At 66.9% G+C, this 112,941-nt stretch carries 116 protein-coding genes, 1 tRNA gene and 2 pseudogenes (2 of these 119 only partly in view); 78 read left to right on the forward strand and 41 right to left on the reverse strand.

Annotated features, from left to right (window positions below; translation table 11 throughout):
- Positions 1-197, reverse strand: the 5' end (the start) of a protein-coding gene (locus ACIA75_RS09635) for a TetR/AcrR family transcriptional regulator (protein ID WP_397101910.1). 466 nt of this gene lie to the left of the window's left edge; only the first 197 of its 663 coding nucleotides appear in the window; it begins with the start codon at positions 195-197; the stop codon falls past the left edge of the window.
- A gap of 106 nt (positions 198-303) precedes the next feature.
- Here ACIA75_RS09635 and ACIA75_RS09640 point away from each other — a divergent pair, with 106 nt between their 5' ends.
- Entirely contained in the window at positions 304-1,281 is a 978-nt protein-coding gene (locus tag ACIA75_RS09640; RefSeq protein ID WP_397101912.1) for a hypothetical protein, read from the forward strand.
- A 67-nt stretch (positions 1,282-1,348) separates the two neighbouring features.
- Here ACIA75_RS09640 and ACIA75_RS09645 read toward each other — a convergent pair whose 3' ends face one another.
- Together ACIA75_RS09645 and ACIA75_RS09650 are read right to left on the reverse strand one after the other, a co-directional pair.
- A complete protein-coding gene (locus ACIA75_RS09645) occupies positions 1,349-1,789 on the reverse strand; it encodes a Fur family transcriptional regulator (protein WP_397101914.1) in 441 nt (146 codons plus the stop codon).
- Positions 1,790-1,792: 3 nt separating this feature from the next.
- Positions 1,793-2,143 carry a metalloregulator ArsR/SmtB family transcription factor gene (locus ACIA75_RS09650; protein WP_280396901.1) on the reverse strand — a complete coding sequence of 117 codons (351 nt, stop codon included), beginning with the start codon at positions 2,141-2,143 and terminating at the stop codon, positions 1,793-1,795.
- A 219-nt stretch (positions 2,144-2,362) separates the two neighbouring features.
- Between ACIA75_RS09650 and ACIA75_RS09655 the strand changes: the two genes are divergently transcribed.
- From ACIA75_RS09655 to ACIA75_RS09665, 3 genes are all read left to right on the forward strand, one after another.
- Positions 2,363-3,748 carry a glycine--tRNA ligase gene (locus tag ACIA75_RS09655; RefSeq protein ID WP_397101916.1) on the forward strand — a complete coding sequence of 462 codons (1,386 nt, stop codon included), beginning with the start codon at positions 2,363-2,365 and terminating at the stop codon, positions 3,746-3,748.
- Between the two features lie 211 nt (positions 3,749-3,959).
- Positions 3,960-4,637, forward strand: coding sequence for an MBL fold metallo-hydrolase (locus tag ACIA75_RS09660; RefSeq protein WP_397101918.1), 678 nt, complete (start codon positions 3,960-3,962; stop codon positions 4,635-4,637).
- 52 nt (positions 4,638-4,689) lie between these two features.
- Complete coding sequence (locus ACIA75_RS09665) at positions 4,690-5,232, forward strand: HD domain-containing protein (protein WP_397101920.1); 543 nt, start codon at positions 4,690-4,692, stop codon at positions 5,230-5,232.
- On the opposite strand, the gene ACIA75_RS09670 is transcribed toward ACIA75_RS09665, so the two are convergent.
- On the reverse strand, positions 5,225-5,695 hold the full coding sequence (locus tag ACIA75_RS09670; protein WP_397101922.1) for an NUDIX hydrolase: 471 nt from the start codon (positions 5,693-5,695) through the stop codon (positions 5,225-5,227). The genes ACIA75_RS09665 and ACIA75_RS09670 overlap by 8 nt on opposite strands.
- Positions 5,692-6,390 (reverse strand): XRE family transcriptional regulator, encoded by a 699-nt coding sequence (locus tag ACIA75_RS09675; RefSeq protein WP_397101924.1) that lies wholly within the window; start codon positions 6,388-6,390, stop codon positions 5,692-5,694. The genes ACIA75_RS09670 and ACIA75_RS09675 overlap by 4 nt, the downstream gene beginning before the upstream one ends.
- Before the next feature lie 200 nt (positions 6,391-6,590).
- Between ACIA75_RS09675 and ACIA75_RS09680 the strand changes: the two genes are divergently transcribed.
- From ACIA75_RS09680 to ACIA75_RS09760, 17 genes are all read left to right on the forward strand, one after another.
- Positions 6,591-6,821 (forward strand): helix-turn-helix domain-containing protein, encoded by a 231-nt coding sequence (locus ACIA75_RS09680; protein WP_397101926.1) that lies wholly within the window; start codon positions 6,591-6,593, stop codon positions 6,819-6,821.
- On the forward strand, positions 6,818-6,976 hold the full coding sequence (locus tag ACIA75_RS09685; RefSeq protein ID WP_397101928.1) for a hypothetical protein: 159 nt from the start codon (positions 6,818-6,820) through the stop codon (positions 6,974-6,976). Before ACIA75_RS09680 ends, ACIA75_RS09685 begins: the two co-directional genes overlap by 4 nt.
- A gap of 145 nt (positions 6,977-7,121) precedes the next feature.
- Positions 7,122-7,442 (forward strand): hypothetical protein, encoded by a 321-nt coding sequence (locus tag ACIA75_RS09690; RefSeq protein WP_397101930.1) that lies wholly within the window; start codon positions 7,122-7,124, stop codon positions 7,440-7,442.
- Positions 7,442-7,777, forward strand: coding sequence for a hypothetical protein (locus tag ACIA75_RS09695; protein ID WP_397101932.1), 336 nt, complete (start codon positions 7,442-7,444; stop codon positions 7,775-7,777). The genes ACIA75_RS09690 and ACIA75_RS09695 overlap by 1 nt, the downstream gene beginning before the upstream one ends.
- Positions 7,774-8,100 (forward strand): hypothetical protein, encoded by a 327-nt coding sequence (locus ACIA75_RS09700; protein ID WP_397101934.1) that lies wholly within the window; start codon positions 7,774-7,776, stop codon positions 8,098-8,100. Before ACIA75_RS09695 ends, ACIA75_RS09700 begins: the two co-directional genes overlap by 4 nt.
- A complete protein-coding gene (locus ACIA75_RS09705) occupies positions 8,097-8,501 on the forward strand; it encodes an RRQRL motif-containing zinc-binding protein (RefSeq protein ID WP_397101936.1) in 405 nt (134 codons plus the stop codon). Before ACIA75_RS09700 ends, ACIA75_RS09705 begins: the two co-directional genes overlap by 4 nt.
- Positions 8,498-9,538 carry a hypothetical protein gene (locus ACIA75_RS09710; RefSeq protein WP_397101937.1) on the forward strand — a complete coding sequence of 347 codons (1,041 nt, stop codon included), beginning with the start codon at positions 8,498-8,500 and terminating at the stop codon, positions 9,536-9,538. Before ACIA75_RS09705 ends, ACIA75_RS09710 begins: the two co-directional genes overlap by 4 nt.
- Positions 9,535-11,526, forward strand: a complete 1,992-nt coding sequence (locus ACIA75_RS09715) for a hypothetical protein (RefSeq protein ID WP_397101939.1) — start codon at positions 9,535-9,537, stop codon at positions 11,524-11,526. Before ACIA75_RS09710 ends, ACIA75_RS09715 begins: the two co-directional genes overlap by 4 nt.
- 21 nt (positions 11,527-11,547) lie before the next feature.
- Positions 11,548-12,150, forward strand: coding sequence for a hypothetical protein (locus ACIA75_RS09720; RefSeq protein WP_397101941.1), 603 nt, complete (start codon positions 11,548-11,550; stop codon positions 12,148-12,150).
- A gap of 38 nt (positions 12,151-12,188) precedes the next feature.
- Positions 12,189-12,920, forward strand: a complete 732-nt coding sequence (locus ACIA75_RS09725; RefSeq protein ID WP_397101943.1) for a hypothetical protein — start codon at positions 12,189-12,191, stop codon at positions 12,918-12,920.
- A 63-nt stretch (positions 12,921-12,983) separates the two neighbouring features.
- On the forward strand, positions 12,984-14,156 hold the full coding sequence (locus tag ACIA75_RS09730; protein ID WP_397101945.1) for a hypothetical protein: 1,173 nt from the start codon (positions 12,984-12,986) through the stop codon (positions 14,154-14,156).
- Position 14,157: 1 nt separating this feature from the next.
- The gene (locus ACIA75_RS09735) at positions 14,158-14,523 is read left to right on the forward strand and encodes a hypothetical protein (RefSeq protein WP_397101947.1); all 366 of its coding nucleotides are present in this window, start codon (positions 14,158-14,160) and stop codon (positions 14,521-14,523) included.
- Positions 14,523-16,010, forward strand: a complete 1,488-nt coding sequence (locus tag ACIA75_RS09740) for an SLOG family protein (RefSeq protein ID WP_397101949.1) — start codon at positions 14,523-14,525, stop codon at positions 16,008-16,010. Before ACIA75_RS09735 ends, ACIA75_RS09740 begins: the two co-directional genes overlap by 1 nt.
- 57 nt (positions 16,011-16,067) lie before the next feature.
- A complete protein-coding gene (locus ACIA75_RS09745; RefSeq protein WP_397101951.1) occupies positions 16,068-16,466 on the forward strand; it encodes a hypothetical protein in 399 nt (132 codons plus the stop codon).
- Positions 16,467-16,665: 199 nt separating this feature from the next.
- The gene (locus tag ACIA75_RS09750) at positions 16,666-17,676 is read left to right on the forward strand and encodes a DUF2637 domain-containing protein (protein ID WP_397101953.1); all 1,011 of its coding nucleotides are present in this window, start codon (positions 16,666-16,668) and stop codon (positions 17,674-17,676) included.
- Between the two features lie 18 nt (positions 17,677-17,694).
- On the forward strand, positions 17,695-18,042 hold the full coding sequence (locus ACIA75_RS09755; RefSeq protein WP_397101955.1) for a hypothetical protein: 348 nt from the start codon (positions 17,695-17,697) through the stop codon (positions 18,040-18,042).
- A complete protein-coding gene (locus tag ACIA75_RS09760; RefSeq protein ID WP_397101957.1) occupies positions 18,039-19,649 on the forward strand; it encodes a DNA cytosine methyltransferase in 1,611 nt (536 codons plus the stop codon). Before ACIA75_RS09755 ends, ACIA75_RS09760 begins: the two co-directional genes overlap by 4 nt.
- Before the next feature lie 762 nt (positions 19,650-20,411).
- Here ACIA75_RS09760 and ACIA75_RS09765 read toward each other — a convergent pair.
- Positions 20,412-21,842, reverse strand: coding sequence for a hypothetical protein (locus ACIA75_RS09765; protein WP_397101959.1), 1,431 nt, complete (start codon positions 21,840-21,842; stop codon positions 20,412-20,414).
- Between the two features lie 422 nt (positions 21,843-22,264).
- Between ACIA75_RS09765 and ACIA75_RS09770 the strand changes: the two genes are divergently transcribed.
- Complete coding sequence (locus tag ACIA75_RS09770; protein ID WP_397101961.1) at positions 22,265-23,248, forward strand: GTP pyrophosphokinase family protein; 984 nt, start codon at positions 22,265-22,267, stop codon at positions 23,246-23,248.
- Positions 23,249-23,647: 399 nt separating this feature from the next.
- Here the strand turns inward: ACIA75_RS09770 and ACIA75_RS09775 are convergent, their stop codons facing one another.
- Positions 23,648-24,406, reverse strand: coding sequence for a helix-turn-helix domain-containing protein (locus ACIA75_RS09775; protein ID WP_397101963.1), 759 nt, complete (start codon positions 24,404-24,406; stop codon positions 23,648-23,650).
- A gap of 293 nt (positions 24,407-24,699) precedes the next feature.
- On the opposite strand from ACIA75_RS09775, the gene ACIA75_RS09780 reads away from it, so the two are divergent.
- The gene (locus ACIA75_RS09780; RefSeq protein WP_397101965.1) at positions 24,700-25,392 is read left to right on the forward strand and encodes a DUF3800 domain-containing protein; all 693 of its coding nucleotides are present in this window, start codon (positions 24,700-24,702) and stop codon (positions 25,390-25,392) included.
- Between the two features lie 390 nt (positions 25,393-25,782).
- On the opposite strand, the gene ACIA75_RS09785 is transcribed toward ACIA75_RS09780, so the two are convergent.
- Positions 25,783-27,228 carry a recombinase family protein gene (locus tag ACIA75_RS09785; protein ID WP_397101967.1) on the reverse strand — a complete coding sequence of 482 codons (1,446 nt, stop codon included), beginning with the start codon at positions 27,226-27,228 and terminating at the stop codon, positions 25,783-25,785.
- A gap of 21 nt (positions 27,229-27,249) precedes the next feature.
- Between ACIA75_RS09785 and ACIA75_RS09790 the strand changes: the two are divergent.
- Positions 27,250-27,444: pseudogene (locus ACIA75_RS09790) on the forward strand (MBL fold metallo-hydrolase); the annotation flags it as partial.
- An 80-nt stretch (positions 27,445-27,524) separates the two neighbouring features.
- On the opposite strand, the gene ACIA75_RS09795 reads toward ACIA75_RS09790, so the two are convergent.
- The gene (locus tag ACIA75_RS09795) at positions 27,525-28,424 is read right to left on the reverse strand and encodes a cutinase family protein (RefSeq protein WP_397101969.1); all 900 of its coding nucleotides are present in this window, start codon (positions 28,422-28,424) and stop codon (positions 27,525-27,527) included.
- 300 nt (positions 28,425-28,724) lie between these two features.
- Between ACIA75_RS09795 and ACIA75_RS09800 the strand changes: the two genes are divergently transcribed.
- The 4 genes from ACIA75_RS09800 to dnaG all read left to right on the forward strand — a co-directional run bounded on the left by ACIA75_RS09800 (position 28,725) and on the right by dnaG (position 33,123).
- Positions 28,725-28,955, forward strand: coding sequence for a hypothetical protein (locus tag ACIA75_RS09800; RefSeq protein WP_397101971.1), 231 nt, complete (start codon positions 28,725-28,727; stop codon positions 28,953-28,955).
- Between the two features lie 141 nt (positions 28,956-29,096).
- Complete coding sequence (locus tag ACIA75_RS09805; protein WP_397103437.1) at positions 29,097-29,729, forward strand: YdcF family protein; 633 nt, start codon at positions 29,097-29,099, stop codon at positions 29,727-29,729.
- Between the two features lie 64 nt (positions 29,730-29,793).
- Positions 29,794-31,038 (forward strand): deoxyguanosinetriphosphate triphosphohydrolase, encoded by a 1,245-nt coding sequence (locus ACIA75_RS09810; protein WP_397101973.1) that lies wholly within the window; start codon positions 29,794-29,796, stop codon positions 31,036-31,038.
- Positions 31,039-31,197: 159 nt separating this feature from the next.
- The gene (gene dnaG, locus ACIA75_RS09815; protein ID WP_397101975.1) at positions 31,198-33,123 is read left to right on the forward strand and encodes a DNA primase; all 1,926 of its coding nucleotides are present in this window, start codon (positions 31,198-31,200) and stop codon (positions 33,121-33,123) included.
- A gap of 60 nt (positions 33,124-33,183) precedes the next feature.
- Here dnaG and ACIA75_RS09820 read toward each other — a convergent pair whose 3' ends face one another.
- The gene (locus ACIA75_RS09820) at positions 33,184-33,432 is read right to left on the reverse strand and encodes a hypothetical protein (RefSeq protein WP_397101977.1); all 249 of its coding nucleotides are present in this window, start codon (positions 33,430-33,432) and stop codon (positions 33,184-33,186) included.
- A 206-nt stretch (positions 33,433-33,638) separates the two neighbouring features.
- Between ACIA75_RS09820 and ACIA75_RS09825 the strand changes: the two genes are divergently transcribed.
- The 12 genes from ACIA75_RS09825 to ACIA75_RS09880 all read left to right on the forward strand — a co-directional run bounded on the left by ACIA75_RS09825 (position 33,639) and on the right by ACIA75_RS09880 (position 46,121).
- Positions 33,639-33,711 (forward strand) — tRNA-Asn (locus ACIA75_RS09825).
- A gap of 513 nt (positions 33,712-34,224) precedes the next feature.
- Positions 34,225-35,244: a VOC family protein gene (locus ACIA75_RS09830; RefSeq protein ID WP_397101979.1), complete on the forward strand. Its 1,020-nt coding sequence runs from the start codon at positions 34,225-34,227 to the stop codon at positions 35,242-35,244.
- Positions 35,245-35,289: 45 nt separating this feature from the next.
- Positions 35,290-36,234 carry a fumarylacetoacetate hydrolase family protein gene (locus ACIA75_RS09835; protein WP_397101981.1) on the forward strand — a complete coding sequence of 315 codons (945 nt, stop codon included), beginning with the start codon at positions 35,290-35,292 and terminating at the stop codon, positions 36,232-36,234.
- Positions 36,231-37,505, forward strand: a complete 1,275-nt coding sequence (locus ACIA75_RS09840; RefSeq protein WP_397101983.1) for an alpha/beta hydrolase — start codon at positions 36,231-36,233, stop codon at positions 37,503-37,505. Before ACIA75_RS09835 ends, ACIA75_RS09840 begins: the two co-directional genes overlap by 4 nt.
- A 142-nt stretch (positions 37,506-37,647) precedes the next feature.
- On the forward strand, positions 37,648-38,640 hold the full coding sequence (locus ACIA75_RS09845; RefSeq protein ID WP_397101985.1) for a C-terminal binding protein: 993 nt from the start codon (positions 37,648-37,650) through the stop codon (positions 38,638-38,640).
- Entirely contained in the window at positions 38,637-39,620 is a 984-nt protein-coding gene (locus ACIA75_RS09850) for a phosphotransferase family protein (RefSeq protein ID WP_397101987.1), read from the forward strand. Before ACIA75_RS09845 ends, ACIA75_RS09850 begins: the two co-directional genes overlap by 4 nt.
- On the forward strand, positions 39,617-40,930 hold the full coding sequence (gene eno, locus ACIA75_RS09855) for a phosphopyruvate hydratase (protein ID WP_397101989.1): 1,314 nt from the start codon (positions 39,617-39,619) through the stop codon (positions 40,928-40,930). Before ACIA75_RS09850 ends, eno begins: the two co-directional genes overlap by 4 nt.
- Positions 40,927-41,913 carry a fumarylacetoacetate hydrolase family protein gene (locus tag ACIA75_RS09860; RefSeq protein WP_397101991.1) on the forward strand — a complete coding sequence of 329 codons (987 nt, stop codon included), beginning with the start codon at positions 40,927-40,929 and terminating at the stop codon, positions 41,911-41,913. Before eno ends, ACIA75_RS09860 begins: the two co-directional genes overlap by 4 nt.
- The gene (locus ACIA75_RS09865) at positions 41,910-42,923 is read left to right on the forward strand and encodes a cyclase family protein (RefSeq protein WP_397101993.1); all 1,014 of its coding nucleotides are present in this window, start codon (positions 41,910-41,912) and stop codon (positions 42,921-42,923) included. Before ACIA75_RS09860 ends, ACIA75_RS09865 begins: the two co-directional genes overlap by 4 nt.
- 31 nt (positions 42,924-42,954) lie before the next feature.
- Positions 42,955-44,076 (forward strand): FAD-dependent monooxygenase, encoded by a 1,122-nt coding sequence (locus ACIA75_RS09870; RefSeq protein WP_397101995.1) that lies wholly within the window; start codon positions 42,955-42,957, stop codon positions 44,074-44,076.
- On the forward strand, positions 44,073-45,122 hold the full coding sequence (locus ACIA75_RS09875) for an amidohydrolase family protein (RefSeq protein ID WP_397101997.1): 1,050 nt from the start codon (positions 44,073-44,075) through the stop codon (positions 45,120-45,122). Before ACIA75_RS09870 ends, ACIA75_RS09875 begins: the two co-directional genes overlap by 4 nt.
- 45 nt (positions 45,123-45,167) lie before the next feature.
- The gene (locus tag ACIA75_RS09880) at positions 45,168-46,121 is read left to right on the forward strand and encodes a LysR family transcriptional regulator (protein ID WP_397101999.1); all 954 of its coding nucleotides are present in this window, start codon (positions 45,168-45,170) and stop codon (positions 46,119-46,121) included.
- Positions 46,122-46,303: 182 nt separating this feature from the next.
- Here ACIA75_RS09880 and ACIA75_RS09885 read toward each other — a convergent pair whose 3' ends face one another.
- A complete protein-coding gene (locus ACIA75_RS09885) occupies positions 46,304-47,554 on the reverse strand; it encodes a response regulator transcription factor (protein WP_397103439.1) in 1,251 nt (416 codons plus the stop codon).
- 273 nt (positions 47,555-47,827) lie between these two features.
- On the opposite strand from ACIA75_RS09885, the gene ACIA75_RS09890 reads away from it, so the two are divergent.
- The 6 genes from ACIA75_RS09890 (at position 47,828) to ACIA75_RS09915 (ending at position 53,910) form a co-directional block, all read left to right on the forward strand.
- Positions 47,828-48,913 carry an S-(hydroxymethyl)mycothiol dehydrogenase gene (locus ACIA75_RS09890; protein WP_397102001.1) on the forward strand — a complete coding sequence of 362 codons (1,086 nt, stop codon included), beginning with the start codon at positions 47,828-47,830 and terminating at the stop codon, positions 48,911-48,913.
- Positions 48,914-48,977: 64 nt separating this feature from the next.
- Positions 48,978-49,610 carry an MBL fold metallo-hydrolase gene (locus ACIA75_RS09895; protein ID WP_397102003.1) on the forward strand — a complete coding sequence of 211 codons (633 nt, stop codon included), beginning with the start codon at positions 48,978-48,980 and terminating at the stop codon, positions 49,608-49,610.
- 254 nt (positions 49,611-49,864) lie between these two features.
- The gene (locus ACIA75_RS09900; RefSeq protein WP_397102005.1) at positions 49,865-50,626 is read left to right on the forward strand and encodes an IclR family transcriptional regulator; all 762 of its coding nucleotides are present in this window, start codon (positions 49,865-49,867) and stop codon (positions 50,624-50,626) included.
- A gap of 98 nt (positions 50,627-50,724) precedes the next feature.
- Complete coding sequence (locus ACIA75_RS09905; RefSeq protein WP_397102007.1) at positions 50,725-51,699, forward strand: PDR/VanB family oxidoreductase; 975 nt, start codon at positions 50,725-50,727, stop codon at positions 51,697-51,699.
- A gap of 27 nt (positions 51,700-51,726) precedes the next feature.
- The gene (locus tag ACIA75_RS09910) at positions 51,727-52,929 is read left to right on the forward strand and encodes a cytochrome P450 (protein WP_397102009.1); all 1,203 of its coding nucleotides are present in this window, start codon (positions 51,727-51,729) and stop codon (positions 52,927-52,929) included.
- Between the two features lie 486 nt (positions 52,930-53,415).
- Positions 53,416-53,910 (forward strand): SRPBCC domain-containing protein, encoded by a 495-nt coding sequence (locus tag ACIA75_RS09915; RefSeq protein WP_397102011.1) that lies wholly within the window; start codon positions 53,416-53,418, stop codon positions 53,908-53,910.
- Positions 53,911-54,055: 145 nt separating this feature from the next.
- On the opposite strand, the gene ACIA75_RS09920 is transcribed toward ACIA75_RS09915, so the two are convergent.
- Positions 54,056-54,451, reverse strand: a complete 396-nt coding sequence (locus tag ACIA75_RS09920) for a PIN domain-containing protein (protein WP_397102013.1) — start codon at positions 54,449-54,451, stop codon at positions 54,056-54,058.
- 47 nt (positions 54,452-54,498) lie between these two features.
- A complete protein-coding gene (locus ACIA75_RS09925) occupies positions 54,499-54,765 on the reverse strand; it encodes a hypothetical protein (RefSeq protein WP_033244774.1) in 267 nt (88 codons plus the stop codon).
- Between the two features lie 164 nt (positions 54,766-54,929).
- Between ACIA75_RS09925 and ACIA75_RS09930 the strand changes: the two genes are divergently transcribed.
- The 4 genes from ACIA75_RS09930 to ACIA75_RS09945 all read left to right on the forward strand — a co-directional run bounded on the left by ACIA75_RS09930 (position 54,930) and on the right by ACIA75_RS09945 (position 58,047).
- Positions 54,930-55,079 (forward strand): hypothetical protein, encoded by a 150-nt coding sequence (locus tag ACIA75_RS09930; RefSeq protein WP_397102016.1) that lies wholly within the window; start codon positions 54,930-54,932, stop codon positions 55,077-55,079.
- A 143-nt stretch (positions 55,080-55,222) separates the two neighbouring features.
- Positions 55,223-55,816, forward strand: a complete 594-nt coding sequence (locus ACIA75_RS09935) for a DUF5994 family protein (protein WP_397102018.1) — start codon at positions 55,223-55,225, stop codon at positions 55,814-55,816.
- Positions 55,813-56,280: a DUF5994 family protein gene (locus ACIA75_RS09940; RefSeq protein WP_397102020.1), complete on the forward strand. Its 468-nt coding sequence runs from the start codon at positions 55,813-55,815 to the stop codon at positions 56,278-56,280. Before ACIA75_RS09935 ends, ACIA75_RS09940 begins: the two co-directional genes overlap by 4 nt.
- A gap of 321 nt (positions 56,281-56,601) precedes the next feature.
- Positions 56,602-58,047 (forward strand): ATP-binding protein, encoded by a 1,446-nt coding sequence (locus ACIA75_RS09945; RefSeq protein WP_397102022.1) that lies wholly within the window; start codon positions 56,602-56,604, stop codon positions 58,045-58,047.
- A gap of 85 nt (positions 58,048-58,132) precedes the next feature.
- On the opposite strand, the gene ACIA75_RS09950 is transcribed toward ACIA75_RS09945, so the two are convergent.
- Positions 58,133-58,540: a winged helix-turn-helix transcriptional regulator gene (locus ACIA75_RS09950; RefSeq protein WP_397102024.1), complete on the reverse strand. Its 408-nt coding sequence runs from the start codon at positions 58,538-58,540 to the stop codon at positions 58,133-58,135.
- 105 nt (positions 58,541-58,645) lie between these two features.
- Between ACIA75_RS09950 and ACIA75_RS09955 the strand changes: the two genes are divergently transcribed.
- The 3 genes from ACIA75_RS09955 to ACIA75_RS09965 all read left to right on the forward strand — a co-directional run bounded on the left by ACIA75_RS09955 (position 58,646) and on the right by ACIA75_RS09965 (position 62,431).
- A complete protein-coding gene (locus ACIA75_RS09955; RefSeq protein WP_397102026.1) occupies positions 58,646-59,482 on the forward strand; it encodes an enoyl-CoA hydratase/isomerase family protein in 837 nt (278 codons plus the stop codon).
- Positions 59,483-59,858: 376 nt separating this feature from the next.
- The gene (locus tag ACIA75_RS09960; RefSeq protein ID WP_397102028.1) at positions 59,859-61,034 is read left to right on the forward strand and encodes a terpene synthase family protein; all 1,176 of its coding nucleotides are present in this window, start codon (positions 59,859-59,861) and stop codon (positions 61,032-61,034) included.
- Between the two features lie 56 nt (positions 61,035-61,090).
- Positions 61,091-62,431, forward strand: a complete 1,341-nt coding sequence (locus ACIA75_RS09965) for a diguanylate cyclase domain-containing protein (protein ID WP_397102030.1) — start codon at positions 61,091-61,093, stop codon at positions 62,429-62,431.
- A gap of 105 nt (positions 62,432-62,536) precedes the next feature.
- Here ACIA75_RS09965 and ACIA75_RS09970 read toward each other — a convergent pair whose 3' ends face one another.
- The 9 genes from ACIA75_RS09970 to ACIA75_RS10010 form a co-directional block, all read right to left on the reverse strand.
- A complete protein-coding gene (locus tag ACIA75_RS09970; protein ID WP_397102033.1) occupies positions 62,537-63,112 on the reverse strand; it encodes an alkaline shock response membrane anchor protein AmaP in 576 nt (191 codons plus the stop codon).
- Positions 63,113-63,189: 77 nt separating this feature from the next.
- Positions 63,190-63,762, reverse strand: a complete 573-nt coding sequence (locus tag ACIA75_RS09975) for a DUF6286 domain-containing protein (RefSeq protein WP_397102035.1) — start codon at positions 63,760-63,762, stop codon at positions 63,190-63,192.
- Entirely contained in the window at positions 63,759-64,070 is a 312-nt protein-coding gene (locus ACIA75_RS09980; protein WP_397102037.1) for an Asp23/Gls24 family envelope stress response protein, read from the reverse strand. Before ACIA75_RS09980 ends, ACIA75_RS09975 begins: the two co-directional genes overlap by 4 nt.
- 5 nt (positions 64,071-64,075) lie before the next feature.
- Positions 64,076-64,267, reverse strand: a complete 192-nt coding sequence (locus ACIA75_RS09985; protein ID WP_397102039.1) for a hypothetical protein — start codon at positions 64,265-64,267, stop codon at positions 64,076-64,078.
- Positions 64,268-64,298: 31 nt separating this feature from the next.
- Positions 64,299-64,793, reverse strand: coding sequence for an Asp23/Gls24 family envelope stress response protein (locus ACIA75_RS09990; protein ID WP_397102041.1), 495 nt, complete (start codon positions 64,791-64,793; stop codon positions 64,299-64,301).
- Positions 64,794-64,858: 65 nt separating this feature from the next.
- A complete protein-coding gene (locus ACIA75_RS09995; RefSeq protein ID WP_397102043.1) occupies positions 64,859-65,185 on the reverse strand; it encodes a hypothetical protein in 327 nt (108 codons plus the stop codon).
- A complete protein-coding gene (locus ACIA75_RS10000) occupies positions 65,185-65,553 on the reverse strand; it encodes an Asp23/Gls24 family envelope stress response protein (RefSeq protein WP_397102045.1) in 369 nt (122 codons plus the stop codon). Before ACIA75_RS10000 ends, ACIA75_RS09995 begins: the two co-directional genes overlap by 1 nt.
- Entirely contained in the window at positions 65,550-66,167 is a 618-nt protein-coding gene (locus ACIA75_RS10005; protein ID WP_397102047.1) for an Asp23/Gls24 family envelope stress response protein, read from the reverse strand. The genes ACIA75_RS10000 and ACIA75_RS10005 overlap by 4 nt, the downstream gene beginning before the upstream one ends.
- Complete coding sequence (locus ACIA75_RS10010) at positions 66,158-66,724, reverse strand: RNA polymerase sigma factor (protein WP_397102049.1); 567 nt, start codon at positions 66,722-66,724, stop codon at positions 66,158-66,160. The genes ACIA75_RS10005 and ACIA75_RS10010 overlap by 10 nt, the downstream gene beginning before the upstream one ends.
- Positions 66,725-66,932: 208 nt before the next feature.
- Here ACIA75_RS10010 and ACIA75_RS10015 point away from each other — a divergent pair, with 208 nt between their 5' ends.
- Positions 66,933-67,163, forward strand: coding sequence for a hypothetical protein (locus ACIA75_RS10015; protein ID WP_397102051.1), 231 nt, complete (start codon positions 66,933-66,935; stop codon positions 67,161-67,163).
- 215 nt (positions 67,164-67,378) lie between these two features.
- On the opposite strand, the gene ACIA75_RS10020 is transcribed toward ACIA75_RS10015, so the two are convergent.
- Positions 67,379-68,638, reverse strand: coding sequence for a cytochrome P450 (locus tag ACIA75_RS10020; RefSeq protein WP_397102053.1), 1,260 nt, complete (start codon positions 68,636-68,638; stop codon positions 67,379-67,381).
- Positions 68,639-68,887: 249 nt separating this feature from the next.
- Complete coding sequence (locus ACIA75_RS10025; protein WP_397102055.1) at positions 68,888-69,406, reverse strand: DUF4232 domain-containing protein; 519 nt, start codon at positions 69,404-69,406, stop codon at positions 68,888-68,890.
- Positions 69,407-69,542: 136 nt separating this feature from the next.
- On the opposite strand from ACIA75_RS10025, the gene ACIA75_RS10030 reads away from it, so the two are divergent.
- Positions 69,543-70,607, forward strand: coding sequence for a helix-turn-helix transcriptional regulator (locus ACIA75_RS10030; protein WP_397102057.1), 1,065 nt, complete (start codon positions 69,543-69,545; stop codon positions 70,605-70,607).
- A gap of 94 nt (positions 70,608-70,701) precedes the next feature.
- Here ACIA75_RS10030 and ACIA75_RS10035 read toward each other — a convergent pair whose 3' ends face one another.
- From ACIA75_RS10035 to ACIA75_RS10045, 3 genes are all read right to left on the reverse strand, one after another.
- Positions 70,702-71,076, reverse strand: a complete 375-nt coding sequence (locus tag ACIA75_RS10035) for a YciI family protein (protein ID WP_397102059.1) — start codon at positions 71,074-71,076, stop codon at positions 70,702-70,704.
- 181 nt (positions 71,077-71,257) lie between these two features.
- On the reverse strand, positions 71,258-71,731 hold the full coding sequence (locus tag ACIA75_RS10040) for a hypothetical protein (RefSeq protein ID WP_397102061.1): 474 nt from the start codon (positions 71,729-71,731) through the stop codon (positions 71,258-71,260).
- Positions 71,732-72,051: 320 nt separating this feature from the next.
- Positions 72,052-73,020 carry an ABC transporter substrate-binding protein gene (locus ACIA75_RS10045; RefSeq protein ID WP_397102063.1) on the reverse strand — a complete coding sequence of 323 codons (969 nt, stop codon included), beginning with the start codon at positions 73,018-73,020 and terminating at the stop codon, positions 72,052-72,054.
- Between the two features lie 173 nt (positions 73,021-73,193).
- Between ACIA75_RS10045 and ACIA75_RS10050 the strand changes: the two genes are divergently transcribed.
- From ACIA75_RS10050 to ACIA75_RS10080, 7 genes are all read left to right on the forward strand, one after another.
- The gene (locus ACIA75_RS10050; RefSeq protein WP_397102065.1) at positions 73,194-74,243 is read left to right on the forward strand and encodes a FecCD family ABC transporter permease; all 1,050 of its coding nucleotides are present in this window, start codon (positions 73,194-73,196) and stop codon (positions 74,241-74,243) included.
- A complete protein-coding gene (locus tag ACIA75_RS10055) occupies positions 74,240-75,322 on the forward strand; it encodes a FecCD family ABC transporter permease (protein WP_397102067.1) in 1,083 nt (360 codons plus the stop codon). The genes ACIA75_RS10050 and ACIA75_RS10055 overlap by 4 nt, the downstream gene beginning before the upstream one ends.
- Entirely contained in the window at positions 75,319-76,119 is an 801-nt protein-coding gene (locus ACIA75_RS10060; RefSeq protein ID WP_397102069.1) for an ABC transporter ATP-binding protein, read from the forward strand. Before ACIA75_RS10055 ends, ACIA75_RS10060 begins: the two co-directional genes overlap by 4 nt.
- 26 nt (positions 76,120-76,145) lie before the next feature.
- The gene (locus ACIA75_RS10065) at positions 76,146-76,781 is read left to right on the forward strand and encodes a flavin reductase family protein (protein WP_397102071.1); all 636 of its coding nucleotides are present in this window, start codon (positions 76,146-76,148) and stop codon (positions 76,779-76,781) included.
- A 119-nt stretch (positions 76,782-76,900) separates the two neighbouring features.
- Positions 76,901-77,908, forward strand: coding sequence for an RNA polymerase subunit sigma-70 (locus ACIA75_RS10070; protein ID WP_397102073.1), 1,008 nt, complete (start codon positions 76,901-76,903; stop codon positions 77,906-77,908).
- Between the two features lie 75 nt (positions 77,909-77,983).
- Positions 77,984-79,525 carry an MFS transporter gene (locus ACIA75_RS10075; RefSeq protein ID WP_397102075.1) on the forward strand — a complete coding sequence of 514 codons (1,542 nt, stop codon included), beginning with the start codon at positions 77,984-77,986 and terminating at the stop codon, positions 79,523-79,525.
- 135 nt (positions 79,526-79,660) lie between these two features.
- Positions 79,661-81,367 (forward strand): hypothetical protein, encoded by a 1,707-nt coding sequence (locus ACIA75_RS10080; RefSeq protein WP_397102077.1) that lies wholly within the window; start codon positions 79,661-79,663, stop codon positions 81,365-81,367.
- 56 nt (positions 81,368-81,423) lie between these two features.
- On the opposite strand, the gene ACIA75_RS10085 is transcribed toward ACIA75_RS10080, so the two are convergent.
- On the reverse strand, positions 81,424-81,834 hold the full coding sequence (locus ACIA75_RS10085) for a hypothetical protein (protein WP_397102079.1): 411 nt from the start codon (positions 81,832-81,834) through the stop codon (positions 81,424-81,426).
- Entirely contained in the window at positions 81,831-83,048 is a 1,218-nt protein-coding gene (locus ACIA75_RS10090; protein ID WP_397102081.1) for a molybdopterin-dependent oxidoreductase, read from the reverse strand. The genes ACIA75_RS10085 and ACIA75_RS10090 overlap by 4 nt, the downstream gene beginning before the upstream one ends.
- Before the next feature lie 280 nt (positions 83,049-83,328).
- On the opposite strand from ACIA75_RS10090, the gene ACIA75_RS10095 reads away from it, so the two are divergent.
- The 7 genes from ACIA75_RS10095 (at position 83,329) to ACIA75_RS10125 (ending at position 89,730) form a co-directional block, all read left to right on the forward strand.
- Positions 83,329-85,053 (forward strand): NAD(P)/FAD-dependent oxidoreductase, encoded by a 1,725-nt coding sequence (locus tag ACIA75_RS10095; protein WP_397102083.1) that lies wholly within the window; start codon positions 83,329-83,331, stop codon positions 85,051-85,053.
- Positions 85,046-86,533 (forward strand): hypothetical protein, encoded by a 1,488-nt coding sequence (locus tag ACIA75_RS10100; RefSeq protein WP_397102085.1) that lies wholly within the window; start codon positions 85,046-85,048, stop codon positions 86,531-86,533. Before ACIA75_RS10095 ends, ACIA75_RS10100 begins: the two co-directional genes overlap by 8 nt.
- Before the next feature lie 56 nt (positions 86,534-86,589).
- Positions 86,590-87,093, forward strand: a complete 504-nt coding sequence (locus tag ACIA75_RS10105) for a DM13 domain-containing protein (RefSeq protein ID WP_397102087.1) — start codon at positions 86,590-86,592, stop codon at positions 87,091-87,093.
- Between the two features lie 394 nt (positions 87,094-87,487).
- Positions 87,488-88,282: an alpha/beta hydrolase family protein gene (locus ACIA75_RS10110; RefSeq protein ID WP_397102089.1), complete on the forward strand. Its 795-nt coding sequence runs from the start codon at positions 87,488-87,490 to the stop codon at positions 88,280-88,282.
- A gap of 85 nt (positions 88,283-88,367) precedes the next feature.
- On the forward strand, positions 88,368-88,535 hold the full coding sequence (locus ACIA75_RS10115) for a hypothetical protein (protein WP_397102091.1): 168 nt from the start codon (positions 88,368-88,370) through the stop codon (positions 88,533-88,535).
- A gap of 312 nt (positions 88,536-88,847) precedes the next feature.
- Positions 88,848-89,513 (forward strand): RNA polymerase sigma factor, encoded by a 666-nt coding sequence (locus tag ACIA75_RS10120; RefSeq protein WP_397102093.1) that lies wholly within the window; start codon positions 88,848-88,850, stop codon positions 89,511-89,513.
- On the forward strand, positions 89,500-89,730 hold the full coding sequence (locus ACIA75_RS10125) for an anti-sigma factor family protein (protein WP_397102095.1): 231 nt from the start codon (positions 89,500-89,502) through the stop codon (positions 89,728-89,730). The genes ACIA75_RS10120 and ACIA75_RS10125 overlap by 14 nt, the downstream gene beginning before the upstream one ends.
- A 216-nt stretch (positions 89,731-89,946) precedes the next feature.
- On the opposite strand, the gene ACIA75_RS10130 is transcribed toward ACIA75_RS10125, so the two are convergent.
- Positions 89,947-90,651 (reverse strand): flavodoxin family protein, encoded by a 705-nt coding sequence (locus tag ACIA75_RS10130; protein ID WP_397102097.1) that lies wholly within the window; start codon positions 90,649-90,651, stop codon positions 89,947-89,949.
- A gap of 246 nt (positions 90,652-90,897) precedes the next feature.
- Here ACIA75_RS10130 and ACIA75_RS10135 point away from each other — a divergent pair, with 246 nt between their 5' ends.
- On the forward strand, positions 90,898-91,599 hold the full coding sequence (locus ACIA75_RS10135; protein WP_397102099.1) for an MspA family porin: 702 nt from the start codon (positions 90,898-90,900) through the stop codon (positions 91,597-91,599).
- A 211-nt stretch (positions 91,600-91,810) separates the two neighbouring features.
- Complete coding sequence (locus ACIA75_RS10140) at positions 91,811-93,016, forward strand: glycoside hydrolase family 76 protein (RefSeq protein WP_397102101.1); 1,206 nt, start codon at positions 91,811-91,813, stop codon at positions 93,014-93,016.
- 148 nt (positions 93,017-93,164) lie between these two features.
- Here ACIA75_RS10140 and ACIA75_RS10145 read toward each other — a convergent pair whose 3' ends face one another.
- The 3 genes from ACIA75_RS10145 to ACIA75_RS10155 form a co-directional block, all read right to left on the reverse strand.
- Positions 93,165-94,217, reverse strand: a complete 1,053-nt coding sequence (locus ACIA75_RS10145) for a hypothetical protein (protein WP_397102103.1) — start codon at positions 94,215-94,217, stop codon at positions 93,165-93,167.
- A 531-nt stretch (positions 94,218-94,748) separates the two neighbouring features.
- The gene (locus ACIA75_RS10150) at positions 94,749-95,396 is read right to left on the reverse strand and encodes an enoyl-CoA hydratase-related protein (RefSeq protein WP_397102105.1); all 648 of its coding nucleotides are present in this window, start codon (positions 95,394-95,396) and stop codon (positions 94,749-94,751) included.
- Between the two features lie 11 nt (positions 95,397-95,407).
- The gene (locus tag ACIA75_RS10155) at positions 95,408-96,055 is read right to left on the reverse strand and encodes a TetR/AcrR family transcriptional regulator (RefSeq protein ID WP_397102107.1); all 648 of its coding nucleotides are present in this window, start codon (positions 96,053-96,055) and stop codon (positions 95,408-95,410) included.
- A 110-nt stretch (positions 96,056-96,165) separates the two neighbouring features.
- Here ACIA75_RS10155 and ACIA75_RS10160 point away from each other — a divergent pair, with 110 nt between their 5' ends.
- On the forward strand, positions 96,166-96,399 hold the full coding sequence (locus ACIA75_RS10160; RefSeq protein ID WP_397102109.1) for a CopG family transcriptional regulator: 234 nt from the start codon (positions 96,166-96,168) through the stop codon (positions 96,397-96,399).
- Positions 96,393-96,827 carry a PIN domain-containing protein gene (locus tag ACIA75_RS10165; RefSeq protein ID WP_397102111.1) on the forward strand — a complete coding sequence of 145 codons (435 nt, stop codon included), beginning with the start codon at positions 96,393-96,395 and terminating at the stop codon, positions 96,825-96,827. The genes ACIA75_RS10160 and ACIA75_RS10165 overlap by 7 nt, the downstream gene beginning before the upstream one ends.
- Here the strand turns inward: ACIA75_RS10165 and ACIA75_RS10170 are convergent.
- The 7 genes and pseudogenes from ACIA75_RS10170 to ACIA75_RS10200 form a co-directional block, all read right to left on the reverse strand.
- Positions 96,807-97,568 (reverse strand): aminoglycoside phosphotransferase family protein, encoded by a 762-nt coding sequence (locus ACIA75_RS10170; RefSeq protein ID WP_397102113.1) that lies wholly within the window; start codon positions 97,566-97,568, stop codon positions 96,807-96,809. The two genes, ACIA75_RS10165 and ACIA75_RS10170, sit on opposite strands and share 21 nt — an antisense overlap.
- 106 nt (positions 97,569-97,674) lie before the next feature.
- Positions 97,675-98,628, reverse strand: coding sequence for a hypothetical protein (locus tag ACIA75_RS10175; RefSeq protein ID WP_397103520.1), 954 nt, complete (start codon positions 98,626-98,628; stop codon positions 97,675-97,677).
- Between the two features lie 55 nt (positions 98,629-98,683).
- Positions 98,684-98,863 (reverse strand): annotated as a pseudogene (locus tag ACIA75_RS10180) (WXG100 family type VII secretion target); the annotation flags it as partial.
- Positions 98,860-99,363 (reverse strand): WXG100 family type VII secretion target, encoded by a 504-nt coding sequence (locus ACIA75_RS10185; RefSeq protein ID WP_397102115.1) that lies wholly within the window; start codon positions 99,361-99,363, stop codon positions 98,860-98,862. The pseudogene ACIA75_RS10180 and the gene ACIA75_RS10185, both read right to left, overlap by 4 nt.
- Before the next feature lie 33 nt (positions 99,364-99,396).
- Positions 99,397-104,862, reverse strand: a complete 5,466-nt coding sequence (locus ACIA75_RS10190; protein ID WP_397102117.1) for a carboxyl transferase domain-containing protein — start codon at positions 104,860-104,862, stop codon at positions 99,397-99,399.
- Between the two features lie 308 nt (positions 104,863-105,170).
- Entirely contained in the window at positions 105,171-105,497 is a 327-nt protein-coding gene (locus ACIA75_RS10195; protein ID WP_397102119.1) for an amphi-Trp domain-containing protein, read from the reverse strand.
- 45 nt (positions 105,498-105,542) lie between these two features.
- Positions 105,543-105,923 carry a PLDc N-terminal domain-containing protein gene (locus ACIA75_RS10200; protein WP_397102121.1) on the reverse strand — a complete coding sequence of 127 codons (381 nt, stop codon included), beginning with the start codon at positions 105,921-105,923 and terminating at the stop codon, positions 105,543-105,545.
- Between the two features lie 295 nt (positions 105,924-106,218).
- Between ACIA75_RS10200 and ACIA75_RS10205 the strand changes: the two genes are divergently transcribed.
- From ACIA75_RS10205 to ACIA75_RS10225, 5 genes are all read left to right on the forward strand, one after another.
- The gene (locus ACIA75_RS10205) at positions 106,219-108,522 is read left to right on the forward strand and encodes an esterase-like activity of phytase family protein (RefSeq protein ID WP_397102123.1); all 2,304 of its coding nucleotides are present in this window, start codon (positions 106,219-106,221) and stop codon (positions 108,520-108,522) included.
- A gap of 236 nt (positions 108,523-108,758) precedes the next feature.
- Positions 108,759-110,231, forward strand: coding sequence for an aminotransferase class V-fold PLP-dependent enzyme (locus tag ACIA75_RS10210; RefSeq protein WP_397102125.1), 1,473 nt, complete (start codon positions 108,759-108,761; stop codon positions 110,229-110,231).
- Between the two features lie 506 nt (positions 110,232-110,737).
- Positions 110,738-111,634, forward strand: a complete 897-nt coding sequence (locus tag ACIA75_RS10215) for a hypothetical protein (protein WP_397102127.1) — start codon at positions 110,738-110,740, stop codon at positions 111,632-111,634.
- 30 nt (positions 111,635-111,664) lie between these two features.
- Entirely contained in the window at positions 111,665-112,279 is a 615-nt protein-coding gene (locus tag ACIA75_RS10220) for a hypothetical protein (RefSeq protein ID WP_397102129.1), read from the forward strand.
- Positions 112,276-112,941 carry the beginning of a pyruvate, phosphate dikinase gene (locus tag ACIA75_RS10225; protein WP_397102131.1) on the forward strand. It continues 828 nt past the right edge of the window, so 666 of the gene's 1,494 nt are visible here — the first part of the coding sequence; the start codon lies at positions 112,276-112,278; its stop codon lies off the right edge, out of view. The genes ACIA75_RS10220 and ACIA75_RS10225 overlap by 4 nt, the downstream gene beginning before the upstream one ends.

The raw sequence follows: 112,941 nt of genomic DNA on the forward strand, positions 1-112,941 counted from the left end.
GCTGTCGACGCCAGCGCCATGACCAGTTCGTCTTTGCCCTTGAAATAGCGGTAGACCGCACCTGCCGACAGCCCGGATTCGGTGAAGACGTCCTGCATGGAGGTCTGATGGAACCCCTTGCGGACGAAGCAGATCCGGGCCGCGTCGAGGATCTGCTGCCGGCGGCGTTCCAGGTGTTCGTCACTGACTCGGGGCATGGATCCAAACTAAAACGAATGTTCGTTCTTGACAAGTCGCGGCGGCCGGTGGGACCGTGGGGACACCGTTAAAAAGAACGAGCCTTCGATTTCTGGGGAGAACGTCATGAACGTCATCCAGCGCGCCGTGGCCATCGGAGTGGGCGCGGCCCTGCTCCAAGCGCTGATGCTGATCGCCTTCGCCTGGCCTGCGACCAATATTGCGCCGCGTGACCTGCCCTTGGCCGTCGCCGGCCCGCAGGCGGCGATGGTCGAAGCGCGCCTGGCCGGCCAGAGTCCCGGCGCCTTCGAACTGACCACCGTGCCCGACGAGACCGCCGCGCGCGAAGCCATCGGTGACCGCGAGGTCTACGGAGCGATCATCACCGGGAACGGTGCGCCCCGGCTGCTGGTCGCCTCCGGGGCGAGCCCGGCGGTCGCCCAGCAGCTCACCCAGATCGGCCAGCAGATGTCCGGGGTGCCGGCCGCGCCGGTCGAGGATGTGGTTCCGGCCGATCCCGAAGACCCGCGCGGCGCCGGTTTCGGCGCGATGGCCCTGCCGCTGGTGATGGCCGGTATCGCCGGGGGAGTGCTGCTGACCCTGCTGGTCCCGTCGGCCACCGGGCGGATCGCCGGAGTGGTCACCTTCGGTATCGCGGGTGGGCTGCTGAGCATGCTGGTCACCCAGACCTGGCTGTCGATCGTTCCCGGCCCGTACCTGGAACTGTCGCTGGTCGCCGGCCTGGTCTCGTTCGCGGTTGCCGGTACCGTCGCCGGCCTGGCCACGGTGATCGGCCGTGCGGGCATCGGTATCGCGGCGCTGACCATGCTGCTGATCGGCAATCCGTTCTCGGCCGCCACCTCGGCGCCGGAACTGCTGCCGCAGCCCTGGGGGCTGGTCGGTCAGCTGTTGCCGCCGGGCGCCGCGGCCTCGCTGATCCGTTCGGTGTCGTTCTTCGACTGGGCCGGGGCACAGGGGCCGCTGCTGGTGCTGGTGGCGTGGGCTGTCCTGGCGGTGGTCCTGCTGGGCATAGGAGCCCTGCGCGACAGCCGTCGTCCCGAACCCGCGCCGAGCGACCCGGAATCGGTGCCGGTACCCGCCTGATCCTGGTGCCCGCGAACCATAGCGGCCCGCCGCCCGGCTACGGGTAGCGGGCCGCTATGCGTTCCGGTCAGCTGCGGACCTCGGAGCAGGCGTGGCAGGTGCCGAAGATTTCCAGTGTGTGGCTCACCTCGGTGAACCCGTGACTCGACGCGGTGCTCGCGGCCCACGCCTCCACGGTGGGCCCGGCGACCTCGACGGTGCGCCCACAGTGCCGGCACACCAGATGGTGGTGATGCCCGGTGGAGCACTGCCGGTACACCGACTCCCCGTTGTCGGTACGCAGCACATCGACCATGCCCGCATCGGCCAGCGACTGCAGCGTGCGGTACACGGTGGTCAACCCGATACCCTCGCCCCGCTGCCGTAGTTCGTCGTGGAGTTCCTGGGCCGACCGGAACCTGTCGATATCCTCCAATAGCGCGGCGATCGCATTGCGTTGCCGCGTGGTCCGGATACCGACTGCTTTCTGCGTAGTGGTCCCTTTCGTGGTGACCAGGTTCTCGGACACGAATTACCCTTCTTCTTCGGCGTGCGCTACAGCGTCGACCACGATATGCGCCAGATGGTCGTCGACGAGTTCGTAGAGGACCTCGCGGCCCGAACGCTCACCGTGCACCACCCCGGCCGATTTGAGTATCCGCAGGTGCTGGCTGACCAGCGGCTGGGTGACACCGAGGGCATCCACCAATTCGTGCACACAGCGCGGTGACTCCCGCAGTTGTAGCACGATGGCGATGCGCACGGGTGCCGCGAGCGCGCGCAGCAGTTCACCGGCGTTCTCCAGCACGGTCCGCGACGGGATCGGGGCCGGGGCGGGGGAGCGGTAGGGGTTGTGCGCGACAGCAGCGGTATCGGTTGTCATGGTTCACTCCTTATTGGAAACCGGTCCCATTTTGATATGCACGGATATGCATGTCAAATGTCCATGCCGATGCGGGTGCGAAACCCGCTCGCGCGGGTGGATACGCTATACAGGATCAGCGGTCCACGCCCGCGATAAACCACCGGGCAGCCGCGATCACGTGCGCCCGATCCGGGCGGCGTAACTACTGGCGATTCGTAGTGGATGGAGAGTTCTCGCGTGGCACCCAAGTCGAAGGTGGACACCGTTGCCAACCTCGCCAAGCGCCGGGGCCTGGTGTACCCGTGTGGTGAGATCTACGGCGGTACCAAATCGGCGTGGGACTACGGTCCGCTGGGCGTCGAGCTCAAGGAGAACATCAAGAGGCAGTGGTGGCGGTCCATGGTCACCAGCCGCGAAGATGTGGTGGGCCTCGACTCCTCGGTGATCCTGCCCCGGCAGGTCTGGGTCGCGTCGGGCCATGTGGAGACCTTCACCGATCCGCTCGTGGAATCCCTGCACACCCACAAGCGCTATCGGGCCGATCATCTGCTCGAGGCCTATGAGGCCAAGCACGGCCATCCGCCGGCCAACGGACTGGCCGATATCAACGATCCGGAAACCGGCCAGCCCGGTCAATGGACCGAACCCCGCAACTTCTCCGGCCTGCTGAAGACCTATCTCGGCCCGGTGGACGACGAAGAAGGCCTGCACTACCTGCGCCCGGAAACCGCGCAGGGCATCTTCGTCAACTACAAGAACGTCGAAACCACCGCGCGTAAGAAGCCGCCGTTCGGTATCGCCCAGATCGGTAAGAGCTTCCGCAACGAGATCACCCCCGGCAACTTCATCTTCCGCACCCGCGAATTCGAGCAGATGGAGATGGAGTTCTTCGTCAAACCGGGCGAGGACGCCGAATGGCACAAGTATTGGATCGACACCCGGTTCTCCTGGTACACCGATCTCGGTATCGACCCCGGGAACCTGCGCCTGTTCGAACACCCCGCAGAGAAGCTGTCCCACTATTCGGCCGGTACCACCGATATCGAATACCGCTTCGGCTTCACCGGCGGTGAATGGGGTGAACTGGAAGGCGTCGCCAACCGCACCGACTACGACCTCTCCACCCATGCCAAGCATTCGGGTGTGGACCTGAGCTACTACGACCAGACCACCGAGGAACGCTATATCCCGTACGTCATCGAACCTGCGGCCGGCCTGACCCGCTCGCTGATGGCGTTCCTGGTCGACGCGTACGCCGAGGACGAGGCCCCGAACGCGAAGGGCGGCGTGGACAAGCGGACCGTGCTGCGGCTGGACCGCCGGCTCGCCCCGGTCAAGGCCGCGGTGCTGCCGCTGTCGCGCAATGCCGACCTCACGCCGAAGGCCAAGGAGTTGGCCGCCGCGCTGCGCCGGAACTGGAATATCGAATTCGACGACGCGGGCGCCATCGGCCGCCGCTACCGCCGGCAGGACGAGATCGGTACCCCGTTCTGCATCACCGTCGATTTCGACACCCTCGACGATCAGGCCGTCACGGTCCGCGAACGCGACACCATGGCGCAGGAGCGGATCGCTCTCGATCAGGTCGAGGGTTACCTCGCCCAGCGCCTGCTCGGCTGCTGACACCGCTGCCACAGCCTGCTGTTCCGGGGCCTCCGGGCAGCCGGATGGCGGGAGGCGGAGCGGATCATGCCGTGACACAGCGGTGCGGCCCTCCAGTATCCACGGCCGGATACCGGTGTTCGGCTGTTCTGCTGCCGGGGGCGGCGCAGGGATGGCCGGCTTGTCGTCGCCGGGTCGGCGGCTCCGGCGCGGGCATGGCTAGCATCGGGGTGTGATCACCATCGAAACGACCTATACCGGCCATGTGGAATCGGGTGGCGCGGCGCAGCGCCGGGAGGTTCCGGGCGCGCGGGTCACCAAGATGTCGGTCGGCCCGATGAACAACAACACCTACCTGGTGCAGTGCGCCGCGACCGGTGCGACGCTGCTCATCGACGCCGCCAACGAGGCGGACCGGATCGGCGATCTGATCGCACAGGAAGCCGGCGGCACCGTCGCCTTGATCGTCACCACGCACCAGCATCCCGACCACTGGCAGGCACTGGCCGCCGTCGCCGACTCGACCGGCGCACCGACCGCCGCGCACTCGCTGGACGCGGAACCGCTACCGGTACCCCCGCACCGCATTCTGGCCGAGGGGGACACGGTCGCCGTCGGCGAGCTCACGCTGGAGGTCATCCATCTGGTCGGGCACACCCCGGGCTCGGTCACGCTCGCGCTGACCGACGGTTCCGGCCGCACCCATCTGTTCACCGGGGACTGCCTGTTTCCGGGGGGTCCTGGGCGGACAACAAATCCGGAGGACTTCAATTCGCTGTTCAACGGTTTGACCAGCAAGGTTTTCGACCGGTTCGCTGATGACACCGTCGTGTACCCCGGGCATGGAGATGACACCACACTCGGCGTCGAGCGGCCACATCTGGAGGAGTGGAAGAGTCGAGGATGGTGAGTGAGCGCCGGGCTGTACCTGGTCTGTCGCCATCGGTCGATACGGTCGCACCATGAGCAGCGAGACACCGGAATGGGCCGAGGAGTTGGCCCGTAAGCACCTGGCGCCGCTGCCCCGGCGGCTGGCTCATGTTGAAGGGGTGGCGCGGCAGGCAGCCCGCGCCGGATCGGTGGTGGACGACCCGGTCCTGTTGGTTGTCGCGGCGTGGTTGCACGACATCGGTTACGCCCCCGATATCGAAAGAATCGGGTTCCATCCCATCGACGGGGCCGAGTTCCTACGCGACCGCGGTAGCAGTGAGCGTCTATGCGGGCTGGTGGCGAATCACTCTTGTGCGTGCGTCGAGGCCCAGCGCCGCGGTGTTCAGATTGGCTGGGCCGACGAGGAGACAGGGCTTCGGGATGCCCTGTGGTGGGCCGACATGACCACGACGCCGACTGGTGGCATTACTGCGGTACGTGAACGGATCGCCGAGGTTCAGGACCGGTACGGCCCCGAACATGTTGTCGCCCAATCGGTGACGGAGGCTGCGCCATACCTGTTGGGCGCGGCCGACCGGACGGAAGCCAGGATCGCAGCTCAATCGCTCAAGTGAAGTATGGGCTATCGACTCCCTCGAGCCCCTTCCTGATCCTGAGCAGGATGGACGGATGAATATCTCGCTCGGCTAACTCTGTCGGCCGAACCCATTCGACCTTCGTTGATTCGTCGCTCGTCCTGAGGTCTCCGCCGATCGGCTGCGCGCGGAAGCAGATCGAGAACTCTTGACGAACCTCGCCGTCGTCGTAGGCGATGATGTGCTCGGGGTTCGAGAAGACTCCGACCAGTTCGGAGACCTCGACATCGATACCGGTCTCTTCGTGGATCTCTCGAACAACGGCCTGCGCCACTGTCTCGCCCGCTTCGAGCCCACCGCCGGGTATTGAGTACAAGCCGTTGTCAGAGCGCCGTATCAGCAGGATCCGGCCCTGGTCATCCTGAACGAGGGCACTCACCGCGACCTTGACGCTGTTGGCTGGCGGCGCGTCCGGATCGTGGAAGTAGTCCGTTCGGCTCATGCCCGGCTCCCGAAGTCGGCTTCGTAACTCTCGGTCCACACCTGCTCGAAGCTGGTTGTGTACGTCTCGAAGAGGTCCGCGGCGGGGAGCTGCCGCAGATGAAGTGCCGGCGCATATGCTCCCGGCTGTCCGTACACGTGCATATTGACGATCATCTCGTCGTCGAACCTGAAGATCGAGTTGTAGAGCGTCGTCTTGTGGTACCGGATATCGACCCCATCTATCGACGCCAGTGGCTCGATGAGGGCGAGCGCATTTCGAATTCGCGCGGGCACCGTTGCCGAGGCCAGCCGTTCCTCAGCGCTTCTCTTCGTCGCTTCACCCTCGTCGGGGTCCCCGAACAGCATCCGGACTTTCATTCCCTCGCGCGTCTTCTGCTTGATCGTTCGCGCGAACATCGGTTCCTCGGCGAGGAACAGGCCAGCGAGGACTAAGACGTCGACCCGTTCGGTTGACTGCGACAACAGCCGCGTCCACAGATCCTGCGGAATCGCGCTCCGGTGGGGGTAGACGTTGATCACCTCTGACTGTGCGACCTCGGTGCGGCGTTCCGGCGCGAGGGCCTCGGGCCAGAGGTAGTTCTCGGTCTCACGCACCATCGCGGCCAGCTTGTGGCGATGGCGGGGATATGGCGTCCGGGCCTTGGTGATCCACCGTTCGACCGTCTTCTCCTCGACGCCGACCTCAGCGGCCACATCGGATATATCCAGGCCATTGCGCAGAAGCGCTTCTCGCAACCGATCGTTCGGCATCGCAACTCCCAAGGGACGACTAGGGACGTCTTAAGTGTAGGTGAGACGTCCTCAGTCGTCCAGCTATGTGGTCATTGCGGCACCAGATTTCCCGAAAAGTACCGGATTGCAAGGCATTTCCCACTTTTCGAAGGAGAGCAATCGTGTCGCACAGGAACTACGGTCACGCCAGCGGTACCGACGCCCGCCGACTGATAAGTCTCAAGACCGCGGCCTCATTGGTCGACGTCGACGCGAAGACGATACGGAACTGGATCCACGCCGGTCAGCTGCGCGGATTCCGTGTGAACGGTCATCTTCTGCGGGTCAACCACGCCGAATTGCTGGCGTTGGTCCAGCCGGTCGCCTCCTCCCTGATGGAGGGCGCGGAATGACCAACCGGAAGAAGCTCACCGAATTGCGGCGAGGCGATGCCGATCGTCTCGCGGAGTACGTCGCGAAGGTCGTTGCGCAGGCGCCACCTATCTCCGCTGTCGCGCGGGCACGGCTGTCCGCAGTACTCGGCAGCGCGGATCGGAGGGCTGCGTGATGAAGGCACGCACATTTGGCCTCGCCATTGCGGCCGTCTCGGTCGGGTTCCTCGTTCTGACGGCTCCCGAGGTTGTCGGGTTCACCGTCATGCTGCTGGGCGCCATTGCACTCTGGCGGATGCGTCCCCGGAAGGGGGTGCGGCGGTGAGCGGGCAGTGGAGCGGCCGGGAGGTCACCCATTACGACCGGGTGCGGGGGCACCACGCGTTCCAGAGCATGGCCGGCCCGGAGTTCACCGGTACCGGTGCGGTGTTCGCGCCAATCCGGGCGCTGCCTGTCGGTGGCCAGTTGATCGCGTGGGCCGCTCTGATCCTGATCGGGATGGGCGGGTGCACCGCGGCATGGATCGACCAGCAGTCCTACGTGCCGTCGCCGGACATCTGCCGGGCCGCGAACGCGGGCGTGCCGCCCGAACCCGCGGGTTCGTGTGTGCCGCGTGAACAGGTGCAGGGGGTGGCTCGGTAATGCCGTACCCAGAGATCGATCTGAGCTACGCACTGCGGTCTGCTGCCAGCTCGCTGTCCAGCGCGGATGTGTTGGTCGACGACTTGCGCCAGGTCGAGCGCTATCTACGTCCGCACATCGCCTCGGGTGCGTTTGTGTCGGACCCACTGTTCTGGGGCGTCGAAGGTGTCGCGGACCCGGATCAGCTGGCTGGCGATGTCGTGGACAAGGTCGCGGACGCCCGCCGGCGGTTGGGTGAGCTGGATTCGGTCCTGCTCCAGATCCGCAGTGCGCTTCAGCGTTTGGCCGTGGCTGACAACCCCGGGCAGGATTCCGGTGAGGGGGTGTCGGCATGACCGCGGCGCGGGGTAGCGCGGAGTGGTCGCGAGCGGTGGATGCGGCTCGGGCTGAACGGGACCGGCTCTGGCTGGTCGACGGCGTGCTGGGCGACATGTTCTCAGCCGCGATGGGTTCGCAGCTGCGTAAGGAGTTTCGGGATTGCTCGGCTGAGCGGGCCAAACTCGACCATTTCCACGCGGTCCGGGATTCGGTGCAGCCGGAGCTGGACACGGCTGACGATCGTGTCGACGAGTTGCTGGTGGGTCCGGAGTACGTCGAACAGCAGCGTCGGAGCCGTGCAGAGATCCGCGCTCGCGGTCGGATCGAGCGGTCGCGATGAGTAAGTACCTCGATCCGGAAGGCCGCCGCCACGGCGGTGTGCCTACTTACCCGTGGGGCTTGGGTCCGGCGCATCTGCGGACGTTCCGCCAGTTGCGTGCGGAGGGCAAGACCCCTGGTGGGGAGTGGGAAGCGCAGGTTTTGCGTGGCCGGCGGGGCCGGGACCCGCTCACGGCGTATCTCTACGACCCCGAGAAGGCCAAGCCGAAGCGTGAGCCGACGCCGGCGCAGTTGGAGGCGTTGCAGATCGCTCGCTGGATCCGGTCCTCGAACGCTGCGGAGCGGCGCGGGATCGACACCAGCGAGATGCGCGAAGTCATCGACCAAGCCCGCCAGACCTTGGCTGTCCGCCGCACTGAGCGGGCCCAGCCGGAGCGCGGGGGAAGGGAGCGAACACGATGAACCACAACCAGGAGAATTCTGCGGCCGGGCGTGAGTTGTCGCAGCGTGCGGAGATCGCCGCCCAGATGCGGGAGGCGGGCAAGTCCTACCGCGATATCGCCCGCCGACTGCGGATTTCGGCTCGCAAGGTCGAGGCCGTCCTCGGCGAGATCGCCGCCCTGCGCGCCAGCGGGCACTCCCAGAGCGAGATCGGCCGGATTGTCGGGTTGCCGCGGACCACGGTCCAGGACCTGTTGCGGGCGAAGACATCCGGGCAGCTGACCGCACGAAAGACGGCTGCCCTGGCGGGCACGTCGGATATGAGCGGCATGCAGATCGATGTGCTGGCGCAGTTCCTCGGCATGAGCTTGAACCACACGTATGTGCTGGTGGCGGAGTTGCAGCGGGCGCGGTTGGTGCACCCGCTCAAGCAGGTGCAGCCGGGCGCAAAGTGGGTGTACCCGACCCGGGAGACCGCCGCCCAATATTTGGGGTGGAAGCCAAAAGAGTGGCAGCCGCCGCTGATGTACGCGAACCACTACCGGGCGGTGGCCCAGGCCCGAATCATGCTCGTCGGCCCGGACCCGGAGCGGTGGGTATCGGAACGGGTGCTGCGCCGCCGCGCCGAGCAGCAGGCCGCCGAGCGTGGCCCGGTGCTGCTGTCGTCCGGGCTGGCTCCCGCGGCCGGCCGCCCGCATGTTCACGACGCCCGGTTCGCCCGGCGACGTTGGCGCGATGAGTTCGAGTGGTGGGCGCTGGAAGTCGAGCTGACCCGCAAAACCGTCACCGCGATGGACACCGCCCTGGCGGGCGCGGTCCGCGCCCTGCGGGACTCACACGCCGAGCCAGAGCCGTGCGTCGGGCTGCTGTATCTGTGCCGGTCCGCCTCGGTCATGGACGGCGTCCGCGCGGCTGCCGACCGTCTCCCGGCGGAGCTGTCCTCACTCGATTTCGAGTTCTCGGTCCTGGATTTCGACGACCGCTGGGGCGAATGGCTCGCCGATCAGAAAGCCACACGAGCCCGTAAAGGGCTGCACGTCACCAAGGAAGCATCATGAGTAACCCCGATTGCCAGCCGATCATCACCCCCGACGACTGCGCACCCTACGGCGCCCCCGCCACCGACACACCCTCGACGCCCGTACCGGCCCCGGCGGGTGATCCGGTTCCGGAGATCAGCCCGGTCACGCCGCCGATCGAACATCTCGGTGACCTGGAGTTGCCGGATCTGTCGGTGATCACCGACGCGGCCGGCCGGTCCGCTGTCGTGGCGGCGGTGGTGATCGTGGTGCTGATCATGACGGTGGCGGTGGCCGCGCAGCGGCCGGTGGAGCCGCACCGGTTGCGGAACTTCGCCACCGCCGCCCTGCTATTGCCGCTGTCGTCGGTGGCGGCGGGCGGGGCCTGGTCTACCCCGTGGGTCCTGTTGTGGTCCGGTGCCGGTGAGGTCGCGGCCGCGGATTTCACCGGGATCGCGCCGATGCTGTTGATCGCCCTGCCCGCGGGGATGCTGGCCGCGACGTATTTCTGGGCGGAGTTCCTGCACAAGAACGCATCGGTGGGCCAGAAGAGCCTGGCGCGGACCGAGCGGATCGCCGCAGCGATGCAAAAGCGTCGCGACCGTGCCGCCGCCCGCACTGCCGCGCACGGCGCCCCGTACACCGCGGGGAACAACGTGGTGTTGGGGGTGCTGTCCGAGCATGTGAGCGCGGCCCCGCTGGGGGTGTGGCGGTCACTGGCAGCGCGGCATATGCAGTGGCTGACGGTGCCGATGACCGAGGTCGGCCGCCATGTCGCGTGGGTGGGCACCACCGGTTCCGGGAAAACCACCGGGTTGGAGCGGCATTTCGTTGCTGTCCAGGAAGCGTCGTGGACGGCGTGGCATCGGTGGGCGGATGTGCCCGGGATGAAGGGCAAGCACCCGCGGCCGTTGATGGTGCTCATCGCGTGCAAGGGCGGTGAAGACGACCGCAAGTTCGGCGAGAAGATCCGCCGGATCTCGCTCAAACGCGGCATCGACCCCGAACGGATCGCGATGGTCCTCCCGGGTGGGGACCGCCTGAACATCTGGGATATGCCGGCCCGCGATCTGCGCGGGGTGCTGTCGGACTTGATGGGGTCTGGTCAAGCCTCCACGAGCGAGGGGCAGCACTTCGACGAGATGCGCAAACGCATCGTCTCCCTGGTTGTGGACGCCCCGATCGGCCCGCCGCGCAGCTCGGATGAGTTCCTGGCGCGCCTCAACGAACAGACCTTGATCGATGCCTGGCAGGCCGCGCCGGACGTGGTGCGGCAGGTCAAGGCGCTGCAGGCGGAGAAGGTTCCGCAGCTCGACGACGCGCTGATCAAGATGTCGAACTTGTTCGGGCAGCTCAAGGACCAGGACGGCAATGGGGTGTTCGACGGTGGCCGGGACCTGAGCGAGCTGGATGTGCTGTACGTGACGGTGCCCGGGATGGACAAGGACGCAGCCCGCGCCCAGGTCGCCGCCATTCTGCGGATGGTGATGCAGCGCGCCGGCCGCACCAAAGCCGAAGACCGCCGCGCCGTCTACCTCCTGCTCGACGAAGCCAGCGCCGTAGCCACCGAACAAGGCGGGGCGCTCGGGCTGGTCGAGATCGCCGAACGTGGCCGCTCCCAGGGGGTGTCGATCACCTTCTCCGCCCAGTCCAAAGAAGGGCTAGCGGCGGACCCTTGGACGCTGTCGCGGCTGCTGTCCTCCTGCGCCGGCGGGCTGCTGCTCGGCTACTCGGAGAACGCCGGGGACCTGTGCAAACACCTCGGCTCGATCCGCCGGATGCTGCCCAGCCGTCATCTGATCAAGGGCCAGCGCCACGGCGACGAGGGCCAAACCTCCTACGGGGAGAAGTGGCTGGTCGATCCGGACCGGATCCGGCAGATGGCCACCGGTGACGTCGTGTACGGCAAGGCCGGCCACGCCTGGTACGGCCGCGTCGTCCCGGTCGATATCGACGCCCTCAAACCACTGCCCGGCACCACCACTCACACCGAGCCCGCACCCGCTGCGGTGCCGTCTCCCGCCTGACCCGAAAGGACCTGACTCGTTATGCGTAAGAGCAACTTCGACCACGACGACGACCGCGAACCCGACCCCGAACGCCGCGGGGACCTCGACGAGATCATGGACATCCTGTCCGAGGAGCTGGAGGAGTTCCTGGCCGCCGCAGCAACAGCCGGCGAACCCGCCAGCAGCGACACCGCGGCCGATCAGCGCCCACCGACGCCGGTGAAACCGTTCGTCCGGCTGGTGAAGACCACAAAACCGGAACCTGCCGTGCCGGTCGAAGACGACAACCTCGCGCCGGTGCACCGGCCCGCCCCCGAAACCCCTGCACCGGAGTCGGGTCGGGTGCCGCGCTGGGTGCGGGTGACGCTGCCCGGCTCCGCCGTTGTGGTCACCCTCACCGCCACCATCGCCGCCGGACAACCCGGTGTGGTCGCGGTCCCCGTCGCCGCCTACGGGGCGGGCTGGACGGCCTACCTGTGGTGGAACGCCGCCTACCGACCCCCGATCCGGGAGGTCGCCGCCGCGATCGCCTCCGCGCTGGGCCGCACCGCCGGAGCCACCGCGCACGGCGCCCGCTCCGTCGTGCACCGCGCCGACTCCGCACGCACCCGACACGAAAACACCCGCACCAACCCGGCCTGACCCGCCGTATCCGACCACAACGAGAAGGAGCTTTGACCATGCCCGAACAGCCGACCGACACCGCCCAGATCCACGAACAAGCACAGGAGCACCAACGGGCACTGATGAACATGGAGCGGTTGTGCAACGACCCGTGGATGGTCGAGGAGTACGCCGATATCAAGCTCAGCGACCCGGTACCGGCACCCCTCAAGGAGCGGAATCGGCACGCCCGGAGCCAGTTCGAGAATTTCCTGCTCGCTCACCGCGACGTCCTGGCGCAGCGGCCGGAATGGGACGACTACTACGCCGAGATCGACGAGCGGGCCGAACAGCAGCGCATCGAACAGCAGCGCGCCGAGCAGGCGGCGATCCTGCCGGTTCCGTGCGACCTGTACCAGGAGCTGGGTGAGCTGCAGGACCAGGCGTACCAGCTGCACCGCCGCCTCCTGGACGTCGAACGCAGCTACCTGAAGCTGTTCCACAGCCCCGACGCCCTCGACGTCGACAACCTCGGTGAACCCACCAGCGCCCACCAGAAGGTCACCGACGTGCTCGACACCATCGGCGCCAGCCGGCACCGGCTTTTCGACAGCGCCAGTGAGATCGGCCGCGCCCACTCCCACGCGTCCCGGCTCAAGCTCACCGAGCAGGCCGCCGAGGAGCGCGAACAGCGTGTCGCCGCAATGTGGCCCGAGTTCACGCACTCAGGCCCGACCGAGCAGGCCGCAGAAGACCAGGAGCGGGTGCTGACTCACCGCCGGTCCTCCGGCCGCGAACGCTCTCGCTGACCCCCTGATTTCCCGGTGCCGTCCGGCCGGGTCGGCACCACAACCAGTGAAGGAGAAACCGATATGTCCGATCGCCCTGTTGAGGACGAAATCATGGACGAGGCCCGCCGGTTCGGGCACTCGATGGCGCAGTTGATGCGCATGCACGCCCAAGCCCATGGGTGGTTGGAGAAGCGCAAGGTTCGCCGCGAGATCAGCTTGGAGATGCGCCGGCAGCGCCGTACCGAGCAGGCCGAGCGGGTGCACCACAAGGTGTGGACCGCGCAGATGATCCACCGCTACCAGATCGCCGCGCAGGCCCGGTATCAGCGGTGGACCGATCCGAGCACCACTATCGAGCAGCGGCGTCGCGACGATGCGGCCGCGATCCGGCATACCGAGGATCTGCGGGAGCGGATCGTGGGCAATTCGCGGCTGACCGAGGTGGAGCGCGGGATCGCGCTGGATTGCCTGGAATCGGCGCGGATGTGGCCCTACAAGCAGACCCGCACCCCGGAGATGCTGGAACGTGCACCGAAGGTCCGTGGCCTGGACGCGCTGCGGTACCGAGCCCGGCTTGCCCGGGAAACCGAATGGATCCAACGGCGCCGGTTCGAACGCGAGCCCGCCCAGCGCGATCTCAGCGTGGCCACCGAGCAGCAGGAACCCGTCCAGCAGCCGCGCGAGGAGATCCGGCACACCCCGGTCGACCGCGGGAAAGTCCCCACCGAGACCGAGCGCGACCAGGACGTCCCGAACGCTGCGCAGTTGGCCGAGATCGAGGCCCGTATCCGGAAACTGGCCGACGCGCAGCAGGAACGCGACCGCAAGATCGCAGTGCTGCAGCGCAGCGTGGACACGGTCACCGCCGACCGCGACATCCTGGCGGCCGCGCTCTCCGACGCCGAGGCCCGCATCGAGCGGTTGCAGAACCTCAACCGCGGATTGTCGGTCGAGCGGGACAAGTTCCGCGGCGAACGCGACCAGGCCGTGCAGAAACTCGCCGAACGCACCCCGCCGCAGCAGCGGTACGGCAGCACCGAGCAGCAGGTCACGCAGAACGAAACCGGCCCGCGTGAGACCCCACCCGGTGAATTCGTGACCGGGGATATCGCGGAGGACCTGGCGAAACTGCGGCAGCAGCAGCGCGAACGGGCCGGGGAGAACACCCAGGCCATGCCGCGGGAACACCTGCCCACCCCTCCGGAAGCCAACGGTCACCGCCGGGGCCGCAACGGGACCGAAAGGAGCCGGTGACATGCAGCGCGAACACGAAGAAGCCATGCGCATCGACTTCCAGGACCTACTCGAAACCCGCCGCCAGGCGCAGACCGAGCTGACCGAATCCGAACGAGACGCGCTCACCCGGATCAGTTCCGGTATCGATCAGCGGTGGCGGTCCGGTCCGTATGCCGAGCAGTGGAGATTCCTGCGCGCCGCCCACGACGAGTACCGCGACCGGCCGGACGCCGGGCGCCAGCTGCTGGACAGCATCACTTACAACCGAGATCAGGGCCGCGATGGCGGTGTCACCGATGTCGAGGTCCGCAGCTTGGAGCAGGTCGTCGGCCGGTCCCACATCGATGGCGTCCGCTCCCGGCTGGGCCTGGACAGGGGGCGGTGATGTTGCCCGAGTACAGGATCCTGGTCACGGGGTCGCGGTCGTGGACCGACAGCGCAGTGATCCGCAACGCCCTGACCGCCTACAAGGGGATGCGTGCGGTGCTGGTCCACGGGGATTCCCGTGGTGCGGACCGGATCGCTGCGAGTATCTGGCAGTCCTGGGGCGGCAAGGTCGAAACCCATCGCGCGGATTGGGACCGGCACGGGAAGAAGGCCGGCCCGCTGCGTAATCAGGAGATGATCGCCGCGGGGGCCGATATCTGTCTGGCGTTCAACCAGGCCGACTCCGCCGGCACCGCCCACACGATGCGGTTGGCGCGTGAGGCCGGGATCCAGGTGTGCGAAATTACCGCGCCCGGGATCGAACGCCCCTACACCCCACCCGCGCAACCGCAGCGCCAGCAGCGGCCGGCCGGGGCGTCGTATCAGGCGATCGTCGAGGCCCTGGAACGCCGCGTCGGGCCGGGGAAGGGCTACCGGTCCCCGGAAGCCTGGACGCGGTTCCTGTGCCCGGTGCACGAGGGCGACGGCGGGCACCACAACCCCTCCCTTGGGGTCCGCTACGACCCCGGCCAGCACAAAACCATCGTCCGCTGCTTCGCCGCCAACGGTTGCGATGACCGCGACGTGATGGAACGCATCGGCCTGCAGGTCCGCGACCTGTGGGACAACCTGCCCGAACGCAACCCCAGCCAACCCCACCGCACACCGGCCGCAGCGCAGCGGCCGGCACGTCCGGTGGAGTTGCCCGCGGTGGAGAAAGCGATCCGCGCCGCCGGGTTCGAGATCGCGGCACCGAAGCCGGATCTCGGCGCCCCGGTCGGGGAGAAGGAGAACGTCGACGCCTACCTCTACAAGATGCCCGACGGCCGCACCGAGGGCGCGGTGCTGCGTCGCGAAACCCCGCACGAACACGGTAGGGCCAAGGAGTTCACCCAACGCCGCTGGACCGGCCACGAATGGGTCAACACCGGGTTCGCGCCGATCCCGTACCGGCTCCCGGAACTGCTCGATGGGATCAAACGCGGACGTGAGATCTATGTCTGCGAAGGGGAGAAGGACGTGGCCCGCGCCGAGCGTGCCGGGCTGGTCGCGACCTGCAACGCGATGGGCGCCGGCTCGTGGAAACCCGAACACGCCCAATGGCTGCAGGGGGCGGCGCGGGTGTTCGTGGTCGCTGACCGGGACCGGCCCGGCTACCGGCACGCCGCCAAGGTCGCCGAGACGCTCGACGGCCGGGTGGGGGAGGTGCGGGTGGTCCAGGCCCGCGACGGCAAGGACCTGTCCGATCACTTCGACGCCGGCCACGGCATCGACGATCTGGAACCCGTCCCGTACCTCGACCGCCATCACACCCAGCGCGAACAACCCCCGCCCGCACCGCGGGTGACCGCCCAGCAGCGGGCCGCGATGCGCCCCGACGGCTGGGAACGGATCCGCCGCGCCCGCGACAACTCGACCGCCGCACGAATCGAAAGGACCCGCTGACAACCCACCCACCATCCACCTCGATATCGACCACAACAAGGAAAGGAACCACCCATCATGACCAACAGCCTCAGCATCCGCTTCCGCAACGCCGCCCGCCCGACCAGCGCCTTCGGCAAGAACACCCCCGCCGGAACTACCGTCACCGGCCGGATCGCCGCCGCGGAGGACCAGCCGAAACTCAAATTCGGCGGCGCCGCCGGCGAGGTCGAACTGGACCAGGACGGCAAGCCGGTCACCCAACTGGTGATCACCCTCGACACCGAGTCCGGCGCGAAGAACCTCTACGTGTCCTGGCGCATGGAACAGGCCATCGGCATCGCCCTGGCCGACGCTGACGCGGACTTCGAGATCGGCGCCACCTTGTCGGTCACCTTCACCGGACCCGACCCGGAGTTCCCGAAGGCGCGACTGTTCACCGCCACCTACACCCCGGCCGGCGCCTGGGCGAAGTAACCGGATGCGTCGCGGGGGCGCACGCCCCGACCCGGTGTGCGCCCCCGCTGCGCACCTTGTTCCCCCGCACTGCGCCCTACAACCCTCCCTTTCCCGTGAGTTCCCCTGAAAACCAACAGCTTCCACGAGACCACCCCAGCCGGGCTGGTTGTGGTCCGCACCGAACACCCGAACCAGACCAAGGAAGGAGACCGGAACAGTGAGCGACACCGCCATCCAGCTACCGTCCGGCCACCACCACGAACCGCAATCGCGCACCCTGCACCACACCGACAGTGCGCACACGATGCATAGCCGCGACGCTGTGCACCACGGTGCACACGACTACGCACAATCCGCACCGGCCGGTGCACAGCCCCACGGCCGGACCAAAGAGGAGACCTCCGCAGTCCGGTTCTTCTGGGCCGAACTCCTCCTCGTCGCCGCGATGTCGATCGCCGGCAACATCATCCACGCCTGGATCAACGCCCCCGAAGGCAAACAGGAAATCGCCGCGTTCTTCGCCTCCTTCCCCCCGATCGCGCTGCTGGCAGCCACCCACGGGGTGGGGCTGTTGGTCAAGGCCAAGAACGGCGCGAAGTTCGCCTACTGGTGCGTCGTCGCACTTACCGCCGGTATCGCGGTCGTCGCGTTCCGGCTCTCCTTCGACGCACTCAAGGAGCTGGGCGTCCAAGTGGGGATGAGTGAACACCTGGCAGTCCTGATGCCGATCATCATCGACGGCGCCATCGGCCAGGCCACCATCGCGCTGTTGGTCCTCGCCCGCAGTGACGACAAACCGGCGGTGCGCACCGACACCGAGCCTATGCACCACAGTGCACCGGTGCGCACCGTCGCGGTGCGGGAGCAGTGGACCGAGACCCGCACCACCGACACCCAGCTCGCCGCCGGCGCGGACCGTCCCCAGCTCGACGCCGGGCCGCGCACCGATGCTGCGGAAGCTACGCACTCCAGTGCACCGGGTCCCGACACCGACAGCAACCTCCCCGCGCCGGTGCGGGCCGAGCGCAATGACCGGTGGGAGTCGGTCGCCGAAGCCCTGTGCGAAGCCGACCCGGCCGGCCGCCGAGACCCCGACACGGTCGCCAAAATCCTGCGACTGCGCCACGAGCAAGGGCTGCCGCACGCCCGCATCGCCGAACAGGTCGCCGTGTCCTCGTCGACTGTCACCCGGACCCTGACCGCCGCCCGCACCTACATCGAGGAGTGAAAACCGATGCCCCGCCTGATGTCTGTATCCCTGACCGAGAACCAGGTCCGCGACCGCAGCAAGACCGTGACCCGCCGTGTCGGCTGGACCATGCTGCGCCCCGGTGACCGGCTCACCCTGTGCCGCAAGGTCATGGGGCGCCGGCGCAGGGAGCCCCTGGTGCGAATCGTCGACGTCGAAGTGCTCTCGACCCGCCGTGAGCCCCTGTCCGATATCACCGCCGGCGACGTGATTGCGGAGGGATTCCCGCAGCTGACTCCCGTCGAGTTCGTCGAGTTCTTCTGCGGTACGCACCGCGGTTGCCGACCAGACAGCGAGGTCACACGCATCGAATGGCGCTACCTCGATGAGAAGAGTCCAGCGTGAGCGCACCGACGAAGATCCGGACCGCTACACATCGGCCGGCCACGCGCCGCCGCAGATTCCGGCACGACGACCCGATCGCGGTCGACCTGTTCTCCGGATTCGGTGGCCTCACCAAGGCCATCGAGATCGCCGGGTTCACCACGATCATGGCCGCCAACCACAACCCGTACAAAGTGGATGTTCACGAGGCCAACCACCCGGACGCCGAGCATTGGATCGCTGACCTGGTGAACCCGGAGGCCGCCGACTACCACTCCGCTCGGGATCTGCCCGCGGGCGATCTCCTCGTCGCTGGGGTCTCGTGCGTCAACCACTCGCAGGCCAACACGAAAAAAGCCTACGAGCAGGGCCTTTCGCTGTTCGACCTGGAGGACCCGGAGTTCGATGCTCGGGTCACCCGCTCCGAACGCGACCGCGCCACGGCCAACTGCGTCCTGCACTACGCCGAGGTCCATCACCCGAGGCTGATCCTGGTCGAATGCACCACCGAGCTGACCTCATGGGGGCCCGCGCTCCCCGACCGGCCGAAAGTCGGCGACGGCAGCACATACCGGTGGTGGCTCAAGCAGTTCGACCACCTCGGATACAACCACCGGGTCCTGTATCTGAACTCGCAGTTCTTCGGGGTGCCGCAGAGCAGAGACCGCCTCTACATCGCATTCTGGGACCGGCACCTGCCCGCTCCGGACCTGGAACATCGGCCGCTGACGCATTGCGCGACATGCGATACCGAAGTCGAAGCTGTGTGGTCGTGGAAGACCGGCGTGCCCCCGGCCGGGACGGTGCGCTACGGCATCCAGTACAACTACCGGTGCCCACGCTGCCGGCGCCCGGTGGTGCCGCCGATGACGCCCTCACTGCACGCGCTGGATCTCACCGATCTAGGCACCCGCATCGGGGACCGGAAGAAACCGCTGCGGCCGACGACGATGGCGCGGATCGAGCGCTGCCGGGCACGGTTCCCCCAATTCCCAGCGATCCTCATGCCCGCCAAGGGCGTGCACGGCTCGGAACGCCACCCCTGGCGGCCGATGGCCACGCAGACCAGCCAGCAGGAAACCGCACTGCTGTGCACGGGCTCTGTATTCGCCGCGCACCGGCACAACGGAGACGGCAAACACCTCAGCCAGCCCATGGACACGACCACCTCGACCCACGAGAAAGCACTGCTGTTCGCCGCCGTGAACAACTACCAGGGCGCACCCCGCAGCGTGGGCACACCGCTGCCCACGACACTCGCGTCCGAGACCCTCGGGCTGCTGGCCGGCGTCATACCGTTCCGCAAACACACCACACCGACCATCAGCGCCGAGCCGATGCCGACCGTCACCTCCGAGCAGATCCCCGGCCTACTCACCGCGGAATGGGCCGCGACCCTGGCGGACCTGCCGGTCGAGGACTGCCACTTCCGGATGCTCGGCCCGCACGAGGTCGGCCGCGGCTGCGGATTTGACACCGACTTCCCTGGGCACGAGGGCGAGTTCATCGTCTGGGGAAGTGCGCGCGATCAGTGCGACGGGTTCGGCAACGCCGTGTCCCCGGCCGTGGGCGCGTGGATCGGTTCCCGGCTGCGCGCCGTACTTCACACCGCGGCGGCGATCGCATGACCCGCCGGCGCCCGTCCCGCCGGGAACCGGCCGCGCCGACTCCGGCCTGAACACCCGCGCCAGCAGCGTCTCCAGCAAGCCCGCCACCGGTCCCGGTGGCGGGCTTCCGGCGTTTCCGCACCTCCGAATCCGCCGGGACTATGACGGGAGTTTGACGGGACAAAGCCGGGACTATGATGGTACTTGCCAAGTCCCGTCATAGTCCCGGCACCTTGGACTCTAAACACCAGCTGAGCTGGTGTTTACTGTGTCGCCCCTCCTCGCTCTGCTTCCCAACTCTCTATGGCTTCGCTGTTCATAGAGAGTTGGGAAGCAGAGCGAGGAGGAACAACACAGAAAGAGAAGAGAAAGAGAAGAGTCCAAAGTGGAGAGATACCACAAGGAGAGACCACGACGGAGGGGACCACAAGGGGCGGGCTTGGCGGGGTGGTTGCGTTTCGAAGCGCCCGTTACGCCGCGTACGCGACTCAGGAGGTGTGCCCGTCGATGTATGCAGCGCCGGTTTTGTACGCGACATCCCGAGGAGGGCGGTCGCTGGGGTGGCACCGTTCACGAGGTCGCGTAGAGGTAGACCACAGCGAGGGTTGGTGGGCTCGGCGAACTGTCACCCCGATAGGGGCATTCCGAGGTTCAGATCGGTGGCCGTCAGTGAGGTCGACTCGAATCTGAACGTGCATGTGGTCGCCTTCGTGTGCTGGCTGGTTCACGACACCGACGAATTGCAGGCACGGCCCGTGGCACGAATCTCATGAGATGGCACAGCTAGCTGACGTCGGCCCAACCGAACAGGCTCCTATACATAACCTCGTTCTCGTGTGGAGCTGGCAGCGGCGCACCGGTGTCCGTCACCTTGCCCAGAAACGGCAACCGGTTGGGTTTGTCCGTAGGCACCGTGCACATAACCATCTTGGAGAACAGCTCCACATACTCGAGTGTCATCCTGAGGAACCCGATGCCGGCGGTGGCAAGGTCGGCCACAACGGCGGACCCGAAAAGCAGGTCTGCACGCCAGACCCCGAGCGCATCGACCTGTTCCGCCGTCAAGACGTCCTGGATCTCCTGATCTAGCCGAATGGCTACTGACTCGCTGCTCCCGTATCCCTGGCTCGGAAACGCCTCCGAGGGTCTAAAAACGCTGTGTATCTGATTTCGAAGTCGTGCACACACGAAACTGAACTCTTGAAGGTTGCGGAGACGGCCAAGGTTGGGATGCTGCGGAAAAGACGGCTCGACATATTGCTCATAGAACCTCCTATGATGTAGTGACACGCGTGTCTCCGCCGCGGCCGGGTCAAGCCAACGAGCAAACGCTCGACCGAAGCTGTCGAATACCGCGACGAGGTAAAGGAGCTCACGATCAAATGCTTCGCTGGCGAACTCCAGGGAATCATCGTCTGGCTTCACATCGTGTCCGTTGGTGCGAGACAAAGCCGCAAGGAGCTCATCGAGAGATCTCGCGGCTCGTCGCAATCGCGCCTGGATCGACAAGATCTCCTGAACGGCCTGGAACTCCTGCAAGGTGGAGGCGACCTGCGCCAGGCTAGTGAGGAAGGGGGCCAGGGAGATGACGCCCCAGTCATAGACGTCCTTCAGGCTGTGATGTTGGGTCGAGATCGTTGTTTTTCCTCGCGCAACCCTCTGCGGTATCCGGCTTCCTGTCATCCGCAGGTAGTGACCGAACACGCCGGCCAGGTGCTTCGGAGCCACCATTGCCACGACATCGTTTTCCGGAACGTCGACACGATCGAGGGATGGTGCGAGTGTCACTATTACGTCAATGCCCAGTTTCATTCCCGCGGCGGCCAACGCTGCCGCATAGTGTCGGTCCTCCAGAGCGATCTCGTCGCTTAGTATTCCGGCGGCGACGAGGAGCGAGGGGTAGTCAAGGAAATTGCAGTGGCTGCTTTGGACAAGCTCTCCGTCCGCGTCCTTCCGCGTGATCCAGAACTCACGAGAGTCGGCAGTTCTCCCGGTGTCTTCCAAACTCGCAAACGATGAGTACCAGAGCTCAGAACTCTTGAAGGTGTTGCGCCAAACTCGTATGACCGCCCCATCATCGCCGGGGTAGGTGAGCAGTACAGGTTGTACCTCGCTTCTACTCAGGATTTCTGCAAACTCGGGATAGTCGTTGGGCCGAGGTCCAAGCTTGCGGAGATCCAGTCCGACACGTATAGGTCGGGACGCTGGCGTCATGGGGAACAGCTGCCCAGTTGCTGCCGAAACCGCACGTGCGTAGCGCATGAACTTGAAGGAGGGGGCGTCGTTGGGGATAGCTGCCGGTGCCGCCGAGTTGCTTGACGAACTCACATTGGAGCCTTTCGTCTCGATCCGTGAAGGGACGGCTAGCTGCCCGGGCAGTCCGAGGATCTATGCTCGTCGAGCGATCATCGTCTGAAGCATCTTCCAGCGTTACGATGCCAAGAGATCTGACTGTGCTTCGGTGGTTCGTTTACGGGTGACGTGTCGATGCCGCGCCCCGCTCTGCGTGCGGTGATCCCGGCGGCTGTGAGGGGTGCGACGACGGCGACCGCGTCCCAGGTGGCGCCGTTGAGGGCCCGTGAGGCCGCTGTCGCCCCTAACACCCCTAGGGTTGCCGAGTCATAGAGAATGGTGGAGTGACGAAGGTATCTGGCGAATCTAGTTGGAACACGATGTTCGACGAGCACTTGCCAACGTTCGAGCGTCTGCGAGCAGAAGTGGATCACACCCTTCGTGCCGTGTTGGCCGACGTTCGGATCCACGACATACGCGTAAGGGTGAAGAAGAAATCAAGCTTCCTTGAGAAGATCGACCGAAAGAATTACCACAACCCCTTCGGTCAGATGACGGATATCGTGGGTGCGCGTGTGGTGTGTCTGTTTGTGGATGATATTGACAAGGTTGAATCCGCGATCAGTCGCGAGTTCGATATCATGGAAAAGGAAGATAAAACCGACGAGACGAAGCCTGAAATATTTGGCTATCAATCGGTACACTATCTTTGCGCGATCAAGGATCGGTATCAAGGTTTGCGGTACGAGGGATTGCATGGCCTTACGTTTGAGGTTCAGGTCCGGACTATATTGCAAGACGCGTGGGCGGTCGTAGAACACACGCTCGGATATAAAAACAAACTTAGCTTGCCGCCAGATTTACGCAGAGATTTCTCTGCATTGGCTGGACTCCTTCATGTGGCGGATAAGACATTTCAGCAGATAAATTACCGCAGTCATGCGCTTTTGGTCGAGGCTGAGGAGGATGTCCGCGAGCTCCTGTTGCAGACTTCAAGCGGACAAGTTACAGCAGAGGCTGATATTAAGATCGATCGCAATACCTTGAAGGCTTTTCTGTCTGAGCAATTCCCCGACCGCGAGGACGAAAAAATGAGGTGGTACTCAGCCTTGGCGGAAGAAATTATCTCCGTGGGGGTGACGGGAATTAGCCAGCTTAAAAAGGTCGTGGAGGAAACTCTTGACGATGCCCTTGAGGAAGAACGTGACGATCCACCTCTTGATTTTGATACTATGAATGAGACCAGGTACAACCGTGTGGGTATGGCGCGCCAAATAATGGGTATTGCATTCCCGGGTTTCAAGGTAACAAGGGAGTTGGAGGAATAAAATATGCGTTCCTGTTTATCTCCACTTCACCCGTTTGGCGACCGCGACGATAGGCTTGTTCGGATCAACTGCGAGCACAGTGAACCGGTATCTGCCAGATTGGGTTATGGGTACCAGTTGCGCGGATCGGTTGTTTGCGCTCGGTCCGACCGGATGCCGCTACAGCAAATGTATTTGCGTTGTGCTCGTCACTGGTATTGATCGGACTCGGCAGCGCACTGTTTGGAGTGTGTGAGCACATTATTCATGCCCGAACGTCAACTCTCCGCTCGTGTGTCGGTGGGGCGGTTGTGATAGGCGCTCGGTGAGGTAACAGGGCTGTCGACTTCCTGCAGTGACTGCCAAATCTGCCCGGGGCAAGGCAGGATTTTGCGGCGAATCGGGGGTCTACCTCGCTCTTTAGGGATGTGTAGTCAGCGAGGCGAGTCGGATGTGGGCGTCGGTTGCCCCGAAGCGACCGATAGTGCCTGGCGCATCGACTGTCCTGCGCAGGTCGGTATCGAGCTGGTGGCGGTCGATGACGAGACTCCAACGGACGGTTCGACGGTGGCGCAAGCGTTCGTCGGATTCGTGAGCCAGGTACTCGTACTCACCAGTTACTGTGCCGATAGCGGCTTTGAGCGCGCCACCTCGTTCGCGGTAGGCCAGGACGATGGTCTCACCAACTTTCATGTTCCGGCTGAAGTGTCGCCAGTAGGTGACGAAGGTGCCTAGCGCGTTCTCCGATCGGCCGGGGTGTTTTTGTTGAATCTTGCGGCGTAACCCCTTGTCGGTACTGAATTCGGTTACTGCTCGGCCGATATCGTCCTCGCTGATAGCGACGATCCCATCATTGAGGAAGCGCTCGGCTAGCCGAGGATCGTCCCAAGCGCGGATGCGCCAGGCCGGAGATTGCTCGGATGCTGTGGTGGCGGACGTCTGAGGCGTACGCGGGAAAGTAAGGGGATAGTTGGTTTCGTCGAAGGCCGCGAAGACGATCAGCCGGCCGCCGAGCGCCTCGACGAAGCGCTCGATGGTCGACAAGCGCGGATCGTGAGCGCGTTCGGTGCTGACGATCGCAGACTGGGAGATGCCTGCGCGCTTTTCCATCTCTCCTTGGGAGATCTGGCGTTCTCTTCGTAACCGTCGGAGCGAGTGTGGTTTGGCGATCGGATACATGCCACCCAGCCTATCATTCCTGTTTAGATATGAATCTCATATGTGACAGCATATGGCTCGCAGCAAGAAACATGATCTGAGCTGGCAAAAGTGCCAAGATGAAATCACATTCGAGCGTGCACTTGTACTTGCAAGCAGTGTCGCAGTACCCTTGTCACGGGTTGATCACGCGGGGGAGGTTCCAGGCCGACGCTGACTGCCCGAACTGTGGAGACCGCAGCCCTGTACCTCTGCAGTAGGAGTGCGGGTGCCATCAAGTTCGAAGCAGTTCTCGCGAAAGGTTCGGTCCAGTCGTGAAAGATCCGTCTGATCTTCGGCTCATCTACGTTGATGACTCCGGCGCGGAGGGCACTGGCTGGATCGTCTACGGCTGGGTGGAGTGTTCTCCGTCGGAATGGCGGCGGGCGCTGCGGGCGTGGTTGGAGCTTCGTAAACGTCTGTATGCGGACCATGGGGTACCGCCTTCGCAGGAACTACACTCAACGAAATTTATCAACGGCCGGCACCGGATCTCGACCAACTTGCCCCAGACGCAATGGAAAACGCTGGGCCGGGCCGTGGCGGTATCGTGTCTGGAAGCCATCCGGGACTGCCCCGACATTCGGGTTGGTGCCGTCTACCGACGAACGACGGCGCGAGGGCGGGCCTACTACCAGGAGAAAGCCGCCACCTACACTGCGCTTGTCCGGCGCTGGGATGCTGAGCTAGCCGCTACCGGCTCCTTCGGTGTTGTGAATATGGACGGAAACGGTACGGACCGTAGTTACTTCAACGCTCATCGCGACCTCAAGCTCGACACTAGGCACATTATCGAGGATCCGATGTTTCACGACTCCAAGACCTCGCAGTGGATCCAGGCTGCCGATCTAGTCGCGTACGCCGCGTATATCCAGCTCAACCCCCATAGTGGGAACAAGTATGGCGCTGACTGGTACAACAACTACCTATCACCGTCCGACCCCGAGGGAGGGCCGGTTGCCCTCTAGATACAGCTAGACCCGCCAATCCACGTGTGTGGGGCGGGTCCGCATGAATCATCCTACACGGTATGCCGTGTAGCTTCCAGATGGAACCTGCAGCTTCTGCGGGTCGATCCAGACGCGCCCGACCTCGACTCGGCTGGGTTCAGGTGGATGGGTCGATCCGACAGCAATGTATTTTGTGTTTTTGCTGGTCGATGTGCACTATCTCCGCTGGTCAGCACATAGTTCGGAGTGTTTGACCTCATAATCCATTGCTGTCGATCACCGAAATAGAGAACTGGCTGGGGTTCCACCCCGGAGCATGTGAAGGGGTGCGCACACGCAGATCGCTGACAGTTGCGGCGCCGGTAAAGGCCGGCGTCCGTGAATGTGGTGGCTGGCAGGAAGGGGCGATCAGCGGGGGCCCTTGAACTCGAACACTGAGTCGTATTCGTTCCAGTCGATGCGGACTCCTTCGGGTTTGAAACCAGGTCCACCGCGGGCTGGAAGGATCGTTACACGAATACCCAGGGCACTCAGCACTGCGATCTGCTGTGTGACAACGAGGCCGTCCCAGACCTGTCGGGCGTCGCTCGTCGTGATTTCTGACAGCAGTTCGCCGTCCAACCCGGCCGTGGCCCGAGTTGCATCAGCCTCCGCCGCGGCAAGTTCCGGCTTCAGTTTCGCCGTGATCCGCGAGAGTTGCTGGGCGTCGATCGCTCCGTCTGCGAACGCGTCTGCTGCACTGTCGAGCCGCGACCGGATGGCATCTGCCCGGGACCTTGCCTCTTGGCCAGCCGTGTCATCCCGGGCGAACAAATCGCGTGCATCGGGTTGCGTCAGCCTCTTGCAGACGACCTGCGCAACGAACTCGTCCACCCATTCCACCCGGCGACCTACACATCCGCGGCCTGTCGGGCAGGCATATAGAACGTGTGGACCACCGCGACTGACGACTCGGAGTGTGGAGTCACACACGCCGCATCGACCGATCCCGAAGGACAGCAAGTGCCGCCGAGCTCCGCTCTTTGTCGTCGAACGGCCAGGAGCGGTGAGCAAGGCGGTCACACGGTCGTGGTCGTTGCGATCCACTATCGACGGCCAGGCGGCCGGGTACTCCTGACCGCGGTGAGTCCTTACCGCAATGTTCATCCTGCGTAGAGCCAACTTCCGGACCGTTGAAGAAATCCAGCGGCCCTTTCCCTTAGGGGTAGGGGCGCCGTCTTCGTTCAAACGCTTGACGATGGCTTTCAGCGATAGGCCGGCCAGCAGATCCGCGACTATTCCACGGACGACTCGTGCCGCTTCCGGATCTTCGATGTCTTCCCAGCTCAGTACGTTGCCTGCGGTGTCCCGATGATAGACGCGCTGCCACCCGTAAGCGACATGCCCGTTGGCCCGGCCTTCCTCTGCGCGCTGCTGTGCCGCGCGGGCAATCCGCTCGCCCTTGATTTCCGACTCCGCGGTATCGAATTCGCCGAGCACTCCGGCATACATCCGGCCGGCCGCGGACGTCAGGTCGATATCAGAGCCCTTGACCAGAGCGATGCCCACACGGGCCTTCGACAGTACGTCGATCGCATGGGCGCGTTCGCGCCGGTTCCGCCACAGGCGAGACAGGCCGTACGCAACGATGTGGTCGAACTCTCCGCGCGCAGCCGCTTCGAGCATGGCCTCGTAGTCCTTGCGGTGCTTGTTCCCCTTCAACGCCGAGATATCGTTGTCGGTGAACACCCGCAGGACCTGCCATCCCCGCGATTCGGCGAGGCGTATCGAGTCTTCGCGTTGGCGCGCGATGCCTTTCTCAGTGCTCCGCGGATCCTCGGAGATTCGACAGTAAACAGCCGCCCTACCTGCCATGATGGCTATGTTACCCGCTGAGGACCGCCCGTATTTCCGGGCGGGGTCGGGAAAACCTGGCGCCCGGAGGACTTCACGACCCTGCTCGACGATGTGACCACCAAACTGTTCGGCCGGTACGGCGACGACACGGTCGTCTACCCCGGCCACGGTGACGACACCACCCTCGGCGCCGAACGGCCGCAGCTGGCCGAATGGAAGAGCCGGGGCTGGTGACCACCGGCCTACGGCACGATCGGGTTGCGGTCGTGCCGTAGGCCGATGGCCTCCTTCGTGCATCGGGCGCGGGCGGGGCCTCAGGCCAGGCCGGCCAGCTGCCCGCGCAGCCAGGTCAGGGCGGTGGCGCTGCCGGCGACCCGGTAGTGCGGGTAGCTCTGGTGGATTCCGGATTTCACGAAATCGTCGATCTGCTGCTTGCGTTCCTCGTAGGCGGCACCGTTGAGCTGGTCGTGCAGCAGGCCGATCCCGCCGGCGGCCAGCGCGTCGTTGAGCAGTTCGAGACCCAGCGAATGGTAGTTACCGAACTGGGCGGGATCGGCATTCGACACCTGGGCGAAGAACCCGGCGATCCGGGCGGCGAAATCACCTTCCGGGGTTGAGCAGTACAGATCGCCGACGGCGCAGAAGCTGTAGGTGCGGTTGCTGAGCCAGCCGAAACCGGTCAGCCGGGGGCCGCCCGCTCCGGCGCCGGGCACCGCCGGACCGATCAGGTTGTCGGTGGGGGAGCGACGCGGATCGGCGATCAGCCCGACCAGCGCGACCCGGTCGGCCGGGACAATGCCCAGCCCGGTGCCGATTTCGGCGGCGAGATCACCCGCGGCGTCGGCGCCCTGGCTGTAACCCAGCAGGGCGAACCGGGTGTTGCCGCAGCGTCCCGCGACCTCGGAGATCATGCCGCGCGCCCCGGCGATCGCCTCGTTCTTGGAGCGGCCGTAGACCTCGCCCTCCCAGGGGAAAGCTGTCGCGGTGTAGGCGACGTAGTCGGCGTAGGCGCCGTTGGGCAGGTCGTCTGCGACCGCGGCGAGCATTCCCTTGCCGGGGTCGGCTTTCGAGGTCTCCCAGGTGCCGGGGATCGCGACGACATATAGACCCGGGCAGTGCGCCGGCGTGGCCTGGGCGGGTGTAGCCGCCGCGGGGGCGAGGACAGTGGCGAGGGTAACCGCCACACCGGCGGCGGCTTTCTTCCATCCAGGCATTATGTTCTCCATGTGCTCACCGAGACGGCCACTGGCCGTTCACCTGTTCCCAGGCTTCCCAAAACAGTCGACGGGCATGCCGCATCATTGCGACTCGACGCATAAGTAATGTACGGTCCGCGGTCGCCGCTGGAACGACTGGCGACGCAGCAGATCTCGCCGACGAACAGCCAAGCACATCGCCGCCCGTGTCGGCAGCATAATCTACCGGTGTTCGGCCCTGATCAACGGGATATTCATCATCCGATCGTGGCCTGTCGGCACCGCACCGATTCGACACACGAAAAATACTGGCCGGTAGTGGGATACGTACGCATCCCCGGCACGGCAGCAGGGCTACCGGATTCCGGTACCCGGCCGGCGGTGATGGTGCCCGGTCGCGCACCGGGGCGGGTGATCGCCGTGCCGGGCGAAGCTGATAACGATTCGGGCGATAACCCGGCCGGGGTCTGCGGCGCCGAGGCCCGGCTTCCGCGGTGGGCCGGGCGCCAGGTGCGCCACTCTTATGGCTGCGACCAGGGGAAACGCTGACCGTCTCCTGGCCGGTCCGGTCCCGGCGCCGCGGCGCGCCCCGTCCAGGGGCCGAAACCTGCCTGGCAGACTTATGGCGTGACTCGGGCACAAGTGCGTACACGACCGGCCTCGCGGCCCGGTTCCGGTGCTGCGCGCGGGATCGGCGCCGCCGTCCTGCGCTGGGGCGGCCGGCTACTGGCCGGTGCTGTGCTGGTCGGGCTGGTGCTGGTGCTGGGTACCGGTGTCCGGGTGTGGCAGGTGGCGCGGATCGAGGACTACACGCCCGCCGACGCCATCGTGGTGCTGGGCGCGGCCCAATATTCGGGGACCCCGTCGTCGGTGTTCGAGGCCCGGCTCTACCAGGCGGAGAAGCTGTACGAGCAGGGCGTCTCGGATCTGGTGATCACGGTCGGCGGGAAACAGGAAGGTGACCTGTACACCGAGGCGGCGTCCGGGAAGATGTACCTCACGGACGCGGGTGTCCCCGAGGATGCCGTCCTCGCGGTGGAAACCGGGTCCGATACCTTGCGCAGTATCGAAGCGGTGGCGGTGGCGATGCGGGAGCGCGGGCTCGAGTCCGCCGTGCTGGTCAGCGACCCGTGGCATTCGCTGCGGACCCGCACCATGGCTCGTGACGCCGGGCTCGACGCGTGGACCGCGCCCACCCGCACCGGTCCCGCCGTCTACACCCGCGAATCCCAGGCGCACGGAATCGCCCGGGAAACCGCGGCCCTGCTCTGGTACCAGCTCACCCATTTCTCGGCGGATTTCACCTACACCGCCGGGCAGTGAAACCTTCACTCGCCGGTGCGGTCGAACACGCTGACCCGTCACTCCCGGGTGGCAGACTTGGCCGATGAGCTACACCGAGCACGACCGGGAACGCCTGGTCACCGAGGCCCCCAAAACGGCCGGTCTGGTCGATGCCGGCGCCGCCGGTAACGGGCATCGCAGCGAATTCGCGCGCGACCGTGCCCGGGTGCTGCATTCGGCGGCGCTGCGGCGCCTGGCGGATAAAACCCAGGTCATGGGACCCCGTGACGGTGACACGCCACGAACCCGGCTGACCCATTCCCTGGAGGTCGCGCAGATCGGCCGCGGTATCGCCGACGGACTCGGCTGCGATCCCGACCTGGCCGAACTCGCGGGGCTGGCGCACGATATCGGCCACCCGCCCTACGGGCACAACGGCGAGAAAGCCCTCGATATCTTCGCCGCCGAGCACGGCGGGTTCGAGGGCAACGCCCAGAACTTGCGCATCCTGACCAGGCTCGAACCGAAGGTCCTCGATTCCTACGGCAGCAGTGCGGGCCTCAACCTCACCCGCGCCGCCCTCGACGCATGCGTCAAATATCCGTGGCAGCGCACCGAACCCGGCGGCAAATTCGGCGCCTACGAGGTGGACGCCGACCGGCTGGCCTGGGTTCGCAAGGGCGCCCCGGAGCGGCGGCCGGCCCTGGAGTGCCAGGTCATGGACTGGTCCGACGATGTCGCCTACTCCGTGCACGATGTGGAGGACGGGATCATCGCCGGCCGGATCGACCTGCGGGCGCTGGCGGACCCGGTGGAGCGGCTGGCCCTCGCCGAACTGGGGCATGTCCAGCATCGCGGTCTGTCGGTCGACGATCTGGTGGCGGCGGCACAGCGGCTGTCGGAGCTGCCGGTGGTCACCGATGTCTTCAGCTACGACGGCACGCTCCGCAGTTCGGTCGCGTTGAAGCGGCTCACCAGCGAACTCGTGGGTCGTTTCGCCAACGCGGCGGTCGTGGCGACCCGGGCGGCCGCGCCGGGACCGCCGGCCCGCTACTCCGCCGACCTGGAGGTGCCGCCCGTCGCGGCTGCCGAGGTCGCCATCCTCAAGACGGTCGCGCTGCGCTACGTCATGTCCGACCCTGACCACAAATTGCGCCAGGCCGATCAGCGGGACCGGCTGACGGCCGTCGCCGAACATCTGCTGGCCACCGGACCGGCCGTGCTCGACCCGATTCTGCAGCCCTGGTGGACCGCCGCCGCCGACGACACCGCCCGGGTGCGCGTGATCGTCGACCAGATCGCCTCCTACACCGAGAGCCGTCTCGAACGTGTCGCCGCCGACCTGTGAACCGCGCACGGCCGGAGCGGACGCGGAGGTATCGCAGGGTGCGCACGGCCGGAGCGGACGCGGAGGTATCGCTGGGTGCGCACGGCCGGAGCGGACGCGGAGGTATCGCAGGGTGCGCACGGCCGGAGCGGACGCGGAGGTATCGCCTAGACTCGACGCGTGACCGGACGAATACCAGCTCGCGATATCACCGCCATTCGGGAGCGTGTCCGGATCGAGGATGTGGTCGGTGAATACGTGGCGCTCAAACGCGGCGGCGCCGATTCGATGAAGGGCCTGTGCCCGTTCCACGACGAGAAATCACCGTCCTTCCATGTCCGCCCCAACCACGGCCTGTTCCACTGTTTCGGGTGCAGTGAGGGCGGCGATGTCTTCGCCTTCATCCAGAAGATCGAGCACATCGGTTTCGTCGAAGCCGTCGAGCAGATTGCCGACCGGGTCGGGTACCGGATCAACTACGAGGGTGGCGGCACCTCGGTGCAGCGCGACCGCGGCACCCGCAGCCGGCTGGTCGCCGCCAATGCCGCCGCGCAGGAGTTCTATGCGGCCCGGCTGCGCGGCCCCGACGCCACGGTGGCCCGCAAATACCTCACCGACCGCAACTTCGACGAGGCCGCGTGGACCCAGTTCGGCTGCGGTTACGCCCCCGACGGCTGGGACACCCTCACCAAACACCTGCTGAACAAGGGTTTCGAGTTCAAAGAACTCGAGGCCGCCGGCCTGTCCCGGCAGGGCCGGCGCGGGCCGATCGACCGATTCCACCGGCGGCTGCTGTGGCCGATCCGGAACCTGGGCGGCGATGTGATCGGTTTCGGCGCCCGCAAACTCTTCGAAGACGACACCATGCCGGGAAAGTACGTCAACACCCCGGAAACCCTGCTGTACAAGAAGTCTCAGGTGCTGTTCGGTCTCGACCATGCCAAACGGGAAATAGCCAAGGGGCATCAGGCCGTAGTGGTCGAGGGCTATACCGATGTGATGGCCATGCACCTGGCCGGGGTGAAAACCGCCGTCGCCGCCTGCGGCACCGCGTTCGGCGACGACCATCTGGCGATCCTGCGCCGCCTGCTGATGGACGACAACTTCTGGCGCGGCGAGATCATCTTCACCTTCGACGGTGACGCCGCCGGTCAGGCCGCTGCCCTGAAGGCTTTCCTCGGCGACCAGAAAGTGGCCGGGCAGACCTATGTGGTGGTGTCGCCGGATGGGCAGGATCCGTGTGAAATGCGTCAGCGCTCGGGCGACGCCGCCCTGCGCGATCTGGTCGCCCGCCGCGAACCGCTCTTCGATTTCGCGCTGCGCCAGGAAATCGCCAAACGCGAGGACAGCCGCACCCATGCCCTCACCTACGACAGTCAGGTCGAGGTGATGCGCTGGGCGGTGCCCATCGTCGCCCAAATCAAAGACCACGGCCTGCGCAAACGCTATGCCACCCAGCTCGCCGAATGGACGGGCTGGCAGGATCCGCAGCTCGTCTACCGCCGCGTCGACGAGGAGGCTCGCAAACTCCGCGGCGCCGCTGCCGCCCCCACCCGCGGTCCCCGCGCCGAACAGTCCGGGCCCACTCAGCCGGCCGCCTACCCGGACCCGCGCGACCCAGTGCTGCGGTCCCAGCGCCAGGCTCTCACCGCCGGACTCCAGTACCCGGAGATCGCCGGCCCCGCCTTCGACGCCCTGGAAGCCGACGCTTTCACGCACCCGGCCTACGCTGCCGTGCGCACCCTGATGGCCGAAGCGGGAGGGGCGTCCAGCGGGCTGGCGGGCGCCGACTGGATCGGCGCGATCACCGACTGCACCGACGACCTCACCCTCCGTGCCCTGGTCTCCGAACTGGCGAGCGAACCGCTGCCGGTGAAAACCACGAACGACATCCCGCGCTTCATTACCGGTGTCCTCGCCAACGCCCAGGCCGGGCTGGTCGGCCGGCAGATAGCGGAACTGAAGTCCCGCCTGCACCGCGTCTCCTCCACTGACGATTCCGACACCTACATGGCGCTGTTCGGCGACCTGGTGGCCCTGGAGCAGTACCGCAAGAGCCTGCTGGATCAGGCCATGGGCAGCGGCGACTTCGCCTCCACAGCCTGAGCCCCGAGCCGACCCGAAGCGCATCCGTCCGCGCGGGCAGGAGTGGGTTCGGAGGTCCGCCTAGCGCCGGCGCAACTGATCGTGCGGCACCATCACGGTGGTCCGCTCGTCCAACGGCTCCATCGGCTCCAGCTTCGGCTGGGTGCTCAACTTGTCCGCTAGCCGCTGCCGGCTCACCAGCACCAGCTTGCGGGTCACCGGGCTCCCCGCGACGGCACGCGCACTGGCACTGATCTGCTCATAGCGCGCCCGCCCGGCCTTACTGCCCAGCACATAACCGGCAGCGATACCGATGATCAACCGCAGCATCAGGGTCGAGCTCCTCCCAGTAGTCCGTGCTGCCCCATCCTGCCCGACCACACCGACACCTGTCGATCCGACGCCACGCCCAGACCCGCCGCTCGAGCCCCCATTCGCCTCGTCTCCCGAGCTCGACCCCGCGATTTGGGCGCGCACCCACCCATACGCTAAAGTTTCACCTCGGTCAGCCCGGAACGGGCGAGACCACCGAGCAATCCCCTATAGCTCAATTGGCAGAGCAGCCGACTGTTAATCGGCAGGTTACTGGTTCGAGTCCAGTTGGGGGAGCAGAAGCAGCAGGTCAGGCCAGATATTCAGGCTTGACCTGTTTTTCTTTTGGCCGATCACCAAAAATACACCAAGGTTTCCGCTCCGAACTTTTATTGCAGTCGAACGCCATGGCGATCGTTTTCCGGGTTCGTGCCCCTGGAGGTGGCCCTGACTCTGCGGACGCGCAACGCTGGACGCAACCCCGCCGCGGGCAGGGTTCAGGCGGCCGGTGAGCCCACACCGGAGTTCCGAATGGTGGCTGTGGCGGGAGCGGGCCGGCCGAGGCGGACCATGGCGCGGTAGCGGGCGCGCTGACTGGGCGCCGGGGCAGTGGTGGTGGTTCGGTGCCGGGGGTGGCGAAGGTGCGCTGCCCGGATGGCTTCGAACGGTCGCTCGCCGGGACCGGCGGAGCCAAAACTATCCACCGGGTAGATAGTTGGTATCCGTGAGACCCGGTTCCCCATTCGGCGAATCGCCCTGACACTGGTGACTCGGACCACAGTCAGTCGAACCGTCGATAAGGACAGAATCGTGTCTCACCTGCTGGCTCACCTCAGCCACGTCGAAATCACCACCCCGGATGTCGCCGCGTCAGCGCGTTTTTATGTCGAGCAGTTCGGGATGCGGGCTATCCATGAGGTCGATGGTCGCGTGTATCTGCGGTGCTGGGGTGACTACTACACCTACAGCCTGGTCCTCGTCGAAGGCCCCGAGCCGACGTTGCAGCGGATGGCGTGGCGTACGACCAGTGCTGAGGCGCTCGAGCAGGTGGCCGAGCGTATCGAGGCCGCCGGAATCACGGGGGAGTGGACCACCGGGGCGTTCGGGTTCGGCAGGGCTTACGAGTTCACGGGGCCCTACGGTCACCCGATGCGCCTGTTCTACGACGTGGAAAAGTTCAGCGCGGAACCGGAATTCAAGTCGATCTATCCGGACCGGCCGGAGAAGCGTTCCGCGCATGCCGGGGCTCCCCGGTTCCTGGATCACGTCACGATCGCGGCGACCGATGTGCGCGGTTTCTGCGCCTGGTACTCCGAAGTGCTGGGATTCCGCACGATGGCCTTCACCGATCTCGAGGAAGCGCCCATCACCGTTTTCGGTGTTCTGACGACCAACGAGAAGTCGCATGATCTCGGGGTGGTGCTCGACACCTCGGAGCTCGCCGGCCGTATCAACCATGTCGCGTTCTGGGTGGACACCTATCAGGAGCTGCTGGTGTGCGCGGATGTGCTGATGGAACGCGGCACCGCCATGGAGTACGGGCCTTCCATCCACGGCATCGGGGAACAGAACTTCTTGTACTTCCGTGAGCCGAGTTCGATGCGTATCGAATTGAATTCGGGCGGATACCGCAATTACGTGCCGGACTGGGAACCGCATACCTGGAAGCCGTCCGAAGGCTCGAACAACCTGTACCGCAACGGCGCCATGCCGCATTCGATGACCGAGTCCTTCCCCTTCGCCGAAGGTTTCACGGCGACGGAGGAGGGAGCGTCGGAGGAGATGAAAGCCGAGCTGCTCAATCCTTACTCGACTCCTGGACAGGGCTGACCTGCGCCGCTTCCACCCGGTGTCGTCGTATGAAGGAGTAACGAAGTGAAAATCGCACGTCGGCAGTCCGACGACGGGCCCATCCTGGCCGTGCTCGCGGAGGGGGACCTGCTCGTCGACCTCGAGCCGCAGACCGGACTGGCGGCTCTGCTCGGCGACCGAGGCAGAATCCACGACGTCGCCGACCGGGCCCTGGCACAGCGGAGGACGGTGACCGGCCTGGCCGACGCGGTGCTGCTGGCACCGCTGGACCCGCCGACGTTCCGGGATTTCTCGACATTTCCTGCCCATACGGAGGGAGTGGTGAAGCTGATGGACCCGAACGCCACCGTGCCCGCGGAGTTCTGGGAGATCCCGACGTTCTACTTCTCCAACCCCTACGCCATCACCGGCCCCTACGCGGACGTGCCGATCGCACCGGGCTGCACCGACTTCGACTTCGAACTCGAGGTCGGCGCGGTAATCGGCGCGGCCGGTCGTGACCTGAGCGTCGAGGACGCAGCCGAGCACATCGCCGGATATGTCGTGATCAACGACTTCTCCGCCCGCGACGTCCAATTCCATGAAATGCGGCTGCGTTTGGGGCCGGCCAAAGGTAAGGACACCGCGACGACCCTCGGTCAGTTCTTCGTCACCGCCGACGAACTCGCCTCCCGGGCCGCGGGCCCGTCCTTCGACCTCCGGATGGAGGTCGCCGTCAACGGGGAAACGGTCGGGGAGGACACGCTCGATCACATGGCATGGAGTTTCCCGGCGCTGGCCGCGTACGCGTCGCGGGGTACCGAGATCCGGCCGGGCGATCTGCTGGGTTCGGGAACCTGTCGCGGCGGATGCCTGGCCGAGTTGTGGGGCAGGCACGGCCGTGCGGTACGTCCGGCACTCCAGCCGGGTGATGTGGTCACCACAACCGTCGATGTCCTCGGCGAGACCCGCAACCGAATTGTCGAGGCCGCCCCGATGCAGCCGATCCGTGCGTGGAGGTCGGCATGACCGACCGGACACCGATCAGCGGCGATGACATGCCCGGCGAGCACAGTGGCCCGCGGCGGTTCCGTGAACAGCGGTGGCTGGTCGACGAGACGATCCGGGCGCAGACCATCGAATTCGATCAGCCACGGCTGGCCTACCATCTGGGGCCGGTCGGCGACGAGCTCGCTCCGGCGGATATGGCCGTTATTCGCGGCGCGGTGCACAAACTCGATGATCACGTCCCCGTCGTGACGGGGGTAGCGCGGCGCCGGGAGCGGTTCGCGCGGCAGGCCGAGGATGCCGGGCACCCGCAGACGGCCGCGGTGCACTGGTATGCCGCGGCACAACTGTGGTCGCTGGCGTGCTGGCCGGTATGGACCGACGAATCGCTGGTTCGTGAGCTCGACGACCACAAGAATGCGGCCTACCTGGCCTGGGGCGCACATTCCGATCACCATGTCGAGCGCGTCGATATCCCCTTCGGTGACGGTGCGCTTGCGGCCTGGTTCCACCGCCCGGCCGGTGTCAGCGGGCCGTTGCCTACTGTGCTGGCCTGTGGCGGCATGGACGCCCCGCGCGAGATCGTCGTGTCCCGCGCGGGCGACCCGTGGCTGGCACGGGGATTCGCGGTCCTCGCCGTCGACGGCCCTGGTCAGGGGGAGACCGCGATCAGGGGTGTCCATATCACCCCTACCGCCTGGATCGACGCGGGCCGGGTGCTGATCGATTGGCTGCGTGCGCGTCCCGAGGTCGACGACGACCGGTTGGTCTGTACCGGCACCAGTTTCGGCTCGCATTGGATGACTCAGGTCGCGGCCACATCGCCGGTGTTCCGCGGTTGTTCGGTCGCCCTGCCGGCTTTCGAACCAGGCCTCCGGACATTGTTCGAACAGGCGTCGCCGACCTTCAAAGCCCGGCATATGTGGATGGCCGGGCTCTACGACGACGAGGCCGCATTCGACGACCTCGTCGCCGGTTACGATTTGCGCCCGCTCATCGCGGGGATGGATGTTCCGTGGCAGGTCATCGGCGGCACGTCCGATGAATTATCGCCCACTCGCTGGGTCGATGAACTCGTCCGAATCTGCCCCGCACCCTCGTCGGTCACCCGCTACGCCGGGGCCCGCCACTCCATGACCGACAGCCCGGCAACCGCACTGGGCCCGAACTGGCGCGGGCTGACGATCGACTGGCTACACGATCGGGCGCTCGGCAGGCCCGCCGAGGACGAACACCGATTGGTCACCGCCGCAGGCGAAGTCGTCGATCTTCCGCATCCCCGCAGGAGTTGAACGGTGTCACCGCGTAGTGAAGGAGTAACGAAGTGAAGATCCCACGTCGGCAGAACGGCGACGCGCCGATTCCGGCGGTCGCCTCGGCGGAAAACATCGCCGGCGCGGCGTCGGTGCAGCCGTTCCGTGCGTGGAGGTCGGCATGACCTACCGAGTGCTGATCACCGATCATCCCGCGGCCACCGTCGATGTCGAGCGTGCGGTGTTCGACGCGGCCGGAGTCGAGATGGTGGTGGCGGAGTCCACTGATCCGGCATCGCTGGCGGCTCTGGCCGCGGATGTCGACGCCATCGCGACCTGCTTCGCGAAGGTTCCCGCCGCGGTGCTCGACAACGCGCCGCGCTGCCGGACCGTGGCACGGTTCGGCGTGGGAGTCGACAACATCGATGTGGCGCGGGCCGGTGAACTGGGCATCGTGGTGACGAATGTGCCGGTGTACTGCGTGGACGAGGTTGCCGATCATACGTTGATGCTGCTGCTGGCACTGGCGCGGCGGCTGGTGCCGTTCGCTGCCGACACCGCGGCGGGCCGCTGGAATCGCAGTTTCGCCTCGGTGCCGGTCCGGTTGCGTGGGAAGACCTTCGGCATTGTCGGTGTGGGTGCGATCGGTTCTGCTCTGATTCCCCGGGTCGCGGCGCTGGGGATGGAGGTGCTGGCATTGCGTCGCCACGGCGGCGAGGTCGAGGGTGCCACGGCGGTGGGTTCTCTCGACGAATTGCTCGCGGCGGCCGATGTCGTTTCGTTGCATCTGCCGTTGAACTCGTCCACACACCACTTGGTCGGCGCGCGTGAGCTCGGGCTCATGAAGCCCACAGCGCTGCTGCTCAACACTTCTCGCGGTGGCCTGGTCGACACGGCCGCGCTGACCGCGGCGCTCTCGGGTGGTCGTTTGGGCGGTGCCGGTCTCGATGTCACCGAACCCGAACCGCTGCCGTCGGATCACCCGTTGCGGACGATGGCCAACGCCGTGCTCACCCCGCACTATGCGTTCAGTTCCGACGGGTCGATGGCCGATCTGTCGCGTACCGCGGCCGAGCACGTCCTCGATGTGCTTGCCGGTCGCCGGCCGGAATCGATCGTCAATCCGGAGGTTCTCGCTTCGCCGGCGCTGCGCACCCCGGAGCTGGCGCGATGAGCACCGAGTACGCCGACCTGACCGATACGGTCACCGCGCATCTGCGTGCCCGCGGGCTGGCCGCCTCCGAGGCGGGCTTGACCGTGCGGGCGCTCACCGGCGGGGTCTCCAACGATGTCGTCGCGGTTACCGGTGAGGGTGTCGATGCGGTGGTCAAACGAGCGCTGAGCCGGTTGCGGGTCCGGCAGGAGTGGGAAGCCGATGTGGGCAGGCTGACCACCGAGGGCCGCGCGCTGCGCCTGGCCGCGACGATCGCGCCGGAATCGGTGCCGCCCGTGCTGGATCTGTCCGACGGTTTCCTCGTCATCGGCCGGGCCCCCGACCACTGGCACACCTGGAAAGCCGACCTGATGGCCGGTGTGATCGATGTACACGTCGCCGCCCGGCTCGGTGAGTTCCTGGCGAAACTGCAACAGTGCACCGCCGGCCGGGTCGACCCACTGCGGGCGGAGTTCGGTTCGCGGACCGCGTTCGAGCAGCTTCGGGTCGATCCGTTTCACCGGCAGATCCGCGGCCGGTACCCCGATCTCGCACCGCAGATCGATCGGACGATCGCGGTCATGGCGGAAACCACCGAATGCCTGGTGCACGGTGACTACTCACCGAAGAATGTGCTCGTCGGTGATTCCGACGCGGAAATGTGGGTCATCGACTGGGAAGTCGCCCATCTGGGCGACCCGGCCTTCGATCCGGCCTGGATCGTCGGCCATCTGCTGCTCAAAAGTATCCGCCGGCCCGACTACGGCGAACGATACCGTGCGGCGGCGGCGACCTTTCTCGACGCCTGGAACTGCACAGATCCCGAGTCGATGGCCCAGCTGATCCGCCAAACCGGCTGCCTGGTGCTGGCCCGCGTGGACGGGCGCAGCCCGGTCGACTACCTCGACGAACCCGGACAGGTGGCCGCGCGCTCGCTCGGCCGCCGGTTGCTCGGCGATCCCCCTCATTCCCTACCGGACGCTTGGAGGCTCCTCGCATGACCGACACCGCTATCCGCGAGATCACCGCCTGGGAAGGACTCGACTCACGCGGCAAACCCACCGTCGGATGCGAGGTGCTGCTCGCAGGCGGTGCGCGCGGGCAGGCGTACGTCCCGTCCGGGGCCTCGACCGGCCGCCACGAGGCGCGGGAGTTGCGCGACGGCGGCGCCCGCTACTCTGGGCAGGGCGTGCAGCGGGCCGTTGCGAACGCCACCACGATCCTCGCCGAGGCCGTGCGGGGCCTGGATGCCCTCGACCGCGGCGCGGTCGATACCGCGCTGCGGGCGGCCGACGGCACCCCGGACCTGGGGGAGGTGGGCGCCAATGCCGTGCTGGCGGTTTCGGTCGCGACCGCGCTGGCCGCCGCCGATGCCCAGCGCATCCCGCTCTACCGGCTGGTCGCGGCAGCGGAACACGAGCCGCTGCTGCCACTGCCGATGGTCAACATCATCTCCGGTGGCGCCCATGCCGGCCGCTCGATCGATGTGCAGGACTTCCTCGCCGTCCCGGTCGGGGCGCAGTCGTTTGCCGAGGCCATCGAATACAGCGCCCGGGTCCGCCAGGGCACCGCCGACGTGCTGGCCGAGCGCGGTCACTCGGTCGCGCTGATCGCCGACGAAGGCGGGCTCGGACCCGTATTGCCGACCAACAGGGCCGCGCTGGACATGGTGGTCGCCGGAATCGAACGCGCCGGATTGCAACCCGGCGCGGACATCGGGGTCGCGGTCGATATCGCCGCCACTCAATTCCTCACACAAGACGGGCATTACGTACTGGCCGCCGAAGGGAACCGCCGGCTCAGCGCGGCCGAACTGGTCGACGAGCTCGCCGACTGGTGCGCGCAGTATCCGATCGTCTCCTTGGAAGACGCACTCGGCGAAGACGACTGGGACGGCTGGGCGCGGGCGACCGAACGACTCGGCCACCGGCAACTGCTCGGTGACGACTTCTTCGTCACCGACGCCGAACGGCTGGGTCGCGGTATCCGGGACAAGGTCGCCAACGCCGTGCTCGTCAAACCCAATCAGACCGGCACCCTCTCCGACGCCTGCACGGTGGTGCGGCTGGCGCAGGACAACGGCTACCGCACCGTGCTTTCCGCGCGGTCCGGGGAAACCGAGGACGCGTGGCTGGCCGATCTGGCACTGGGCTGGCGGACCGGTCAGATCAAGGTCGGCTCCACCATGCGCTCCGAACGCACCGCGAAATGGAATCGGCTGTTGCAGATCGAAGCTCAGCTCGGCGACCGGATCGAGTACGCGGGTGCCGCCGCCATCGCGGCCCCGTCCGGCGATCGGGCCCTGGCATGAACAGGGTGGTCGAAGGCTACGGGCTGGGTACCTTCGCCGACGGCACGAGAACATTCGCCGGAGTGGTCGCGGGGGACCGGGTGGTCGAGATCGCGCCGGAGCGACTGGGGCCCGGGATAGTCACCACCGCGGATATCTTCGACGCCTGGGATACCGTGCGCACCGCACTACCCGATATCGCGGCGCACGCGGCGACCGAGGGTAAACCGTTGGCGCAGTTGCGTATTCTGCCGCCGGTCCGACCCCGCCACATCTTCCAGGCGGGAGCGAACTACCGCAGCCATGTCGCCGAGATCATCGTCTCCGGCAAAGCCGCCGACGACACCCGCACCGAGGAAGAGCTCGAGGCCGCCGCCGCGGCGATGATGGACGAGCGAGCCCGGACGGGCAGCCCGTTCTTCTTCACCGGGCTGGCCTCGGCCATGTGCGGCGCCGACGACGATGTCCTGCTCGTTCCCGAATCCGACCGGACCGACTGGGAGGCCGAACTCGCCGTCGTCATCGGGGCGGTCGCCGACAACGTCGCGCGTGAGAACGCCCTCGACTTCGTGGCCGGCTACACCGTTGCCAACGATGTCAGTGCCCGCGACCTGCAATTCCCCGCCGAACACCGGCCACTCGGCGGGGACTGGCTGCGCGCGAAGAACCGGCCCACATTCCTGCCCGTGGGACCCTTCGTGATCCCGGCCGAGAACCTCGGCGACTACCGGGATCTCGAGATCGAGTTCCGGCTCAACGGCGAACGTATGCAACACGACCGCGCCGCCAACATGCTCTTCGACGTGCCGACCCTCGTCGCCCAGGCCTCCGCGATCACTCCCTTGCTGCCCGGCGACCTGATCCTCACCGGCAGCCCGGCAGGCAACGGCGGAAAGTGGCAACGCTGGCTGGCGCCCGGGGACGTGATGGAGGCATCCATCAGCGGAATCGGAACCCTCCGCAACATCTGCCGGGCAGCACCGGGAAAGAAGGCCACAGCATGACCTCCGACATCACCACGGATACCTCGCCCGTCTTCGACCCGGCGAACCCGGCCGCCACTATCGAGGCGATGGCCCACCGGTGCAGCAACTGGGGCCGCTGGGGCGAAGACGACGTCCACGGCACGCTCAACTTCCTCGACGAGGGCGCGCGGGTCCGGGCCGCCCGGCTCGTCACCAGCGGCCGGACCTTCTCGCTGGCACAACCATTCGACGCCGAAGGCCCGCAGAAGGGATGGCGGCGACGGACCAACCCCGTCCACACCATGACCGACACCGGCCTGGACGCCGAATACGGTGACCAGGGCTTTCCCTTCGGTTTCGGCGGGGCCGACGATGTGATCGCCATGCCGCTGCAGTGCTCGACGCAATGGGACGGGCTCGGCCATATCTTCGACCACGGCCGCGCCTGGAACGGCCGGCGCGCCGGGGGAGTCGTCACCTCCGAAGGCGACCAGGTCACCGGCATCGAAACCGCCGCCGACCGGATCGTGGGCCGCGCCGTACTCCTCGACGCCGGCCGCGCCCTGGCCGGTGAACTCGGACTCGAACATCCCGAACTACCCGACGGGTTCGCGCTCACCCCCGAGTTGCTCGATCGCATCATCGACCAGCAGGGCGTCTCGGCCCGGGTCGGCCGCGGTGACATCCTGCTCGTGCGTACCGGCCAGTACAGCCGGGCACGCCGTGACGGCTGGGGCGACTACGCCGGCGGCGCCGCGCCCGGGCTGTCGTTCCGCTCCGCGCCGTGGCTGCACGAACGGGAGATCGCGGCGATCGCCACCGACACCTGGGGGTTCGAGGTGCGGCCCACCGAGTTGCACGGTGCCTTCCAGCCATTGCACCAGATCGTCATTCCCCATATGGGTCTCTACATCGGTGAGATGTGGAATCTCGACGATCTCGCCGAATACTGCGCCCGCACCGGCCGATACGAGGCATTCCTCGTCGCCGCGCCGCTCCCGGTCACCGGCGCGGTCGGGTCACCGGTCAATCCCATCGCCGTCGTGTGACAACGAAAACACGCTAGAAAGGCACCCGCCCATGCCCTCAACGAAGAAGGTAGGAATCATCGGCGCCGGTATCGCCGGACTGTCGGCCGGTATCCTGCTGGCCGATCGCGGTATCGATGTCGAGATCCTCGAACGCGCCGACGCCCCCCGAACAGTCGGATCCGGAATCACGCTGCAAGGCAACGCGCTACGCATCCTGCGCCAACTGGGCGTGTGGGACCGGATCGAGTCCCGGGGGTACTCCTTCGACACCGTCGGCCTGCGCGCCCCCGACCCCGAAGCCACCGTTCTGGTCGTCATGAACGACGTGCGGACCGGCGGCGACGACCTGCCGGCGACCGTGGGAATGCACCGGCCCGAACTCGCCGCGATCCTGCGCGACCGGCTCGACGTGGCCGGCGGCCGGATCCGATACGGCGCCGATGTCGTGGGCATCGACTCGTCCGGGAACACCGCCACCGCGGTCACGGCATCCGGGGATCGCAGGTCCTACGATCTACTGATCGCCGCCGACGGCATCAACTCGCCCACCCGGGGCCTGCTCGGTATCGATATCGTCCCTCGCCCCACCGGCGTAGGTGCCTGGCGCGTGGTGGTCCCGCGTCCCGCGGACGTCGTGCGCACCGACCTGATCTACGGCGGCCCGCACCACCTCGCCGGATATTGCCCCACCGGCGACGATTCGATCTACGCCTATATCGTCGAGGACGCCCAGGTCCGCGACAGCGCGCAGGGACCGCTGATCGTCAAGGAACTCGCGGCCGGCTACGGCGGTCCGTGGAAACAGATCGCCGACTCGATCGACGAGAACACCCCGGCCAACTACACCTGGTTCACCACCCATCTCGTCGACGGCCCCTGGCATCGCGACCGGGTGGTCCTGATCGGTGACGCCATCCACAACTGCCCGCCGACGATCGCCCAGGGGGCGGCCATGGCCCTGGAAGACGCCGCGGTTCTCGTCGAGGAACTGTTCGCCGGTGACGCACCGCTCGACGCGGTGTTCACCCGCTTCCGCGAACGCCGGTTCGACCGAGCCAGGACCGTGGTGGAATCCTCCACCCAGCTGGTGCAGTGGATGGTCGACGGCCATCGCGGCGACGTGGCCGAGGTCATCCAGCGCGTCGCGCACATGGTGAAGGAACCGGCATGACGGGGCCGATCGTCGACGTGCACGCGCACGTCCTGCTACCGGCCGTCGAAGCCTACGTCGCCGAACTCGACCCCGAGGGCCTCGCCGCCGCCAAAGAGCTCGACGCACGGCGCAACGGATTCGAGTCCCTTGCCGCATCGGGGCGCATGATCGGTGAGCGGTGGCAGCTCCTGACCGACCTGCCCACCCGGCTGGCCGCGATGGACGCCGCGCAGGTCGACGTTCAGCTGGTGTCGCCGTCGCCGTCCCACTACTACCCGTTCCTCGGGCCGGACGACGCGCTGGACGTCGCCCAGCGCGTGAACGCGGCCATCGGTGAGCTGGTCGGCCGAGCCCCTGGCCGGCTCCTCGGATTGGGTGTCGCTCCGCTACAGCATCCGGAACAGCTGGTTCCCGCCCTCGACGACGCCCTCGGCCGCGGACTGCGAGGCGTGGAGATCGGGTCCTTCGGGGCCTCCGCTACCGGCGGACAGGCCGGCACCGTGGAACTGTCCGATCCGGCACTGAACCCGTTCTGGGCGGCCGCCGAGACGGCGGGCGCCGTCGTGTTCCTGCATCCGTTCGGGTGCTCACTCGACGAACGACTCGACCGGTTCTACCTGGCCAACACCGTGTCGCAACCCGCCGAGAACGCGGTAGCACTGTCCCACTTGATCTTCGGCGGTGTCCTCGACCGCTACCCCGGTCTGCGCGTGGTCGCCGCACACGGCGGCGGGTACCTGCCGACGACCATCGGGCGCTCCGACCATGCCTGGCGGGTCCGGCCCGAAGCCCGCGCGTGTCAGCATCCGCCGTCGAGCTACCTGCGGCGGCTCTGGTTCGACTCGCTCACCCACGACAGCGGGCAGCTCGCGGAGCTGATCCGGGTGGCCGGCCCTACGCGTGTGCTGCTCGGCTCGGATTTCCCCTTCGATATGGGAACCGACGACCCCGTCGGTGCGGTTCGGGACGCAGGATTGTCCGACGAGGTCGTGCGGGCCGTTCTGTCCGGCAATGCCGCGGCCCTGCTGCCGGACACCGGAGACCGGGAGGACCTGGTCACGTAGGGTTTCGAAGGGACAGGACACCGTGGCCAGGGCGGAGGAGTGCCGGTGAAGGAAGTCGACCTGAACCTGCTGCCGCATCTGCACGCGCTGCTCGAACTGCGCAACGTCTCCCGGGCCGCCGAACGCGTGCACCTGAGCCAATCGGCGATGAGCGCGGCACTGGCCCGGCTGCGCCGCCATTTCGACGACGAACTCCTGGTGCGCGCCGGACGCGAGTACACCTTGACCGCGTTCGCCCGCAGTCTCGCACCGGCCGTCCAGGAGGCCCTGGCGCGGGTCCAGGACGCGATGCAGATGCGATCGGAGTTCGATCCCGCGGACACCGACCGCACCTTCGTCCTCGCCGCGTCCGACTACGCGACCACGGTCGTGATCCGGCCGTTGCGCGGCCTGATCGCCCGGCAGGCGCCCCACGTGTCGGTGGAAATTGTCCCCACCGCCGGAATCGACCTCGGCCTTGAGGCATTCGGCCAGGTGGATGTCCTCGTGGGTCCGATGGGATTCGATTTCGGCGGCAGCTACCGGCAGTTGTTCCGCGACGAGTTCGTCGCCGTCATGGACAGCGGCAATCCCTTGCTCGAGCGCGCCGAACTGACCCTCGCCGACCTCGCCGCCGTGCCACACGCCGCCGGCGAATTCGGCCCCGGCGTGACGACACCACCCATGCAGTTCCTCGCCGACGCCGGTGTCACCCCCGTCGTGGCCGCCCGGGTATCGGGCTGGCAGATCCTACCGTTCCTCGTCGAAGGCACCGACCTCGTGGCACTGGTCCCGCGCCTACTGGCCACCCGCTTGGCCACCGGGCTGTCGGTGACCGTCGTGGAATTCGTGGCCGAGCTCGAGATACCGGTCGTGGAGGCCATGTTCTGGCATCCCCTGCACACCACCGACCCCGCCAACACGTGGCTGCGTGAGTCGATCCAGCAGGTCTGCCGCGAAATCCGCGACGAAGACACCGGACCGATTCATCCGGTCCGGATCGGGCCGCCGAAGCCCTGAGCCGCCGCTCCCGGACCGCCGCCGGTCCGAGCTCATTCGCCGGTTCGTCCGGCTCGTAGATACTGTTCGACCATCGTCGCCGAGTACGCGACTTCGCGTCCCGCCGCGCGGCACGGCCATCGCGTACACGGCGCGAAAAGGGAGGCTCTGTCCCGGCGCACCGATCACGACCGACCGCTGGACTACCGAGCTCGGAAAGCATCGACTGCCCCGGAGCGGCGTATCAATCCAGCCTGCATACCGATTGCAGCCGCTTCTCCACGGGAGGACACCTCGAGTTTCTTCAGCAGGCCCGCGACATGGAACTTGACGGTGCTCTCGGCGACACCCAGTTCCGTCGCGATGGCCTTGTTCCGCATCCCGGCCGCTACCAGTGATAAGACCTCACGTTCCCGGCGGTTCAGGATCGCCAGCCCGGGCAGATCCGGCGGCGCCGCGGGCGGATCCAACGGTAGCCGGACCGTCACCCGGCTGCCCCAATCCGCAACCACCTCGACATCCACCTCTGCGGATAGCGTGCGCACCCTGCCCTCCAGCCCGCGGCGTACGCTCGACGAATCCAAGCGCCCCGCCGCATTGTCGCGAATCTCGATGACGAGCGCTCCGGCTGCACATCCCCACGCAATGCGCAGCCGGTCGAGCTGGGGCTGAGCCGCGAACGCAAGTACCACCGACTGTGTCACGGCTCGCGCGCCGTGGGCGACCTCGCCCGGTATCGGGCGGCCGTCGAGGGGTGGCGCACTGTAGTCCGCCGTGATGTGGCGATGATGCAACAGCGGCCCCAGCTCGCGGCGTAGTCGTTCGAACGCCGCGGCCGGGGCTTCTTCGGACAATGCCCGGTCGGTGGCCTGCTCCGAGCGCAGCGCGATCAGTGCGTCCGAGGCTGTTGCTGTCGCGGTGGCGCGTGCCCGCGCGTCGTCCAAGCCCGGCGAACGCAAGGTGAGCAGCAGTGCGGCGAGTACGGCCTCATGCGAGGCGGTCAGTTCGGCGATCGCGCGGGTCCGCGCGCTGGAGGCCGCCCGTGACTCGGCCAGGTAGTCGGGGCTGGCCTGGGCGACCTGCTGTCGGATCGAGGTCGCGACCAGCCCGAAGGCGGCCATGAGCTCGGGAGGTCGCGGTATTCCGCGCTGATCGCGGGGGAAGAGGACCAGCAGGGTGTCGGAGGGGTCCCGGATCGCCCACACCCACAGCCGGGTGCCGGTGAGCACCGCCGCACCGGCGTAGGCGCCGCCCGGTTCGACCTCCGATTTCAGCTCGTCGAGCTCTGCGAGGGTGATTCGATCGACGATGTCCTGGTCACCGGCCACCTTGCGTGGCCGGCCGGTGCATTCCCGGGTGAAGATCACCAGCGCCCGATGCGGCCACCCGTCGGCGAGGAATCGCGACAGCCGGGGCGCGATTTCCACGAGCGGCCCGTCGACAACCTCGCGCAGACCACACAGCAACGCCACGCACTCCTCGGTGGCGGCTACCGCCGGGCGGCGGGCGGCGGGCAGGAGTCCGGCCGGATAACCGGACAGGTGAGGCGACGATGTATCCACCGCTCAGAGTCTAGGAAGCCCAGGGGAGCGCACTCGCCGAGTGGACAGGTTTTCCTCGTCTTCCGACCAGGTTCATCACGGCCCATCGAGAGATACGTTCGGTCGAAGCAGGCGAGTCGAACGCCTCGCTTCGACCGTCGAAATGCATCGGAGGATCCACCAGTCATGCCGCAGCAGGTCCGCGGGGTCATCGCCCGGAAGCCGGGTGCCCCGGTCGAACTGACCGATATCGTCATCCCCGATCCCGGCCCGGGCGAGGTTGTTGTCGCCGTCGCCGCGTGCGGGGTGTGCCACACCGATCTCACCTACCGCGAGGGCGGTATCAACGACGAGTTCCCGTTCCTGCTCGGCCACGAAGCAGCCGGCACGGTCGAGAGCATCGGTGCCGGAGTCGACTCCGTGAAAGTCGGGGACTTCGTGGTCCTGAACTGGCGGGCGGTCTGTGGTAGCTGCCGGGCCTGCAAACGCGGTCGGCCGCAATACTGCTTCGATACCTTCAACGCCGCGCAGAAGATGACACTCACCGACGGCACCGAACTGACCCCCGCGCTCGGTATCGGCGCGTTCGCCGACAAAACCCTCGTCCACGCGGGCCAATGCACCAAAGTGGATCCGGCCGCCGATCCGGCCGTTGCCGGCCTGATCGGCTGCGGTGTCATGGCCGGCTTCGGCGCCGCGGTGAACACCGGCAACGTCGGCCGCGGCGATTCGGTGGCGGTGATCGGCTGCGGCGGCGTCGGCGACGCGGCCATCGTCGGCGCCCGCCTGGCCGGAGCGTCCACCATCATCGCGGTGGACCGCGACGAGCGGAAACTGGCGTGGGCCACCGATCTCGGCGCCACCCACACCGTCGACGCCGGTACCTCGGACACCGTCGAAGCCATCCAGGAACTCACCGGCGGATTCGGCGCCGATGTCGTCATCGACGCGGTCGGCCGCCCCGAAACCTGGCGTCAGGCGTTCTACGCCCGCGACCTCGCCGGAACCGTGGTCCTGGTGGGTGTCCCCACTCCCGAGATGCGGCTCGAGATGCCGCTGATCGACTTCTTCTCCCGCGGCGGTGCACTGAAATCGTCGTGGTACGGCGACTGCCTACCGGACCGGGACTTTCCGATGATGGTCGACCTGCATCTGCAGGGCCGCCTACCACTGGACAAGTTCGTCACCGAACGCATCGGCCTCGATCAAGTCGAGCAGGCATTCCACACCATGCACGAGGGCAGCGTGTTGCGATCGGTTGTCGTGCTGTGAGCGAGCGTCAGCGAGTGAACCATCAATACAGCGCGCATCGCGAACGACGGAGTGGAGCGGAGTCGTGAGTGGACAGCTCCGCATCGACCGGGTGGTGACCTCCGGGTTGTTCGAACTCGACGGCGGCGCCTGGGAGGTCGACAACAATGTGTGGGTGGTCGGCGATGACGACGAGGTCGTGGTGGTCGACGCGGCCCATGACCCCGGTCCGGTCGTTGATGCCATCGGCGACCGGAACGTCGTCGCCGTCGTGTGTACCCACGGGCACAATGATCACGTCACCTTCGCCCCGCAGTTCGGCGAGGACACCTGTGCGCCCGTCCTGATACATCCCGGCGACGATCCGCTCTGGCAGCAGACGCACCCGGGCCAGAAGTACTGGTCGCTCACCGACGAACAGCGCATCGCCGTGGCGGGAACCGAAATGCATATCATCCACACGCCCGGGCACTCCCCGGGATCGGTATGCCTCTACCTGCCCGAGGCCGATGCCCTGTTCTCCGGCGACACTCTGTTCGCCGGGGGGCCGGGTGCCACCGGACGGTCGTTCTCCGATTTCCCCACCATCATCGGTTCCATTCGCGATCGCGTGCTCACCCTCCCCGAACACACGCGGGTCCACACCGGCCACGGCGACCACACCACGATCGGCACCGAAGCGCCGCACCTGGCCGAATGGATCGCCCGCGGCCACTGAACGCTACGTCGGTGGCACCGGCCCCAGAACGACGGTTGCCCTGACAGGTGAGCGGTAGCCGGACAATGGTCCGGATATGACGGTGAGCGTGAGCGTGAGCGCGCGTGCGCTGACCTGGCCGACACGTTGGCCGGTACGGTCCGGAGTGCGGATGAATCTCCGCGGCGACGTCGAATTATCAGCGCGCTGAGTTTCGCCGTCGGCGGTCCATGGTCTGGATAGGTGTACTGGTCGAGGCGGGAAGGGCAGGTTTCATGGCTCGTGTGCATACGGGCGAATCGGCGCTGGCCCGGGCAGTGCGAATCGTGGAGTCGTTCGGAGTGGGCGATTCGACCTTGACCGTCTCGGAGATCGCCCGGCGGTCCGGCCTGCACGTCGCGACCGCTTCCCGGTTGATCGAGGAATTGGTCGGCTGCGGCTGGCTGGAGCGCGAGAACCGGCAGGTGCGGATCGGGGTCCGGTTGTGGGAGGTGGCCTCGCGGGCATCGGCGACTGTCGGGTTGCGCGAGGCCGCCATGCCCTTTCTGGAGGACCTGCACGCCGTGGTGGGTCAGCACACCCAGCTCGCGGTCCTCGAAGGTGACGAGGTGTTGTTCATCGAGCGGCTCACCGCCTCCGGCGCGGCCGTCAACTATTCGCGGCTCGCCGGCCGGTTACCGTTGCACGCTTCGTCGTCAGGCCTGGTCCTGCTCGCCTACGGACCGGTCGAGTTGCAGGAACGGGTGCTGCGCCGGCCCATGAAGGTATACACGGACAAGACCATCCGGACCGCGCGTCAGCTTCGGTCCGCACTGGCCGAGGTCCGTCGGCAGGGCTACGCCTTCTGTCCCGGTCACATCTACCCGGAAACCACCGGAATCGCGGTACCGATCCACAACGCGCAGGGCACCGTGATCGCGGCGGCGGCGCTGATCGTTCCCAACGACGCCGCTGCCTACGCGCAGATCCCGGCATTGCAGGCCGCCGCCCGTGGGATCTCCCGGGTTATCGCATCTCACATTCCGCCCGCACAGTGATAGGGCACACAATTTTTCTCTCAACTATCAAGAATGATCTGGAGCCGGGGTAGCCGGTCGAACGATCCTCGATGTGAAGACGAGATCGAGGAGTTCAGATGGCTCAGAGTTGTGCCGCCTCCGGGACACCGGCGGGCTCGGTGTTACGTGTCGCGGCGAAAGAGACTGTGGCCGAGGGGGTTGTGGCGCTGACGCTGCGCCACCCCGGCGATCGGAGACTGCCGGATTGGGCACCCGGAGCACATATCGACCTGATGCTCCCCTCCGGTGTGACGCGGCAGTACTCACTGTGCGGAGACCGCTGGGATGCCTACAGCTATCGCGTCGGCATCCTGCGGGAGCGGGACGGCCGCGGCGGCTCCGCCTACATTCATGACGAACTCGCGGTCGGCGACATTGTGGGTGTGGGCGGCCCACGCAACAATTTCGCCTTGGCGCCGGCACCGGAATACCTGTTCGTCGCCGGCGGTATCGGGATCACGCCACTGATTCCGATGATCGCGCAAGCCCAGCTCATGGACATCCCCTGGAAACTGCTCTACGGCGGGCGAACCCGCTCGTCGATGGCCTTCCTCGACGAACTCGCAGGGTACGGCGACCGGGTGAGGGTGACACCCCAGGACGAATACGGGCTACTCGACTTACCGGCCCCGTTGGCCGCCGCGGCCGCTTCCGACGCGAAAGTGTATGCCTGCGGCCCTGAACCGTTGCTGCGCGCGGTCGACACCTGTTGCGCAGATTGGCCTGCCGGCAAACTGCGGACCGAACGGTTCGTGCCGAAGCAGCAGGGTGCGCCGGCCCGCACCACCCCATTCGTCGTCGAACTCGCCCGGACCGGGCTGACCGTGACAGTCACCCCGGACACCAGCGTTCTCGAAACCGTCGCCCGGGCCGGGGTGAATGTCCTTTCGTCCTGCCGCGAAGGCACGTGCGGCACCTGCGAGACCACTGTCCTGTCCGGAGCGCCCGATCACCGCGACTCGATCCTCGACGACGACGCCCGATCGGCGGGGGAATGCATGTTCATCTGCGTGTCCCGCGCCTGTTCCGACCGCCTGGTCCTCGACCTCTGACCCGCGCCGCCGACGAAGGACCCTCCTGTGACCACATTCGCCTCCCATGCGCCTGTCAGCCATATCGACCCCTTCGGCCTCGACATACTCGAGAATCCGTTGCCGTTCCAAGCCGATCTGCGTGATGCCGGCCCGGTGGTCTATCTCGACCGCTACGACGTGTTCGCGATGGGCCGCTACGAACAGGTGCATGCCGCACTGACCGACTGGCAGGGATTCCAGTCCGCCGCCGGTGTCGGGTTGAGCAACTTCCGGTACGAAAAGCCCTGGCGGCCACCGAGCCTGCTGCTCGAGGCCGATCCGCCGTACCACGACGCACCACGGGCGGTGCTGAGCAAGGTCCTCGGCCCGCGAGCGCTGCAGAAACTGCGCGCCTCCTGGCTGGCGGATGCCGAGGCCCTCGTAGACCAGGTCCTCGAAGCGGGCACCGAGTTCGACGCGGTCACCCGGCTGGCGGCGGCGTTCCCGCTGCGGGTCTTTCCCGATGCCGTGGGTATTCCCGAGGCAGGCCGCGAGAACCTGCTGCCCTACGGCGACCACTTGTTCAACGCTTTCGGCCCGGTCAACAGCCTCGTCGAGAAGGGAGCTCCGCGGGTCGCGGAGTTGTCGGCGTGGGTGAACGCGCAGTGCACCCGTGAGGCATTGTCCGAAGAGGGGTTCGGTGCGCAGATCTGGGCGGCCGCCGACCGCGGGGACATCACCTACGAACAGGCGCCGCTGATCGTCCGGTCCTTGCTTTCGGCGGGAGTGGACACCACCGCCAACGGCCTCGCCGCGGTCCTTTACGCCTTCGCCGGCCACCCGGACCAGTGGGAGCGCGTGCGAGCGAATCCGATGCTCGCCCGCACCGCATTCGACGAGGCGGTGCGTTGGGAATCACCGGTACAAACGTTCTTCCGAACAACCACACGCGATATCGAAGTCGGCGGCGTACTGATCCCGGACGGCCGAAAGATCCTGATGTTCCTCGGCGCCGCCAACCGCGACCCCCGTCGCTGGGAAAACCCGGACACCTTCGACGTGCACCGCAATCCTTCCGGGCATGTCGGGTTCGGCATGGGGATCCACCAATGCGTCGGACAGCACGTCGCCCGACTCGAATCCGAAGCATTGCTGACAGCACTCGTCACGCGGGTGGAAACTATCGAACCGGCCGGCCCGGCGGAACGGCATCTCAACAACACCCTGCGGTCGTGGAAGTCGGTTCCGGTCCGAGTGATACCGAACTGAACTCCGATGCTCCGAATACCGCTCGGCCGATCCGCGGAAGGGTTGTCGGCGGGCCGTTCGGATTCGACCCTTCCCCAAAATTTCGCCAAACATTCCGGGCGTGATCGGGGGTTCCGTACGCGAACCTGCAGGGTGCACAGAGATATCGTGCGTTCTTATTTGACCCCAGAACCATATGCCCCTACGAACTTCTTCGTGTGACCAGCACCTTGACCGAAGTTCGCAACGGCAGGTTACTGGTTCGAGTCCAGTTGGGGGAGCAGAAACAGGCACCTGACCATCGGTTTCATCTGAACGGTCGGGGGCCGAATTCGTACAAAGCCGCGGAATGGTAGATAAATGGCTGCAAACTATCCCCGCGTCCGTCTGCGGTGCCGGTCTGCATCAGGGAGTGACCAGGACCGACCGGCTCGGCGAAGTCCTGCGTGACGGGGACCCGCCCCGGGCCTTCGCTACGAGCGCGTCCTGAACCATCCTTCCGAGAAGGTGTGGCGGGCTCTCACCGAATCCGAGCATCTGCGCCACTGGCTTCCGGCCGATATCGTCGGTGAGCGATGCGCGGGTGCGGAGATCCAGTTGCCGTTCTGGCCCGAATCGGTGGACCGCGCGGGGGCGGAATTGGAGCAGGCCGGTGTCGACCTCGACGACCCCGTGCTCACCGGCCGCATCCTCACCTGGGACCCGCCGCGGCTCTTCGAATTCCTCTGGGAGGACGAGCATCTGCGCTTCGACCTCGAACCGGACCGGGCCGGTACCCGACTGGTCTGCGCCGTCCGCTTGGGCGCGCCCGGCCCCCGCGGCCACACCGGCACCGCGTCCGGCTCCACGTCTGTCTCGACAGCCTGTGCGAACTCATGGAGACGGGCTCGGTCGAGGACCCGGGCCCAGAACGGATCGCCGAACTCGAAAACGCTATGCGGTATTCGGTTTGGACAGGCCCGGGGCGGACTGAAAACTCCGCAGCCCGGGACCGCTCGGTAACGCCGGTCCCGGCGTCGGCGCCGCGACCACCGATGCCCAGATTCGGCAGGTGCGGTTCGATCGGTATCTCTCACGTGGTGGGGGTGCTCAGCGGGGGACGGGTTCTGCTCGGATCGAGGCGCGTCCGAGTTGCCGGAATGCCCTCTCAGACCTTTTCCACCCGCACAGGCCGGCCCGCCAGAAGTTGGTTCAGGTCGTCGGTGTCGGAGGTGAATACGGTGGTTTCGGACCCTCTGGCCGACTCTCGCTCGGCGACAGCCGCGAGGACGGCGTCGATGGCGTATTTGTGCCCGTGTAGTCCGGCGTTCCTCAACATGTCCCGCGCGGATGCGATTACGTGGTCATCGGTGTGTACCACGCGGATTCGTGACAACGTCCAACTCCACAGGGCCTGCTTGGATCCGTCTCTCGGGTTCCACGCTTCCAGCGTGGTCAGGGCTGACGTGACGATCGGGATATCGAGTTGCGGTGCGGTTTTGATGAGCGCGGCGATCTCCCGGTCACCCTGGACTGCCTTGACCAATGCCTCGGAGTCGAACACGAAGACACGTTGCCGTGGCTGATGCGCTGCCGCTCGTCGTGTCCGGTTCACGCGGCACTGCCGGGACGTGCACCGTGTTCGTCATGCCATTCGTCGAGGGCGGCGATCCGATCGAGCGCGGCCTGCTGCTCCTCCTCCGACAGTGGACCGTATTCTTCCTCGATCTGTTCGGCCAGCTCCCGCAGCCGGTCCATGGCATCGCGATGTGCGGCAGCGGCAGCGATGTAGCCGGACACTCCCCGCGAGTCGACCCGGCCCTTGATCGATTCGACGAGTTCTTCCGGCACGGTGACAGTAATCTTCCGGGTTGCCATACTTTAAGTATGGCACACGGGCGGTGTGCTCGACGGCGTAAGCTCCGGATTGTGATCCAGCCTCGTCCAGACGCCGAGGACGGGCCGGTATTTACGAGTGGACCAGCACACCACGGGAAATGGTCAGCGGCGGGCGGCGGACTAGGCTCGACGGATACCGGCATATGCCCGCGCGCACTGTCGAGGTCACCGGCGCCGCCGCCACCCTGACCCTTCGGCTCATCACCCCGGTCGCCGGCGCCGCAACGAATGCGGCACAGAACCGCTCGGTTCGCTGTGACGGGGCCGGACCCGATATCGACGAATGGCTTTGATCCTGGCGCCGGCGAGGTCGCTGATCAGGTCGGATAGCAAGATAGAATGAAGAAGCCGGGGACTTCGTACGAGACATTGATGGGCTCGCCGCACCCGGCGAATCAACAGGGGCCGCGGCGCGGTCCCAGTCAGGAGCGTCGTGATGACGTCACTGAACGAGCAGGCTCAACTGGGCGGTTCTGCACGCGTGTCCCTCCGCAGCGGCCCGCCGCCCGAATCGCGGCGGTTGCCGACACCGAGAGCACCCCGGCCCGGGGCAATAGACGGAGCCTGGTGGCCTCGCACCGATGACCTGGTCACCGAACTGGCAGAGCTCGAGGCGCTGCAGTCCGGACGAATGGGTGTAGTCGATCGCATCATGTACAACATGGATGCTTGGCGACCGGCGCCGAGGCGTACGGCGGTGGGTGGGCGTTCGGTTCGGTTGGACGGTTACCGGCATCTACCCGCCCACACTCTCTGCTTCCTGGGTTTGGACCGCACCCGCCTCGTGCTGCTGGTCATCCCCGCGCGCGCAGACGAAGCCACCGCGTGGGCGCTGCTGGCCGCCGCGTCTCGACCGGGAAACGAACTCACCGCCGGAGAATTGATCGCAGCCGACAGCCGGCACCGCCGCGAGCGCACCGAGAACGCGGCCGCATTGCGTCGCTGGGACGACGAAGGCGGTCACGATGACCAGCCATCCCGGCCCGTCATCCTCGGCCCGATCCCGGGCAATGCCAGGAGCTTGATATGACGCAGAACCCATACAGTCCGGGCAGCGGCCGTGATCGGGACCGATCCCGGCCCGCCTCCGGTGGCGAGCAACCATTCGCCGCGCCCACCCGCACACCGCGACTGCTGCTCGGCGCCCCCGAGGCGCCCGCCGAGGGCGTCGACGGCGCGTGGTGGCCCAGAACCGACAACCTGACCACCGAACTGCACGACCTGATTGCCGCCCTCACCACCCGGCTCGGGGCGACCACCGGAATCGCGTTCGACTGGAACGTGCTCAGCGTGGCCCAACGGGCCATCGATCCTCCTGACGGGATCGAGATCGCCGGACCGCTTCCGGGCCAGCCGAGCCAGGTGATGTACGTATTCGGTCCGCGCAATCGGCGCATACGGCTACTGGTGATCGACCCCGCCACCGCCCCAGACCTTGCAGAAGCGCAGATGCGCAAGGCCGTGACCACCGTCGCGAACCATCCGAAATCCTGAATCGGCCTGCCAGAGCAGGGCCTGGTCCGGGGCGTTCGGATTCGGCCCTTCCCTGAGATTTCGCCGTCTGCACCGCGTGTGTTGGATGTGCTGAGTGGAATGAGCCGAGTCTGTGCTCTACGCGTTGAGTTTTGTTGAACCTGAAGCTCTTTCGACGGGTGTGGACGTCGATGTGATCCTCCGGCGATGGGTTCGGGGCGAGATCGGCGCAGCGTGCGCACCGCCTGGGGTGGAGGACTCCCCACTGACGCTTCCTCGTCCGATACTATCGGTAGCGATACTATCGGTAGCGATAGTAATGGGCCCGGTTTGGGGGTGCGCATGGTTGACTTCATCGGACGGCAGCATGAGCTGGACACACTCAGCACCGCGCTGACCGGGGTGCGGGCAGAAATGGGAACCGCGCGGCCGGGTCGGTGTCTGGTCCTGCGCGGCCGACGCAGGATCGGCAAATCCGCGTTGGTGGAAGAGTTCGTAGACCGGAACCGGGTGCCGAACGTCTACTACACCAGCGAGATCGGATTCGGCGCCGATCCACTCGCGTCGTTTGTCGACGAAGTGCGGAGCTCGTCGCTGCCCGATGCCGATGTCTTCGCCGAGGCGCTGCCCGGAAACTGGACCGCGGCGTTGCGGCAGCTCGCCGGTATTCTGCCGACGGATCAGCCCAGCGTGGTGGTGCTCGACGAAGTGCCGTACCTGATGGACCCCGACGGTGCGTTCGAAAGCGTTCTGCAACGGGCGTGGGACCGCGAACTGTGCCGCAAGCCGGTGCTGCTGATTCTCATCGGCTCCGACTTGGCCATGATGCAGGCGCTCACCTCGTATGGACGCCCGTTCCACCAGCGCGGCACCGAAATGCGGCTGGGCCCGTTGAACCCCGCAGATGTGGCGGCCATGACCGGCCTGGAGCCGGCGGCCGCGTTCGACGCGGCCCTGGTAACCGGAGGACTACCGGTCATCGCAGCGCGGTGGCGGGCGGGCGATGATGTCGAAGCATTCCTCTCCCGAGAGCTGGCAGACCCGGTGAGCCCGTTGGTTGTCTCCGCGCAGCTGTCCCTCGCCGCCGAATTCCCGGATCACACCCAGGCCCGTCAAGTCCTGGCGGCAATCGGCAGCGGCGAACGCAGCTTCACCAATATCGCCCGGGCCGCCGGCGGTATCTCACACTCGACGCTCACGCGGGCCGCGCAGCTCTTGACCACCAAAGGTGTTGTGGCGGCGGAGCTTCCCATCAGCCTCACGCCCTCGAAAGAACGGCGATACCGCATCACCGACCCATATCTTCGCTTTTGGCTGACCTTCCTGGGGCCGCATCTCACCGAGCTGGACCGGAGGCGTCCGGACCTCACTCTCGAGCGAATCCGTCGTGGCTGGACGAGCTGGCGCGGCCGGGCCGTGGAACCGCTGGTCCGGGAGGCGCTCGCGCGTCTGCTGCCCGCGCAGGGCATCCCGGCGGTCCCCGCGATCGGCGGCTACTGGACTCGCAGCAACGACGTCGAAATCGATATCGTCGGCGCGGATCGCGAGCCGGTCGCACATGAGATTGCCTTCCTCGGGTCCATCAAATGGCTGGAGAATTCCCCATTCGACACCCACGATCTGACCGCACTTCAGTACCACCGTCATCGCGTGACCGACGAACCGATCCCCCTGGTCGCCGTCGCACGGTCCGGAGTCACCACCCAGCACATCGAGGCCGCATTCACCCCGGCGGACCTGATCCAGGCGTGGCAGCCCAGCGGCCCACCGGACTCCTCGGGGCGATGATCGGCCATGTTGCTGGCCGGTCAGCGGTGGATCGGACGGACTGTCGGCCGAATCTGCCACAGCTCGCGGCTGATCCCCGTTGTAGTCAGTGTTCGGTGCCGGGGGAGGTGCTGCGGCTGTCGTAGCGTGCCTGGGCCGCTTCGATATCCGGCGCGTGCGCGACTGTCCAGTCGTACAGCCGGCCGAACGGCTCCCGGAGCGACTTGCCGAGCGGTGTCAGTGAGTACTCCACGCCGACCGGAGAGGTCGGCAGGACCCGGCGCTCGATCATGCCGTTGCGTTCGAGTCTGCGCAGTGTCTGGGTGAGTACCCGCTGTGTCACGCCCTCGAGGCGGCGCTTCAGCTCGTTGAACCGGGTCGGATTCTCGAGCACCGACATGGCCATCATCGACCATTTGTCCGCGATCTGATCCAGGATCGGGCGGCTCGGGCAGTCGACCGCGAAAACGATCTTCTCCGCTGCGTGGGCGGCGTACGAAGCAGTGTCCTCCATGTGCCCTGGTACCTCCGAAGTGCGTTCTTGATCGATTCCCTCGCGGGCCGGACAGTAGGTATACAACGCAAACCTACATGCCTAGGGCATACGAACGGAGAAGCGATGAGCACCGGCTCTTTCTCGACCCTGCACGTCACCACGAGCGGCGGCGTGGCCGAGATCGTCCTGGACAACCCACCCGTGAACGTCATCAGTGCCGTCATGATGCGCGAGCTCGCCGACGCGCTCGGGGAGCTCGCCGCGGACTCGTCGGTGCGGGTCGTGGTGTTCTCCTCGGCGAACCCCGATTTCTTCCTCGCGCACGTCGATATGCATATCCTCGATCAGGAAGAGGTCCTCGCCGACCTCATCGCGGCCGCCGCACCGAGGGGGATCAATGCGTTCCAGGCCGTCGGCGAGCTGCTGCGGAACCACCCGCAGGTGACCATCGTCAAGCTCGCCGGGAAGGCGCGCGGCGGTGGTGCCGAGTTCGTCGCGGCCGCGGACATGAGCTTCGCGGCCCGCGAGAGTGCCGGTATCGGCCAGATCGAATCGCTCATGGGCATCGTGCCCAGCGGCGGCGGCACCCAGTACCTGCGTGAGCGTGTCGGGCGCAACCGCGCCCTGGAGACTGTCCTGACCGGAGACCTGTTCGATGCGGACACCGCGGCGGCGTACGGCTGGATCAACCGCGCCGTGCCCGCCGCCGAGCTGGACGCCTTCGTCGACCGCATCGCGCGAAACATCGCGGACCTTCCGGCAGGAGTTGTCGAGGCGGTCAAGTCCGTACTTCCGCCCGCGGACCTGAGCACTGGTTATGCGAAGGAAGAGACCGAATGGTCTGCCCTTATTGCGGGTCCGGATGCCCTACGTCTCATGGACGGGGCCCTGCGGCACGGAGCTCAGACCCCCGAGGGCGAGACCGACCTCGAGGCACTCATGCGTTCGGCTGCACGTTAGCCGAGGCGCCGTCGATATCACGGAGGGCATACCGGGGCGGACCAGCCTGGCATCCGATGTGGATCTCGCCAGGATCCGGCGGCTCCGCCCCTCGTCCCGCCCTACCGGCATCCGGCACCTGGCGCCACTCCGGCGGGGCCAAGGACGGTACCGACCGTCGGCGACTCGACCCGGGGCCACCCGCGCCGGCGGCGGACCGTTTCGGCCGACTGCGTACCGATTCACCGGAATAACCGTGCTGCGGTCGGCGGCGCGTCGAGGTGCAGTGGGCCGCCGCACGGTGTTCGTTCGGGGCGTTGCCGGTCGGGCGGGGGTGACACTGCGTTGTCGGTGAATCACACTGAGAGGGTTTCGAATAGGCGGGAGGAGAGCTGTCGTGGCTTCTCGGTATACATCGGCGCTCGAGTGTGAGATCACGGATATGCGGGCACAGCACGAAACCTGGGTACGCACCGGCGAACCGTGGTCGTTGCGGGAGCTGTTCAGCACACCGGACTGCGATATCGCCGACTACTGCAAAGAATTCCGGCCCAGCGAATTCGGTGCGCAGGCGTGTGGCGAGGTGGAGCGGTACTGCCGGGAGCAGGGGATCTGGCTGGAGCCCGGCGGCGCGCACTACAACAGTATGACGCCGTACCTGCATCCGAACCCGATCAGCGCCCAGCGGTTGACCTTCATCGGATTGTTCAACGCCATCCTGTTCTGGCTCAACGACACCGTCGGGCGCGAGAAGTACGGTCACTTGACCGATGCCGAACAACACCGGGCGCGAAACGAACTCGCCAGTCTGTGCCGTCTACTGGAGACCCGGATCCCCCCGGAAACCACGACCCCGGTCGAGACGGCGACGGTCGAGTTCCTGACCGGCATCGGAGACCTGGCGGACCCGCGGTGGCTGGACGAATTCCTGGTCTCGACCCTGGACCATCTACAGACCGCGATCCGGGATCAGAATGCCCGGGCACGCGGTGATCTGCTGACCGTTGCCGAATACATCGATCTGCGTGCGCAGGTGTCCGGGATGTATCCGGCGATCGCCCTGTGCGAATTCGGCCGCGACAGCTACCTGAGGCCCGAACAGCTGTCCGGGGCAGGATTGGCCTCGGACCTGCGCCGATTACAGGTGCTCACCGCGGAGATCGGTGCGTTGATGAACGATATGTTCTCCTTCGAGAAGGAGTGCATCGCGGATCGGTCCGACTTCAATCTGGTCCCGGCCTGCCTACTGAACACCCCCGGGGCGACGCTCGCCGACGCGGTCCGAGCCGCCGGTGCTGCCGTCCGGGACCGCCTCACCGAGTTCCGTCGTCGCTCCGATGCGCTCCGGGACCGCTGCCGCGAGCCGGGCCTGGCCGAGACGGATCTCGGGGCGCAAGTGCGTGTGCATCTCGCCGACCTCACCTCGTGTGTCCAGGCCAGCTGGGTCTGGCAACTGGCCACCACCCGGTACAAGGGTGACAGCATCTTCACGGAGAACTACCTCATCCGACCGGAGGGTAGGCCGATGAGCAATGATGGTGATCACCGGGGCGGCCACGCTGCCGCTCGGTAGGCGATGGTCCGTGGCGGCAAACGCGGCGAAGAACAGCTGGTCGACGAAGGGGCGTGATGGACGAGGTGGAGCATGGCGAGCTGGTTCGATCATGGTCCCGGGCGCTACGTGCTACCAGCGGCCCCGCGCCCGCCGCGCAGGATATCGATCAGTTGCTGTACTGGTTGGTACACGACCTTGCCCATGCTCTCACCGCGACGTCCTTCGATCCCGGTGCCGGTGCCCGGGCCGGCGCGGCCCTGGCGGCGTCGGGCCTGACCACCACGGATGTGGTTGCCACCTCCGCTCCGATCCTGTGGTCCCTGGCCGGGCCGAGCTCCGATCCCGAACGAATGCGGAGATTGTCGGTACTGCTGGCCAAACTCGGTGAGGGGTTCGGCGTCCGGCGGCAGATGATGTTCGCCGCACCGGACTCGCCCGAAGCCGCGCAGCGGGCGGCCGACCGATTCCGGGTGGTTTTCGACAATGCCTCGGTGGCCATAGCGGTCGGCGATACCAACGGTGTGCTGCTCGACGTCAACCAGGTTCTCGCGGATATGATCGGTGTTCCCGCCGAGAAACTCCGCGGTATTTCGGTCTACGAATTCGCCCACCCCGAGGACCGGGAACGCATCCGCCGGCTGGTCTACGAACGGCTGGTGCCGCATAAACAAGGTGCGGTGAAGCTGGAGCAGCAGATCGGCCGCGCCGACGGAAGCTACGGGTGGGCCTCGTTCTCCATCACCTTCGTCGAGGGCGGGGTGGGACATCCGAACTATCTGCTGGCCATAGGCGAAGACGTCACCGAGCAGCACCGGATGCGGGAGGAGTTGCACCGCCAGGCGCGGCACGACCCATTGACCGGTCTGCCGAACCGGCGTCGGTTGCTGGAGCAGTTGGACGCGACGATCCGCGACGCGGACCCGCAGGACCGGATCGGCTTGTGCTTCGTGGATTTGGATCGGTTCAAGTACATCAATGATCGTTACGGCCACGGCACCGGAGACAAGGTGCTCACCGCGGTCGCGGGCCGGCTCCAGGAGAGTGTGGAAGGGTTCGGCTGCCTTGTCGCGCGGATCGGCGGGGACGAATTCGTGGCGCTCGTCCCGCCGCCGGTCGACGACGATCGGATGGCTCAGGTCGCCGATCGGCTGCTCGAGGCCCTGACCGATCCGGTCGTCACCGGGGATCACCGGCTGCAGGTTTCGGCGAGTATCGGGGCGGTGGTGACCACGGTCGAGGGCGGACAAGCGGAGGTATTGCTCGACGCTGCCGATACCGGGCTGTATCAGGCCAAGAACAGCGGCAAAGCGCAATGGGTACTGCACACCCTCCCGGCCGAGGGGGCTCCCGAGTCGGACACCACGATCGAGTATCGACCCGCCGAAGGTTCCGCCGACTCGGCGCACAACTCGTGAGCGAGCCGGTCATCGACGACGGCCTGCACTGGAGCGATAGACACGGACGTGAGTGAGGCGGCCGAGCACGATCGACCTCGCCGGCAAGCCGGGGTGGACGCGGGATCACCGTAACCGGGTGCGCTGCCCGGCACCGGCGAAACCCAGCTCCAGCCGCACCGGCAGTTCGCCGACCTCGAGAGCCCGGCACAGTCGCGTGACTGCTTCGTCGTGAATCCGGCGGCGCAACAGGGGGATATCGGCGTCGGGCTCGGCAGTGACCACGAGATGGAGTTCGGGGGTCGCGCGGGGGCCTGCCAGCCATGCATCGGCTCTGCTCACGTCACCGAAGGACTCGATATCGGCGGCCACCGCGGTCGCCGCCGTGCGCGACGACAACACCGTCCGCCCGGCAGACCCGTCGGCCTCCATTCGCCACGACACCGGTTTCGGCATCCGGTGCAGCTGCGCCACCAGCCAGCGCAGGCAGAGCAGGGCCAGCAGCGTGGCGGCCGTGATCACGAGCCAGAACACCCAGCCCGGTGGGGCCGCGGTTCCCGGCACCAGGGGTGTCTCCGTGTCTGTCCAGCCCAGCCGGCCCGAATAGGCGGCGAGTGCGAGTACACCAGCGGTCAGTAGTGCGACCCCGAGTAGCGCGAGCACTATCCGATTCAGTCTCGCCGGGCGATTCGCATAGGTCATCCGGACTCTCCCATTCCCAATCCGCAATCGAGGCGCATGGATCCGCGGTCCACCGCCGGACCATCTCGGTCGGCCTGTCAAGAATTCGGTGCGACGATTCCGGTGGCACGTCTGCCACTGGATACGCTCCGGGGGCCGGTCACCTGGGTCTGCACACGCCGCGCCGGCCGCCCGAGCTGCTGGATACGGTTGCTCAGCACCGTGCAGACCTCGTCCGCGATCTCCGAGTGCCCGCGGCTGCGGTCGGTGTCGACGACAGCCCGGATCGTGCTGCGCCGGAGGGTAACTCGCGCGGAACTTACCCCGTCCACTGTTGTCGCATCGTCCCGCAGCAGGGCCCGCAGATCGCCGGCGGGCACCCCGGCATCCATATCGTCATCGGTGTTCAACGGCAGCAACCTCGGCCTGCCCGGCAGGATCGCCGCCGCCAGCAGCAGCACGCCGGCGCCGAGCAGCGCGAGACCGGCCACCAGGACCGGCCACTCGCCCCAGGCGGTCGAGTGCAGTTCGCGCGCGACAGCGTCGTAGGAGAGATATTCGCGGGTGCCGGCCGCGCGCTGCGCCAGCGAGACGATCACCGCGACGCATCCGGCGGCCAGCACCAGCGCAACCAGGACGGCGGGTAGCGTACGCCGGGATCTGCGGATCACCGCACTCTCCCGGCCCGGGCCGCTGCGGCAGCCAGTTCGGTCACCACGATATCGATCCGGGAGACAGCGAGTCCGGTCAGTTCCGCGGTGCGTCGCTGCAGATGCGCACGGCAGGCATCGGTGACCCGGCCCACCGGTTCGGGATAAAGGATCGGCAGCCGGATATCGAGCGCAGTCCGGTCCCCGGAGACAGCGGCGTCGACCGAGACCGGCCCGGCGACCCCGGCGACCTCGCGGGCTGCCCGCGCGGCGATCCGCCGGACCGCCCGGCCGCTGACCGTGGTCACACCCGGTAAGCCGGTGCTCACCGCGGTCACCGCCGGCCGCTGTTCCGCTGCGCCGATCGCAGCACCGCGCTCAGGTCCAGTTCACCGTCGAGCCATCGGCCGGCCAGCAGGCCGGCGGCCGCGAACACGAGCACGATCAGGAATGCGCCGAAACCGCCGAAGGCGGCGGCGAAACCGAGCGCGAGACCGATCGCCAGGCCTATCGATGTGGCGTTCATCGTGCACTCCTCTCCGCTGCGGCGGCCCGGCTCATTGCACCCGGCCGGTGCCGGTATCGGGCTCGTCGTCGTCACCGGGAATGTAGACATCGTTGACATTGATATTCACCTCGACGACCTCGAGTCCGGTCATCTGCTCGATCGCGGTGATCACATTGCGCCGCACGACGCGGGCCACCTCGGCGATCGCCACCCCGTACTCGACGACGATCTGCAGATCGACGGCGGCCTGGGTTTCGCCCACCTCCACCGTGACACCCTGACCGGTACTGGCCGAAGCGCCGGGGATCCGTTCCCGCAAGGCGCCCAGCGCCCGGGCGGTGTTGCCACCGAGATCGTGCACCCCCTGGACCTCGCGGGCCGCCAGCCCGGCCACTTTCTCCACCACCACATCGGCGATGGTGGTGGTGCCCTGGTCGGTGACCAGCGGGTTGGCTTTCCGCGCCGCGCCTTCGGGCCCCTGGTCGGCCCCGCGACTGCCGACGTTGTTCCCTGTGATGGTCTTTGCACTGGTTGGAGCGGTCATTTCTTCTCCTGATCGGATCGGGATTGCTGGACCTCACTGTGTTCGACACCGGAACCGGGCAGATGTCACGCGCCGGCACCGAGCTGATCGGCTCCTTCCTCGACCGCCGCCGTATCGAGTTCGGTGACCACGAGCCGTAGCTCGGCCTGTTCCCACCGGCTGCCGGTGAGCACCGGGCGAATGGCCCTCCCGGCCCGTTCCAGCAGCGGCGGCAGCGGCAGCACCTCGGACACGACCCGCACCTCGACCACGTCCGCGCCGAGGTCGACGGCGTATTGCCGGGTGTCCCACGGCCAGGAGGCCTTATCGCCCAGGAGGGGCGCGGCGGGCCGAAGGCCGGGCACGTTCTCCAGCGCGCCGAGGATTCCGTCGATGATCTGTTCGTCGGCCATCACAGCTCCGGTTCGATATCGAGGATGTGCACGCAGACCGCGTCCACCGGCTGACCGGTGTGCATGTCCACGTCCCGGGCCACGTGTTCCTGCACGGCGCGGCCCACCTCGGCGGCCGGCAGGTCCGCCCGGACGGCGATATCGACGTGCACGATCAGACTCGCGCCGGTAACCCGCACGCGAACCCCTTCGGTGGGCGCCGGATCGGCATCGGTCCAGCGCTGCCTGCTCGCGCGGGTGATTACGGCCAGCAGGCCGCGCACTCCCGGTTCCAGCCGCGCGACGCCCGGCGTGGCCGCGGCGGCGCGGGCGGCGACCGCGGCGATCACCGTAGGTGTCACCACCATCGAGAGCTTGTCTCCGGTCATTTCCGTCCCTCCGATCCGCCGGGGCCGGACTCAGGGGTCTCGTCGTAGAAATCGCCCACGTGGACATCGAGTCTGCGCAGAGTGGTGCCGATGCGGTCGGGCAGCGCCGCGGCGACCCTGGCGCGCACGTCCGGCAGCACCTCATCCAGCGATGCGGTCCCGAACCGCACCGCGATCGTCAGTTCCACATCCATCGCCGGCCGGCCACCGGATTCGGCCGGCGCCTGCCGCACCCGGCAATTCCGGGCCCGCACCCCGGGCACGGAATCGGCCGCATAACGCACGATTGCTGCCACTGCCTGCTCGCTCACCCGGATCTCGCCGGGGTGCGGGGCCGGTAGCGTCAGCATGCGTCCCCGGCGCGCGTCGGCGCGTACCGCGGACATGATGCGTCCGAGCAGGTCCGGTGGGGTTTCTTCGGGTTCGTCGATCAGCTCCCGGGTCGCGGCCCGCAGCGCCAGCAGGCTTTCGCGCGCGGCCCGGCAGTGCGGGCAGGAAGCTTCGTGCGCGTCGGCGTGTCCGGCTTCCACGTCGTCGAGCCGCTGCCACACCTGCTCCAGTCCCCGCCCACAGGGCAGGAGATGGTTGCGTTCGGTCGTTTCGTTCACCGCCATGGCTTCATCACCTCGGACAATTGGGCTCGCGCCCGCGCGATACGTCCCCGGACGGCAGTGCCCGTCACGCCGATGATCGAAGCGATCTCGTCGTAGGCGAGCCCGTCCACTTCCCGCAACAGCCAACAGGCTCGCTGTTCGGGGGTGAGCTCCTGCAACGCCGCGTTCAGGGCCGTGAGTTGCGTGCTCACCTGTACCGCGTGCTCGGGTTGGGTGTCCGCGCGCGCCGATTCGGTGGAATCGGGGTCGAGTTCGGCGAGTGGCCGCCGGGTGCGGATAACGTTCAAGCAGCGGTTGGTCGTCATGCGGTACAGCCAGCCGACGAACGCGCCGTCGTCGGTGAGCTGATACAGGCGCCGCCACGCCTGCAGGAAAACCTCCTGCACCACGTCCTCGGCCTCGCCACGATCGGCCAGCATCTTCACCGCCAGCCGGAACATCCGGGCTTGGTAGCGCACCACCAGGACCTCGTAGGCGTGGACGTCACCGTCGCGTGCCCGGCTCACCAGGGTGACGTCGTCGGGACCTGCCGCCGGTGCCGATTCGATCGTGGTCATCTCACCTCCTCCACCGCCTCTCGGTAAGACACCGCGGCCGGGAGATCGTCACGCCGACTGCCGAAGAATTCGGTAGCCGCTCGGAAACAGAGCCCCCACGGCACTGTGACCGTTGTCACCACGGCTGTCCCGTGCGGTTCACCGTCCGATTGGGTCGTTATGACCGAGCGACTCCCACATAACGGAGCGATACGGAAGGTATTTGCCTATGGATCCGCGCAGTGTCCCGAGTACCGAACACCCGACACCCCGGCGTGGCCGGACCATCCGGATAGCCGGGGTGGAGTGGGTGACCGCCCTGCTCGCCCTGGCCATGTGCCTGCTCTTCGCCGCAGGCATCGCCATGTTGACGGGCTCGGTGGTGGCCACGGTTGTCTCGGCGGCCGGTATCGCCGTGGGGCTTGCGGCGGTTTCGAAAATTCTGCGGAGCGCGCGATAACGGCACCGCGGCCGCGGTCGGACAAGGTCGCTGCCATCGTCAATCCTCGCGCCGGTGGGATACGGACGGCCACATTCGGCCTGGGCGCATCGAACGCTACGGCCCGGGATCGAGGTCCGGCTTCACACGTTCCGGATGATTATCGGCAGCGGGGCCGGCGACCGTGGGGGTTCCGATTCGGATGCCACAATTGCGTATCGACCCGCCGAAGGTCGCTAGATCGTCAGCGGTGCGGATTCGGGAAACGTCACCGGCAGTGCGGTCAGTGCACGCTGGAATGCTCCGGGGCGCCAGGTGAGCTCCCCGGCCGGTACGGCGAGGCGCAGTTCGGGCAGTGCGTCGAGCAGCTGGTCGATTGCCTCCTGCGCCATCAGGTAGGCCACCTCTTTCGCCGGGCAGGTATGCGCTCCGATGCTCCAGGCGAGGTGGGCGCGGTTGTCGGTGTACTCCCCGGTATCGATCGCCGGATCGTTGTTGCATGCGGCGATGCTGATCATCACCGGCTGATGTGCGGGTAGCCAGACGCCGTCGATCAGAATCGGCTGGCGAGGGAAGGAGACCGCGTAATTCGCTACCGGTGGGTCGGTGAACAGCACCTCGTCCACGGCATCCCGGGTCGATTGGCTCCCGCCGAGTATGCCGCCCGCGAAACGCTCGTCGGTGAGTATCAGCCGGAGTGAATTGACGATCAGGTTCTGCAGTGGTTCGATCCCCGCTCCGTAGAAGCTGTAGACATTGTGCAGCATCTCCTCGTCGTCGAGGTTCGCCGGGTCGTGCACCATCCGGGTGACGACGTCCTCATCGGGTTGGTTCTTCTTCAAGCTCACCAGATCGGCCATGGCCTGTTCCAGCATGGCGTTGCCTTCGCCGGCGGACGCTGACGACCCCTCGATCATTGTGGCCATTCCTGCCGCCGCACGTCGACTGATCTCGGCGGGACAGCCCAGTATGTCGTTGATGAGCGCGAAGGTGAGCGGAAACGCGTACTGGGTGATGAGTTCCGCCGAACCGGTGGTGCAGAAGGCGTTGATGAGTGGGACGGCGATCTTTTCCACTCGGCTGTGCAGCGAGAACATATCGACACCGTTCACCCCGGCGACAGTTGCCTGCCGGTACCGGGCATGCACGTGGCCGGAATTCCGGACAGCCGACGGGCGCCATTCCAGTAGCGGGAGGACGGGGCAATCGCGCGGGATTCCTTGCTGCCAGATACGGGAATCCGCCGGGAAGTGCTCAGGGTCGTTGAGGATGCGGACCGCGGCGTGATAGCCGACGACGAGAGTCGCCGGGACGCCGGGTGCCAGATCGACCGGTACCAACGCGCCGTATCGGCTGCGCATCTCGCGATAGGCGCGATGCGGTTCCTGGGCGATCTCCTCGGCGTAGAACGGAACCCGGGGCCCGTCCGTGCTCTGGGGCGACCCGTGGATGAGCGGAAGTACGGTGGTCCGATCGTCGGACGGCGGCGAAATCAACTGTGTCACTCCATATGCGCAGGCGGATGTGGCGCCCGAAAGCGGCTCTGCCGACGCCACCGGAACGGCCGAGGCGAGACTAATCCAGGAAGACGCCTGATCTGAACCAACCGCCCGGAATTGATCATTTCGTAGTCGATCTCCGATGCGCGGCTTCGTGTTCGCCCGCAGATCTTTCCGCCGCCCGGGCTTGCCCTGCGACGGCGGGACCGCCGCGCCGACGAGCCGGCGCGGCGGTCAACGGGTGGTTCAGGACGCCGGCTGCAGGGGGCCGATGTAGGTGCCCGGGTGGGTGGCGCCGTCCTGGCGCTGCACGCTCACGCCCGCCGGCCATGGGGCCTGCAGTTGGGTGGTGGTGTCCGGCGGGGTCAGGACGATCGTCGTGGGGACCCAGCCGCCCGGGCCGCCCGGGAGGTAGGTGAGCAGGCTGCTCACCTTCGCGCCCGGGTCCACCGTCACCGGTGCGAAATTCACGTCCTGGCGGGGCAGCTGGTAGGTCGGGCCGAAGGCCGGATCGTCCGGGCCGGTCAGGTCGACGCCCGGGAATCCCTGCACCGCACAGGTTTGCGCGGAGGTGTTCGTCAGGACGATCTCCAGTGTGCTCTGGCCGGGCGAGTCGGATGGCCGTTCGCGGGTGCTCAGGTTCAGCGTCTCCGCAGTACACAGTGCCGGTGCGGCCACGCTGGTCGCCGCCGGGATCATCACCGCCGCCAGGGCAGCCACCGCGGCGCCGGCCGCGCCCGCGGCCCGCCACTTCGTCGACGTCATGGTTCCTTTCGAAATTCGATTCATCACCACTCCATTCGAACAGATATTTCGCCCGGATGCGGGGAGCAAGGGCGGCTCGGTGACTACTACTCGCAGGGGCAGGCTGGACGTGGGGACATTGGCAATACTCGGTCGCATGAACGACACAACGCACGGCGAGTCCCACCTCGGTGAGTTCCTGACCACGCGTCGGGCACAGTTGAAGCCGGCGGATGTGGGGTTGCCGGACTACGGCGACCGGCGCCGGGTGCCGGGATTGCGGCGGGAGGAGCTGGCTCAGCTGGCCGGTGTCAGCGTGGCCTACTACATCCGGCTGGAACAGGGGCTGTTGCTCAACGCCTCACCGCAGGTTCTCGACGCGCTGGCGACGGCGCTGCGGCTGGATGATGCGGGGCGGCGTCACCTGCACACCCTGTCCGGTGATGCCCGGCAGAGCCGCCGCCGGCTCCCCGCCGAGCGGGTCACCGCGGCGGTGCGCCAACTGGTGGACGCGTTCGGGGATTCACCCGTGATCGTCATCGGCCGGCGCTCGGATGTGCTGGCGTGGAACCGTGCCGGGCATGCGTTGTTCGCCGGGCATCTGGCGCCGGACAGCCCGGAACGGGCGGCCACGCGACCCAATACGGCCCGGATGGTGTTCCTCGACGCCCACACCCGGGACTTGTATGTGGACTGGCCCAGGAAGGCGCGGGATGTGGTGGGCAAGCTTCGGCAGGTGGTCGGCGAGTACCCGAACGATCCGCAGCCGGCGTCCCTCATCGGTGAGTTGACGATGCACAGCCCGCAATTCGCCACGCTGTGGGCCGAGCACCGGGTCCGCGCCTGGGATATGGCCGAGTACCGGATGCGCCATCCGCTGGTCGGGGAGCTGGACGTACCGCAACTGGCGCCCGACGGCACCGCGTACGCCGTCGACGAACTGACCCCGACGATATTCCGCATCGACCAGGAGGGCCGCGCCTCGATCTTCCTGCAGAGCGACCTGCTCCAGGGCAAGCTCGATATTCCCGATTTCCTGAACGGCGTGGGCATGGCCGCGGTGGAATGGGTCGAGGGTGACCAGCTGATCATCGCCATGGCCGAAGGCTCCCTGGTCCGGGTCCCCGTCCAGCACCCCGAAGAGGCACAGCCGGTGAAGCTCTCCGCGCCGGGGAACGACGTACGCACTGAGCGGCGGGCCGGCCGACTTCCTCGGTGGTAAGCCGAACGACGGATTCACCCTGACGCCTGTCGAAACCGACTGAGCCGCAGCTACCGCATGGGCGGCTGTGTGGCGACCCACCCCGCTACGTTTCCTACTCCGGTGCTTCTTGGAGCGCCCGGACCTCGATCCGCGACCCGACTGCTGCCGAGCACTGTTCGGCCCAGGTCAGTGCGGTGGCCCGGTCGGGGGTTTCGATGATCCAGAAGCCTCCCACGTATTCGGTGGCGTCGACGAACGGGCCCGGTGTGTGGGTGGGGGTGTCTCCGGTGGCGTCGACGGTGATCGCAGTCGACGGTGGGTGCAGTCCGCCGGCCGTGACGAACGCTTCTGCCTCGATCAACGCGTTGTTGAACTCGCCCACTGCCGCCATCATCGCTTCCAGTTCGGCGGGGTCCATGTCCTGCATCGATTCCATGGTGGGTTCGTCCGCGGTGTCGTGCGGCAAGGTCAGAAAGTACTGCGGCATAAGGGTTCTCCTTCAGCGGATGATTCCGTTGTGTTGTTGTCGGTGTAGACGGATACCGCACCGGAAACTCATCGGGCGTGCGATCGGGCGATCACCGGCAGATGTCTATCGACCGGGGGTGCCGTCTGGGATCGAGAATCGTCCGCGCCCGGATCAGATTGCGGACGGCGCCGACATCCGGTCAGTACACGGTGAATGTGGTGGTGCTGCCGGTGTGCGGGAGGTCGGTGGTGAGGGTGAAGGTCACCCGGCCCGCACCGGTGATCAGGCGGATATTGCCCAGCTGCGGGGCCGCCCAGAAGAACGGCGTCCCATTGCCCTGCCCGAGGGATACCGAACCCGCCCCGGCCGCCCCGGTATCGAGGTTGCGCCAGTGCACGGTCGCGGTGACCGAACACCACGGGGCCGGGATGCCGAACACCTTCAGCCAGCCCTTCAGCTGTAGGTCGACAGTGCCCGGGACATCGCCGTCCGGGTAGACGTTGCCGCCGCCCCAGACCTCGCCGCCGCAGCCCGGGCCGTGTGCCGCGGTGGAGGTCATCGGGAGGTCGACGGGCAGATAATTCGACGCCGTGGCGGGTGCGCTGGTAGCTGCCAGCACTGCGCCCGTGACGGCGGCAACGGCGGCGAACCTGCCGATTCGTTCAGATGACATGGTCGGTCCTTCGGCTGCGGATTTCCGATGCGATCGGCTGTGCTACCACGGTCGCCCCGGCGTCCATGGTCCACCACCTCCATCGGTTCCGGGCGCGGGAACGCTACGGGCACCGGATTCGTGTCCGGTCCCCGGCAGTTTCGGCCAGGCGAGAGCCGAGTCGGCGGTCCCGGACGGGGCCGTCGGTGTCGAGAGCTTCGGCGGCGGCCGTCACGGTGGCATTCACCTCGGGGTGACTGGGCCGAACGCGGGCTCGGCCGCCCAGAATTACCGATCTTGTCGGCCCGGCCGGCGTAACCGGTTCGGCGAGAACAGTGGAGCTATGCCGGGATCAGGTCCTTGCGCGGGTCGACTCCGAAGTGCTCGGCGAGTTCGGTGATCGAGGCGTGTGCGCCCTGGATGCTCACCGAGAGAACGAAAGGTTCGTCGTCCACGTGGAGGACGGGACCGGAAAGGCGCTGCCACAGCGGGTTGGCTTCGAAGGACTTCTGCTGATCCCGGCTGGAGTCACCCTCGTCTCCCGGCGGGGTGTAGGCCGAGACCATGACGATGCCCGCGTCTGCCTTCAGGATCTGTTCGACCGACAGCGGAGTGAAGATGGCGTCGTCGGTGTCGGGGGCGCCGGCGGGCCGCGGGATGCCCATATCGGTCATGATCTCGCCGATGAACGAGTTGCTGGAGTACAGCCGGGCGGTGTCCTCGCCGGCGAACCGGACGAACGAGTACGTGACATCGGGATTCGCGGCCCGGATCTGGTCACCGACCGCGGCCGCGCGCTCCTCGTAGGAGGTGATCAGCTGTTCGGCCCGGTCCTTCCGGCCCAGCGCCTCGCCGAGCAGGACGATGTTCTGTTTCCAGGTCGGGCCGGTGGTTTCGGAGAAAACGGTCGGCGCGATCTTGGACAGCTGATCGTAGAGCGGTTCGTGCCGCACCTTCGCCGAGATGATGAGGTCGGGGTCGAGTTCCAGGATCTGTTCGAGGTTCGGCTCGGCCGTGGTACCGACGTTGACGGAATCGGCGCCCACGTCGTCGATATCGCCCAGGTAATCCGGGAAGGGGTTGTCCGGGTCCGCGCGGTACTGGACATAACCGACGAGAGGGGCGTCGAGCAGCAGCGCGGCGTCGGCGTAGCTGGGATCCAGCGCGACGACCCTTTCCGGGGGTCCATCGATGGTGGTGACGCCCATGGCGTGCTCGATCGATATCGGGGAGCCGCCACCGGCCGCCGCGTCCGGGCTCGCGTCCCCGGAACCACCACAGGCGCTCACGAATACCAGTCCGCTTGCCACGAGGGGAAACAGTGATCGTCGCGCGATCGATCGAGTGGACGTGCCTCGCATGAGGTGACCTTTCCTCCGGGCCGGGCGGTGACGAAGTATCCGAATGAGGATAGGCTGCCCAACGTAGGGCAGACCTTAGCAAGGAGTACCGAGATGGCGACACCGCGGCCGCGGGTGAACCGGTGCTGAACGACACCACCTCCGATCCGCCGGCTCCCTCGATCGCCTCTCCGCTCACCGCCCTCCGTTCCCCGCTGGTCATGGTTGTAGTGCCGGTCGCCGCCGTGGTGGTGGCGATTCTGGTGAGCATCTGTGTCGGGAGCAGCCCTTCGACGTTGGCCGAGGCGTGGCATGCGATCGTCGCGCCCACCGGGACCGATATGGATGTGACGATCCGCGAACTCCGCTGGCCCCGCACCCTCGTCGGGATCGCTGCGGGAGCGTGCCTGGGTGTGGCCGGAATCCTGACCCAGGGGCATACGCGTAACGCGGTCGCCGAGCCCGGTCTGCTCGGCATCAATCAAGGTGCGGCGCTCGCGATCGTTGCCGCGACCTTCCTGTTCGGTGGGCTGCCGATTCATGCCCAAGCCGGTGCGGCCTTCGCCGGCGCCCTGACGGCCGGTGTGGTGGTGTTCGCCGTCGGTACCGCCGCCCGGCACGGGGCGACGCCGGTGACCCTGGTGCTGTCCGGTGCGGCTGTCGCCGCACTCTGTGGTGGCCTCGTCACCGGCCTGGCGCTGCTGGACAGCGCGTCCTTGGACACGCTGCGCTTCTGGCAGGTCGGTTCACTGGCGGCGCGCCCGCACACGATCGAGGCGATGTGGCCGTTCGTCGTCGCCGGGCTGGTGCTGGCCGTGCTGAATATCGGCGCGCTGAATACGCTGGCGCTCGGGGAGGATACGGCGCGGTCACTCGGGACCTCGATCCCCGTCGCCCGGTGTACCGGCATCGCCGCGATCACCCTGCTCGCCGGGTCGGCCGTCACCATGGCCGGCCCGATCGCTTTCGCGGGGCTGCTGGTACCCCATATCGCCAGGGCGCTGGTCGGTGCCGATTACCGTCGTTCGGTTCCCGCGGCGGCCGCGTTCGGAATCTTCCTGGTCCTCGTCGCCGATACCGCGGGCCGGGTCATCGCCCGGCCGGGGGAGTTGTCGGTCGGCGTGGTGCTCGCGGTGCTCGGAGCACCGTTCTTCGTGTTTCTGGCCCGCCGCCGCCGGCTGGTGACCGTATGAGCGGCCCGGCCGGAAACCTGCTCGCTCCCACCCGTGTTGTGCGGTGGGGGCCGGTCTCGGTGCGGATCGCGCCGCGCGCGCTGACGGTGGGCGTTTCGCTGTTCCTGCTGGTCCTGGTGGCCGCGGCGATACATGTGGCGAACGGCGGTTCCGCGCTCCCGCTCGACGCGGTGGTCCGGGCCCTGCTCGGCGACGACTCGAATACCCGGGTTCACCTCGCGGTGACGGAATTCCGGGCACCCCGCACCGTCGGGGCCGTTGTCGCGGGCGGTTGTCTGGCCATGGCGGGGGCGATCACTCAGACCGTCGCGCGCAACCCGCTCGCCAGCCCCGACATCCTGGGGGTGACGGCCGGCGCGTCGCTCGGCGCCGTCTCCGTGCTGGTGCTGGCCGGTGGTGGCGCGGCCGGATTGAGCGGTTTCGCCGGTCAGGTCGGTCTGCCGGTCGCCGCGTTCGCCGGCGGGGTGCTGGCCGGGGTACTGGTGTATCTCCTGGCCTGGTCCGGGACTCTCGACAGTTACCGCCTGGTGCTCGTCGGCCTCGGTCTCAACGGGCTCGCCGTGAGCTTGACGACCTGGCTGCTGACACTCGGCGACGTCACCAGCGCGGCCCAGGCGCTGACCTGGATGTCCGGTTCGCTCAACGGTAAGGATTGGCCGCTGGTGGAGCCCATGGGCCTGCTGGCGCTGGTGCTGCTGGCGGGCGTGCTCGTGCTGGGACAGCGGCTGGTGCTGCTCACCATGGACGACGATGTGGCGATCGGACTCGGCGTCCGGCTCGGCCGCCTGCGGCTGTACGCGCTGATCCTCGCGACGCTGCTGGCTTCCACCGGTGTCGTCGTCGCCGGCCCGCTCGTCTTCGTCGCCCTGGCGAGCCCGCAGATCGCGCGGTTGCTCACCGGATCGGCTGTCCCGCCGATTCTCCTGTCCGGGCTGGTGGGCATGGTGTTCGTGCTGGTCGCCGATACCGTCGCCGCGAACGCGCTGGCGGTCTCGCTGCCGGTCGGTGTGGCCACCGCGGTGCTGGGCGGGCCGTATCTCATATTCCTCATCCTGCGGAACCAGAGGAGGCTGACGTGAGTCGTCCGGCCACGGCGTCCGTCCTACGCGCGGAGAACCTCACCCTCGGCTACGGTGGCGCCGATATCGTCACCGATATGACGTTCGACGTCCCGACGGGTTCGGTGACCTCGATCATCGGGCCCAACGGCTGCGGAAAGTCGACCTTGCTGCGCGGCCTCGGCCGGTTGATCGCTCCCCGGTCCGGCCGGGTACTGCTCGACGGCAAGCCCATCGGCAGCCAACCCACCCGCCAGGTCGCCCGGCGAATCAGCATCCTGCCCCAATCACCTGCCGCGCCGCCCGGTCTCACCGTCGCCGATCTGGTCTCACGCGGGCGCCATCCGCGGCAGCGGTGGTACGAGCAGTTTTCCGTACTCGACGAGAAGTCGCTCCGCCACGCCCTGGACAGCACCGGCATCCTCGACCTGGCCGGCACCAGACTCGAGGAACTCTCCGGCGGGCAACGCCAACGGGCGTGGATATCCATGACGCTCGCCCAGGAAACCGGCATCATGCTGCTGGACGAGCCGACGACCTATCTGGACCTGGCGCATCAGGTGGAACTGCTGGAACTGATCGTGCGGATGAACCGCGAACACGACAGGACCGTGGTGATGGTGCTGCACGACATCTCACTGGCCGCTCGATACAGCGACCATCTCGTCGCGATGAAGAACGGCGCCATCGTGACCCAGGGCGCACCCGAGCGCGTAGTGCGCCCGGAAGTGCTGCAGGACGTGTTCGGGCTCGCCGCCCAGGTGATCACCGAGCCCACCCACGGCCGCCCGCACGTCATTCCGCTGGGATCGGTGTGACGGGAAGATCAGGAGGACGGTGCTGTATGCGAACCGATATCGATCCCGACGAGATGGGACACGGTGGCTTCTACAAGATCCTGACCAGTGTGGTCGTGCCCCGGCCGATTGCGTGGGTCTCGACCCGGTCCGCCGCGGGCGTCGACAATCTGGCGCCGCACTCCTTCTTCACGGTCTCGTGTGTGGCGCCGCCGATGGTGCAGTTCACCTCGGTGGGCCGGAAGGATTCGCTGCGCAACGTGCTCGAGACCGGTGAGTTCGTTGTCTGCCTGGCCACCGAGTCGATGTTCGAGCGGGTCAATGCCACGGGTACGGATTTCCCCGCCGGGCTGTCGGAGTTCACCGAGGTCGGGCTCACCCCGGAGCCCAGTGTCACGGTTGCGCCGCCGCGCGTCGCGGAATCGCCGGTCGCGCTGGAGTGCGGGCTCGAGCAGACGCTCGAGCTGGGCGATTCGACCGTGGTGATCGGCCGGGTCCGGCACGCGGCGATCGATACCGGCGTGCTGCGGACCGACGCCCGCGGTAACAGCCTGCCCGCGATCGAGCGGCTGCGGCCGCTCGCCCGGCTGGGCCGCAACGAGTGGTCGACGATCGGTGAGGTGCTCGAGATCGGCCGCATCCCCTACGCGAAATGGCCGGGCCACTTCCACCGCGAGGACTGACCGCTCCGGCGCGTGAAATATGCGATGTCTACGAAATCGTTGCCGGATCGGCGATGCTTTCGGGCCGGCAATCAGGTCTGTATCAGTGGGCAAGGTGTGACCTGATGCGAGGAGTGGTGATGTCGGACAGTGGAGAGTTTGCTCGGCTATCGGATCCGTACCGGCGGGAACTGATCGCCTACTGCTACCGCATGGTCGGATCGGTGGACGAGGCGGAGGACCTGGTGCAGGAGACCTACCTGCGGGCCTGGCGCTCGTACTCCACGTTCGAGGGCCGGTCGTCGTTGCGTACCTGGTTGTACCGGATCGCTACGAACTCGTGTCTGACCGCGCTCGACAAGCGGAGCCGGCGACCGTTGCCCTCGGGGCTGGGCGGTCCGTCCGGAGAATTCGCCGGACCCTTCGACCGAGCGCCGGGGGAGATACGGTGGCTCCAGCCGATCCCCGACACGGCTGTTGCGACGGTGTCGCGTGATCCGGCGGCGATCGTTATCGCTCGCGACGGCATGCGGCTGGCTCTGATCGCCGCCCTGCAACTGCTACCGGCCAGGCAGCGAGCGGTATTGATATTGCGGGATGTGCTCGGATGGCCGGCGGCGGACGTAGCGGATCTGCTGGATTGCTCGACCGCCGCGGTCAAGAGTGCCCTGCAAAGGGCGCGCGCACAGCTCGAACGAGTGGCACCGGAAGAGCAGGAGCTGACCGAACCGGCAGAGCCGGATGTGCGGGCATTGCTGTCTCGGTATATGGAGGCATTCGAGGACAACGACATGTCTGCCTTGGTGCGGGTGCTGCATACCGACATCGCTCTGGAGATGCCGCCGTTCGCGGCCTGGTTCCGCGGCCGCGGCCCGGTCACGCGGTTCGTGGGAGCACATATCCTGGACGGTTCCGGCCGGCTGCGGATGGTGGCCACAGCGGCGAACGGTCAACCGGCCGCGGCCGCGTATCGCCGTGGCGCGGACGGTGTGTATCGCGCCCACGCGATCCACGTACTCGGCGTGGTGGAGGGTGCCGTTTCGCGTATTGTGGCGTTCCTGGAGCCGGGCCTGTTCCAGCGGTTCGGACTGCCCGGAGTCCACGCGGCACCGCTCGGTGTGCCGCGGGCGGACCTGCAGGTCGGATAGTTCGCCGGTCACCGGTGCGCATCGGTTCGGCATACTCGGCCGATTCCTTTCCGGTGCTCTGCTGGTCATCACATCGTGAAGCAAATCAAATCGCGCGATATGAGACCGGCCCGGCAAGGGCCGGAAACCCGGGTCCACGGTGAACGCGAACCGGAGGGCGAGCAGTCCACTGCTGCCGAGGCATCGTCGGACGTCGCCCGCAGGCGGTGGACTCTCGCGCTGGCCGGTCTCGGAGCCTTCCTCTGTTCCCTCGATGTCGTGGTGGTTGCCACGGCACTCCCTACTCTTCAATCGGAGCTGGGCGCTCAGCTGTCGGATCTCGAGTGGACCATCAACGCCTATAACCTGGCGTTCGCCTGCTTGATGTTGACCGGGTCCGCGATGGGAGACCGTTTCGGCCGCCGAACGATGTATATCGCCGGCCTGGGTGTGTTCACCGCGGCGTCCGTGGCGTGTGCGCTCGCGGCGAGCACCGAGGCGCTGATCGTCGCACGTACCGTCCAGGGTGCCGGGGCGGCGGTGGTGTTACCGCTGACGCTGACGCTCATCAGTGATGCTTTTCCGTTGGCCAAACGTGGTGTGGCGATCGGCATCTGGGGCGGGATCACCGGGCTCGGTGTGGCCGCCGGTCCGGTACTGGGAGGTGCCATCACCGAAGGTGTGTCCTGGCAATGGATCTTCTGGATCAACGTCCCTGTCGGACTCGCCATGATTCCGCTGTCCGCGTGGTGGCTGCGGCAGAGCTACGGGCCGCGCCCCCACCTCGACATCATCGGACTGGTACTCGCCGGAATCGGTTTGTGCGCATTGACCTGGGCCCCGGTGCGGGCGCCCGCGGTCGGATGGGGCAGTGCCGAGGTGGTCCTCACCGCGGCGGCCGGGGTTCTGTTCGTCATCGCGTTCCTGGCCTGGGAACGACGGGCGAGGTATCCGATGTTACCCCTGGAATACTTTGCCCTGCGTGGGTTTTCGGCAGCAAACGGTGTGATCTTCTTCCAATTCCTGTCCCTGCTCGGCGCCCTGTTCATGATCACCCAGCTGTTCCAGGTCGGGCTGGGAAACACCCCGCTCGAGGCCGGGCTCCGCATCCTCGTCTGGACCGGCATGCCGATGATCGTGGCACCGATCGCGGGTGCGCTGGCCGAACGAATCGGTACGCGACCCTTCATGGTCGGCGGGCTGATCTTGCAGGCGGCCGGGTTGGGCTGGCTCGCCGCCGTAGTCGAAACCGGGGTGGCCTACTCCGCTCTCGTCGTACCGCTCATCGTGGCGGGTGCGGGTATCGGGATGATCTTCGCCACGACCGCGAGCGCTGCTACCGCCGCGGTCCCCGTCGACGATACGGGTGTCGCCGCCGGCACCAATACCGCGTTCCGTGAGCTGGGTGGTGTCTTCGGAATCGCGATCCTGGCCGCGGTGTTCGCCCGGTACGGCGGATACGCCTCTCCCGCCGACTTCATCGCCGGGTTCGAACCGGCCATGTGGACCGCGGCCGCGGTGCCACTTCTCGGATTGATCGCGGCCGCCTTCGCCCCGCCCAAGGCGGCCGTCCCGGCGGAACGTCGCGGCCCGCTGCCGGGAACGATGGCGGGCGGACCGGTGCCGCTCGGCGAATGACGCCGCGGAAGCCATGCGGCACATGGGACTTCTCTGCCCCGTTTGCATTCTGCTGCGGGAGTCGGCAGGGTGGCCGAACGTGCGGTGTGTCGGCTCAGTGATGGCCGCGAGCACGATCGGGTGGAGGATTTTGTAGTGCTGACGGCGAGTCTGCCGGCTGTGGTCGAGGTTTCGGAGGAGGCGCCGCGGCGCCGTGGGCGGGCCTGGCCGGCTCCGGTGGCGGCGGTGCTGGGCGGTGCGGTGCTACTGGGGTGGCGAGCGGCCGAATACGGCCATTGGATAGTCGACGATGCGGGCATCACCTTCGCGTACGCGCGCAGTGCCGCCGCGGGACTGGGGCCCGTGCTGCAGCCGGGTGTGGAGCCGGTGGAAGGGTTCTCCGATCCGACCTGGCTTTTCGTGCTGATGGTGGGCAAGTGGTGCGGGCTTTTCGACCGGGGTTCCCTGTTCGGCATCCCCGACTATGTCCTCTATCCGAAGGCGATCGCACTGATCTGCTGTATGGGGATCCTCGTCGCGTGCTACGCCGCCGCACGACGGGTATCCCGGTGGCCCGCACTGGCGACCTTCGCGACAGGCGCTGTACTGGCCGCGATCCCCTCCTTTGTGATCTGGAGCTTTTCCGGCCTGGAGAACGCGTTGTACGCCTTGGTGGTGTGCGTTCTGGCTGTCCAGTTGTTCCTTGCGGTGCTGGACGGGCGATTGTGGACGCCGGCGGTTGCGGTGACCGCCGGTGTGCTGGCGGCATTCGCCGCGTTGACTCGCCCCGACGGCCTGATCTACCTGGCCGCATATCCGGTGGTTTCGATGATTCTGGTGCGGCGCGCGACGTTGCCCGTTGCGCTGCGGTGCGCAGTGTATTCAGGACTCGCGTTCGCGATTCCCTTCGGGACCTATCTGCTGTGGCGGATCATCGAGTTCGGCCGGCTTGTTCCGAATACCGCGGTCGCCAAACATCAGTCGCCGCCGACCGTGTACGACCTGGCCAGGGCGGGAGAGCTGGTGCGGTACGCGGGCATACCCGCGGTGATCGCGGCGCTCGTGGTGGTCGGGTGGGCGTTGTGGCCGGCGACCAAGTGGCGGGACGGTGCTGTCGCGCTGCTGGTACCGCTGGCATCGGCGGTGATCGCCTATTGCGTGCTGGAACCGGATTGGATGGCGCAATTTCGGTTCGCCACCCCGGTGTGGGCGGTCGGTGCGGTCGTTCTGGTGCTTTCCGCCGCGCAGCTGGCAGCGACGCTGTGTAGTCGGGGCCGGGCACTGGTCGTGCTCGTCCTGATCGGTGCCTTGATCCCGTCCGGCTGTGCGTTCGCGCGAGCATCCGAATCGTACAGCGCCGATGAGGATGTGCCCGTGTGCTGGATCGCGCTCCGGTTCGGACGTCTGTTCAACGGTTACGCGGACATTCTCGGCCTCCAGAACGGCACTTTGCTCACCCCCGATATGGGCGGAAGTGCGCTGACATCGCGTCTCCAGGTGATCGATATGGCGGGGCTCACCCATACCCGGATGGCGGACATCATCGCCGGCAACGACCACACCACCTTCGGCGACTACGTGTTCGAGGAGCTGAAACCCACCTTCCTGCATTCGCACGGACCGTGGTTCGAGAACAACATCACCTTCGACGCCCGGATGGCACGCGATTACCACGTGCTGCAGCGATCCGCGGACCCCGCTGTGCCGGACGAGGACTGGGTCCGCAAAGACGTTGTGCGCGACCCGCACCAGCTCCGGCAACTCCGTGACTACGCGGGCAAGTCCATACCGCCTCTCGTGGAGGAGATGCAGACGGTGGGCTGTGGGCCGGTGCTGCGTCCGGGGCAAACTCTCGTGGGCTGACGTTCCTCGCGGTGACGTCGGCCGCGCGATCCGGGAGCCGACGCCACCGATGGAGGTCAGTGGCGCGCGCGGTACCGCCGGGCCAGCGCGATATCGAGGGCGACCAGTGCCCAGACCACGCCGACCGCTACCAGCAGACCCATGCCGAAGTCCCGGTCGAGAACGGTGTCGTTCGCCGGGTTCGCGCCCTCCCGCCCCAGTACGGGGACGGCGAGTACGACCAAGGTCGCGGTGCAGACGGCGCCCACCGTGAACGGCGCCCACCAGCTCTCGGGGAGGACGCGCCGGGCGGCGAGGCCGAGGGCGGCGCACAGTGGCGCGAGGATCGCATCGTGCAGCAGAATTCCGCCGGCGAACCACACGGCCAGCGATATCAGTCCGGCCGAACCCAGTTCGAAAACCAGACTGATGCCGTACCAGGCGAGCCAGATTCCGCTGAGTCCGAGCAGTACTCGTATGGCCGTCATGCCCGCACCTCGATCGCCGAGAGCCATTTGGTCTGGAGTACACCGGGCCGGGTCGGCGCGATCAGCCGGCAGGGGTAGCCGTGGTCGAGGTCGAGTTCCTCGCCGTTGAGTCGTAGCGCGACCAAGGTCGAGGAATCGACGACATGGGATTGCGGCAGCACCGATCGGTTGTACAGTCCGCTCTGCTCCAGGGAGCGGAATTCGACATCGCCGCCGCGGTATTCGCCCACCGCGGCGAGCAGATCCCGCAGCCGGATCCCGGACCAGTGCGCCGAAACGCTCCAGCCCTCCACACACGCCAGCGGTACCTCGGCCTCGGTCTGTGGCAGAGCCGCCAACTCGGCACGCGTGAACTGGCGTCTCAGGTCGCCCACGATGACCTCGAGGCGATATTCCGCGTCCCGGGCCTCCTCCGAAACACCGGCTTGATGCGCCGTGCGGTTCACCGGAAGCCCTTGGGGCCCTTCACCACTTCGCGGCGCCAGAACCGAAACACGGCGTAGCAGCGGTACCGATTGGCCGGCGATCGCGACCCCCGCGACAACGGCGGCGGCGCCGGCGGCGACGAGGACTCCGCGGCGAGACGCCACGCCGGCGTCGTCCGGCGGTGATTCGCTGCCGGCGGCCGGCCGGGCCAGGGCGGCGCGCACCACCGGAAGCTTGACCGCGAGGTGCACCGCGAGCGCCCCGAACGCCACGTAGGACATGGCGTAGTGGGTGGTGGTGAAGAAGAACTCCCAGGGGTAGTTCTGAGCCGTATTGAACAGGCCGGTCACCAGCTGGAAGATCATCGAGCCCACCAGTACGGCGATGGATCCGCGTTCGAGCAGCCGCAGCGGACTCCCGATCAGCGGTCGCGCGAACAGGCGCGGAAACACCGACCACAGCTTCACCAGCAGTAACGGGATCGCCACCACACCGGACACCACATGCGCGCCCTGAGTGAGCCGGTAGAGCCAGACCGGATTGGCAGGCCACCAGAACCACGGCGGCGGATGCTGGACCCAATGGCTGATCAACCCGGTCACAAAGCAGATCGTGATGGCGATGCCGAGGACGATCCCGACCCGCGATGCTACCGCGGCCGACCGGGCGGGGGAGATCTTCTCGGTCACGACCCCGGGTAGCAGCAGTTCGGATTCGTGCGGACTGTCCTCATGCGCCGCCGGCGGTTTTGTCGTGGGCACGGGCGCGGCGCGGTCGTGCTCATTCATCAGGCCTGCTCCATTCGTGGGTGTAACGCGGTGGCCGGTCGGCACCACTGGTTCAGCGACCGCTTATACCGACCCCGGGCCCACGCCATTCGTTACGTGGGAGCGGCGAGCCGATCTGCCCGCATCACCGAAGGAACCACCGAAACATGATCTACCTCGAAGTATCGCGCCGCGTCCCGACCGCACACCGGAGGTGCCCCGACTCCTCTCGGTCGTGTCCCGCGGTCCCGCAGAATCGCCGCGCGACCGATCTTTGCTCGTACCGGGTCCACCCTTCGTGATGGCGTCGACGGTGACGGCGCAGGGCGGGCTCACACTCACCAGCAGGCTGCTCGCGGGCGCACTGAGCGGACTGGCCGGGGGCGTGGCCGTAGCGGCGTCGGCTGCGGCGCCTGCCTCGCAGTGGCTGCCCTGGATGGTGCACGCGACACTGTTCGGCGTGCTTCTCGGAGCGTTCACGGGCGGCCACCGGCAGAGCCTCGGCTCATCGTTCGCAGTCGGGGTCCTGGCCGGATTGCTCGACTGGATCGGCTGGCAGTTGACCCTGTCGGTGTTGCTGGCGGGCACAGTGCCGACCTGGGCACTCGCCGACGCGGCGCCCGCCTTCGACGACCTGATCCGGACCGCGCTCCTCGGCGCTGCAGCGGGAACCGTGCTGTACGGGTTGTCCGGACTGCTCCGGCGGCGGTCCGAGGCGACCGAATCCATCGAGCCCAGACCACACATCGTGGTGGTCGGCGGGGGATTCGGCGGTATCGGGGCGGCGCAGCGGCTGGACACCCTGCTGGCCCGCGGCCTCAAGGCGGATGTGACGGTCGTGAGCCAGTCGAACTTCCTGCTGTTCACGCCGCTGCTCGTCGAGGTCGCCGCGAGCGCGTTGGAGGGCCGGCATGTCAGCGCCCCGGTACGCGCGGCCCTACGGCACGCCTCGTTCCTGCACGGCCGGGTCGAGTCCGTCGACACCGCCGACCGGGTGCTGTACGTCGCTGCCGGCGCACAGGGGCGGCAGCGTGTGCCCTACGACGAGGTGATCCTGGCTGTCGGCGGGGTGGCGCACTTCTTCGACCTGCCCGGCGTCGCGGAGCATGCCATCGCGATGAAATCCATCGACGACGCCAACCGGATGCGCAACCATGTGCTCGCGGCGCTGGAGCAGGCCGATCTGGAGCCCGATCCGGACGAGCAGCATCGGCTACTGACCTTTGTCGTCGCCGGCGGTGGCTTCGCGGGCACCGAACTGATCGCGGAACTGTTCGATCTCGTGCACGATGTGCTCCACCACTATCCGCGCCTGCACGATCTGTGCCCCCGATTCGTGCTCGCACACTCGGGCGACCGGCTGCTTCCGGAGCTGCCCGCCGAACTCGGCGATTACGCACAGCAGACCCTGGGCCGCCGCGGTATCGAGTTCCGGCTGGGGGTGCGGGTCACCGCCGCGTCCGCGGCGAGCGTATGCCTGTCCGACGGCGAGGTGATCCCCACCCGCACTCTCGCCTGGACCGCGGGTAACCGGCCCAACCCGCTGCTCGAGAATATCGGCAACGGCCGCACCGGCCCCCTGGCCGTCGACGACTGCCTGCGGGCCACCGATCTGGACGGAGTCTGGGCGGTCGGCGATTGCGCGCGTATTCCGGACCCCGGGCAGCCCGGTTCGTTCTATCCACCGACTGCGCAACACGCGATCCGCGAAGGAAAAGCGGTGGCGGACAATGTGGCCGCAGTCGTTACCGGTCGCCCGCCGAAACCGTTCCGATTCGGTGGGCTCGGTGTCCTCGTCTCGCTCGGGCATCGCCGCGCCGCCGGCCTGGTAGCCGGACGGCAGGTCTCCGGCCTGCTCGGCTGGATCCTCTGGCGGGCAGTCTATTTGAGCAAACTTCCCGGCGCGGAGAAGCGGCTGCGCGTCCTCGCGGACTGGCTGCTGGATTCGGCCTTCCCCCGGGATATCGCACTCACCTCGTCGGGTGCCACCGCGGTCCCGGCCTCGGAGAAGGAACGACATGTCTGACACGACCACCGTGCACGTCCCCGATACCGACGACGAACGCACTGCCGCGTCAGGGCTGGAGCTTCAGGACCGGGGATACCGTCCCCTGACAGCCGCGGCTGTCGGCGCGGGCGCCGGGCTGGCCGGCGGGCTCGCCTTCGGTGCGGTGATGGTGTCGATCGGCTTCCTGCCCACAGTGGCCGCGATCGTGCGGGCCGGCTCACCGGTTGTCGGGTTCATTGTGCACCTGGCGATCGCGGCCGTGATCGGTGCGGGTTTCGGGATACTCGTGGCGCGCCAGCGGATCGAGTCCGGCGAGCTGCTGTTCTGGGGACTGATCTATGGCGCCGTGTGGTGGCTCGCGGGGCCGCTCACGATCCTTCCGCTGCTGCTGGGCGATCCGGTGCGCTGGACGATCGCGGATGCCCAGGATCTGCTACCGAGTCTGGTAGGTCATCTGCTGTACGGCGCGGTCACCGCCGCGGTGTTCGCGGTGACCGCGCGGCGGATCAACGGTGCGCGGCGGGGCACCGTGGAGTTTCGCACCGTGGTGTCGGCGGTGGCCGCCGGGATGATCGCCGGCGCGCTGCTCGCGCTCGCTTTCCCGTCGATGCGCGATGCGGGGTACGCGTCCGTGGTGGTCGGGTCCTTCGCGGGCGCCGGGTATGCGCTGCTGTTCGGCGTGCGACGGGAGGGCACCGGGCCCGCACTGATTCGCGGTGTTGTCTACGGATTCCTGTGGTGGGTGACAGCGGGATTGACCTTGTCCTCGCTGCAGGAAGGCACCGGGCTGGACTGGTCGGCCGCCGCGGCACGCGAAGCGGTGCCCACGCTCCCCGGTTATCTGCTGCTGGGCGCGGGGACCGCGGCCGTGCTCGGTGTGATCGACGGAATCGTGCGCCGCACCCTGTCCGACGATGTGCGGGTGGCACAGGCGGATCGCCTGGCGGGCGGCAGCATCGTGCCGGTGCTGCACGGAGTTCTCGCCGGGCTGGCGGGCGGTGTGGTCTTCACCGGGGTGATGGTCGCGGTCGGCTTCCTGCCGCGGGTGGCCGCACTGGTCGCCTCGGGGTCGGTGGTCGTCGGACTCCTTGTGCACTTGGTGATTTCGGTGTTCATCGGCATCACGTACGCCGTCTTCTTCCGGGGACGCAGTTTCGATGCCGCGTCCGGTGTCGGCTGGGGCGTTTCGTACGGCTTTCTGTGGTGGGTGCTCGGCAATCTGACCCTGCTGCCGCTGCTGCTCGGGTCCGCCCCGGATTGGTCCGCATCCGCCCTGGCCGCGTCGTTCCCGTCATTGGTGGGGCACGTCGCCTACGGAGCGGTGCTCGGCATCGTCTACCAACGCCTGGAACAGCGCGTCGCCCCGTGGTATCTGACGCGGAGCCGGGCAGCTCGGGAGCGCGTGCTGGCCCGGTACGAGCAAGTGCTGGGCACAGCTCCGGCGCTGTGGAGCCTGATCGTATTCATCGTGGCTTCGATCCCGGTGTTCGTCGCGTGACCGAAACGCGACTGCACAGCAGCAGTTTTCGAAACTATCGACAGAACGGAAAGAACATGACGACTTCGGAGCGTATTCGGCGTCCTGTCCTCTGGATCATCGCGGTCGGCGCGGTCGCGGCTCTGGTGGCCGGGCTCTACCTGTTCCAGCCCTGGCGGCTGTTCACCACAGAGCGCGTCGACGAGGCCGTCGCGGTCGCGCCGGGTGGCTCGCAGTTGCGGTCGCTGGCCTCGGGTTCGTTCGTCTCCCACGAGCATTCGACATCCGGCACGGTGGAACTGCAGCAGCAGCCCGACGGAACTGCGATTGTGCGGATCACCGACTTGCGGACTTCCGACGGCCCGGCATTGCACGTCTGGCTCAGTGACCAGCCGGTCGCCGGTGACGGAAGCAATCTCGACGACGGACGGCACGTGGATCTGGGCTCGCTCAAGGGTAATGAGGGCAATCAGAACTACACCGTGCCGGCCGGTACAGATTCGGCCGCTTTCCCGACAGTGGTGATCTGGTGCGAGCGGTTCAGCGTGTCGTTCGGGGCCGCCGCGCTGACCGCTACCTGACCCGAGCACAGTAAGCCCGCCGCTTCGTACCGGGAAGGTAGGCGTGTTGTGGCGGTGCAGAAAAGGAGAACGCCGGGTGAGCTGATGGGGGAAAGCTCGCCCGGCGTTCCCGGCCGCCGGCCGGCGGTGAAAGCCACCGTGCCGCTGGTCGGATGGCCTGCCGCCCGGCGGCATCGCACGAGCGAGGTGAGAGGGGCCACCCCGGACTTGCGATGAGCGACAGTGGTCACCGGACCGCCGGGCGTTACACTGCGGCGAATTGTCGGCGAACTCCGCCGATCTGTTCGAACTACGCAGGCGCAGAATCTCATTCGAAACGGGTGTAACGATCGGGCGGGACGCCGCCACTGTTCCTCATGCATTCCAGGTCCACTCCGCCGGCCGACGCGACGATATGAACCGCGAACGCGTGTTCTTCGACGGCGCCACGGGTGCGCGGCTGGCCGGTCAACTCGATCTGCCCGACGGTACGCCGAAGGCCGTAGCGCTGTTCGCGCACTGCTTCACCTGCGGGCGGAATTCCGCGGCCGCTGCCGGTATCGCGCGTGAACTCCTCCAGTACCGGATCGCGGTACTGCGTTTCGATTTCACCGGGATCGGCGCATCCGACGGAGAGTTCGCCGATACCACGTTCGGCACCAGTATCGGCGATCTCGTGTGTGCTGCCGATCATCTCCGCGCAACACTGGGCCCACCGGACATCCTCATCGGGCATTCACTCGGCGGTGCCGCGGTGCTGGCGAGCGCCGCGATGATTCCGGAGGTTCGAGCTGTCGCCACGATCGGCGCACCCGCCGAACCGGGCCACGTCGAGCATCTGTTCAGCGCCGAAGCGGAAACGATCGAGACGGCCGGTGAATCGACGATCCGGCTGGGTGGCAAGGATTTCCGGATCCGGCGAGAATTCGTCCAGGATCTGCGCCGGCAGAACCAGGGGGCTCGTATCGCGGGACTACGCCGTGCTCTGCTGATCATGCACTCACCCCAGGACAGCATCGTCGGGGTGGACAACGCTCGCCGCATCTACGACGCCGCCGTACACCCGAAATCGTTCGTCTGCCTCGACCACGCCGATCACCTGCTCACCGACCGCGGCGACGCCAGGTATTGCGCCCGGATCCTCGCGATGTGGGCCGAGCGGTACATCGGCACCGGCAGCCCGTCCGCCCCGCCGGGCGACCGGGAGTGAATGACGAACAGCGGAGGAAACAACAGCTCGGCGCCACTGTGCCGCAGGGAACAACTCTGGTTCGTGCAGTTCCGAATCCCTGGGGATGTGGTTCGGCCTGTTCCGGTCCGCCGACGGCACGGTCCGGCACGCCGCCGGCCGCCGGGCGCAGGTCCGGGTGGATCCCGCGACTCTGCAGCCCTGCCCGGTGAGCGACGCCGGACGGGCGGAACTCGAGCGGATAGCCCAACCGGCCGCGACCGGGGCAGCCTGACCCGGTGCCCGGTGGTCCCGCCGCCTGCCTGTGCAACGTCCGAGCCCGAATGCCGCTATCCGTGACCAAAATATGACGTCGGACCGGCCGGCAGCGCGCAGCCGCGCGCTGCCGGTACACCCCTGGTAACGTCCCGTGCGCCGGGTGCGCGGCGCGGTTCTGGGACAGCAGGCCGTTGCGTGCCCCTCGCTCGGTGACCTGCCTGGGCCGGGAACGGACAGCGCGGTCCTTCCGTAACCTCGGCATATTCCGGCGAACAGACAGTCACGGATAACCGATGGGGTATCAATCGGTGCGGACCGAGGAGAACAGGTGGGTCGCGACAGCCTCGTGACGCCGGACGATGTGCTGGCGGACCGGCTCCGCAAGGGCGACGAATCGGCCTTCAAAACCATTCTGGACGCCTGGTCCCCGGCGATGTTACGACTGGCCCGGTCCTTCGTTTCCACCAACGCCTCGGCCGAGGAGGTCGTGCAGGATGCCTGGGTTGCGGTGATCCGGGGCATCGACGGTTTCGAGGGTCGCTCGTCGCTGAAGACGTGGATATTCAAGATCGTGGTGAACACCGCGAAGAAACGCGGTATTCGCGAGAGCCGCACGGTCCCCTTCGGCAGCCTCCTGGCGGAGGACGAAGGTCCCACCGTCGAACCGGACCGTTTCCGGACCGCGAACGACCCGTACCCGGGGCATTGGAAGCCGGGACAGAAACCGCAGCGGTGGTCGGAACCCGAGAACGCCGTCGAACGCGCCGAGGTCGCGAAGATCATCGCGCAAGTGTTGTCCGAACTCCCGGACCGCAACCGTATCCTGATCACGCTGCGCGATATGGAAGGTTACTCCTCCGAAGAGGTCTGTGAGCTGCTCGATATCTCGCCGGGCAACCAACGGGTCATCCTGCATCGCTCTCGCGCGGCTGTGCGTGGAAAGCTGGAGGAGTACTTCGCGGCGACCCAGGAGGCGAGCAATGGATTGCGATGAGTTGGTCGAACTGGTCACCGCATTTCTCGACGGCTCGCTGGACCCCGCCACCGAACAACGTTTCCTCGCGCACCTCGCCGAATGCGACGGGTGCGAAGCATATATGGACCAGTTCCGGCAGACCATCGCACTGGTCGGCGAGCTACCCCCGCCGGAGACCCTGGCGCCGAACGTGCGCGCGGACCTGCTCACAGCCTTCCGGAACTGGTCGTCCTGACCGGAGGTGATCAGCACCTCGCCTCCGTGCCGAGTTCGGCGCGCATGCTCGCCGGCCTCATGGCATTCGCCGCAGAATCTCGGCCGGGGCGTCCTCGGGGTGGGTCAGCCCGGTCGTATGGTGCGGCTGCGCGGCGCGCGCGAGGAGCAGCATCGGGATGACATGCCCGGCCGACACAGGCCGGAGGAGACGATACGCATGATTTTCCTGATTCGTTCAGCGGTATTCGGGGTTCTCGAAGTCGAATCGTGAACCCGCGTCCCATTCGGTGCGCTGGTTCCCCTGTGCGGGGACACCGCCGTTGTCCGCGAGCAGCCGAGCGAAATGCATCAGGTTCCACGTCATGAATGTGGTGTTGCGGTTGGTGAAATCGTTGGCCGGTCCGCCGGAGCCGGGGTCGAGATAGGACGGTCCCGGCCCGGCTTCGCCGATCCAGCCCGCGTCGGCCTGCGGCGGAATGGTGTAGCCGATGTGCTGAAGGCTGTAGAGGATATTCATCGCGCAGTGCTTGACGCCGTCCTCGTTACCGGTGAGCAGGCAACCGCCGGCGCGGCCGTAGTACGCGTACTGGCCGCGGTCGTTGAGCAGTCCCGAACTCGCATACAGACGCTCGATGACCTGCTTCATCACCGAACTGTTGTCCCCCAGCCAGATCGGCCCGGCCAGCACCAGGATATGCGCGTCCATCACCTGGCGCTGCAGGTCCGGCCACTCGTCGACCGCCCAGCCGTGTTCGGTCATATCCGGCCAGACCCCGGGCGCGATCGTGTGGTCGACCGCTCGGATCTGCGAGACCTGCACACCGTTCTTCGCCATGATTCCGGCGCTCGCGTCGATGAGTCCCTGGGTGTTGCTGCGCTCGGGGGACCGTTTCAAGGTGCAGTTGATGAACAAGGCCCGCAAGTCGTCGAAATCCGTCATGATGCTCAGTGGCCGGCGTGGGCTTTCTCGTTACATCCGGTATTCGATCCGGCGGAAAGCTGCCGGGCGGGCCGGTGGTGGCAGCGGGGATTTTGCCGGCGACTCGCCGGTGCGCCCGTACCGGTTCGACCGAACTGTCCGGGTAGTGTTCCGGTCTGCACACGCCGGGCGGCATCGACGCCGTCCGACGCGGTGTGCGAACCCGCTCGTCAAGTTCCGACTCGATGCCCAATCGACTGGAGCGCCATGAACCGCAAACATACGTGTACCGCGGTAGCGATCACCGCGGCGACAGTAGCCACTGCCGCCGCCGTTCTCGGCACTCCCGCCCACGCCGCGCCGGGCGAGGTCCGGGTGGGTGGGCTGCACCTGATCGCGTCGGTGGATTTCGCCGATTCCGCCCCCGCGGGGGATATCGCGTCAGGAGTACCGTTCACGCACGCGACCAGGGTATCCGGGAATTTCTCGGTCGCCCTCGCCGATCCTGCCGCGCTGCAGGCCGGCCGGGTCGCCGCGGGATATCTGGTCGGCTGCGCGGTCGACGTCTCCGAGGGGATGTCGATAGCGATCATCCCGGAAATCGGCGGCGGCACCTCGGTCTCTCCCTACAGCGAACTCGAAGTCGCCACCACGTTCGAAGAGGGCGAGACCCCGATCGTCACGGTTGCTCCCTTGGTCGGCGTAGAGCCCAGTGTCGGTGTCGAAGGAGCGGTCGCCGGTGAACTCGGGGTGAACCTCGCGCCGGGTACGGTGGCGCCGGTAATGGTCGGCGAAGCGGACCTGACCAAGGAATCAACCTTCCCGTACACCTTCGCCCACGCCAACACCCCCTTGAATATCGGCGGATGTCTCTCGCCCGCCTCGGCCATACCGTTCGTCACCGTCAGCGTCGAGAGCACCGGCGGTACCGCGCAGACCACCGGCTACGGCGAACCGTTCACCTTCTGACCGCTCGGTTCGGACTCGATCGGAGCGCCGCCGATATCAGTTGGTCCTGATGGCGCTGAGGCCGGTCGCGCTGACTGCGATCCTGTGCCGGTTGTAGCGGGGGCTGGGTGCGCGCCCTGCGCCGAGCGGTTGTGGTGGTATCGGGATAAAATTCTCCCGCACGGTTTTCCATCTCCGAGGATCATTTTTCAGCACGAGGGAGTCCGGGCGGATGGATCGCCGGAACATGGGGATGAGCCGGCGCAGGGTGTTGATCGCGGCCGGGGCCGGGGTTGCACTCACCGCATTGGCGCAGCCCACGGTGGCGGGGCCGGTCGCGCGGAAAGTGTCCGCCGGTCCTGAGGAGAGCGGGAAGCGGGCGGCTCTGGCGGAGCAGGCGGTGGTGGCGCGGCATGTGCGGGCGCTCTGGGGTCTGCCGGGGATGCGGCTGGGGACCCTGGTCTGGCCGGCCTCGTTGCCGGAACGGTCCTTCGCGCAGTGGCATTACTGGTGGCAGGCCCACCTGCTCGACTGTGCGGTGGACGCCGCGTATCGCGCCCGGACCCCGGAACGGATCGACCGGGTCGCCGATCTCGCGCGCGGTATTCGCACCCGCAATCTCACCGGCTGGACCAACCGGTACTACGACGATATGGCGTGGCTGGTGCTGGCGCTGGAGCGGGCCGACCGGCTGCTCGGGGTACGTTTCGGCGACGCTGTCGGGGATCTGCGGACCGCTCTGTTCGAGGGCTGGAACCCGGACGTCGGCGCGGTGCCGTGGCGGATCGGGGACGAGTACTACAACACCCCGGCGATCGGTCCGACCGGGATCGCGATGGCGCGGCTGGGCGAGTTGTCCCGGGCCGGGGAACTCGCCGATTTCCTGCACAGCCGATTGCGCGACAACGACAGCGGTCTGATCCTCGACGGGGTCCATGAGCCCGGTGGGCAGGTGGATCGGACCGTCCACACCTACTGCCAGGGCGTGGCCATCGGACTGGAAACCGAGCTGGCGGTGCGCACGGGTGCGTCCGGGCATCACCGCCGGGCGGCAGAACTCGTCGCCGCGGCGGAGGCCGGCGTTACCGATGCGGGGGTGATCGCCGCGGCTGCCGGAGACGATTCCGGGCTGTTCATGGGTATTCTCGCCCGCTATCTCGCCGTGGCCGCACTGGCCTTGGGCGACATTACCGCCGCACATATTGTGCACGCGTCTGCGCGGGCGGCCTGGGAGAATCGGGCGGAGGTGGACGGGCTACCGCTGTTCGGCGCGGACTGGACGCGCGCGGTGACCGTACCGCAGCACCCGGGGACCTTTCCCCAGCTCACGGAATCGTCCGCGGCGACACCGGCGAACCTCAGCCGTGACCTCTCGGTACAGCTGAGCGGATGGATGGTGCTCGAAGCGGACTACCGGCTCACCGCTGCGGGACGCTGAGCCCCGGCAGATCGGCCCGCCCCGCACGGATCAATCCTGACGGATCCACGCGGGCACGAACCGTGTCCGGCTGAGTCGCCGGCCCTCGGACGCGCGTCGATCTCGCCTTGGATGCGAGCGACACGGCCGAGGGCCCGAAGCGGATCGCTCAGCTCGCGGTGCGGTAGACGAAATTCTCCAGGGTGGTGAGGGTTTCCGCACGATTGTCCCGATGTCGCAGGCAGTACCTGGTCGGGTAATAACCCGCCTTCTGCCAGGCCTGCGGTTGTTTCAGATCGGTGCAGAAATCCTCGAGGGTGCCGCCACGCAGACCCGTGTACTGGTCCAAATTCACCATCGGCTCGTAGAAGGTGATCTCGCCGTTCCAGGAACCGTAGATGAAGGTGTGGGTGAACGGGCCGCCGTTCAGTTCGGGTGTGGTGCTGTCGATCAGATGATTACCCATGGCCGGCTCCACTGCATCGAGATCGACGAAATCCGGATGGCGGTACTTCTGCGCCGGCAGGACCTTGCCCAGCGAGTAGTCGGCACAGTCGGTGAGTTGCAGACAGGGCCCGGTGCGGATGGCCAGACGCTCGGCATTCTCGTCGAGATAGAAATGCATATCGAAATGCGGGCTGTCCCAGACCCCGGCGGGTACGTGCCCGTGTGGGTTCCAGTTCACCATCGCGTACGTGAACGGAATATCGTCGCGTCCGCTGAAAGCGGGATTCAGCGCCATGACATGTTCATATCCGCCGGCGCATTCACCGTGGTGGGCGATGGTGCCGTCGCCGTTCTTGTCGAAACAGAACTGGCCGTCGGTCGGCGGTTCATGTGGCAGCCCGTCGTAAGCGCTGTCGGTGGCGACGACACCGATAACCAGGGGAGTCCCGGCGGCGTCGGTCTGTGAATAGGAGGTGAGGGTGCCGTTTCCGAGCGATTTGCTCTCGCCGTACTGCGCGCACGGGCCCGGATAGGATCGGGTGCTGAGCAGCAGGGCATCGGCCACCGGCCCGGGTACCTCGGTGGTGTGCTCGTCGGCACCGGCGATCGATTGGCAGATCACGACATTATCGGTCGCACGAGCGTCGGCGGGCCGGCCGAGGACGACCGTGGAACTCGCGGCGAGCAGGGCCGCGGCCGTGAACAAGGTGAGGCATAAGCCGATCGGATAGCGACGGCGAGCAATCCGGCGTTTCGCCGGGGACAGAATTCTCATCGGGTCCTGCTTCAGTTCTGCTCGACAACACCGGCGTTGGGTATTCGGTGGAGTCGGTATACCGACCCGGTCGTATGGTGACCGGTGTGTCGATTACCGCACCATAGAGCGCGGCACGGGCCGCGAAGCCGTCGCGGTGCGGTTGCGGGCGGCCGGGTGGCGGTGTACCGACCGCATTTGTGTCCCTCGGGGCCAGGAACGGATTCCCCGGCCGACACCGAGGCAGAATAATGTGTTGCGGAGTCTCGTGCAGGCCAGGCGAATCACCAATGGTGGGAGCGCGGCTCCGGCTCCGATAACCTCACGGCGGCACACCTTCTTGCGGAAATGTATGGAAGCCGGCTGGTAGACGCGGTCGAGACGGCTGATGCCCCCGCCGGCTCCGGTCGGCGAGGGCATCGGTGGGACTTCGGCGGTGCACCCGGGATTCACGTGCCCGTCGTGAAAATTTCTCTATCGCTCAGCGCATTGATACTGCAATGGCATTCGGGCGAGGGGCGGCTGATTCAGTTCGGCCGGGGAGGGGATATATCAGCGCAGCGCCGCGGTGACAGTGCTGTACATGGTGGTTTTGATGGCGGCGAGTGTTGTGGGGTTCTTGCCGATGATGGGGGTGAGCCGGTCGACGGCGGCGGTGCGGACCTCGGTTTCGGGGGCGGTGGCGTCGACGAGTCCGGCGGCCAGGGCGTCCGGGCCGGTGAAACGGTGGCCGGTGGTCATGGCGGTGACCGCGGCCTGGGGGCTGAGTTTGGCCTGGACGAGGGCGGCCATGCCGGGAGTGAAGGGGATGTTGATATCGACTTCGGGGAAACAGTAGTAGCCGCGGTCGGCCCGCATGACGCGGTAATCGTGGGCGATGGCCAGCATGGCGCCGGCGCCGAAGGCGTGGCCGTTGACGGCGGCGGCGGTGGGTAGCGGGAAGGTGAGAATTCGGGCGAACAGTTCCTGGACGCGGGCGACGTACCATTCGGCGCGGTCGCCGTTGGCCGTCAGCCAGTCCAGGTCCAGGCCGTTGGAGTAGAACTTCCCGCTGCCAGTGGTGACCAGGCCCTGCGCTTCCCGTTCGACGGTGTCGAGGTGGGTGTTCACGGTGTCGAGCCAGTCCGGGGAGAACCGGTTCTCGTCGTCGCCGAGCGTCAGGACGGCGATCTTGTCCTGGTAGTGCAGATTCATGGCCATGGAATTGCCTTTCAGTTCGTTGTGGTCGGGGTGGTGTCGCGGGCGGGTGGCAGGGGCACCGCCAGCACCGCGCGGACGGCGGCCGCGAGGCGTCGACGCACTGCGGGATCGGGAGTTCGCCGGCCGTGCAGCAGCAGTGCGGTGGGTAGTTCCACCACGCAGTCGCGGATGACTGTGACGGCCTCACGGTCGGCACGGTCGAACACGCTGCGCGCCAAGTCGGCGAACAGCTCGACCAGGACCCGATCGAGCCGGCGCATTTCCCCGGCGAGATCCTCGCTGATCTCGCCGGAACCGAGCAGTTCCTGCCGGGATACGGTCAGCAGGAAGCGGCCCGAGACCGGTTGCCGCAGCAGGAATTCGGCTGGGGAGTCAGCTGCCGCGACGACCGCCTCGACGGCGGCCTCGGATGAGAATCCCGCGGTCGAAGCGTCGTCGACCGCCGCGCGCTGCACGTCGAGAAACCGCTGAGCGGCTCGTAGCCAGACGCGGCCCATCAGCCCGGCACGTGAACCGAACGCGTGATAGATCGCCCCATTGGACACGGACGTGGCCTCCGAGAGCGCCCGGACGGTGACCGCGGCGGGCCCGGACTCCACGGCCATCTGCTCGGCAGCATCCAGGAGGTGCTCGAGGTCGTGTACTCGGGGGCGGGGCATGACCGCAGCATAACAGAGCGCTTGCTCTATAATTTGTCAGCGGGCTGATCGCACGTATATCGCTGCACGGCGATATGTGCACGACTCGGTACATGTGCTATACATGGTACATGTCGATGAAGCGGACGAACGTCTATGCCGATGCCGACGACCTTGCGCTGATCAAGGAGGCGGCCCGGCGGCGTGGCCGTTCCGAGGCCGAAATCATCCGCGAAGGCATCCACCTGGCTGCTTTGTCGTATCGGGTCTGGGATGATCCGGACGAGTGGCCGAAAGTCTCCGGTGGTGGCGAGCCGGCGACCAAAGAGGAAGTCCGACGGGCTGTGGCAGACGGTCAGTGCTAGTCGTCGCCGACACCTCCGGTTTGCTCGCGGCATTCGATCGGGACTCCTCCGATTCCAGCGCTTGTGAACAGGTATTGCGTGAGGCCGGAACCGTCGTGGTGTCGCCCATGGTTCTGACCGAACTCGATCATTTGACGCGTCGCAGATTCGGGGGACCGCAACGGGTCGTGGTGATGAACTTCGTGTTTGCCCAAATCGACCGAATGCGCTTCCTGGTCCCCGACACCGGTCGTGATGTCCTCGGCATAGCCAGAGATGTACAGCAACGCTACGCCGGGCTCGACCTCGACCTGGCAGACGCGGTCAATGTCGCCCTCGCAGCCGAGTTCCGCACCACGGACATGCTCACCCTCGACCGGCGCGACTTCCGCGCCATCCGGCCGCTCGTGGGCGCGGAAGCATTCCGGCTACTTCCCGACGACCGCTGATCCCTGGGTGGGCGATCGCGCGGACCGGGGTGGTATGGATCTTGGCAACTCACTACGCGCTAGTCGTTTTCCGGCTCGCGAGTACTGACTCCACGACGTTGTTCGGTTTCCCGCGCGGAGGTCATCGATTCGTTGCCGTAATCTCCGGGCATGTTCAGGCGAGGCGGCGGCTCGGCGCAGCGGCCCACTGACCTGCACGAGGTCACGCATATCGAGCAGAACCCGGTATCCCGGCCATTCGCGGAGGTCGTATCCGTACTCGGAGATGAAATCACCGATCCACGTTTCATCCCGGCCGTATCGCACAGTGGCGTGCCAGGTGGGTATCAGGTCTACCTCACGTGGTCCTATACTCGCCCAGTCCCAATCGCCCAGCAGCGGTCGTGGTGGAGTTGTGTTGCTGTCCCACAGCAGGTTCCCCGCCCACGCGTCGCCGTGGATAATCCCGGTTCCCAGGGGCCAGTCCAGCTCGCTCAGCTCCTTTCGAACTTCCTGGACCCGGCGAGCCAGCCAAGCCCGTTCCTCACCGGTGATCGCCGGCTGCTTGTCGTCTTCGAGAAGTGCAGCGTGTAGCGATTCCAGCGGTACCCACTCGGGCAGATCGATTGGTGGCGCGGGCATGTTGTGCAGTGAGCGCAGGAGTCCCCCCAACTCCCTCGAGGTCGGCTCGGGAAGCTCTTGTGCCTGCGGGTAGTACTGCCAGAATCCGACCGAATAGCCGAACGCGTGCACAGGGTTCACGCCGAGAAGTGGAGCAGTTGCGCCGAAGCCGTGTTGTTCCGTCAACCACCTTGCTATTTCACAGGTCCGGCTGAGTGCCGTATGCTCCTTCGACGACATATCCGCCCTACCCGATCAACGCGACGGTCGTTTGGAACTCGTGCTCGAATTCCTTGACGACATCCATTTCAGCGTACGGTGCCAGCCGTCGGCGAACGATGTTGATTGCCTCGATCCCCCGAGCGCTGGTCAAACCACGGGCTGCACGCAGCGTGTTTCCCAGGACTCGGCAGGCCTGTTCGACATCGACAGCCGGGGCATTCGAGCCTCCGTGGACAGCGGGAACGAATGAGCCTGCCAACGTCGACGCGGCCAGCACTGTCGGGGCCCACTGCTGAACATCGCCTGTCAGTCGAGCATCGTGGGCGGCGTACATGAACTCGGCCGAGAGCTGCCGATCGGTAAAAAAGCGTATCCAGTCCGGTTCGTCGTCGGGGTGCGCCCGGTTGAGCTGGCGTTCGGCCTCGGCCATCGCCCGTGCGCGGGCAGGCGCATCGCGGTTGAGCGCATGCGCGCGTGCCAGCAGTGCGTTACACCTCGCAGCCGTGCTCGGCGAACCCGACTGATCGGCAGCCCGGATGGCTGCCGATCCCAATCGAAGAGCCTCGGTCGGGTGGCCGAGATAATGCGCCTGCATCGACATATCGGTGAGTATGTGCGCCCCGAGCGCTGCATTCCCGCTCGCCTTTGCCAAACGTAGGGCTTGCTGGAAATGCACTTGTCCGAGCCGCTGTCTCGCCGAATCGAAACACATGAAGCCGCTCAGGTCGCACAACCGTGCAGCGACCGCGTACAGGTCGCGCCCGATGCGGCTGTCGTAGGTACCTTGCAACGCCGGACTGACAACGTCGTCGAGGAATCGTGCCAAAGTCGATCGAGCGTATCCACCGCCCAGATGATGATCCGTGTTGGCGAAAACATCGCACATCGACCACATGACTGCGATGTCCGCAGCGCCGACTCGTCGTGGGGACGAACCCGCCGAGAACGTCGGGATTGTTTCGTCCAGCCATTCGCGCACCGCGGGTAGCGGTGCTCATTTCGGTCATCCCAGTCACGAACTCACGGGCCCCTACCGACCACAGAGCATGGGCATCCCGATACGCCGCTGCGGCGACCGCCTCCCACGCACCGTCCAAATTTGCGACCTTGTCGTCGATCAAGTCGAGTTGCTCGGTGAGAAATTTGGCGAGGTCGGCCAGTCGGATCGAGAGTTGATCTAGACGCGCGAGGTCGACTTTGAACGCGGATTTCACAGGTTCAGGCTCGAAATATGCTGTGATGTCGCGGAGTCGGCAGCCTCGTAGGTGTCCGATTGGACGCCTAGTTTCTCGGCCATACCATCCAACGCCTGCAAGATCTTCAATCCGCCATCGCGGAGTTCGACCCAGCCACCGAAGAATTCATCCGAACGGTCCCCGGTCCAGCCGTCTTCGAGCAGGGTATCCACCTCGACGCTGGCCGTTTCCAGACCGGATCGGAGATTTTGGGCTATTTCAGCGACGAATTGTCCGACCGTCCGAACCTCTTCTGGCACAACGATAATGTTGGAAGATGGCTGATCTCCCCCTAAAGTGACCACGACCTCAAGGCCACGAGGGACGCTCGGTACACGCAACCTGTCCAGGTCCGGTGCTTCGCTGGAGGATCGCCGCGTCGATGGCCGACGCACCGGCGTGGTCGGGTCCCGCGACGACCGATGCCCTCGCCGACTCCAGGAGTCGGCGAGGGCATCGGTGGGCCTTCGGCGGCGCACACGGTATCCGCGTGCACTGCTCGTTCGGTCAGATCACCGGAGCCGGGCCTCGATGGCTTCGATGATGCGGGGGCGGAGTTCGGCGGCGCGGATGATGGCGTCGACGGATCCGACATCGACGGCGCGCTGGATGCTGTGCACGCTGTCGAATTCCGACGCGACGTCGCCGAGTTTTTCCGCCCGGACCGATGAACGGAGTTCGTCGAGTTCCGCGGTGAGGGCGGCGCGTTCGGTGCCGGAGGCGTTCGCGGCGCGTTTTTCCAGCTCCCGGATCCGGGCGTCGGTGGCGGTGCGCTTGCCCACCTCGCCAGCGAACACGACGGCCGCGGCGGGGGCGCCGCCGAGGACCGAGGCGAACGAGCCTTCGATGGCCAGGACGGTCATATTCGGGTTCAGTGTCTTCGAGAACACCACGAACGCGCCGCCGTGGTACCGGGAGATCACGCAGAAGACGATCGGTCCCTGGAAATTGACGATGGCGCGGCCGATTTCGGCACCGTATTCGAGTTGCAGCTTGCGCATCGACTCCGGTGAACCGTCGAAGCCCGACAAATTGGCCAGGACGACGAGCGGCCGGTTACCGCTGGCCGAGTTGATCGCCCGCGCGGCCTTCTTCGACGACCGCGGGAACAGGGTGCCCGCGGTGTAGGTGTCCGGGCCGTCGGTCGACGGGAAACCGCGCCGCGAGACGCCCTGGGATTCGATACCCAGCAGGCACACCGGGATACCGCCCAGATGCACATCCTGGACGACCGCCGTCTCGGCGTCGGCCATACCGGCCCAGCGTTCCAGCACCGGGTGGTCCTGGTCGGAGACCGCCCGCATCACGGTCCGGATATCGAACGGTTTCTTGCGGTCCGGGTTGGCGGCGGCGGAGAAGATCTCACCGACGGTGGTGAAACCGCTGTCGGCCAGGACATGCGGGAAGTCCGAGATATCGCGATCCACCGGGTCGGTGGTCTGCGCCCGCCGCGGGGTCAGCTCACCGGGCGCGACATAGGTGTGGTCGTAATGCGACATCAGCACGCCGCGGGCGGCGGTGAGGTTCGGCGCCCAGTACTGTGCCTGGCCGTTCGGGCCCATCACCCGGTCGTAACCGCCGATACCGAAGTTGTCCTCGGCCGAGACGCCGCCGGAGAAGTCCAGTGACTGCTTACCGGTGAGCACCATGGCCGAATCCGGGGTCATCACGAGGATGCCCTTGGTGTGCATGAGCATGGTGGCTTCGGCGTTCCAGTACGGCTGCGCGCCGACGTTGATACCCGCGACCACGATATTGATCTCGCCGCCGTCCTGGGTGAACTCGACGATGCGCTTGAGCGCCGCCGCCACCCAGTCCATGTTCTCGGTACCGGAGGTCATCGAGATCCGCGCACCGGAGGACAGTGCGTACCACTCCAGCGGCACCTGCTTCTGCTCGGCCAGATCGAGGGCCGCGATCACCCGGCGGCATTCCGGTTCCGACAGCGCGCCCAGCGATTTCGTCGGATCGCCGAGCAGAACCACCCGGGTGATGCCCTCCGGGTACCGCTCGGTCGGCGTGGTCACCACACCGGCGACCATCGCCGCGGTGTTCCGGCCCTTGGGCCGGTCGACCGGGATCAGCGCGTGCCGGTCGTCGAGGTCGTATTCGGTGAAAGCGCCGAGCTGATCGGTCAGCTCGTAGGGGTACACGGCACCGCGGCTGCCGGCCCGCAAGACCTTCTGGCGGTATTCGTTCAGCGGCTCCACCGGCTCGTCGGATCGTTCGCCGACGATGACCTGAGTGCCGCCGGTCGCGTCGAAGACGATCCGCAGAGCGAGTTTGACCAGCTCACCGGTCTTCGGATCGGGCTGCCGGGCAATGAGCAGGATCTCCTCCAGCCCGGCACCGACGGTGGTGGGCCGGACCCGTTCGACGATCTTCTCCAGCTCGCCGCGGGTCACATCGATCGGCGGCCAGATGTACATCACGATGCGGTTGGTCTGGAACCGTTTGGCGGCCGGGCGTCCGCCCTGCGCCCGCCGGATCGAATCGAGGCAGGTGGCGATGGTGCTCTCCGCCGTCGGCAGGGTGACCAGGCGACCGTCGTGATCGCGCAGCGCGGTCAGGTCCCGGACCTGGGCGAACGCGACCAGCCGCTCATCGGCCGGGTTCTCCTTGGCCACACAGCGGAACAGGTACACCTCCTCGTTGTCCGAGGACGGCAGCTGGGTGAGGTCGAACTTGTGCAACCGCTTCATCTGCATGCGCTGCGCGATGTACGGGTGCAGGCCGCGGATCAGGCGCTCCTCATCCAGCCCGGTGGCCGAGGGACGGAAGGTGAAGTGGTAGTGCATGACCGCGTTATCGCTGCCCGCGACGGTGGCAGTAATCCGGTGTACCTGGTTCGAGACCGCCTGGGCGTTCAGCACATCGTGCAGCGCCGCCGCCATGGCATCGAAATCCTCGGGCTGGTTTTCCCAGGACAGGTAGATATCGGCCTCGATGGACGCGGTTCCGCCGGCCAGTTCGTTCAGCCCCCGCACGGTATCGGCGAGGGAGTCGAAGCTCACCGCGGCCGACACGAGGTTCACGCCCTTGCGTTCGGCGACGACGAAGGTGCCGCCGCCCGCTTCCCGGGTGCGGACATCGGTGAGGTCCTTGTTGCCGTAGTAGCGGCGGGTCAGCACCTCCAGCATGACCGTGTTGTCCGCGGAGCCGCGGGACAGACGCTGGCCCAGCAAGCGCACCAGGGGTTCGGTGGCGCTCACCATCTCGGCGATGCGGTCGGCGCGGTCGGCCGCGGCCGGGTCGGCATCGAGGTGGCTGAGGTTCTTGCGCGCGTCGGTGTAGACGCGGGCGCGGTTGCGCCGCAGCACGGGCTGGCCGTACCAGGCGAAGACCAGACCGCGGGTGAGGTCGGCGATCACCGGGTAGCGCACCTGGGTCGCCGCCACCAGCCGTTCCAGGGCCAGGCCGACAGGTTCGCGCAGCGCCCGGTCGGGCATCGGCTCCCGCAGCCACTCCCGCAGCAGCGTCGAGATCACCTCGACGGTGTCGGTGGGGCGCTGCTGGGCGAGGAAGATCCGGAACACCGCGGCCTCGAGGTCCGGGGTGCGCTCCAGATCGGTGACGCCGTAGTGCGCGAGCGCCGTGGCGAGCTTGGCCCGGTACGACTCCGGCAGTCCGGCCCGGTCGGCATCGAGGCTCTGCAGATAGGTGTGGAAGTGTTCGCGGGCGCTGTGCACATGACTACCGCCGCCGCCGTCATCGTCGGACGACCGGTTGTGGCTCAGTTCGGCGAGGTCGGCGAACACCTGGATCAGGTCGAGTTCCTCGTCGAGCGGCCGGTGGTTGTCCGCGGCGGCCGCCCGGCGCGCCGTGAGATAGTCGTCGAGCACCCGGCGGTCGTCGTGCGGGTCGACGTCGAATCCCAGCAGGACGCTGCGCAGATCCTGCCGGCCGCGGGCCAGCCGCTGGTGCGGCCGGACCTCGTCGGATTCGGCGGGCAGGTCCAGTTCGACGGCTGCGGTCGCCGTGGTTTCCGCGGCGTCCTCGTCGTCGGCGAGCGGTTCGAGCCGCAGCAGCGGTGCGCCGGTCTCCACCTGGGTGCCGACGGATACGGCGCACTCCTTGAGCCGGGCGCGGAACGGCGCACGCAGCACCGTTTCCATCTTCATGCTCTCCAGCACCAGAACCGGGGCACCCGCCTCGACCTCGGCGCCGACCTCCAGCGGTGTGGCGACGACCAGCGCGGGCGCGGGGGAGCGGACGACACCGCCCTCGTCCCGGCTGATCCGGTGCGTCACCCCGTCGATATCGACCAGGTGGATCGGGCCGTGGGTGCCGGTGGTCAGGCGGTACCGGATGCCGTTGACCACGACCTGGCCGGTGTGCTGGTCGAAACGCTCGAGATCGACGTCGGCGGTGCGGCTGTCCGCACCCGCTTCGATCCCGACCCGGAACCGGTGCGCACCGATGCGGGCGACCCGCACCCGGTAGCTCGCGCCCCGCAACTTCAGGTCGAGCGGGCGGCCGCTCTCGTGCTGGACCTGGGGACGGCCGCCGGCCGCCGTGGACAGCAGCCGGTTCCGCTCGGCGCGCTCCTCTTCCTCGTAGGCATCGATGGCGGCGGCCGCCAAGGCGACGGTGGAGTGGCGGTGGGAGATCAGCCGGCCCTCACCGCGTACGCGATCGATCCAGCCGGTGTCCGCGCTCGCGTCGATCACCTCGGGCTGGATGAGCAGGTCGAGCACGAAGCTCTTGTTGGTGGCACCGCCCTCGATGATCACCCGGGTCTGCCCGACCGCGCGGCGCAGCCGGCCCAGTGCCTCGGCGCGGTTGCTGCCGTAGGCGATGATCTTGGCGATCATCGAGTCGAAATCGGCGGGGATCGTATCGCCCTCGCTGACGCCGGTGTCCACCCGGATCCCCGGCCCGGCGGGCAGGTCGAGGTGGGCGATACGGCCCGGTGCGGGCGCGAAATCGCGGTCGGGGTCCTCGGCGTTGAGCCGGGCCTCGATGGCGTGGCCGCGCTCGGCCGGCGGTTCACCCTCGAGCCGTCCCCCGGCCGCGACATGCAACTGTGCCCGGACCAGGTCGAAACCAGTGGTGGATTCGGTGATCGGATGCTCGACCTGCAGGCGGGTGTTGACCTCGAGGAACGCGAACAGCCGCTCGCCGGGGTGGTAGAGGAACTCGACGGTCGCCGCGCCGCGGTAGTCGACCGCGATGGCCAGCCGTTCGGCGGACGCCTTCAGATCGGCGGTCTGCTCGGGGCTCAGCACCGGTGAGGCGGACTCTTCGATGATCTTCTGGTTGCGCCGCTGGATCGAGCAGTCGCGCACACCGAGCGCCCAGGCGGTGCCCTGGCCGTCCGCGATCACCTGGACCTCGACGTGCCGGGCGCCGGTGACGAGCCGCTCCAGGAACACGACGCCGCTGCCGAACGCGCGCACGGCCTCCTGGCGGGTGCGTTCGTAGGCGTCGACGAGCTCGTCCGCGTTCGTGATCACGCGGATACCGCGGCCACCACCGCCCGCGGTCGCCTTCAGCATCAGCGGGTAGCCGATCTCGCCCGCGGCGGCCAGGGCATCGTCCACGGTGTCGACCGCGCCGCGGCTCCACGGCGCGACCGGTACCCCGACCTCCTCGGCGATCAACTTGGCGCCGATCTTGTCGCCGAGTTTGCGCATGGCCTCCGGGGAGGGGCCGACGAAGGTCACGCCGATTTCTTCACACAGTTCGGCGAATGCCGGATCCTCCGCGACGAAACCCCAGCCGACCCACGCGGCATCGGCCTTCGTCGCCACCAGCGCGCTGCGCAGCACCTTCAGGTCCAGGTACGGGCGTGCGGACGCCGGGCCGAGGTCATAGGTCGCATCGGCTTCCCGTACGAACGTCGCGGTCCGGTCCACGTCGGTGTACAGGGCGACGGTTTCGATGTGTTGCCCGGTTTCTGCGGACAGATCCCGGACAGCGTGGATGAGGCGCATGGCGGCCTCTCCACGGTTCACGATGGCGATGCGGTTGAACACTCGCCGACTCCTTCCTGCGCAAGCACGAGCCCGGACGGGCGGGGTTTGCGGATACGTTTACGGGTAGTGTGCCCCGCCACTGCGCATATGTGCACAGCGTGTGGGGGCTACTCGCACGTATTTTGTCGAGCCGGTGTCATGAAGCCCTCGCGCGTAGCGCTCGGCATCGCGTCGGGCATCGCCGTGATTCCCCCGTGGGAGGCGCGTTCCCGCAGCCCCGGAGCCCGGTTTTCGCCCGCGGGACTGTTGTTGGGTCCGCGGCGGCCGGACCCGGGACCGGGCAGGTCGGCGGCCGCCGCGTGCGCTGATTATTTCGCGGCGCGTTTCCGTGGGCGAGCACGCCGCGAAGCTTCGGCGCGAACCGCAGGCTTCGTTGCCGCGGGGGCTTCGCCGACCGGCTCGCTGCCCGGGGTATCGCGCCAGCTGATCTCGATTTCCAGTTCGATCTCGTCGCCGTCGACCTCGATCTCGAGCTCCCACCGAACCCGGTCGGCGACGAGAATCGAGAGCGAGTCGCCGTCCGAGCCGAGTTCGGTCTCCGAACCGTCTGCCAGGGCGTGCCCCAGTGCGATGAGCCGTTCCGATACTTCGCTCCGGGAGAGTTCGGCTTTCCTTTTCAGCTCCAGCTTCGGCACGACAACTCCTGACCTCGGGGGACAACCGGCCGGACACGGCTTATGTCAGCTCAGTGCCTTGGATTTCAAGATGTCGTATTCGGCCTGGTTGATCGTCCCCGCGTCGAGCAGTGATTTCGCGTCGGCGATCTGATCGGCAGCGGATTTTCCGGCCACCTGTTGTATGTAGTCGTCGGTTGCCTGCTTGGCCGCGGCATTCGCTTCGATCTGGCGTTCCGCCATACCGCGGCCGCGGGCGATGAGGTAGACGAACGCGGCGATGTAGGGCAGAACCACCAGGAAAATGATCCACAGTGTTTTCGCGATTCCGGACATCTTGCGATCGCGGAACAGATCGACGACGACATGGAACAGGATGATCAGATAGGCGACGAACGCGAACACCAGCAGCGTGTACCAGAGCAATTCCCAGAACGTATCCAACATGGGTGGCCATCCTTCGGATGTGGCAATCCACTACGTGGATTGATTCAGTGTCGAGCAGATCGAATGCGCACGTTCACCCGGCCGATTTCCGAGATTTCCGAGTCTAGGATTTTCCGGGCCGCCGCGATATCACCCGTGGCGGGTGAGTCCGCTCCGGCGGCCGCGAAAGCTCCCGACCGGTCCGCCCCTTGTTGGACGCTTGACCGTTTCCTCGTCTTCACCGATCGATCCCCGGCGGCTCACCTGCGAGCGTCAAGCTCACTCGACTTCATGGCCGAACTGGATTAGAGGACCGATGACGACGTCGCACCTGAGCCGAGCAGTGGCGGTAGCCGCTGCCGTGGCACTACTGGCAGCCGGCTGCTCGACCGATGAGCAGGACCGGGACACGCCGGGGGTCGACTGGAATCCACCGGCCGGGGAGAGCTACCACCGGGCGGCCACGTACCCGGTGTACCTGAACCGGCCCGCCGGAGAGCCGGTCGACACCGAGACCGTGGCGGAGATCTCCACTGTCACGCCGGATGGCAATACGGTCATCTACACCGACGCCACCGCCAAGCGCATCGGGTTCCTGGATATCAGCGATCCGGCGCAGCCCGCCGGACTGGGCACACTGTCGCTGGCCGAACTCGGCCACGCCGACGACCAGCCGACCTCCGTGATCGCGCACGGTGAGTATGTGCTGGTGGTCGTCGATACGACCGGCGGTGATTTCGCGAAACCGTCGGGACGCCTCGATATCGTGCGGGTCAGCGACCGTACCCGGGCGCACAGCATCGACCTCGGTGGTCAACCTGATTCGATCGCGATCGGCAAGGACGGGGCCTTCGCCGCGATCGCGATGGAGAATCAGCGCGACGAGGAATTCACGCCGGCCGGCGGCGAAGAAGGCGATCTGCCGCAGCCGCCGACCGGGTTCGTCCAGCTTGTCGACCTCACCGGGGCGCCGGCGCAATGGAAGACACGCAAGGTCGATTTCGATATCGAGGCGGCGCGGGCCGCGGGCCTCGATACCCCGGAGGACCTCGAGCCCGAATATGTCTCGGTCAATTCCCGGGGCCAGGTCGCGGTGACGCTGCAGGAGAACAACGGGATCGCCGTGATCGACGGGCGCACGGGTGCGGTGTCGTCGATTTTCAGTGCCGGATCGGTGGCCGTGAGCGATATCGACACCGCCGAGGACGCGGCCCTCGACCAGACCGGTTCGATCGCCGAGACCCCGCGCGAACCCGACGCGATCGGCTGGATCGGCGACGGCCATCTGGCCACCGCCAACGAGGGCGACTGGAAGGGCGGCACCCGCGGGTGGTCGATCTTCGACGCCGCGACCGGCTCGGTGGTCTGGGACGCGGGCAATTCGTTCGAACAGCTCGCGGTGCGGACCGGCCTGCACAACGAGGGTCGCGCCGAAGCGAAGGGCCCCGAGCCCGAAGGTCTCGCGATCACCGAGATCGGTGGCCGGCCGGCCGCGCTGGTCGCTGCGGAGCGCAGTAATTTCGTCGCGGTCTACGACATCAGTGAGGTCACCGCCCCGAAGTTCGTCCAGATCCTGCCGACGACACCGGGCCCGGAAGGTATCGTGCCGGTCCCGCAGCGCGATCTGCTGGTCATCGCCTCGGAAACCGATGACGCCGAGGCCCGGGTCCGTGCCGCCGTGAATATTTATGGGTACGGTGATGCCTTCGCCGAGAGCGCGGGCGCACCCGCCTTCCCGTCGATCGTCTCCGCCGACGCCGGCGCGGCGCCGATCGGCTGGGGTGCGCTCGGCGCGCTGTCCGCCGACCCGGCCGACGCGAACCGCCTGTTCACCGCCACCGATATCGCCTACGGCCCGGCGCGGGTTCTCGGCGTCGACATATCGCAATCGCCGGCGGTCATCGACCGCGAGATCGCGATCACCGAGAACGGTGCGCCGGTCACCCTGGATATCGAAGGAGTATCGGCCCGCCCCGGCGGCGGTTTCGCGTTGGCCGTCGAGGGCGAGCAGGGCGACGGGAACGAACTGGTGCTGACCGCCGCCGACGGCGGTATCGAACAGCGGGTCGCCGTGCCCGCGGATATCGCGGCCGGGCTGGGCGGCCAAGGGCTCGAAGGGGTGGCCGTCGACGGTGACGCGATCTGGGTGGTGTTGCAGCGGGAGGTGAAGGGCGATCCGAAGGGGGTCGCCCGGATCGGGCGCTACTCGAACGGCCGGTGGGAGTGGTTCGGCTACCAGGTGGAGAGCACCGAGACCAAGGGGGATTGGATCGGGTTGTCCGAAATCGCCGTCCACGACGGCGGATTGCTGATCCTCGAACGGGACAAGCTCAACGGGCCCGACGCCGCGCTCAAAGCGGTCTACCGGGTCGAGATCCCCACCAGCGGCGGGGTGACCGCGGCGGGCGAAGCCCCGCCGGTGCTGCCGAAGGAATTGGTGCGTGACCTGATCCCGGACCTGAAGGCAACCAACGGATTCGTCCAGGAGAAGGTCGAGGGTCTCACCGTCGGCGGTAACGGGAACCTGTTCGTGGTCACCGATAACGACGGCCTCGACGACGCCAACGGTGAAACCGTGTTCCTCGATCTGGGCCCGGCCGGAGCCGCGCTCGGCGGCTGACACCCGGCATCGAAGCCCCGACCGGCAGCCGCGTCGCCCCGGCCCGTCGTTGTCGCCGGTTGGGGCGGACCGGTGAACAGCGTGCGGCCCGCCCGGCCGAATCCGGCGAGGCGCAAAGGGCTTTCCCACAACTGGCAATGCGCGGAGTGGTTCCGGCAGAGATTTTCCGGAATTCTGAGGACAATCGCTGGACGCGAACCGTCCGCGTCAGATATTGCCGAACACGAGAGTCCGGTATGAACCCAATTCGCGAAAACACGGTCGCCGGGCCGGCGGACTTTCTGGCCGCTCACCCCGACTACGAATCCACCGGTGCCCTCGACCTGTTGCGGAGCGCCGAGTACCGGTACCTCGACGACGACGGCGTGGTGTATCTCGACTATGCCGGGGCCGGGCTCGCCGCGACCGCGCAACATCGAGCGCATCAGGTGCGGCTCGCCCAACAGTGTTTCGGTAACCCGCACTCGGAGAATCCCACCTCCAAGGCGGCGACCGAAGTGGTCGAGGAGGCGCGGCGTGCGGTGCTGGCGCATCTCAATGCCGATCCGGGGGAGTACTGCGCGATCTTCACCGCCAACGCCAGCGCGGCCTGTCGCCTCGTGGGCGAGGCGTATCCGTTCGGCCGCGGGACTCGGTACGTCACGACATCGGACAATCACAATTCGGTGATCGGGATCCGCGAATACGCGGCCGTGCGTGGTGCGCGGGTGGCCTATATTCCGATCGATACCCCCGATCTGCGGACCAGCGAGGCGGCGATGCGAACCGCCTTGCGCCCCCACCGCAAGGCTTTCCGATCCTCCGCCACCGTCCGCCGGGGACTGTTCGCCTATCCGGCGCAGAGCAATTTCACGGGGGTACAACATCCGCTGGACTGGGTCGAGGCCGCGCACGAATACGGCTACGACGTGTTGCTGGATGCCGCCGCGTATCTCCCCGCCAATACGCTCGACCTGAGTGTCGTCAAACCGGACTTCGTGCCGATCAGCTGGTACAAACTGTTCGGTTACCCCACCGGTGTGGGCTGTCTGGTCGCCCGCCGTACGGCATTGGCCGCGCTGCGCAGACCGTGGTTCGCGGGTGGCACCATCGCCGCGGCGAGCCTGCAGGGTGATTGGCATGTGATGGCCGATGACGAGTCCGCTTTCGAGGACGGGACCTTGAACTTCCTGTCCATCCCCGACGTGACCTTCGGTATCGGCTGGCTGCGTGATATCGGCGTCGATACGGTGCACCGTCGCGTTATCTGCCTGACCGGCTGGTTGCTGGACCGGCTGGCCTCGCTCACACACGACAACGGGGCGCCCATGGTCCGTATCTACGGTCCCGTGGATACCGTTCGTCGCGGCGGCACGGTCGCGTTCAACTTCCTCGACCCGGACGGCGTCGTCCTCGACGAGCGGCTGATCGCGGCCGAATCGGCAGCGGCGGGTATTTCCCTGCGTACCGGCTGTTTCTGTAATCCAGGGGCCGGAGAGGCCGCCTTCGGGATCAGCCTGCCGGTCCTGCGCCGCCTGTTCGGCACCCGGCTCGCCACGATGGACGAGTATGTCGCGGCACTGGGTATGCCCAGTGGCGGCGCCATCCGGGTCTCCTTCGGGGCGGCCTCCACGATTGCCGATGTGCAGAACTTCCTCGAATTCGCTACGACCAGCTACCGCAACCGGCCGGCCACTCAGGAGGGTCTGCCACCCCGGGAACGCTGCTGAACCCGAAGGGCGCTCGGGGTGGGGCTGATCCGGACGCGGATCGACCAGCACGTCACGACCGGTGTCGCGGCGCAGTTTTCACCGGCGCCGATGCCGCATCTGCTGCGTGGTCGATTCGCCCGCCTCGCCACGGACGACACTCATAGGGGCGGCGGCTCCACATCGCGGGCGCCGCGGTGGGCGAATCGGTTCGTGGTCACCGATAACGAGGGCCTCGACGATGCCAACGGCGAAACGGCGTTCTTCGATCCGGGCCCGGGGAACCGACTGATACGGAAGCGATTTCGTCCGGACCGGTGTCCCGTATAAATTGACACCCCCGTCATTTCGTGGATAGCCTCGTAGCCGCACAGTGACTCCGGGCGCCGGTGTGGTCAGCCTCGCAACCATGTTCCTGCGCAGCCGTTGTTGTTCACGTCCGCGCACAATTCCTCTGCGCCGGCAACCGGAGGTACCCCCATGGCCGTCGAGGCCGGACCCCGACTCCCCGATCCGAAGGGACCTCGATGACATCCGTCACGCCCACCGAGCGGAGCTGGGGCCCGCTGTCCGAGCCGATCCACGCGGACGCCGCCGGCGCCGGTGATCCGGTGTGGAAGGACAACGCCTACTTCTCGTTCTGGGACCCTGCCGCCCAGGTGTTCGGAACGTTGCACGTCTCGACCTCACCCAACGCGCCCAGCGCCCGCCGCGCCCGCTTCAGCGTCTCCGTGGCGGGACGGGTCACCGAGGTGATCGAACCGCTGGACGAGGGCACATTCAGCAGCGAAAGCCTCGACTTCGGGCTCGACGGCCGGGTGCTGATCGACCATCGGACGGTGCAGGCCGAACTCGTCAACACGCCGCTGTTCGTCCCGGCCGATTACGGCGTGAACAATGTCATTCCGCCGCTCGTCCCCGGCAAACCGCTCCAGCATTTCCAGCAGGCGTGCACTGTCACCGGCAGCGTGACGGTCGCCGGCGCCACCGTCACCACCATGGGTCGCGGTCTGCGCGACCGTACCTGGGGTTTCCGCGACGAGTCGGCGCAGTGGATCGAGTTCGCCGCGTTGTTCGTGGTCGATAAATCCACCTTCGTCTCCGCGATGAAATTCCGCGGCGCGGATGACGCGCTCACCGTCGACGGTTTCGTCATCGACGGCACGACCTCGACGTCGATCACCGGTATCACCTTCGCCCGGGACGGGGCCGCCCAGTTCCGCTGGGCCCGGCTGACGCTCGCCGACGGCAACTCGCGGATGGTGTCGATCGACACCCGGCTCGGCGGGTTCCGGGTACCGGCGGGGCCCGCCGAGACCGAGGGCCCGGCACTGGGGGTCTACGACGACTTCCTGATGTTCGACAGCGAAGGGCACGGCGGCGCCGGGATCTTCGAACAGGCGATCCTGCACCGGGTCGCTTAGCCGCCGATGCCGAGAGAAAGCGTGGACAGCATGTCGGACGATCTTCGCCTCTTGCAGGCCGCACGACTGAAAGGGCGGCCGAGCGAGTCCGATCTGATCGCGGCCGCGGGCCTCGCCGCGGCCGACGGCCCGGCCGCGGTGCAGGCCCTGGTCGAGTCGGGTGCGCTCGATCGCGTGGGCGCCCGCGTGAAACTCACCCAGGCCGGGCGGTCCGGGCTCGACGCCTTGCTGGCCGCCGAGCGGGCAACCGTCGAGCACGAACTGCTGCGGCAGCACTACGCCGACTTCGACGCGATCAATGCGGATTTCAAACAGCTGGTCACCGATTGGCAGCTCATCGACGGCGGACGCCCGAACGACCACACCGACCCCGAATACGACGGGCGCGTGATCGCTCGCCTGGCCGATCTGCATGAGCGTTTCGTCCCGTTGCTCGCGGTGTTCACCCGGCTCGTGCCCCGGCTCGCGGTGTATCCGGATCGGTTCGCCGCGGCTCTGGCGAAAATCCACGCGGGCGATACGGCCTGGATCGCCCGGCCGCTCGTCGACAGCTATCACACGATCTGGTTCGAATTACACGAGGAGTTGATCGGCCTCGCGGGACTGTCCCGGCTGCGGGAAGCGGCGGCGGGGCGGGCCGAATGACCGGCCCGCCCGCGATTCTCGGGCTCGCCCCCGACAGCGTGGCCGATCGGGAACTGATCGGCGGGAAAGCCTGGAGCATCCAGCGGATGATGGCGCTGGGAATCCCGGTCCCCCCGGCCTTCGTCCTGACCACGCGAGCCGGCCGTCGCGACGGCACCGCCGGGACGACTCTTCCCGCCGACGTCTGGCGCGAGGTACCGGCGGCCGTCGCGGCACTGGAAGCGAGCACCGGACGCACGTTCGGAGGCGCCCCGCGGCCGCTGCTCCTCTCGGTGCGGTCCGGGGCCGCCACCAGCATGCCGGGAATGATGGACACGGTGCTCAACCTGGGCATCACCGACGAGGTCGAACGCGCGCTGGCCGAGTGGACGGGCAGCGCCGATTTCGCCGCCGACACCCACCGGCGCTTCCGGGCACAGTTCGAGAAGGTCACCGGTTCCTCGCCGCCCACGGATCCGTGGGAGCAGCTGCGCCGGGCGATGGTCGCGGTGCTCGATTCGTGGAACTCGCCGCGCGCCGTCGACTATCGCGAGACTCGCGGGCTGTCGCACGACGGCGGCACGGCGGTCACTGTGCAGGCGATGGTTTTCGGCAACCTCGACGACCGTTCCGGTACCGGAGTGCTGTTCAGCCGTAACCCGCTGACCGGCGGCGCCGAACCC

It is taken from the genome of Nocardia sp. NPDC051750 (assembly GCF_044453135.1).
Taxonomy (GTDB): domain Bacteria; phylum Actinomycetota; class Actinomycetes; order Mycobacteriales; family Mycobacteriaceae; genus Nocardia.

Coding starts and splice junctions, on each gene's coding strand:
- ACIA75_RS09710 (WP_397101937.1), top strand. CDS start 8,498: ATGAACCACAACCAGGAGAATTCTGCGGCCGGGCGTGAGTTGTCGCAG.
- ACIA75_RS10085 (WP_397102079.1), bottom strand. CDS start 81,834: ATGACGGCCATACGAGTACTGCTCGGACTCAGCGGAATCTGGCTCGCC.
- ACIA75_RS09785 (WP_397101967.1), bottom strand. CDS start 27,228: ATGGCAGGTAGGGCGGCTGTTTACTGTCGAATCTCCGAGGATCCGCGG.
- ACIA75_RS10210 (WP_397102125.1), top strand. CDS start 108,759: ATGAACCCAATTCGCGAAAACACGGTCGCCGGGCCGGCGGACTTTCTG.
- ACIA75_RS09870 (WP_397101995.1), top strand. CDS start 42,955: ATGCCCTCAACGAAGAAGGTAGGAATCATCGGCGCCGGTATCGCCGGA.
- ACIA75_RS09930 (WP_397102016.1), top strand. CDS start 54,930: ATGCCCGCGCGCACTGTCGAGGTCACCGGCGCCGCCGCCACCCTGACC.
- ACIA75_RS10025 (WP_397102055.1), bottom strand. CDS start 69,406: ATGACGTCGACGAAGTGGCGGGCCGCGGGCGCGGCCGGCGCCGCGGTG.
- ACIA75_RS09950 (WP_397102024.1), bottom strand. CDS start 58,540: ATGGAGGACACTGCTTCGTACGCCGCCCACGCAGCGGAGAAGATCGTT.
- ACIA75_RS10205 (WP_397102123.1), top strand. CDS start 106,219: ATGACGACGTCGCACCTGAGCCGAGCAGTGGCGGTAGCCGCTGCCGTG.
- ACIA75_RS09890 (WP_397102001.1), top strand. CDS start 47,828: ATGCCGCAGCAGGTCCGCGGGGTCATCGCCCGGAAGCCGGGTGCCCCG.
- ACIA75_RS09700 (WP_397101934.1), top strand. CDS start 7,774: ATGACCGCGGCGCGGGGTAGCGCGGAGTGGTCGCGAGCGGTGGATGCG.
- ACIA75_RS09820 (WP_397101977.1), bottom strand. CDS start 33,432: ATGCTGCGGTTGATCATCGGTATCGCTGCCGGTTATGTGCTGGGCAGT.
- ACIA75_RS10070 (WP_397102073.1), top strand. CDS start 76,901: ATGTCGGACAGTGGAGAGTTTGCTCGGCTATCGGATCCGTACCGGCGG.
- ACIA75_RS10115 (WP_397102091.1), top strand. CDS start 88,368: ATGTGGTTCGGCCTGTTCCGGTCCGCCGACGGCACGGTCCGGCACGCC.
- ACIA75_RS10015 (WP_397102051.1), top strand. CDS start 66,933: ATGGATCCGCGCAGTGTCCCGAGTACCGAACACCCGACACCCCGGCGT.
- ACIA75_RS09995 (WP_397102043.1), bottom strand. CDS start 65,185: ATGGCCGACGAACAGATCATCGACGGAATCCTCGGCGCGCTGGAGAAC.
- ACIA75_RS09970 (WP_397102033.1), bottom strand. CDS start 63,112: ATGACCTATGCGAATCGCCCGGCGAGACTGAATCGGATAGTGCTCGCG.
- ACIA75_RS09650 (WP_280396901.1), bottom strand. CDS start 2,143: ATGACAACCGATACCGCTGCTGTCGCGCACAACCCCTACCGCTCCCCC.
- ACIA75_RS09795 (WP_397101969.1), bottom strand. CDS start 28,424: ATGCCTGGATGGAAGAAAGCCGCCGCCGGTGTGGCGGTTACCCTCGCC.
- ACIA75_RS10055 (WP_397102067.1), top strand. CDS start 74,240: ATGAGCGGCCCGGCCGGAAACCTGCTCGCTCCCACCCGTGTTGTGCGG.
- ACIA75_RS09900 (WP_397102005.1), top strand. CDS start 49,865: ATGGCTCGTGTGCATACGGGCGAATCGGCGCTGGCCCGGGCAGTGCGA.
- ACIA75_RS10155 (WP_397102107.1), bottom strand. CDS start 96,055: ATGCCCCGCCCCCGAGTACACGACCTCGAGCACCTCCTGGATGCTGCC.
- ACIA75_RS10040 (WP_397102061.1), bottom strand. CDS start 71,731: ATGTCATCTGAACGAATCGGCAGGTTCGCCGCCGTTGCCGCCGTCACG.
- ACIA75_RS09845 (WP_397101985.1), top strand. CDS start 37,648: ATGACCTACCGAGTGCTGATCACCGATCATCCCGCGGCCACCGTCGAT.
- ACIA75_RS10150 (WP_397102105.1), bottom strand. CDS start 95,396: ATGGCCATGAATCTGCACTACCAGGACAAGATCGCCGTCCTGACGCTC.
- ACIA75_RS09935 (WP_397102018.1), top strand. CDS start 55,223: ATGACGTCACTGAACGAGCAGGCTCAACTGGGCGGTTCTGCACGCGTG.
- ACIA75_RS10140 (WP_397102101.1), top strand. CDS start 91,811: ATGGATCGCCGGAACATGGGGATGAGCCGGCGCAGGGTGTTGATCGCG.
- ACIA75_RS09865 (WP_397101993.1), top strand. CDS start 41,910: ATGACCTCCGACATCACCACGGATACCTCGCCCGTCTTCGACCCGGCG.
- ACIA75_RS10110 (WP_397102089.1), top strand. CDS start 87,488: ATGAACCGCGAACGCGTGTTCTTCGACGGCGCCACGGGTGCGCGGCTG.
- ACIA75_RS10000 (WP_397102045.1), bottom strand. CDS start 65,553: ATGACCGGAGACAAGCTCTCGATGGTGGTGACACCTACGGTGATCGCC.
- ACIA75_RS10220 (WP_397102129.1), top strand. CDS start 111,665: ATGTCGGACGATCTTCGCCTCTTGCAGGCCGCACGACTGAAAGGGCGG.
- ACIA75_RS09740 (WP_397101949.1), top strand. CDS start 14,523: ATGTTGCCCGAGTACAGGATCCTGGTCACGGGGTCGCGGTCGTGGACC.
- ACIA75_RS09765 (WP_397101959.1), bottom strand. CDS start 21,842: ATGACGCCAGCGTCCCGACCTATACGTGTCGGACTGGATCTCCGCAAG.
- ACIA75_RS10215 (WP_397102127.1), top strand. CDS start 110,738: ATGACATCCGTCACGCCCACCGAGCGGAGCTGGGGCCCGCTGTCCGAG.
- ACIA75_RS09725 (WP_397101943.1), top strand. CDS start 12,189: ATGCCCGAACAGCCGACCGACACCGCCCAGATCCACGAACAAGCACAG.
- ACIA75_RS09640 (WP_397101912.1), top strand. CDS start 304: ATGAACGTCATCCAGCGCGCCGTGGCCATCGGAGTGGGCGCGGCCCTG.
- ACIA75_RS09695 (WP_397101932.1), top strand. CDS start 7,442: ATGCCGTACCCAGAGATCGATCTGAGCTACGCACTGCGGTCTGCTGCC.
- ACIA75_RS09735 (WP_397101947.1), top strand. CDS start 14,158: ATGCAGCGCGAACACGAAGAAGCCATGCGCATCGACTTCCAGGACCTA.
- ACIA75_RS10160 (WP_397102109.1), top strand. CDS start 96,166: ATGTCGATGAAGCGGACGAACGTCTATGCCGATGCCGACGACCTTGCG.
- ACIA75_RS09670 (WP_397101922.1), bottom strand. CDS start 5,695: ATGAGCCGAACGGACTACTTCCACGATCCGGACGCGCCGCCAGCCAAC.
- ACIA75_RS09860 (WP_397101991.1), top strand. CDS start 40,927: ATGAACAGGGTGGTCGAAGGCTACGGGCTGGGTACCTTCGCCGACGGC.
- ACIA75_RS10030 (WP_397102057.1), top strand. CDS start 69,543: ATGAACGACACAACGCACGGCGAGTCCCACCTCGGTGAGTTCCTGACC.
- ACIA75_RS09990 (WP_397102041.1), bottom strand. CDS start 64,793: ATGACCGCTCCAACCAGTGCAAAGACCATCACAGGGAACAACGTCGGC.
- ACIA75_RS10090 (WP_397102081.1), bottom strand. CDS start 83,048: ATGAATGAGCACGACCGCGCCGCGCCCGTGCCCACGACAAAACCGCCG.
- ACIA75_RS09810 (WP_397101973.1), top strand. CDS start 29,794: ATGAGCTACACCGAGCACGACCGGGAACGCCTGGTCACCGAGGCCCCC.
- ACIA75_RS09940 (WP_397102020.1), top strand. CDS start 55,813: ATGACGCAGAACCCATACAGTCCGGGCAGCGGCCGTGATCGGGACCGA.
- ACIA75_RS10100 (WP_397102085.1), top strand. CDS start 85,046: ATGTCTGACACGACCACCGTGCACGTCCCCGATACCGACGACGAACGC.
- ACIA75_RS09955 (WP_397102026.1), top strand. CDS start 58,646: ATGAGCACCGGCTCTTTCTCGACCCTGCACGTCACCACGAGCGGCGGC.
- ACIA75_RS09715 (WP_397101939.1), top strand. CDS start 9,535: ATGAGTAACCCCGATTGCCAGCCGATCATCACCCCCGACGACTGCGCA.
- ACIA75_RS09850 (WP_397101987.1), top strand. CDS start 38,637: ATGAGCACCGAGTACGCCGACCTGACCGATACGGTCACCGCGCATCTG.
- ACIA75_RS10065 (WP_397102071.1), top strand. CDS start 76,146: ATGCGAACCGATATCGATCCCGACGAGATGGGACACGGTGGCTTCTAC.
- ACIA75_RS09685 (WP_397101928.1), top strand. CDS start 6,818: ATGACCAACCGGAAGAAGCTCACCGAATTGCGGCGAGGCGATGCCGAT.
- ACIA75_RS10005 (WP_397102047.1), bottom strand. CDS start 66,167: ATGGCGGTGAACGAAACGACCGAACGCAACCATCTCCTGCCCTGTGGG.
- ACIA75_RS09730 (WP_397101945.1), top strand. CDS start 12,984: ATGTCCGATCGCCCTGTTGAGGACGAAATCATGGACGAGGCCCGCCGG.
- eno (WP_397101989.1), top strand. CDS start 39,617: ATGACCGACACCGCTATCCGCGAGATCACCGCCTGGGAAGGACTCGAC.
- ACIA75_RS10095 (WP_397102083.1), top strand. CDS start 83,329: ATGGCGTCGACGGTGACGGCGCAGGGCGGGCTCACACTCACCAGCAGG.
- ACIA75_RS10105 (WP_397102087.1), top strand. CDS start 86,590: ATGACGACTTCGGAGCGTATTCGGCGTCCTGTCCTCTGGATCATCGCG.
- ACIA75_RS09965 (WP_397102030.1), top strand. CDS start 61,091: ATGGACGAGGTGGAGCATGGCGAGCTGGTTCGATCATGGTCCCGGGCG.
- ACIA75_RS10125 (WP_397102095.1), top strand. CDS start 89,500: ATGGATTGCGATGAGTTGGTCGAACTGGTCACCGCATTTCTCGACGGC.
- ACIA75_RS10200 (WP_397102121.1), bottom strand. CDS start 105,923: ATGTTGGATACGTTCTGGGAATTGCTCTGGTACACGCTGCTGGTGTTC.
- ACIA75_RS09745 (WP_397101951.1), top strand. CDS start 16,068: ATGACCAACAGCCTCAGCATCCGCTTCCGCAACGCCGCCCGCCCGACC.
- ACIA75_RS09755 (WP_397101955.1), top strand. CDS start 17,695: ATGTCTGTATCCCTGACCGAGAACCAGGTCCGCGACCGCAGCAAGACC.
- ACIA75_RS10145 (WP_397102103.1), bottom strand. CDS start 94,217: ATGAGAATTCTGTCCCCGGCGAAACGCCGGATTGCTCGCCGTCGCTAT.
- ACIA75_RS10010 (WP_397102049.1), bottom strand. CDS start 66,724: ATGACCACGATCGAATCGGCACCGGCGGCAGGTCCCGACGACGTCACC.
- ACIA75_RS09875 (WP_397101997.1), top strand. CDS start 44,073: ATGACGGGGCCGATCGTCGACGTGCACGCGCACGTCCTGCTACCGGCC.
- ACIA75_RS09985 (WP_397102039.1), bottom strand. CDS start 64,267: ATGAACGCCACATCGATAGGCCTGGCGATCGGTCTCGCGCTCGGTTTC.
- ACIA75_RS09705 (WP_397101936.1), top strand. CDS start 8,097: ATGAGTAAGTACCTCGATCCGGAAGGCCGCCGCCACGGCGGTGTGCCT.
- ACIA75_RS10135 (WP_397102099.1), top strand. CDS start 90,898: ATGAACCGCAAACATACGTGTACCGCGGTAGCGATCACCGCGGCGACA.
- ACIA75_RS09840 (WP_397101983.1), top strand. CDS start 36,231: ATGACCGACCGGACACCGATCAGCGGCGATGACATGCCCGGCGAGCAC.
- ACIA75_RS09720 (WP_397101941.1), top strand. CDS start 11,548: ATGCGTAAGAGCAACTTCGACCACGACGACGACCGCGAACCCGACCCC.
- ACIA75_RS09925 (WP_033244774.1), bottom strand. CDS start 54,765: ATGGCAACCCGGAAGATTACTGTCACCGTGCCGGAAGAACTCGTCGAA.
- ACIA75_RS09905 (WP_397102007.1), top strand. CDS start 50,725: ATGGCTCAGAGTTGTGCCGCCTCCGGGACACCGGCGGGCTCGGTGTTA.
- ACIA75_RS09665 (WP_397101920.1), top strand. CDS start 4,690: ATGAGCAGCGAGACACCGGAATGGGCCGAGGAGTTGGCCCGTAAGCAC.
- ACIA75_RS09775 (WP_397101963.1), bottom strand. CDS start 24,406: ATGTATCCGATCGCCAAACCACACTCGCTCCGACGGTTACGAAGAGAA.
- ACIA75_RS10035 (WP_397102059.1), bottom strand. CDS start 71,076: ATGCCGCAGTACTTTCTGACCTTGCCGCACGACACCGCGGACGAACCC.
- ACIA75_RS09945 (WP_397102022.1), top strand. CDS start 56,602: ATGGTTGACTTCATCGGACGGCAGCATGAGCTGGACACACTCAGCACC.
- ACIA75_RS10130 (WP_397102097.1), bottom strand. CDS start 90,651: ATGACGGATTTCGACGACTTGCGGGCCTTGTTCATCAACTGCACCTTG.